At 64.3% G+C, this 109,113-nt stretch carries 111 protein-coding genes and 1 pseudogene (1 of these 112 only partly in view); 51 read left to right on the forward strand and 61 right to left on the reverse strand.

The genetic code is table 11. From position 1 onward, the window contains the following. The 3 genes and pseudogenes from HNQ95_RS14460 to HNQ95_RS14470 form a co-directional block, all read left to right on the forward strand. Nucleotides 1-171: pseudogene (locus HNQ95_RS14460) on the forward strand (S-(hydroxymethyl)glutathione dehydrogenase); the annotation flags it as partial. Nucleotides 172-225: 54 nt separating this feature from the next. Continuing rightward, nucleotides 226-798, forward strand: coding sequence for an S-(hydroxymethyl)glutathione synthase (gene gfa / locus HNQ95_RS14465; RefSeq protein WP_182574459.1), 573 nt, complete (start codon nt 226-228; stop codon nt 796-798). 38 nt (nt 799-836) lie between these two features. Then, entirely contained in the window at nt 837-1,820 is a 984-nt protein-coding gene (locus tag HNQ95_RS14470) for an ABC transporter substrate-binding protein (RefSeq protein WP_182574458.1), read from the forward strand. Nucleotides 1,821-2,029: 209 nt separating this feature from the next. Here the strand turns inward: HNQ95_RS14470 and HNQ95_RS14475 are convergent, their stop codons facing one another. After that, nucleotides 2,030-2,599 (reverse strand): TetR/AcrR family transcriptional regulator, encoded by a 570-nt coding sequence (locus HNQ95_RS14475; protein ID WP_182574457.1) that lies wholly within the window; start codon nt 2,597-2,599, stop codon nt 2,030-2,032. Nucleotides 2,600-2,673: 74 nt separating this feature from the next. Between HNQ95_RS14475 and HNQ95_RS14480 the strand changes: the two genes are divergently transcribed. From HNQ95_RS14480 to HNQ95_RS14510, 7 genes are all read left to right on the forward strand, one after another. After that, complete coding sequence (locus tag HNQ95_RS14480; protein ID WP_182574456.1) at nt 2,674-3,582, forward strand: NAD(P)-dependent oxidoreductase; 909 nt, start codon at nt 2,674-2,676, stop codon at nt 3,580-3,582. 395 nt (nt 3,583-3,977) lie between these two features. Beyond that, nucleotides 3,978-4,301: a YciI family protein gene (locus HNQ95_RS14485; RefSeq protein WP_182574455.1), complete on the forward strand. Its 324-nt coding sequence runs from the start codon at nt 3,978-3,980 to the stop codon at nt 4,299-4,301. Nucleotides 4,302-4,613: 312 nt separating this feature from the next. Beyond that, entirely contained in the window at nt 4,614-5,576 is a 963-nt protein-coding gene (locus tag HNQ95_RS14490; RefSeq protein ID WP_246340759.1) for a LysR family transcriptional regulator, read from the forward strand. A gap of 143 nt (nt 5,577-5,719) precedes the next feature. After that, the gene (locus HNQ95_RS14495; protein ID WP_182574454.1) at nt 5,720-6,571 is read left to right on the forward strand and encodes an ABC transporter substrate-binding protein; all 852 of its coding nucleotides are present in this window, start codon (nt 5,720-5,722) and stop codon (nt 6,569-6,571) included. Between the two features lie 75 nt (nt 6,572-6,646). After that, nucleotides 6,647-7,570 (forward strand): amino acid ABC transporter permease, encoded by a 924-nt coding sequence (locus HNQ95_RS14500; RefSeq protein WP_067963970.1) that lies wholly within the window; start codon nt 6,647-6,649, stop codon nt 7,568-7,570. Between the two features lie 47 nt (nt 7,571-7,617). Further along, on the forward strand, nt 7,618-8,370 hold the full coding sequence (locus tag HNQ95_RS14505; RefSeq protein ID WP_154385201.1) for an amino acid ABC transporter ATP-binding protein: 753 nt from the start codon (nt 7,618-7,620) through the stop codon (nt 8,368-8,370). A gap of 58 nt (nt 8,371-8,428) precedes the next feature. After that, nucleotides 8,429-9,670: a MalY/PatB family protein gene (locus tag HNQ95_RS14510; RefSeq protein WP_246340757.1), complete on the forward strand. Its 1,242-nt coding sequence runs from the start codon at nt 8,429-8,431 to the stop codon at nt 9,668-9,670. A gap of 561 nt (nt 9,671-10,231) precedes the next feature. On the opposite strand, the gene HNQ95_RS14515 is transcribed toward HNQ95_RS14510, so the two are convergent. From HNQ95_RS14515 to HNQ95_RS14530, 4 genes are all read right to left on the reverse strand, one after another. After that, nucleotides 10,232-10,549, reverse strand: a complete 318-nt coding sequence (locus HNQ95_RS14515; RefSeq protein ID WP_154385118.1) for a hypothetical protein — start codon at nt 10,547-10,549, stop codon at nt 10,232-10,234. A gap of 3 nt (nt 10,550-10,552) precedes the next feature. Further along, a complete protein-coding gene (locus tag HNQ95_RS14520) occupies nt 10,553-10,861 on the reverse strand; it encodes a YggT family protein (RefSeq protein WP_154385117.1) in 309 nt (102 codons plus the stop codon). Nucleotides 10,862-10,982: 121 nt separating this feature from the next. Then, on the reverse strand, nt 10,983-12,965 hold the full coding sequence (locus HNQ95_RS14525) for a sodium:solute symporter family protein (RefSeq protein ID WP_154385116.1): 1,983 nt from the start codon (nt 12,963-12,965) through the stop codon (nt 10,983-10,985). Between the two features lie 10 nt (nt 12,966-12,975). Continuing rightward, the gene (locus HNQ95_RS14530; protein ID WP_067963983.1) at nt 12,976-13,230 is read right to left on the reverse strand and encodes a DUF4212 domain-containing protein; all 255 of its coding nucleotides are present in this window, start codon (nt 13,228-13,230) and stop codon (nt 12,976-12,978) included. Between the two features lie 256 nt (nt 13,231-13,486). Here HNQ95_RS14530 and HNQ95_RS14535 point away from each other — a divergent pair, with 256 nt between their 5' ends. Beyond that, entirely contained in the window at nt 13,487-14,119 is a 633-nt protein-coding gene (locus HNQ95_RS14535) for a hypothetical protein (protein WP_182574453.1), read from the forward strand. A 6-nt stretch (nt 14,120-14,125) separates the two neighbouring features. Here HNQ95_RS14535 and HNQ95_RS14540 read toward each other — a convergent pair whose 3' ends face one another. Beyond that, the gene (locus tag HNQ95_RS14540) at nt 14,126-16,237 is read right to left on the reverse strand and encodes a DUF294 nucleotidyltransferase-like domain-containing protein (protein WP_182574452.1); all 2,112 of its coding nucleotides are present in this window, start codon (nt 16,235-16,237) and stop codon (nt 14,126-14,128) included. A gap of 272 nt (nt 16,238-16,509) precedes the next feature. Between HNQ95_RS14540 and HNQ95_RS14545 the strand changes: the two genes are divergently transcribed. Next, complete coding sequence (locus tag HNQ95_RS14545; protein ID WP_182574451.1) at nt 16,510-16,902, forward strand: hypothetical protein; 393 nt, start codon at nt 16,510-16,512, stop codon at nt 16,900-16,902. Nucleotides 16,903-17,004: 102 nt separating this feature from the next. On the opposite strand, the gene HNQ95_RS14550 is transcribed toward HNQ95_RS14545, so the two are convergent. Further along, complete coding sequence (locus HNQ95_RS14550) at nt 17,005-17,166, reverse strand: hypothetical protein (RefSeq protein ID WP_157097135.1); 162 nt, start codon at nt 17,164-17,166, stop codon at nt 17,005-17,007. A gap of 296 nt (nt 17,167-17,462) precedes the next feature. Here HNQ95_RS14550 and HNQ95_RS33970 point away from each other — a divergent pair, with 296 nt between their 5' ends. Beyond that, the gene (locus HNQ95_RS33970; protein WP_281381240.1) at nt 17,463-17,594 is read left to right on the forward strand and encodes a YciI family protein; all 132 of its coding nucleotides are present in this window, start codon (nt 17,463-17,465) and stop codon (nt 17,592-17,594) included. An 84-nt stretch (nt 17,595-17,678) separates the two neighbouring features. On the opposite strand, the gene HNQ95_RS14560 is transcribed toward HNQ95_RS33970, so the two are convergent. The 5 genes from HNQ95_RS14560 to HNQ95_RS14580 all read right to left on the reverse strand — a co-directional run bounded on the left by HNQ95_RS14560 (nt 17,679) and on the right by HNQ95_RS14580 (nt 24,892). Beyond that, entirely contained in the window at nt 17,679-19,784 is a 2,106-nt protein-coding gene (locus HNQ95_RS14560) for a molybdopterin-containing oxidoreductase family protein (RefSeq protein ID WP_182574449.1), read from the reverse strand. 204 nt (nt 19,785-19,988) lie between these two features. Further along, the gene (locus HNQ95_RS14565; RefSeq protein WP_182574448.1) at nt 19,989-21,866 is read right to left on the reverse strand and encodes an ABC-F family ATP-binding cassette domain-containing protein; all 1,878 of its coding nucleotides are present in this window, start codon (nt 21,864-21,866) and stop codon (nt 19,989-19,991) included. Between the two features lie 150 nt (nt 21,867-22,016). Next, nucleotides 22,017-23,285 (reverse strand): MFS transporter, encoded by a 1,269-nt coding sequence (locus HNQ95_RS14570; RefSeq protein ID WP_182574447.1) that lies wholly within the window; start codon nt 23,283-23,285, stop codon nt 22,017-22,019. 277 nt (nt 23,286-23,562) lie between these two features. After that, nucleotides 23,563-24,174 carry a hypothetical protein gene (locus HNQ95_RS14575; protein WP_067964000.1) on the reverse strand — a complete coding sequence of 204 codons (612 nt, stop codon included), beginning with the start codon at nt 24,172-24,174 and terminating at the stop codon, nt 23,563-23,565. Nucleotides 24,175-24,379: 205 nt separating this feature from the next. After that, nucleotides 24,380-24,892 carry a DinB family protein gene (locus HNQ95_RS14580; RefSeq protein ID WP_182574446.1) on the reverse strand — a complete coding sequence of 171 codons (513 nt, stop codon included), beginning with the start codon at nt 24,890-24,892 and terminating at the stop codon, nt 24,380-24,382. Between the two features lie 63 nt (nt 24,893-24,955). On the opposite strand from HNQ95_RS14580, the gene HNQ95_RS14585 reads away from it, so the two are divergent. From HNQ95_RS14585 to HNQ95_RS14595, 3 genes are all read left to right on the forward strand, one after another. Beyond that, nucleotides 24,956-25,648, forward strand: a complete 693-nt coding sequence (locus HNQ95_RS14585; protein ID WP_182574445.1) for a glutathione S-transferase family protein — start codon at nt 24,956-24,958, stop codon at nt 25,646-25,648. A 74-nt stretch (nt 25,649-25,722) separates the two neighbouring features. Beyond that, on the forward strand, nt 25,723-26,145 hold the full coding sequence (gene ndk / locus HNQ95_RS14590; protein WP_067964005.1) for a nucleoside-diphosphate kinase: 423 nt from the start codon (nt 25,723-25,725) through the stop codon (nt 26,143-26,145). Nucleotides 26,146-26,372: 227 nt separating this feature from the next. After that, nucleotides 26,373-26,663, forward strand: coding sequence for an immunity 53 family protein (locus HNQ95_RS14595; protein WP_067964007.1), 291 nt, complete (start codon nt 26,373-26,375; stop codon nt 26,661-26,663). A 200-nt stretch (nt 26,664-26,863) separates the two neighbouring features. On the opposite strand, the gene HNQ95_RS14600 is transcribed toward HNQ95_RS14595, so the two are convergent. From HNQ95_RS14600 to HNQ95_RS14625, 6 genes are all read right to left on the reverse strand, one after another. Further along, entirely contained in the window at nt 26,864-27,631 is a 768-nt protein-coding gene (locus tag HNQ95_RS14600; protein ID WP_182574444.1) for a YbaY family lipoprotein, read from the reverse strand. Between the two features lie 164 nt (nt 27,632-27,795). Continuing rightward, nucleotides 27,796-28,263, reverse strand: a complete 468-nt coding sequence (locus HNQ95_RS14605; RefSeq protein WP_182574443.1) for a molybdenum cofactor biosynthesis protein MoaE — start codon at nt 28,261-28,263, stop codon at nt 27,796-27,798. Nucleotides 28,264-28,267: 4 nt separating this feature from the next. Beyond that, entirely contained in the window at nt 28,268-28,522 is a 255-nt protein-coding gene (gene moaD, locus HNQ95_RS14610; RefSeq protein WP_067964012.1) for a molybdopterin converting factor subunit 1, read from the reverse strand. 4 nt (nt 28,523-28,526) lie between these two features. Next, nucleotides 28,527-29,123, reverse strand: coding sequence for a CDP-diacylglycerol--glycerol-3-phosphate 3-phosphatidyltransferase (pgsA, locus tag HNQ95_RS14615; protein ID WP_067964015.1), 597 nt, complete (start codon nt 29,121-29,123; stop codon nt 28,527-28,529). A gap of 105 nt (nt 29,124-29,228) precedes the next feature. Beyond that, a complete protein-coding gene (uvrC, locus tag HNQ95_RS14620; RefSeq protein ID WP_182574442.1) occupies nt 29,229-31,313 on the reverse strand; it encodes an excinuclease ABC subunit UvrC in 2,085 nt (694 codons plus the stop codon). Then, entirely contained in the window at nt 31,310-32,074 is a 765-nt protein-coding gene (locus tag HNQ95_RS14625; protein WP_182574441.1) for an SDR family oxidoreductase, read from the reverse strand. Before HNQ95_RS14625 ends, uvrC begins: the two co-directional genes overlap by 4 nt. 415 nt (nt 32,075-32,489) lie before the next feature. Between HNQ95_RS14625 and HNQ95_RS14630 the strand changes: the two genes are divergently transcribed. After that, on the forward strand, nt 32,490-33,149 hold the full coding sequence (locus tag HNQ95_RS14630) for an outer membrane protein (protein ID WP_067964021.1): 660 nt from the start codon (nt 32,490-32,492) through the stop codon (nt 33,147-33,149). A 10-nt stretch (nt 33,150-33,159) separates the two neighbouring features. Here HNQ95_RS14630 and HNQ95_RS14635 read toward each other — a convergent pair whose 3' ends face one another. Further along, nucleotides 33,160-33,447, reverse strand: coding sequence for a hypothetical protein (locus tag HNQ95_RS14635; RefSeq protein ID WP_182574440.1), 288 nt, complete (start codon nt 33,445-33,447; stop codon nt 33,160-33,162). Nucleotides 33,448-34,044: 597 nt separating this feature from the next. Here HNQ95_RS14635 and HNQ95_RS14640 point away from each other — a divergent pair. Beyond that, nucleotides 34,045-34,293, forward strand: a complete 249-nt coding sequence (locus HNQ95_RS14640) for a hypothetical protein (RefSeq protein ID WP_182574439.1) — start codon at nt 34,045-34,047, stop codon at nt 34,291-34,293. Nucleotides 34,294-34,394: 101 nt separating this feature from the next. Here the strand turns inward: HNQ95_RS14640 and HNQ95_RS14645 are convergent, their stop codons facing one another. Next, nucleotides 34,395-35,129 (reverse strand): FkbM family methyltransferase, encoded by a 735-nt coding sequence (locus HNQ95_RS14645; protein WP_182574438.1) that lies wholly within the window; start codon nt 35,127-35,129, stop codon nt 34,395-34,397. Between the two features lie 903 nt (nt 35,130-36,032). Between HNQ95_RS14645 and HNQ95_RS14650 the strand changes: the two genes are divergently transcribed. Both HNQ95_RS14650 and HNQ95_RS14655 read left to right on the forward strand, forming a co-directional pair. Continuing rightward, the gene (locus HNQ95_RS14650; protein ID WP_182574437.1) at nt 36,033-36,578 is read left to right on the forward strand and encodes a hypothetical protein; all 546 of its coding nucleotides are present in this window, start codon (nt 36,033-36,035) and stop codon (nt 36,576-36,578) included. Between the two features lie 379 nt (nt 36,579-36,957). Further along, a complete protein-coding gene (locus HNQ95_RS14655; protein WP_182574436.1) occupies nt 36,958-37,833 on the forward strand; it encodes an alpha-1,2-fucosyltransferase in 876 nt (291 codons plus the stop codon). A 63-nt stretch (nt 37,834-37,896) separates the two neighbouring features. Here HNQ95_RS14655 and HNQ95_RS14660 read toward each other — a convergent pair whose 3' ends face one another. The 6 genes from HNQ95_RS14660 to HNQ95_RS14685 all read right to left on the reverse strand — a co-directional run bounded on the left by HNQ95_RS14660 (nt 37,897) and on the right by HNQ95_RS14685 (nt 42,130). Beyond that, nucleotides 37,897-38,496 (reverse strand): glutathione S-transferase family protein, encoded by a 600-nt coding sequence (locus HNQ95_RS14660; protein WP_182574435.1) that lies wholly within the window; start codon nt 38,494-38,496, stop codon nt 37,897-37,899. A gap of 110 nt (nt 38,497-38,606) precedes the next feature. Further along, a complete protein-coding gene (locus tag HNQ95_RS14665) occupies nt 38,607-39,386 on the reverse strand; it encodes a ribonuclease T2 family protein (protein WP_182574434.1) in 780 nt (259 codons plus the stop codon). Between the two features lie 16 nt (nt 39,387-39,402). After that, on the reverse strand, nt 39,403-39,846 hold the full coding sequence (locus tag HNQ95_RS14670) for a hypothetical protein (RefSeq protein ID WP_182574433.1): 444 nt from the start codon (nt 39,844-39,846) through the stop codon (nt 39,403-39,405). Nucleotides 39,847-39,899: 53 nt separating this feature from the next. Further along, a complete protein-coding gene (locus tag HNQ95_RS14675; protein ID WP_182574432.1) occupies nt 39,900-40,760 on the reverse strand; it encodes a 23S rRNA (adenine(2030)-N(6))-methyltransferase RlmJ in 861 nt (286 codons plus the stop codon). Then, nucleotides 40,757-41,392, reverse strand: coding sequence for a hypothetical protein (locus HNQ95_RS14680; RefSeq protein WP_182574431.1), 636 nt, complete (start codon nt 41,390-41,392; stop codon nt 40,757-40,759). Before HNQ95_RS14680 ends, HNQ95_RS14675 begins: the two co-directional genes overlap by 4 nt. Before the next feature lie 57 nt (nt 41,393-41,449). Beyond that, nucleotides 41,450-42,130: a TetR/AcrR family transcriptional regulator gene (locus HNQ95_RS14685; protein WP_182574430.1), complete on the reverse strand. Its 681-nt coding sequence runs from the start codon at nt 42,128-42,130 to the stop codon at nt 41,450-41,452. Nucleotides 42,131-42,216: 86 nt separating this feature from the next. Here HNQ95_RS14685 and HNQ95_RS14690 point away from each other — a divergent pair, with 86 nt between their 5' ends. Next, on the forward strand, nt 42,217-42,705 hold the full coding sequence (locus tag HNQ95_RS14690) for a carboxymuconolactone decarboxylase family protein (protein ID WP_182574429.1): 489 nt from the start codon (nt 42,217-42,219) through the stop codon (nt 42,703-42,705). A 75-nt stretch (nt 42,706-42,780) separates the two neighbouring features. Here HNQ95_RS14690 and HNQ95_RS14695 read toward each other — a convergent pair whose 3' ends face one another. Then, complete coding sequence (locus tag HNQ95_RS14695) at nt 42,781-43,230, reverse strand: DNA polymerase III subunit chi (RefSeq protein WP_182574428.1); 450 nt, start codon at nt 43,228-43,230, stop codon at nt 42,781-42,783. An 85-nt stretch (nt 43,231-43,315) separates the two neighbouring features. After that, the gene (locus tag HNQ95_RS14700) at nt 43,316-44,824 is read right to left on the reverse strand and encodes a leucyl aminopeptidase (protein WP_182574427.1); all 1,509 of its coding nucleotides are present in this window, start codon (nt 44,822-44,824) and stop codon (nt 43,316-43,318) included. Between the two features lie 303 nt (nt 44,825-45,127). On the opposite strand from HNQ95_RS14700, the gene lptF reads away from it, so the two are divergent. From lptF to HNQ95_RS14735, 7 genes are all read left to right on the forward strand, one after another. Continuing rightward, nucleotides 45,128-46,327: an LPS export ABC transporter permease LptF gene (gene lptF / locus HNQ95_RS14705; RefSeq protein WP_154385087.1), complete on the forward strand. Its 1,200-nt coding sequence runs from the start codon at nt 45,128-45,130 to the stop codon at nt 46,325-46,327. Next, the gene (lptG, locus tag HNQ95_RS14710; RefSeq protein ID WP_182574426.1) at nt 46,324-47,412 is read left to right on the forward strand and encodes an LPS export ABC transporter permease LptG; all 1,089 of its coding nucleotides are present in this window, start codon (nt 46,324-46,326) and stop codon (nt 47,410-47,412) included. The genes lptF and lptG overlap by 4 nt, the downstream gene beginning before the upstream one ends. Nucleotides 47,413-47,424: 12 nt before the next feature. Beyond that, the gene (locus HNQ95_RS14715) at nt 47,425-49,800 is read left to right on the forward strand and encodes an LPS-assembly protein LptD (RefSeq protein ID WP_182574425.1); all 2,376 of its coding nucleotides are present in this window, start codon (nt 47,425-47,427) and stop codon (nt 49,798-49,800) included. Nucleotides 49,801-49,929: 129 nt separating this feature from the next. Beyond that, the gene (locus tag HNQ95_RS14720) at nt 49,930-50,865 is read left to right on the forward strand and encodes a peptidylprolyl isomerase (protein WP_182574424.1); all 936 of its coding nucleotides are present in this window, start codon (nt 49,930-49,932) and stop codon (nt 50,863-50,865) included. Nucleotides 50,866-50,868: 3 nt separating this feature from the next. Continuing rightward, the gene (pdxA, locus tag HNQ95_RS14725; protein ID WP_182574423.1) at nt 50,869-51,891 is read left to right on the forward strand and encodes a 4-hydroxythreonine-4-phosphate dehydrogenase PdxA; all 1,023 of its coding nucleotides are present in this window, start codon (nt 50,869-50,871) and stop codon (nt 51,889-51,891) included. After that, nucleotides 51,888-52,718 (forward strand): 16S rRNA (adenine(1518)-N(6)/adenine(1519)-N(6))-dimethyltransferase RsmA, encoded by an 831-nt coding sequence (gene rsmA / locus HNQ95_RS14730; RefSeq protein WP_182574422.1) that lies wholly within the window; start codon nt 51,888-51,890, stop codon nt 52,716-52,718. Before pdxA ends, rsmA begins: the two co-directional genes overlap by 4 nt. Nucleotides 52,719-52,744: 26 nt before the next feature. Beyond that, on the forward strand, nt 52,745-53,086 hold the full coding sequence (locus HNQ95_RS14735; protein ID WP_182574421.1) for an ASCH domain-containing protein: 342 nt from the start codon (nt 52,745-52,747) through the stop codon (nt 53,084-53,086). A 53-nt stretch (nt 53,087-53,139) separates the two neighbouring features. Here the strand turns inward: HNQ95_RS14735 and gmk are convergent, their stop codons facing one another. The 7 genes from gmk to fabD all read right to left on the reverse strand — a co-directional run bounded on the left by gmk (nt 53,140) and on the right by fabD (nt 59,620). Continuing rightward, nucleotides 53,140-53,796 carry a guanylate kinase gene (gene gmk, locus HNQ95_RS14740; protein WP_182574420.1) on the reverse strand — a complete coding sequence of 219 codons (657 nt, stop codon included), beginning with the start codon at nt 53,794-53,796 and terminating at the stop codon, nt 53,140-53,142. Between the two features lie 3 nt (nt 53,797-53,799). Continuing rightward, a complete protein-coding gene (locus HNQ95_RS14745; protein WP_182574419.1) occupies nt 53,800-54,690 on the reverse strand; it encodes a YicC/YloC family endoribonuclease in 891 nt (296 codons plus the stop codon). A 127-nt stretch (nt 54,691-54,817) separates the two neighbouring features. Then, nucleotides 54,818-56,038: an endolytic transglycosylase MltG gene (gene mltG, locus HNQ95_RS14750; RefSeq protein WP_067964073.1), complete on the reverse strand. Its 1,221-nt coding sequence runs from the start codon at nt 56,036-56,038 to the stop codon at nt 54,818-54,820. 99 nt (nt 56,039-56,137) lie between these two features. Further along, complete coding sequence (gene fabF / locus HNQ95_RS14755; RefSeq protein WP_067964075.1) at nt 56,138-57,400, reverse strand: beta-ketoacyl-ACP synthase II; 1,263 nt, start codon at nt 57,398-57,400, stop codon at nt 56,138-56,140. A gap of 29 nt (nt 57,401-57,429) precedes the next feature. Next, a complete protein-coding gene (locus tag HNQ95_RS14760; RefSeq protein ID WP_055978681.1) occupies nt 57,430-57,666 on the reverse strand; it encodes an acyl carrier protein in 237 nt (78 codons plus the stop codon). Between the two features lie 218 nt (nt 57,667-57,884). Next, a complete protein-coding gene (gene fabG / locus HNQ95_RS14765; RefSeq protein WP_067966850.1) occupies nt 57,885-58,622 on the reverse strand; it encodes a 3-oxoacyl-[acyl-carrier-protein] reductase in 738 nt (245 codons plus the stop codon). 56 nt (nt 58,623-58,678) lie between these two features. Next, on the reverse strand, nt 58,679-59,620 hold the full coding sequence (gene fabD, locus HNQ95_RS14770) for an ACP S-malonyltransferase (RefSeq protein ID WP_067964078.1): 942 nt from the start codon (nt 59,618-59,620) through the stop codon (nt 58,679-58,681). A gap of 428 nt (nt 59,621-60,048) precedes the next feature. On the opposite strand from fabD, the gene HNQ95_RS14775 reads away from it, so the two are divergent. The 6 genes from HNQ95_RS14775 to HNQ95_RS14800 all read left to right on the forward strand — a co-directional run bounded on the left by HNQ95_RS14775 (nt 60,049) and on the right by HNQ95_RS14800 (nt 65,811). After that, the gene (locus HNQ95_RS14775) at nt 60,049-61,905 is read left to right on the forward strand and encodes an LTA synthase family protein (protein ID WP_154385196.1); all 1,857 of its coding nucleotides are present in this window, start codon (nt 60,049-60,051) and stop codon (nt 61,903-61,905) included. A 416-nt stretch (nt 61,906-62,321) separates the two neighbouring features. Further along, complete coding sequence (gene rpsF, locus HNQ95_RS14780) at nt 62,322-62,807, forward strand: 30S ribosomal protein S6 (RefSeq protein ID WP_067964080.1); 486 nt, start codon at nt 62,322-62,324, stop codon at nt 62,805-62,807. Then, the gene (rpsR, locus tag HNQ95_RS14785) at nt 62,807-63,055 is read left to right on the forward strand and encodes a 30S ribosomal protein S18 (RefSeq protein WP_018427106.1); all 249 of its coding nucleotides are present in this window, start codon (nt 62,807-62,809) and stop codon (nt 63,053-63,055) included. Before rpsF ends, rpsR begins: the two co-directional genes overlap by 1 nt. Nucleotides 63,056-63,270: 215 nt before the next feature. Next, the gene (gene rplI, locus HNQ95_RS14790) at nt 63,271-63,849 is read left to right on the forward strand and encodes a 50S ribosomal protein L9 (protein WP_182574418.1); all 579 of its coding nucleotides are present in this window, start codon (nt 63,271-63,273) and stop codon (nt 63,847-63,849) included. Nucleotides 63,850-64,017: 168 nt separating this feature from the next. Further along, nucleotides 64,018-65,385 carry a cyclopropane fatty acid synthase gene (locus HNQ95_RS14795; protein WP_182574417.1) on the forward strand — a complete coding sequence of 456 codons (1,368 nt, stop codon included), beginning with the start codon at nt 64,018-64,020 and terminating at the stop codon, nt 65,383-65,385. Between the two features lie 102 nt (nt 65,386-65,487). After that, complete coding sequence (locus tag HNQ95_RS14800; protein ID WP_067964085.1) at nt 65,488-65,811, forward strand: YnfA family protein; 324 nt, start codon at nt 65,488-65,490, stop codon at nt 65,809-65,811. Nucleotides 65,812-65,842: 31 nt separating this feature from the next. Here the strand turns inward: HNQ95_RS14800 and HNQ95_RS14805 are convergent, their stop codons facing one another. Then, nucleotides 65,843-68,179: an autotransporter family protein gene (locus HNQ95_RS14805; protein ID WP_182574416.1), complete on the reverse strand. Its 2,337-nt coding sequence runs from the start codon at nt 68,177-68,179 to the stop codon at nt 65,843-65,845. Nucleotides 68,180-68,756: 577 nt separating this feature from the next. On the opposite strand from HNQ95_RS14805, the gene HNQ95_RS14810 reads away from it, so the two are divergent. From HNQ95_RS14810 to purF, 4 genes are all read left to right on the forward strand, one after another. Further along, the gene (locus HNQ95_RS14810; RefSeq protein ID WP_067964088.1) at nt 68,757-70,256 is read left to right on the forward strand and encodes a replicative DNA helicase; all 1,500 of its coding nucleotides are present in this window, start codon (nt 68,757-68,759) and stop codon (nt 70,254-70,256) included. Nucleotides 70,257-70,497: 241 nt separating this feature from the next. Then, nucleotides 70,498-71,901, forward strand: coding sequence for a DNA repair protein RadA (gene radA / locus HNQ95_RS14815; RefSeq protein ID WP_067964089.1), 1,404 nt, complete (start codon nt 70,498-70,500; stop codon nt 71,899-71,901). Nucleotides 71,902-71,929: 28 nt separating this feature from the next. Then, complete coding sequence (locus HNQ95_RS14820) at nt 71,930-72,532, forward strand: CvpA family protein (protein ID WP_067964091.1); 603 nt, start codon at nt 71,930-71,932, stop codon at nt 72,530-72,532. Between the two features lie 81 nt (nt 72,533-72,613). Further along, nucleotides 72,614-74,083: an amidophosphoribosyltransferase gene (gene purF, locus HNQ95_RS14825; RefSeq protein WP_182574415.1), complete on the forward strand. Its 1,470-nt coding sequence runs from the start codon at nt 72,614-72,616 to the stop codon at nt 74,081-74,083. A gap of 27 nt (nt 74,084-74,110) precedes the next feature. Here purF and HNQ95_RS14830 read toward each other — a convergent pair whose 3' ends face one another. After that, nucleotides 74,111-74,533: a DoxX family protein gene (locus HNQ95_RS14830; RefSeq protein WP_182574460.1), complete on the reverse strand. Its 423-nt coding sequence runs from the start codon at nt 74,531-74,533 to the stop codon at nt 74,111-74,113. Between the two features lie 198 nt (nt 74,534-74,731). Here HNQ95_RS14830 and HNQ95_RS14835 point away from each other — a divergent pair, with 198 nt between their 5' ends. From HNQ95_RS14835 to HNQ95_RS14845, 3 genes are all read left to right on the forward strand, one after another. Then, complete coding sequence (locus tag HNQ95_RS14835) at nt 74,732-75,478, forward strand: SDR family NAD(P)-dependent oxidoreductase (protein ID WP_067966857.1); 747 nt, start codon at nt 74,732-74,734, stop codon at nt 75,476-75,478. Nucleotides 75,479-75,662: 184 nt separating this feature from the next. Next, nucleotides 75,663-77,429, forward strand: coding sequence for an SLC13 family permease (locus HNQ95_RS14840; RefSeq protein ID WP_067964095.1), 1,767 nt, complete (start codon nt 75,663-75,665; stop codon nt 77,427-77,429). Between the two features lie 85 nt (nt 77,430-77,514). Then, complete coding sequence (locus HNQ95_RS14845; RefSeq protein WP_182574414.1) at nt 77,515-78,141, forward strand: hypothetical protein; 627 nt, start codon at nt 77,515-77,517, stop codon at nt 78,139-78,141. 138 nt (nt 78,142-78,279) lie between these two features. On the opposite strand, the gene HNQ95_RS14850 is transcribed toward HNQ95_RS14845, so the two are convergent. Beyond that, a complete protein-coding gene (locus tag HNQ95_RS14850) occupies nt 78,280-78,786 on the reverse strand; it encodes an OsmC family protein (protein ID WP_067964099.1) in 507 nt (168 codons plus the stop codon). 131 nt (nt 78,787-78,917) lie between these two features. On the opposite strand from HNQ95_RS14850, the gene HNQ95_RS14855 reads away from it, so the two are divergent. Further along, nucleotides 78,918-79,826, forward strand: coding sequence for a DMT family transporter (locus HNQ95_RS14855; RefSeq protein ID WP_182574413.1), 909 nt, complete (start codon nt 78,918-78,920; stop codon nt 79,824-79,826). A gap of 261 nt (nt 79,827-80,087) precedes the next feature. Here HNQ95_RS14855 and HNQ95_RS14860 read toward each other — a convergent pair whose 3' ends face one another. After that, nucleotides 80,088-80,339: a hypothetical protein gene (locus HNQ95_RS14860; protein WP_067964104.1), complete on the reverse strand. Its 252-nt coding sequence runs from the start codon at nt 80,337-80,339 to the stop codon at nt 80,088-80,090. Nucleotides 80,340-80,899: 560 nt separating this feature from the next. On the opposite strand from HNQ95_RS14860, the gene HNQ95_RS14865 reads away from it, so the two are divergent. Then, nucleotides 80,900-83,119 (forward strand): AMP-binding protein, encoded by a 2,220-nt coding sequence (locus HNQ95_RS14865; protein WP_182574412.1) that lies wholly within the window; start codon nt 80,900-80,902, stop codon nt 83,117-83,119. A gap of 440 nt (nt 83,120-83,559) precedes the next feature. Here the strand turns inward: HNQ95_RS14865 and pssA are convergent, their stop codons facing one another. The 5 genes from pssA to HNQ95_RS14890 all read right to left on the reverse strand — a co-directional run bounded on the left by pssA (nt 83,560) and on the right by HNQ95_RS14890 (nt 89,065). Next, nucleotides 83,560-84,396 carry a CDP-diacylglycerol--serine O-phosphatidyltransferase gene (pssA, locus tag HNQ95_RS14870; protein WP_154385080.1) on the reverse strand — a complete coding sequence of 279 codons (837 nt, stop codon included), beginning with the start codon at nt 84,394-84,396 and terminating at the stop codon, nt 83,560-83,562. Next, nucleotides 84,396-85,094 (reverse strand): phosphatidylserine decarboxylase, encoded by a 699-nt coding sequence (locus HNQ95_RS14875; protein ID WP_067964110.1) that lies wholly within the window; start codon nt 85,092-85,094, stop codon nt 84,396-84,398. The genes pssA and HNQ95_RS14875 overlap by 1 nt, the downstream gene beginning before the upstream one ends. A 189-nt stretch (nt 85,095-85,283) precedes the next feature. Continuing rightward, the gene (locus HNQ95_RS14880) at nt 85,284-87,182 is read right to left on the reverse strand and encodes an ABCB family ABC transporter ATP-binding protein/permease (RefSeq protein ID WP_182574411.1); all 1,899 of its coding nucleotides are present in this window, start codon (nt 87,180-87,182) and stop codon (nt 85,284-85,286) included. A gap of 14 nt (nt 87,183-87,196) precedes the next feature. Then, entirely contained in the window at nt 87,197-87,532 is a 336-nt protein-coding gene (locus HNQ95_RS14885) for an ArsR/SmtB family transcription factor (RefSeq protein WP_182574410.1), read from the reverse strand. A gap of 63 nt (nt 87,533-87,595) precedes the next feature. After that, complete coding sequence (locus HNQ95_RS14890) at nt 87,596-89,065, reverse strand: LysM peptidoglycan-binding domain-containing protein (protein ID WP_182574409.1); 1,470 nt, start codon at nt 89,063-89,065, stop codon at nt 87,596-87,598. Between the two features lie 110 nt (nt 89,066-89,175). On the opposite strand from HNQ95_RS14890, the gene HNQ95_RS14895 reads away from it, so the two are divergent. Continuing rightward, complete coding sequence (locus HNQ95_RS14895) at nt 89,176-89,787, forward strand: LOG family protein (RefSeq protein WP_067964119.1); 612 nt, start codon at nt 89,176-89,178, stop codon at nt 89,785-89,787. Nucleotides 89,788-89,939: 152 nt separating this feature from the next. Here HNQ95_RS14895 and rarD read toward each other — a convergent pair whose 3' ends face one another. The 9 genes from rarD to cysS form a co-directional block, all read right to left on the reverse strand. Then, entirely contained in the window at nt 89,940-90,857 is a 918-nt protein-coding gene (gene rarD / locus HNQ95_RS14900) for an EamA family transporter RarD (protein WP_182574408.1), read from the reverse strand. A 118-nt stretch (nt 90,858-90,975) separates the two neighbouring features. Further along, nucleotides 90,976-92,589, reverse strand: coding sequence for a citramalate synthase (cimA, locus tag HNQ95_RS14905; protein ID WP_182574407.1), 1,614 nt, complete (start codon nt 92,587-92,589; stop codon nt 90,976-90,978). A gap of 235 nt (nt 92,590-92,824) precedes the next feature. Then, a complete protein-coding gene (gene pip, locus HNQ95_RS14910; RefSeq protein WP_182574406.1) occupies nt 92,825-93,787 on the reverse strand; it encodes a prolyl aminopeptidase in 963 nt (320 codons plus the stop codon). Then, nucleotides 93,784-94,260, reverse strand: coding sequence for a GFA family protein (locus HNQ95_RS14915; protein ID WP_154385074.1), 477 nt, complete (start codon nt 94,258-94,260; stop codon nt 93,784-93,786). The genes pip and HNQ95_RS14915 overlap by 4 nt, the downstream gene beginning before the upstream one ends. Next, nucleotides 94,257-94,730: a GFA family protein gene (locus HNQ95_RS14920; RefSeq protein WP_154385073.1), complete on the reverse strand. Its 474-nt coding sequence runs from the start codon at nt 94,728-94,730 to the stop codon at nt 94,257-94,259. Before HNQ95_RS14920 ends, HNQ95_RS14915 begins: the two co-directional genes overlap by 4 nt. Continuing rightward, nucleotides 94,727-95,221, reverse strand: a complete 495-nt coding sequence (locus HNQ95_RS14925) for a GFA family protein (RefSeq protein ID WP_182574405.1) — start codon at nt 95,219-95,221, stop codon at nt 94,727-94,729. Before HNQ95_RS14925 ends, HNQ95_RS14920 begins: the two co-directional genes overlap by 4 nt. Nucleotides 95,222-95,248: 27 nt before the next feature. Beyond that, nucleotides 95,249-95,629, reverse strand: coding sequence for a VOC family protein (locus HNQ95_RS14930; protein WP_067964135.1), 381 nt, complete (start codon nt 95,627-95,629; stop codon nt 95,249-95,251). After that, on the reverse strand, nt 95,626-96,015 hold the full coding sequence (locus HNQ95_RS14935) for an endonuclease domain-containing protein (RefSeq protein ID WP_154385070.1): 390 nt from the start codon (nt 96,013-96,015) through the stop codon (nt 95,626-95,628). Before HNQ95_RS14935 ends, HNQ95_RS14930 begins: the two co-directional genes overlap by 4 nt. A 235-nt stretch (nt 96,016-96,250) precedes the next feature. Next, nucleotides 96,251-97,669, reverse strand: coding sequence for a cysteine--tRNA ligase (gene cysS / locus HNQ95_RS14940; RefSeq protein WP_182574404.1), 1,419 nt, complete (start codon nt 97,667-97,669; stop codon nt 96,251-96,253). Between the two features lie 449 nt (nt 97,670-98,118). On the opposite strand from cysS, the gene HNQ95_RS14945 reads away from it, so the two are divergent. Then, on the forward strand, nt 98,119-98,274 hold the full coding sequence (locus HNQ95_RS14945; protein ID WP_083948641.1) for a transcriptional regulator: 156 nt from the start codon (nt 98,119-98,121) through the stop codon (nt 98,272-98,274). Here HNQ95_RS14945 and HNQ95_RS14950 read toward each other — a convergent pair. Further along, nucleotides 98,257-98,865, reverse strand: a complete 609-nt coding sequence (locus HNQ95_RS14950) for a LysE/ArgO family amino acid transporter (protein ID WP_067966860.1) — start codon at nt 98,863-98,865, stop codon at nt 98,257-98,259. The two genes, HNQ95_RS14945 and HNQ95_RS14950, sit on opposite strands and share 18 nt — an antisense overlap. 118 nt (nt 98,866-98,983) lie before the next feature. Beyond that, nucleotides 98,984-99,760, reverse strand: a complete 777-nt coding sequence (locus HNQ95_RS14955; protein WP_067964140.1) for an SOS response-associated peptidase — start codon at nt 99,758-99,760, stop codon at nt 98,984-98,986. A 114-nt stretch (nt 99,761-99,874) separates the two neighbouring features. Here HNQ95_RS14955 and HNQ95_RS14960 point away from each other — a divergent pair, with 114 nt between their 5' ends. From HNQ95_RS14960 to HNQ95_RS14975, 4 genes are all read left to right on the forward strand, one after another. Further along, nucleotides 99,875-100,297 carry an NUDIX domain-containing protein gene (locus HNQ95_RS14960; RefSeq protein ID WP_182574403.1) on the forward strand — a complete coding sequence of 141 codons (423 nt, stop codon included), beginning with the start codon at nt 99,875-99,877 and terminating at the stop codon, nt 100,295-100,297. Nucleotides 100,298-100,458: 161 nt separating this feature from the next. Then, entirely contained in the window at nt 100,459-100,836 is a 378-nt protein-coding gene (locus HNQ95_RS14965; protein ID WP_067964142.1) for a TIGR02301 family protein, read from the forward strand. 133 nt (nt 100,837-100,969) lie between these two features. Then, a complete protein-coding gene (locus HNQ95_RS14970; protein ID WP_067964147.1) occupies nt 100,970-101,227 on the forward strand; it encodes a hypothetical protein in 258 nt (85 codons plus the stop codon). 209 nt (nt 101,228-101,436) lie between these two features. After that, the gene (locus tag HNQ95_RS14975) at nt 101,437-102,252 is read left to right on the forward strand and encodes a hypothetical protein (RefSeq protein WP_157097140.1); all 816 of its coding nucleotides are present in this window, start codon (nt 101,437-101,439) and stop codon (nt 102,250-102,252) included. Between the two features lie 277 nt (nt 102,253-102,529). On the opposite strand, the gene HNQ95_RS14980 is transcribed toward HNQ95_RS14975, so the two are convergent. Then, nucleotides 102,530-103,861: a dihydroorotase gene (locus HNQ95_RS14980; RefSeq protein WP_154385064.1), complete on the reverse strand. Its 1,332-nt coding sequence runs from the start codon at nt 103,859-103,861 to the stop codon at nt 102,530-102,532. Nucleotides 103,862-103,932: 71 nt separating this feature from the next. Here HNQ95_RS14980 and ygfZ point away from each other — a divergent pair, with 71 nt between their 5' ends. Continuing rightward, nucleotides 103,933-104,799, forward strand: coding sequence for a CAF17-like 4Fe-4S cluster assembly/insertion protein YgfZ (ygfZ, locus tag HNQ95_RS14985; RefSeq protein ID WP_067964151.1), 867 nt, complete (start codon nt 103,933-103,935; stop codon nt 104,797-104,799). A gap of 3 nt (nt 104,800-104,802) precedes the next feature. After that, nucleotides 104,803-105,420, forward strand: coding sequence for an HD family hydrolase (locus HNQ95_RS14990; RefSeq protein ID WP_182574402.1), 618 nt, complete (start codon nt 104,803-104,805; stop codon nt 105,418-105,420). A gap of 48 nt (nt 105,421-105,468) precedes the next feature. Here the strand turns inward: HNQ95_RS14990 and HNQ95_RS14995 are convergent, their stop codons facing one another. From HNQ95_RS14995 to HNQ95_RS15015, 5 genes are all read right to left on the reverse strand, one after another. Continuing rightward, nucleotides 105,469-106,095 (reverse strand): glutathione S-transferase family protein, encoded by a 627-nt coding sequence (locus HNQ95_RS14995; protein ID WP_182574401.1) that lies wholly within the window; start codon nt 106,093-106,095, stop codon nt 105,469-105,471. A gap of 171 nt (nt 106,096-106,266) precedes the next feature. Then, nucleotides 106,267-107,451, reverse strand: coding sequence for a low temperature requirement protein A (locus tag HNQ95_RS15000; RefSeq protein ID WP_182574400.1), 1,185 nt, complete (start codon nt 107,449-107,451; stop codon nt 106,267-106,269). Between the two features lie 91 nt (nt 107,452-107,542). After that, nucleotides 107,543-107,932 carry a DUF4087 domain-containing protein gene (locus HNQ95_RS15005; RefSeq protein ID WP_182574399.1) on the reverse strand — a complete coding sequence of 130 codons (390 nt, stop codon included), beginning with the start codon at nt 107,930-107,932 and terminating at the stop codon, nt 107,543-107,545. 97 nt (nt 107,933-108,029) lie between these two features. Beyond that, nucleotides 108,030-108,302 (reverse strand): DUF3303 domain-containing protein, encoded by a 273-nt coding sequence (locus tag HNQ95_RS15010; RefSeq protein WP_067964163.1) that lies wholly within the window; start codon nt 108,300-108,302, stop codon nt 108,030-108,032. A gap of 63 nt (nt 108,303-108,365) precedes the next feature. After that, a protein-coding gene (locus HNQ95_RS15015; protein ID WP_182574398.1) for an SDR family NAD(P)-dependent oxidoreductase crosses the window boundary here: on the reverse strand, nt 108,366-109,113 show its 3' portion. 44 nt of this gene lie beyond the right edge of the window; 748 of the gene's 792 nt are visible here — the last part of the coding sequence; its start codon lies beyond the right edge, outside the window; its stop codon occupies nt 108,366-108,368.

A 109,113-nucleotide genomic window follows, 5' to 3' on the forward strand; every position in this document is an offset into this window, starting at 1 on the left:
TTTGGCGGCGCACGCGGCCGCACCGACGTGCCGAAGATCGTCGACTGGTACATGGAGGGCAAGATCCAGATCGACCCGATGATCACCCATACGCTCAAGCTCGAAGACATCAACAAGGGTTTCGACCTGATGCATGCAGGCGAAAGCATCCGCAGCGTGGTCGTCTACTAGCGTCCCCTTGCGAGGGGTGCGCATCGCGAACAGTCATCAACAGGGAGGAACGACATGGCTTCAGTTTCGATACATCCGGCGCTCGACGGCGGGGTCAAACCCGGCAGTGCCGCCTTCACCGGCGGCACGCTGGCCTGCGCCTGCGCCGACAGGCCGGTCAAGGTGGCGATCAAGGGCCAGGTTGCCCACAACCACGCCTGCGGCTGCACCAAATGCTGGAAGCCGGAGGGGGCGAAGTTTTCGGTCGTGGCGGTCACCGCGCATGAGAACGTGACGGTGCTGGAAAATGGCGACAAGCTCGCTGTCGTCGATCCGTCGGCGTTGATCCAGCGCCACGCCTGCAAGGCCTGCGGTGTGCACATGTATGGCCCGGTCGAGCGCGACCATGCCTTCAAGGGCCTCGACTTCATCCATCCCGAGCGCTTCCAGGAAGCGGGCTGGGCCGAGCCGGGCTTTGCCGCATTCGTCTCGTCGATCATCGAGGCGGGCGTCGACCCGTCCGAAATGGACAGCGTGCGCGGCCGGCTCAGGGAACTCGGGCTCGAACCCTATGACTGCCTGTCGCCCGGCCTGATGGACTATGTCGCCAACTGGGTTGCCAAGCGGACAGGGACAGCAGCGCGCTAGCCGCACACGTCTTCGAACAAAAAACGGGAGGAACATTAATGCGCATAGCCAACACAATAGCCATCGCGCTGGTAGCAGTCGCAGCAGCGGTGACGTCGAGCCAGGCCTGGGCGAACGACGCCGTCAAAGTGCGCTTCAGTTGGAAGCTGAAGGGCGAATATGCCTTCTTCTATCTGGGCAGGGACAAGGGGATCTATTCATCCCACAAGGTCGATGTCGAACTGGGAGAAGGGGCCGGCGCCCAGGCAGCACTCGGGTCGCTGGTGCAGGGCAACGAGGACGTCGTCATCGTGCCGGCAATTTTTGCCATATCGGCGATCCAGAAAGGCATGCCGGTCAAGATCGCCGCGCTCTATCAGCCGAAAACCCCGTTCGCGTTCATTTCTCATCCTGACCGCCCCGTCACCGAGCCGAAGCAGATGGAGGGCAGATCTCTCGCAGTATCGACCGGAGATACTGCGACGGCGTATCTCGACGTCCTCTGCAAAAAGAACGGCATAGACTGCAGCAAGATCTCGAAGGTTCAGATCGACCCGCAGATCAAGGTCCCGCAGTTCCTGCAGAACAAGATCGACATGATCACGGTCTACACCAATGTCGACCTTCCGCTCATCGAAGAGCGAAGCGGGATCAAGTTCGCGGTTCTGGACCTTCCCAAATATGGATTGTCGGTGCCGGGTCTGGCGGCCGTGGTCAGCGACGACGGCCTGGCCAAAAACCAGGACATCCTGACGCGGTTCTTCTCCGCCACGAGCGAGGCCATCGACCTCATGCGCAAAGACCCAGCGTCTGCCGCCAGCGCGTTGCGGTCGGCCTGGAGTGCTGCTCCATCCGAAGAGCTCATTCGGCAGTCCGTCGTTGCCACATCGCTCAGTCTTCAGGCGCCCGAAGGCCATATCAACGGCTGGATCGAAGAGAATGTGATTTCGGATGCTCAGGACCTGGTCATGTCGACCGAGGACGGCGCAACCAGGAAAGAGCCTTCGCAGTACTATACGAACGCGTTGCTGCAAGACCGCTGAAGAGCCCTGCCCCCGCCGGTGAAAGCCGGCGGGGACATTTATCTCGGCAAGTGCAGTCGGGCAGCCCGGCGTCGAACACGACCGCTGCCCCGACGATATTGATCTTTTCGAAGGCGACCAGCGGATAAGGTTGGCATTCGCGCAGATCGAACGCCTCACCGCCTCTGCCCACCTTGCTGTTCGATCCAGATTCGCTGCCCGCCCGCTGGTCAGGCGGCACGCAGGCTGCCTATGATCAGCTTCGCGAACACCGTCCTGGCTTCGGTGTCGGTGACCTTGCCTGCCTGCAGTTCGCGCGCGATGGCCTCTGCCGCGCCCAACAGGCCGGTGCACAGGAGACGAAGGCTCTCGCCGGAAACGGCAGAGAACGGTTGCAGCGCCTGGGCGACGATGGCCACATATTCCCCCAGCATGCGTGACTGCTGGACCGCTATGTCAGGGCTCCCCTGAAGCGCCGCAAAGATGGCAGGCCCTTCCTGGCCCATGTTCGTCAGGCAGCTGAAATAGGCCGCGGCAATGGCGTCCGCCACGGCGGCAGGTTCGCCCGGCATTAAGCTCAGCTCCTGGCGAAGCTGTCTGACGTAATTGTCCTCCAACCGCTGAAACAGGGCGAGCAGGAGGCCGGCGCGCGTTGAAAAATGGTCATAGACGACGGGCCGGCTGACGTCAGCCCGTTGGGCGAGCGTGCCCAAGGTGAGTTCGTCTGCGCCCTGCTCCCGAACGATCTGGAGGGCCGTATCAAGGAGTTGGCTGCGACGGCCATCTCTCGGCAGCTTCACGATTTTCTCCTCCGCTTGACACCTACAATTTGTAAGTTACATTTTGTAGCTTCGCGGTCAAGCAGGAGATGGAGATGGGTGACGTCACGGTAATCGGCCTGGGTGCAATGGGCACCGCCTTGGCACGCGCGTTCCTTTCCGCCGGCAAGACGACCGTTGTCTGGAACCGGACCTCGGCAAAGGCCGATGTTCTGAGAGATGAAGGGGCCAAGGTCGCGCTGACCGCCGCGGACGCGGTCGCCGCCAGCCCGGTCATCGTCATGTGCCTGTCGGATTATGCGGCAACGCGCGGCATTGTCGAAGACAAAGCGGTCGCCGGGATCTTCGCTGGGCGGCTCGTCGTGCAACTGGCCTCCGGCACCTCAAGCGAGGCCCGAGCCATGGCGGCATGGGCGGCAACGCGCGGTGCGGACTATCTCGACGGCGCCATTTCCGCGTGGCCGAGCCAGATCGGCGGAGCTGACGCCGCCATTCTGCTTGCCGGCCCCGAGACGACGTTTGCCTCGGCCAGCGCCCTTCTTCAGGCGTTGGCCGGCAGCCTTGTGCATGTGGGCCCCGATGTCGGCCATGCCAAGGCGCTGTTTGGCGCTGCCCTGGCCTATTACGCAGCCCATTGGATCGGCTTCAGCCACGGCGCAGTCATCTGTGAAGCCGAAGGGCTCGATCCGGCTCAGTTCGGAGAGATGATGGCGGGCTCGGCACCGTTCTTCGCAGACGACATGCGTCGCATGGGCCGGGTCATCGCCACCGGCAGCTTCAGCGCGCCTGAAAGCACCATCGCTTCCGTGCGCGCCGATATCGCGCGTCTCGTCGACGTCTCCGACAACCTCGAGATTGGCGCCGATTTTCCGACCTTTGCGACCGGCGTTTTCCAGCGCGCGGTGGACGCGGGTTATGGGGCGGAAGAACACTGCGCGATCACAAAAGTGTTGCGCAGCCCCGCGCCGCATCAGCGGCGACCTGTTCAAGGTCGCTCAGTCTAGACACGCCACAGCTGGAGGCTCGTTGGCCAGCCTGCATCGCTCCGCTTGCAATATGCAATCGGAAAGCGTAAACCCAATCCAGTTGCAAAATACAACTGGATTGGCGCGCCACTGTGGACCATCGCTCTGTCGATCAACCTGGCACGCAAATGCCCGGCGTCGCTCCGACATGACCGTCTTGCGCGACGTGATGTTTGGGGTCCGACGTCCTCTCGGCGGCGTGGGTAAAAAGGCGGGCCGGCTTTGCAGGAGGCCTACATGGCCGGGTTCGGCAACGACATTTCGGCGTTTCGAACCCCGATCACGGCCCGTCAGTGTCGGCACGGTTGCATGCGGCCGATGACGGCGACAACAGACCGCGCGCCATCACCCAGGACCTGAAAGGAGGTTGCAGAATGCCGAAATTCCTCACCATCGGATATGGCGACCAGGCCGGATATGACCGGACCTCACAACCCGTCCGCGACGCCGCCCACGCGCAGGATGCAATGCTGCGCGCGGAGGGCGCATTGATCGGAATCGCCGGTGCGCCCATGCAGGTGCGCAATCCCGAAGCGGCGGGTCCGGAGACGCGGGATGGCCCATTCATGTCGTCGGCCTTGCCGGTTGCCGGCTTCGCCATCATCGAGGCTGCGGATATGGCGGAAGCGGTGAGGAAGATCTCAGTCGTTCCCTGTGCCGTTGCGCATGGCGTCGTCGAAGTGTGGCCGTTGGAGTAGGCAAACCGGCTCCAAGAGCCGACGCAGAGGACATGCGCGCCCGCCTCGACCGCCTGCGCAGCTATCTCACGCTGCCGAGATAGTGAAGATGACCGGTATGGAGGGGTATTCTGCCCGGCTGCTTTTGGCGTAAGCGGACGCTGGATTCAGCCCGGCACGGAAATCGGCAATCGTGCCTGGCGGTGAGGACCTGCGGTAACCTTGCTTCTTAATTATCGTGATCGTAGCGCACATTTTTCGTATGTATGTATAAGTCGCCGGAGCTGAAATTCGTGATGTTGTGAGATGCCTCCGAGCCCACACGCGTTCTCCTTGAATCAAATCGATCTGAATCTGCTTCGTACGTTCGACGCATTGATGCAGGAGCGTAGCGTCACAAAGGCGGCGGAACTGCTTGGTCGGACGCAGTCGGCCACAAGCCATTCACTTTCCAGGCTGCGGCATATCTTCAAGGACGAATTGTTTTCTCGCGATTCAGGGGTGATGGAGCCGACGCCTCGGGCGAAAGAACTGGCTGCGGTTCTCACTCGCGCGCTGGCTGACATTCGTCAGGTCGTCGAAAGGCATTTGAATTTCGAGCCGGCGAGCACATTCAGAAACTTCAGGATCGGCCTCTCGGATTCCTCGGCCGTTACGATCCTTCCGAGCCTCATCCAGAACTTCTCGGCTCAGGCGCCAAATGCCACACTCAACGTCTTGCACACCAGAGAGGCTGAAGTCCTCGACTTGTTGAAATCCAAGCAAATCGAGTGCGCGGTGCTCGGCAACTTTTCGCTCAAGAGTGACCAGATTACGGTCGTGCAACTATCGACGCACAAGATGGTCTGTGCCGGCTGGAAAGGAAATGGCCTGCTGGATGATTTCACCCAAGAGCGCTACTTGTCTTCGCCTCATCTTCAGATCTCTGCAGACGGCAAGGCGGATGGCGTTGCCGATATCGTTCTGAGAGGCCTTGGCCTCAAGCGGAAGGTTGTCGCCACCATTCCGCACTATCTCGTGGCGCCTTGGATCATCAAGGACACGCCTCTCATAACGGTTTTTGGCGACAACTTCATTTTCGCGGTCTCCGAAGAAACCGAGACCAAGATCGTTCCGGCCCCGTTCCCTCTCCCCGACGTTCGGGTCTCCATGATTTACGAACGTGGTTTGGAGGCCGATGCGGGACATGCCTGGCTGCGAAGCCTGATCATCGCCACGACAGAGGTTCAGCGGGCATTGAAAGAAGCGGCGTATGGACGCCTAAACATCTCCGGCGGCCGTCAATCTCAACAATAGGCGTGCGCCAGGCGTTGGCCCCTGATGGGCTGTTTCACGACGGCACTATGCATGGCATGCATAGTCTTATGTCACATTATCAATTTCACCGATCATGCAGGCGACTGCTATCCGTAGGCCACGGTTCAAACAGGGAGGAACCAATGAAGCGTAGCCTTACAACGAGTGGCGTGGTTCTTGCGCTCTCGGCATTTTCGACCATCAGCAGCTTTGCTGCCGACATTCCCGTAACGGATGCCGTCAAGACCAGTGGCAAGCTCACAATCGCCAGTTCGCTCGCCTACGCCCCCTTCGAGTTCACTGACGCCTCCGGAAAGCCGGCTGGCCTGGACATCGAGATGGCTCAGGCCGCTGCCGACCTGATGGGGGTGAAGCTGGAAGTCGTCACAATTCCCTTCGCCTCGCAGATTCCGGCTCTCGCATCGGGGCGCGCAACGATGGCCTGGACCACCTTCACGGTGCTGCCTGAGCGTTTGAAGCAGGTGGACTTCATCTCCTTCATGGAAACCGGCTCCGTGGCAACGGTGAAGCCGGAGGACAAGGACAAATTCACAAAGAAGCTTGACCTTTGCGGGCACGCTGTCGCGGTTCAGACCGGCACTTCCGGCGATATCGCTGCCGACAGGATCTCGGCCGATTGCAAGGCCGCCAGCCTGCCGGAGATCAACAAGCAGATCTATCCGGAGCCAAAGGACAGCATCGCTGCGGTGCTTTCAGGTCGCGCCGAGGCCTGGTTGGATGACTCGACGGCCACAGGCTATTTTGAGAAAACGAGCAAGGGGCAGCTCGTCGTTACCGGCGACAGCTACTATCCGTCACCGCTTGGGATCGCGGTCCCGAAGGGAGACAAGGCTACGGCAGCCATGGTGGATGCCATCCTCAAGGAATTGATGGCGAACGGCACCTACAAAAAGCTGCTCGACAGTTACAACATGGGCAAGTCGTCCCTGGACGCGCCGGTCATCTATACCGACGTCTCTCAACTGAACCACTAACCGCCATTTCTCATCCGAGATCGACTGAACGCCCGGTGGCCTCGACCGCCGGGCGGGGAGAGCTGTGCGACACCCATGAAAAACGATCAAAACTCTGCGGCAATTGCCAAGCTTAAAGTGGTTCCGCTGCCCCACCCGTTCCGCCTCGCGGCGATCATCCTTGTCCTGTCGCTTCTCGCGCTGGCAGTTCGCAGCGCGGCAATGAACCCCAAGCTGCAATGGCCCATCGCCGGAAGCTATCTCTTCAATCCGCTGATCATGAATGGTCTCCTGGTGACCCTCATCGTGACCGCTCTGGTGATGGTGATCGCCGTTGTCCTGGGCACGATTGCGGCACTTATGATCTTGTCGCCGAGCCGGCTGCTTTCAACGCCGGCAAAAGTGTTCGTCTGGTTCTTCCGGGGAACGCCGGCGCTGGTCCAGCTCATACTCTGGTACAATCTGGCGCTGATCGTTCCGCGCTTCGAGCTTTGGCTGCCTGGTCTTGGCACCATTTTTTCCATTTCGACCAACGACGTCATGACGCCTCTGGTCGCGGCCGTCGTCGGCCTTTCGCTCCACGAATCCGGCTACATGGCGGAAATCATCCGCAACGGCCTGCAGTCGGTCAACCAAGGCCAGCGGGAAGCGGCTCTGTGCCTCGGGATGAAGCCGAGCCTGTTGATGCGCCGCATCATCATCCCCCAAGCCATGCGAGTAATCATCCCTCCATCCGGCAACGAGACGATCAACCTGCTCAAGACCACTTCGCTGGTCAGCGTCGTTGCGGTGGGTGACCTGCTTTATTCGGCGCAATCCATCTACGCCCGTACGTTCGAGACCATACCGCTGTTGCTGGTTGTAACCTTTTGGTACCTCGTTGTCGTGGCGATCATGTCGATCGGCCAGTTTTACCTGGAACGCTATTTCTCCCGGGACAATGCCACCCGGCAAGGCAAGGGCATGCTGAAAGCAACATTCGGCAATGCCTTCTCCGTTCGCAGGAGGGTCACACAATGACTGTTTCAAGGACACATCACGGCCGCTTTGGTATCGACCAGAATGTCATGGTCTATGCCGAAGGCGTCCGAAAATCCTTCGGGTCCCTCGAAGTGCTTAAAGACGTCAGCCTGAGCGTCCCGACAGGCAGCGTCGCCTGCATCATCGGGCCTTCGGGTTCGGGCAAGAGCACGTTCTTGCGATGCATCAACCATCTGGAGAAGATCGATGGCGGCCTGCTCCTCGTGGATGGGGACTTCATAGGCTATGAGCTTAGGCAAGACCGGCTCCATGAACTGCCAGACAGCGCAATCTGCCGCCGTCGTGCCGAGGTCGGCATGGTGTTCCAGCAGTTCAACCTTTTCGGCCATCTGACCGTCCTGCAGAACGTCATCGAGGCACCAGTCCATGTCCGGGGTGAATCGGTCAAATCTGCCACGGAGCGGGCGGTCCATCTGCTTGGCAAGGTTGGTCTGGCCGAGAAGTGTGACGCTTATCCACGACAGCTCTCTGGTGGGCAGCAACAACGCGTGGCGATAGCTCGGGCGCTTGCCATGCGGCCCAAGGTCATTCTCTTCGACGAGCCGACTTCGGCGCTCGATCCCGAACTCGTTGGCGAGGTTCTTGCCGTCATGAAGGATTTGGCGCGGGACGGCATGACCATGGTGGTGGTTACCCACGAAATCGGCTTCGCGTCAGAAGTCGCCGACCAACTCGTTTTCATGGACGGTGGCGTGGTTGTCGAGCGTGGCGTTCCAAAGGAAATGATTGCAAATCCGCAATCACAACGCCTCCGCGAGTTCCTGGCGCGCGTCAAGTAGTCCGCTTCCATAAGCAACCAGATATCGACCCCGTGAAACCACGGGGCAAGGAGACCCCATGTCCGCAAAAACTGCTCGGTCTGCATCCGAGCAATCGCTCCATGACTTCAGCAAGGCGATAGATCGGTCAGCTCTCAGCACCCTCAAGTGGGAGATGGAAATCGACCGACTGGGCGACAAAGACCTTTTCTCGTTTGGAACCGCCGATCTGGATTTCCGGTCGCCACCGGCCGTCGTCGAAGCGCTGCATCGTGCGGTCGAAGCCGGCCATTTTGGTTATCCTCTGAGACGACCCAGCTACTACGACGCGGTCACGGGTTATCTGAGCAGACGTTTTGGATGGCAGGTGGAGAAGACGTGGATCGACGCGTGTGTCGCGATTTATCCATCGATGCACTCGATCATCATGGAACTGACCCAGGCCGGCGACGAGATCATCTACCAGCCACCCGTCCACCACGTTTTTGCGGAGATCGTGAAGGCCAACGACCGCGTGCCCGTCGCCAATCAACTGATCAATCGCGGCGGCACATACGAGATGGATTTTGCCGGGCTGGAGGCCTGCATTACTGACCGAACAAAGTTGTTGTTGCTCTGCAGCCCGCATAATCCGGTTGGTCGGGTCTGGACTCGCGACGAGTTGAAGGAGCTGGCACGCATATGCTCCGAACGCGGAGTCATCGTGGTTTCCGACGAGGTCTACAGCGGGATGCTGTATGAGGGAACGGAATTCACACCCTTTGCAGCGGTTTCAGAATGGGCTGCGATGAATTCCTATTGCCTGTTCTCACCAAGCAAGCCCTTCAATCTCACCGGACTGAAGCATTCCATCGTTGTCACCCCGAACCCGGTCCTGCGGGATGCCTTCCGGCGCGGCCTGCGGCGCGCCAATCTACAGTATGGTGGCAGCGCACTTGGATACGCCGCTGCCGAAGTGGCGTTCCGGGATTGTGACGATTGGAGCCACGCGCTGATGCACCATATTGCCGGCAATCACGCATACGTGACGGATTTGATCCGGTCATTCCTGCCCGAGGTCACGGTTCCGGTCGCCGAAGCAGCATACTTCGCCTGGCTGGATCTCTCCAGGCTCAACACGCCGAGGGCCGTCTATGAGCCGCTGATTGAAAGGCAGGCGAAGCTCGTCGTGACCTATGGCGAGCCGATGGGGCCTGGTGGAGAGAACCACATCCGCATCAACCTCGGCACTTCGAGATCGATCCTGGAGGCGGGCATGCGACGGCTGCTCTCCGTACTCGTTCCACTTACCGGACGTTCCTTTGATGAAAGCGCTTGCTGATGGCAAGCACGGCAGAGACGCGTCTCGCAGCCCTCACTGGGCATTGAGTTGCCGAACCTCCGACCGCAGTGGCGACGGCGCATCCCGCCGCCATTGCCACCTTGCTGTTCGATTCGCCGCCGGAGAGGTTGTGGACGAGGAGCCTGTGTTATTGCACGGGCGATATGACCAACGATGCGATGGCCAGTCCGGTGGCCACAAGCAGCAAGAACCATAATAATTCCTGTCTGTTCATGGGCTGCCAACTCATCTTCCCAGATGTTTGACGTCGGGGTCGTGCAACTGGGATACCGCTCCCTGGTTCACGGGTTTCGACAGTGATGTCGGCTGTGTTCACGCGTAGATTTCATGACCATCGCCATGGGCGGTCCGCCCGGCGTAGCGTATCAATGCGAACAGACAATCGCCAGACGCGCGATGCCGATGGTTCTTGCTGTCTGCAACGCCATGAGTTTCGGATCTGTGTCGGTCGTACCAACTTCCGATGCGCGTTGCGAACACTCTGTCGTGCCGGGGATGTCATGACCCCAACTCAAATGCGTGGGTCGCTACGCGATCGGATCAGCCGGCCAGGGCCCGCATGATGTTGGGCACGGCAGGCAGTGTGAGAAGCGCTGCGCATCCCAGCCAGATCGACGCAACGACGACGCTTTGGGGGCGCGCCGAAAGGCGTTCGTAGAGTGCGGCCGGAACGCCTGCCACCATCAGGGTGAGCGTCGACAGGATGAGCGCGCTCGCCATGTAGACGAACTGGCTGGTCGGTGGCGCCCAGGATGGGTACCAGACCGGGTACAGCACGAAAAGCACAAGCACCCAGGGGGAGAAGATACCGTTGACGATGGCGATCGCCATCACCGGAACCAGACCCGTGCGTTCCATGTCTCAGTTCCCCGCCGTTGCGCCGGGTGCCAGCCCGGCGTTGAAGAGCATCATGAAATAGCCAAGCCGCAGCGCCATCAGCCACAGTGCAGCGAAGATCAGCACGACCGGCTGGGCCAACACTTCAGGCGTGAGGTAGCGCACGGCGCGCACCACATGGTCCGTGACGAAGCGGAAGCCGCGCCAGATGAAGTTGTCCCAGTTCTCCGGCACGAAAAAACCGAGAACCAGCCGCCCGATCAATGTGTACATCACTGCTGCCAACACGAAATTGGGCAGGTGGAAATACCAGTAGCTCCAGAATTCGTTCATGCACGCGGTCCAATGAGGATCATGGGGGGATCATGGGGCGGTCATGCGAGCCATAGCGGCATCGCGCAAAAAAGAAAGAGGGGTCCTGTCCGGACCCCTCCCCTGACGTCCGATGCGATGATCAGGCTGTCTTTTCTTCCATGATCGTCTTGCCGCGAGGAACACGGATCTCCTCGATGAACTCCTGCAGCTCGTGTGACGGCTCCTTGGTCAGGCGCGAGACGACATACATGACCGCGAAGCCGACGGGCAAGCCGAACGCCGCCGCCGACAGGTTCTTCACCCCGCCCCAGTTCGCGATCGACTGCGCATGCTTGTCGAACGCCGCCCAGGCGGCTGCCTGAGCATCGGGGGCAGCGGCCGCAAAGGCGGCTTTGAGCTCCTCGAACTTGGCCAACTGCTCGGCCGTTGCCGTCGACAGGCCGCTCCACATCTCCACGAAGCCGACCGCACCGTAGCGGGTGCCCAGCAGATAGTAGAGGCAGATGCCGAAGCCTGCGATCATGCCGGCAATCGCCCCCGCCGAATTGGCACGCTTCCACCAGACGCCGAGAACCAGCGCCGGGAAGAGGCCTGCCGCCGCAAGCGAGAACGCCCAGGACACCATGGCCAGGATGTCGGCAGGCTTGGTCGAGGCGACGTAGGCCGCCGCGATCGCCACCAGCACCAGAAGCACGCGCGACACCACCAGGCGGCGCGCCGTCGGTGCGTTCTGGTCGATCATCTTGTAGTAGATGTCGTGGCTGAGCGCGTTTGCGATGGCCAGAAGCAGGCCGTCGGCCGTCGACAGCGCGGCTGCGAGACCGCCGGCTGCGACAAGGCCCGAAATGACATAGGGCATGCCTGCCATTTCCGGCGTGGCAAGCACGATCATGTCGGCATTGAGGTTGATGTTGGCAAAGCCGATATTGGTCACACCCTGTTCCGCGCAGGCTGCGGCGATGGCGGCTGCGTCGATGGCAGCCTTGCCGCAGATCTGCACCAGCGCGTTGTCGGCTGCGGCCCAGCGCATCATCCATCCCGCCTTCTCGGCGATGTTGTCCGGCGTCAGGCCGGAAGCCACCAGGTCGAGCATGGTCCACTTGGCGAAAGCGGCATAGGCCGGCGCCGTGAAGTAGAGGATGAAGATGAACAGCAGCGACCATGCCACCGAGACGCGCGCCTCACGCACCGAAGGCGTGGTGAAGTAGCGCATCAGCACATGCGGCAGCGAAGCGGTGCCGACCATCAGGCACAGGATGAGCAGGAAGAAGTTGAGCGCGTTGTAGCCGCCGTGCACGAACGGCGTGATGTGGTGGACCGCGATGCCCTGCGCGGTTTCGAGCGCGGTGATGTTGGCCAGCGCCGTGCCCTGCATGAGCTGCGGGATGGGGACGCCGGTCTTGACCGTGGACATCCAGATCGCCGGAATGAGGTAGGCGATGATCAGCACGATGTATTGGGCAACCTGCGTCCAGGTGACTGCACGCATGCCGCCAAGCATGGAGCAGACCAGAATGCCGGCAAGGCCGACATAGACCGCGACGTTGAAGTCGAGGCCGAGGAAGCGGGCTGAGATGATGCCGGTCGCATAGACCTGCGCGACGACATAGGTGAAAGAGCACGAAAACAGCACGATCACGCCGATGAAGCGGGCAAGATTGCCGCCATAGCGCGCCGAAAGGAAGTCGGGCACCGTATAGGCGCCAAATTTGCGCAGATATGGCGCGACCAGGATCGCGACCAGAACATAGCCGCCGGTCCAGCCCAGGACGAAGGCGAGGCCGTCATAGCCGAGCAGGTAAAGCGTACCGGCCATGCCGACGAATGAGGCGCCCGACATCCAGTCCGCACCTGTCGCCATGCCGTTGTAGATCGCAGGCACGCGGCGGCCGGCGACATAATATTCGCCGACCTGCATGGTCCGCGACAGAATGCCGATGACGGCATAGATCAGGATGGTGAAGCCGACGAACATGTAGCCGATGATGTAGTTCGGCACGCCGGCGGCGCTCAGGATCGCCATGAGGATGACGAAGGCTATGAAGCCTCCGGTGTAGATTCCGTAGATGCGGCCTAGATTGGAGACGAAATCTCCGCCGCCGCTGGTTGTCGTCGTTGCCATGGTTCCCCCCTCACTCTTCCGACACACCGTGCTCTTCGTCGATGCCGTTCTGCTTGCGTGCAAACCAGAAGAGCATCACGACGAAAGCAATGAGCGAACCCTGCGCGGCCATGTAGAAGCCCAGCGGGAAGCCCAGAATGACGATATTGTTGAGTGGGCCGACGAAGAAGTGGATGACATATCCGAAGAAAAACCACAGCCCAAGCATAAGAAACATGAGACTGCGGGTCTTATTCCAGTAGCTTACGCGGTCCGGCGTCGCCATCGCGTTGATCCCTCCCTTGATTTACAGCCTGTGCAGATTCTCCCCGACCAACCGGCCGTTCAGCAAGTCGCCAAGCTCCCGCAAACGGGAATCTGGCAAGCGTCGGCGTCATGATGGACTCAGCCGACGCTGCTTGAACTCTAGCTGCATTTGCAACTGCCCGTTATTCGACTTTAGAATCGGTTCGGCGGGCTGGCTAAGAGGTGTCGCGAAGGCTAACGCTTGGCAGCACGCGGCAGACGAAGGGAATATTGCAATGGGCCTTCTCGATGGTCTTCTTCCGGGATTTCTCCGCAAGGCCACGCCGATCCACGGTACCGCCGACCTGGCAGATTTCATGGATGCGCGCGCCTCGTTCCTGGCGCAGAAGTGCATCGTCGAATTCTGCCGCGTGCGTGCGGGCGTGTTCTGGCAGAAGCTGTTCAGCGAAAAGGAGTTCCAGACCGCGCTCGATCAGGCGCGCTGGCGGGCCTACCCGCCGTGCTACGCCATGGTCGCGGAGATGGTTGAAGGGTCGCTGCGCGAGGTTGCAGCCGGGCGTCAGCGCGGTCTGGAGACAGCGATCGAGCGGGTCGCCCGCATGAGTTTTGCAAAGCACCCTGTTCCCGACGGCTCGCCTGGGACCTTCTGGGAGGACGCGGCCGCCCTGGTGCGCGGCAGACTGGTGGCAGCGCAGGCCGGAGCGCCGCGGCCGGTGCGGGAGATCCCCGATCCGCTGGCGCGGATGGTGTTCGATGCGGTGCCGATCCATCCCGAGTTGCTGACCAACGACTATGACTACATCTTCAACTTCCTGCGGATGAACATCCTGAGAGCGCATGAGGACCTGCTGGAGCTGGCCGATCGCGCCGCGATCGTCGATGAACTGCTCGGCGCGCCCGGCGCTTGACGGGCCTCAGGCGAACATCAGGTCGCGCACCAGCCCCGGCACGGACTGAAGGCGCCTGACCAGCGTCTTCAGCTCGCCTTGCTGCTCGCGCGGGATTGCGGCCAGGTCGACGCGGTTGGAGACGGGCACGCCGGCATAGACGTCGCGAATCTGTTGATCCAGCAGCAGCCCGATCAGAAACGCATGGCCGGCCAGCATCGCCTTCATGTCCTGCTCGCCGCCGACAGCGCGGGCGATCAACGCCTCGAGACGGTCGCGCGTGCTCAGTGCCCGGATGCCGTGGCGAATTGCCAGCGTCCGTGCCGCCGCAACGATCGGGAACAGGCCGTGCATCTTGATATCGAGCCGGCCGTCGTCGAGCCGCAGGCCGCCCAGAAGCGTGAACGGGTTGTCCGAAACGATCTGCTCGCCGAGGAGCTTGGCAAAGACCGGCTCGGCGTGGCCGCGTGCATAGGCATGGTCGAACAGCGCGTCGCTCAACGCCACCTCACCGTGCACGGGCTTCAGATCATAGACGATGTCGACGTTGAGCAGGTCGTTTGGCCGCGAGCGCCGGACCCATTCCTCGACGCGATTCTTCCACGTTTCGAGACTGCCGCGGAACGCCGCGTTGCGGCCCATGACGCCGCCCTTGCAGTAAGGCACGCCGGCGGCGTCGAGCGTATCGGCGAGCTTTTCGCCAAACATCTTGAACCAGAGGTCTTGCCGACCATCGGGTTCGCCGTGCTCGAAGACGATGGCGTTGTCCTGGTCGGGTGCCAGCAGGCTTTCGCCGCGTCCGCCGGAGCCGAGCACCAGCACGGCGTATCGACAGGGCGGCGCGCCGTGACCCTGCGCCTGCAAGGCAAGCTCCGCCAGCACGGCGGCGCGGCGGGTCATGGCGCGCAACTCCTCGGAGATGATCTCGGCGACGATGCGCGGATCGATCGCTTCGGCGAGCAGCGAGCGCACGACGCCGGGAAGCGTGGCCCATGCCGCCGCCAGTTCGGCGGCGCCCGTGGCATGTTCGATCTGGTCGTCGAGGTTGATCGCTTCGCTGGCACGCAGCCTCAGCAGGTCACGCGCCGACAGCACGCCCACCAGCGTTCCGGCATCGTCGCGCACGGCAAGGTGACGTATCTTCAGCCGGTCCATGCGCCCGATGGCGCGATAGGCAAAGGCTGTGGCGCGCACGCTGGCGAGCGGCCTGGAGGCGAAGGTGCCGACCGGCAGGTCCAGCGCATCCGCGCCGCTGCCGGACAGTCGCCGCATCACGTCGCGCTCGGTGACGATGCCGTAGTCGGCGACCGGTCGGTTCGGTTCTCCGGCATCGGACACCAGCAGGGAGCTGATCTTTCGCGTGACCATCAGCTCGATGGCCTGCCGCATGGTTTGGCCCGATGTCACCACCACGGCGGGGGTGCTCATGAGGCTGCCGACGCGGTGGCGGTACGCGTAAGGATCCACCGACTGGAAAACAGGAGCCTGAGGACGCGACACCGGTTCGCTCCAGCCGGCGCGATGGCCGGCCTCAAGATCGCGCGAAAGGGCAAGGCACGCCAGTTCGGCTTCGCCCAGCGTCCGGACGTTGCGCCTGCGCAATTCGGGCAGCAGCGCGATGAAGACCTTGCCAGCCGTGAACGCGTCCCCCAGAGCCGTGTGCCGGCCGGCAACCTCCACGCCCAGCCAGGCGGCGACCGCGTCGAGCGAATGGTCCGCCAGACTGGGATTGGCCACGGCCGCAAGAAGGCGCACGCACAGCGCACGCGGTTTCGACCAGGGCAGGTTCGCAAGCCGGCATTCGCGCTCCATCACCGCCAGGTCGAAGCCGATGGAGTGGCCGACGAGAACACGTGGTCCGGTGAAATGCTGGAACCGGTCCCAGGCTGCGGTGAAATCCGGCTGGCCGACGAGCTGGTCGTCGGTAATGCCGTGGATGCGGGAAGCCGCAGGCGGCACAGCTTCGCCGGCATCGACGAGAAGTTCGAAGCGGCGTTCCGGTTTGATCTTGCCGTGCCAGATGCCGACCGCACCGATCTGCAGGATACGGGCCTTGGTGGCGTCGAGCCCGGTCGTCTCGGTGTCGACCGCCGTCGCCGCCATTGAAATCAGGGGTGTCGCGCCGGTCGCCGGCTTCATGTCCGCTCCTGCGAGGTTGCTGAATGCCCGGCTCGCATGTCCCGCTGTTGCCCGGGCCGACAATATCGGCCAATTTTCTGCCGCGGCATAGCGCGACCGGCACGCCAGGTCGAAGGCTGCTCCAACAGCCTCACCGAACATGTCGGCAAGCCGGCCCGTTCCGTGAGGCTCGATCCTCGAGGTTCTTTTCCGCGCGGTATTCGCCTGAATGTGATTTGCGCGCAGCCTGGGCGTCGGTCCACCTTGCGCGGGTTCATCGTCAGGATGTGTCAATGCGCGAGATCAGGCGGGTCGCCGTGGAGTGCGTCGGGCGTGCGGTCATGTTCGGATCGCTCGCGATCGGATGCGTCATGGTCGGCTTCTCCTTCAACCCCGTATCGGCATTCCGCAGCGGCGCTTTCCTCACACTGATGATGGCGCTGGTGCTGATGTGGAAAGCGATGACCGCCGGCACCAGGGCGCCCAGGCGCACCGAGATCTGGCTCTATCTCGACGAGAAGTCGCGCCCGCTCGATGATCCTGCGCGGCGGGTGTTCGGCACCGTCATGCGCGACGTCTATGGTATTTTCGCGCGGATTGCGCTTTGCGTTGCGGTCGGTTTCTTCCTGCTGTCGCTGGTGCTGATGGCGTTTGGCCTCGAGGCCTATGTGCCGCCCCTGGGATAGGTCAGTGGTCCATCGAGCAAGGACAAGCGCAGGCGAAGATCATCTCTTAGATGTCGCGCTATTCGTAAGCGTCCCGGGGTTCAGGTCTGACAGCCATCCCGATCACTCCTTCAAGGCACCCGCCAGCGGTATCGCTGCGATGCTGTCGCCCTTTTCAGCACTCTTGTCACCGCCGGTCTGCTGGCCCGGTTGTATGGCGGCATCACCGGCACGTTCCTGTTCGGCGAGGAGCACGCGGCCGCCGATTTCTATCTGTAACGTCATGCTGCTGTTCCAGGCCGAGCGCTTCGGCGTTCACGTTCCCGAGCCGATGGCCGAACTGCGCGCGGATGCGCGAGCGGCCCGCCGTCGGTGCTGCGATGCGGGCCGAAGGCTTCGCCTGAACTCGATCCCGATAGACTCGCCGCCCAGTCCCTGCCCCAATGCGCACGCGCCAGCACAAATCCCAATGCGGCTGTGTTGGCGTCGGTTGCGCCGAAAGACAGGGTTATCGTCCCGATCGCGTCCCCCAGCTGCGCAATCCCGAAGCGGCGGGCCCGGAGACGCGGGATGGCCCATTCATGTCGTCGGCCTTGCCGGTTGCCGGCTTCGCCATCATCGAGGCTGCGGATATGGTGGAGGCGGTCAAGAAGATCTCAGGCGTTCCCTGTGCCGTTGCGCATGGCGTCGTCGAGATGTGGCCGTTGGAATAGGCAACCTGGCTCCAAGAGCCGGCGCAGAGGCCATGCGCGCCCGTCTCGGCCGCCGCCGCAGCTACCTGGCTTGAGCCCACGACCCTACGCCGCCCTCACCCAGACCTTGTTGTCATGCACGGCAGCGCCGCCATAAGGCGCCGGCGCGTCGGCGCCGGTCAGCACGTTGATGCCCTCGCCGCGCTCATGGTCGGAGTTCGGCCAGATGCCTTCGGCGATGACGACGCCGCGCCTGATCTTGTCGAACAGGCGGGCATGCAAAACGACCTCGCCGCGCATATTGCCGATCTCGACCCGGTCGCCTGTCGCTATCCCGAGTTCTGCCGCGTCCTCGGAATGGATCAACAGTTCGGGCCGCCCCTCCTTCTCGCGCGACACCGGCGTTTCGGCGAAGGTCGAGTTGAGGAAGTTGCGTGCCGGCGACGTCGCCAGGCGGAACGGATGGGCCGCATCCGCCACCTCGATCAGGTCGACATGATCGGGGAATTCGGGCAGCTGCGCGACCGGGCCGAAGATGCCCATGCTGCGCGGCGGCTTGTTGGGGGCCGCACCGCCATTCCAGTGCGGCTTGAAGCGGAACTTGCCGTCGGGATGGCCAAAGCCGTTGAGGAAATGCGCGCTGTCGAATTCCGGCTGCATGTCGGCCCATTTCTGGTCCTTGAAGCTGTCGAAATTGCCCAGGCCCTTCTTCTCCAGCATGACGTCGATATGCTGGCGTTCGGTCATGCCGAAGCCCGGCATGTCGGACACGCCAAGCCGCTTGCCCAGCTCCTCGATGACATAGTGGTTGGTGCGCGGCCCTTCCGGCGGGTCGATCAGCTTCGGCCCCAGCGTGATGTGCTGGTTGCCGCCGCCCTTGTAGATGTCGTCATGCTCGAGGAACATCGTTGCCGGCAGGACGACGTCGGCGAGCTTGGCCGTGTCGGTCATGAACTGCTCGTGCACACAGGTGAACAGGTCGTCGCGCAGCATGCCCTTGACCACCAGCCGCTGCTCGGGCGCGACATTCGCCGGATTGGTGTTCTGGATCAGCATCGCGGTGACAGGCGGGCCGCCATAGAGCGCATCCTCGGCATTGGTCAGCACCGGGCCGATGCGCGAATGGTCGAGATAGCGGATGTCGGGGTCGCGGAATTTCGTGCCTTCGAGCAGCTCGCCATTGAGCTTGAAGATGCCCGAATTGGAATGGAAGGCGCCGCCGCCCTCATATTGCCAGGCGCCCGTCACCGCCGGGATCGACAGCGCCGCATGCATGTTGACCGAGCCGTTGCGCTGGCGCGAGAAGCCGTAGCCCAAGCGGAAGAAGGTCTTCTTGGTGGTGCCGACGAGCCGGGCGAAAGCCTCGATCTCCTCGACCGTCAGGCCGGTGATTGCGGCCGCCCATTCCGGCGTCTTGTCGGCGAGATGCGCTTCCAGCCCCCTGGGGTCGTCGGTGTATTTTTCGAGATAGGGGCGATCGGCAAACCCGTCGCGGAACAGCACATGCATGACGGCGCAGGCGAGCGCGGCGTCGGTGCCGGGCTTCAGCACCAGCCCCATGTCGGCCTGCTTCAGCGTCGCGGTCTCGTAGATGTCGATGACGACGATCTTGGCGCCGCGTTCCTTGCGCGCCTTGATCGCATGGGTCATCACATTGACCTGGGTGACCACCGCATTGGTGCCCCAGATGACGACGCAGTCCGACTTGCCGATCTCGCGCGGATCGGTGCCGCGCAGCGCACCTGTGCCCATGACATAGCCGGTCCAGGCGAGATTGGTGCAGATCGATCCGAAGAAGCCGGAATATTTCTTGGCATGGCGCAGCCTCTCGATGCCGTCGCGCTGCACCAGCCCCATCGTGCCGGCGTAGAAATAGGGCCAGACGGTCTCCGAGCCGTAACGCTCCTCCGCCGCGATGAATTTTTCCGCGACGAGGTCGAGCGCTGCCTCCCAGCTCGCTTCCTTCCAGTTGCCGTCGCCCTTGGCGCCCGCGCGGACCAGCGGCTTCAGCAGCCGGTCGGGATGGTGGACGCGGTCGGCATAACGGGCGACCTTGGCGCAGATGACGCCTGCCGTATAGCTGTTGGACTTGGCGCCATGCACACGCCCGATGCGCTTGTCGTCGAGCAGCTCGACCTCGAGCGCGCAGGTCGAGGGGCAGTCATGCGGGCAGGCCGAATGGCCGATCCTGATCTTGGCGTGCTGGTTCATGGCGCCCTTTTACCCTGATGTCGGCTTGCCGTGTAGGGCCAGTGCGGACCGCTGCATGACCCTCCCCCCTCGTGGGCCGAGCGGGCAAGGCGCGTAAGGCGGGATGGGGGTAATCTCGGCCACCCACCCCGGAGCTTCGGTCCGACCCTCCCCACCCCGGACCTTCGGTCCGACCCTTCGCAAAAAGAGGGAGGGTAAGATGCCCTACTCGGCGACGCCTTCTTCATATTCGGCCGACATGGTCAGCCACTTCTCTTCGTTGGTTTCGAGCTGGGCCGACAGTTGCGAGCGTTCCTTGGCCAGCTGTGTCGCCGTCGTCGGGTCCTTTTCATAGAGCCTGGGATCGGCGAGCTGGTCCTCGATGCCGTCGATGCGCTTGCGGATGCGGTCCATCAGCGCCTCGGTGGCGCGGATCTCCTTGGCCAGCGGCTCGAGGGCGGCGCGCCGTGCCGCGGCCTCGCGGCGCTTGTCGGCCTTCGATGCCTTGTCGGCCTCGCGCTCCTTGCGCCGGTCGCCCGACACGCCCGTCACCAGCGTCTTGTAGTCCTCGAGATCGCCGTCATAAGGATTGACCGCGCCGTCCTTGACCAGCCACAGCCGGTCGGCCGTCGCCTCCAGCAAGTGGCGGTCGTGGCTGATCAGGATCACGGCGCCGGGAAAATCGTTGAGCGCCATGATCAACGCCTCGCGGCTGTCGATGTCGAGGTGGTTGGTCGGCTCGTCGAGGATGAACAGGTTCGGCCCGTCAAAGGCCGACAGGCCCATCAGCAGCCGCGCCTTTTCGCCACCGGACAGGTCCTTGGCGGCGGTGTTCATCTTCTCGGTCGGCAGGCCGAACTGGGCGACACGCGCCCTCACCTTCGATTCAGGCGCCTCCGGCATCAGCCGGCGGACATGCTCATAGGCGTTTTCCTCGGGCCTCAAATCGTCGAGCTGGTGCTGGGCGAAGATCGCGACCTTGAGCCCGGGCGCGATCGTCACCGAGCCGGTCTCGGCCTTGAGCCGGCCGGCCAGCAGCTTGGCGAAGGTCGACTTGCCGTTGCCGTTGGCGCCGAGGAGCGCGATGCGGTCGTCGGCGTCGATGCGCAAGGTCATCTTCTTGAGGATCGGCTTGTCGGCCTGGTAGCCGACGCTGACCCGGTCGAGCGCGACGATCGGCGAGGCCACCGTCTTGACCGGCTCGGGGAAGCTGAACGGGCGCACATTGTCTTCGATCAGCGCGGCGATCGGCTTCATCTTCTCCAGCGCCTTGATGCGCGACTGCGCCTGGCGCGCCTTCGACGCCTTGGCGCGGAAGCGGTCGACGAAGGACTGCAGATGCTTGCGTGCCGCCTCCTGCTTGACGCGGCCCTTTTCCTGCAGCTCGCGCTGCTCTGATATCTGGCGCTCGAACTGGTCGTAGCCGCCGCGCCAGAAGGTCATCTTCTTCTGGTCGAGATGGACGATCGAATTGACGGCGCGGTTGAGCAGGTCGCGGTCGTGGCTGATCAGCAGCACGGTGTGCGGATATTTCGAGACATAGTTCTCGAGCCACAACGTGCCTTCGAGATCGAGATAGTTGGTCGGCTCGTCGAGCAGCAGCAGATCGGGTTCGGAAAACAGCACGGCGGCAAGCGCCACGCGCATGCGCCAGCCGCCGGAGAATGACGACGCCGGGCGCTTCTGCGCCTCGTCGTCGAAACCGAGGCCGGCGAGGATGGTGGCGGCGCGGGACTCGGCCGAATGGGCGTCGATGTCGGCCAGGCGGATGTGGATCTCGGCGATGCGGTGCGGGTCGGTGGCGGTCTTTTCCTCGGCGAGCAGTGCCGAGCGCTCGACATCGGCCTTGAGCACGATGTCGATCAGCGGCTCCTCGGTGCCGGGCGCTTCCTGCGCGACCTGGCCGATACGCGTGTTCTTGGGCAGGCTGATGCTGCCGGTTTCCGAGCTGAAGTTGCCGGTTATCGCCTTGAACAGCGTGGTCTTGCCGGTGCCGTTGCGGCCGACAAGGCCGGCCTTGGTGCCGGCAGGCAGGGTCAGCGACGCGTGGTCGAGGAGAAGGCGTCCGGCAATGCGGAGGGAAAGGTCATTGATGATGAGCATGGCGTGGCGGTTTTGGCCGAGAGTTACCGATATGGCAAGAGCGCGCCGCAGCAGCTTGTTGTTGCGGCATGATCTTTTCCTGGAACCGGCCACCACTTCCAGGGATCATGCCGTGCACCGACGCATGGGCGAACGGACCGGCGCCTGCGATCAGGCGAAGGCCGGCCTGTGGCTGCGGTGCAGCGCTTCGCCTGCGATCTCGCCTGTCGCATCGATCGCCGCGCCGTCTGACGTGGCGGGCGGCGGCGCGGCGTGGCCGATGGCAAACAGTACGGCGCTGCCGGCGGCCAGCATGGCAAACAGCATGAACATGCCCTGCCCGCCAAAGGCGCCCAGCGCCAGCCCGCCGAACAGCGGGCCGATGAAATTGCCGACCGAACTCAGCGAATGGGCGCCGAAATAGGCGCCGCGGTTGCCGTCATTGGAGATCCTGTCGACAAGCACATATTCGGCCGGCACGACAAGCACCTCGCCGATGGTGAACAGCACCATGAAGCCGATCAGCATGGCAGCATCGGTGGAGACGGCAAAGCCGAGCTCGCCGCCCAGGAACAAGAGGCAGCCCAGCACCATCGCCCGCAACGGCCCGATCTTCTCGATCACCAGCCGCGCCGGCGCGGTGGCGAGCACCACCACGGCGGCGTTGGTGGTGACCAGCCAGGCAAAGATCTTCATGCCGTCGTCAACGTTGGTGGTCAGATATTGCGACAGGGTCACCGACCACTGGCCGTAGACCGCCATCAGCAGCGTGCCGCCGCCGACATAAAACAGCAGCCGGCGGTCGCGCAGGGCAGCGCCGAGCCGGCGCAGCCCGGGTGCCTGCTGCGGCGCGGCCTGTCCGCTGCGGTCGGCCAGCGCCGCCGGCACGACGAAAAAGATCGCCGCGGCAAAGACGAAATGCACCATGCCGGCAATGACGAAGGGCAAGGGCGAATTGGCGCCGATGGCCAGGCCGATCATCGGCCCGACGGCCCAGCCGGCATTGATGACGAGGTAGCGCCAGGAAAACATCCTGAGCCGCAGTTTCTCGGGCGCTGCATCGCTCATCAGCGCCCGCGACACCGGCTCATAGACCGCAGCCGACACCGACGAGACGACATGCGCCAGCGCAAAGGCCGCGACCGATTGCGCCAGGCCGAGGCCGACGAGCCCGAGCCCGGCAAACAGAAGTGCGGTGACCAGCACCACGCGCCGGCCGATGCGATCCGAAATCGTTCCGGCAAACGGGCTTATGGCAGCGCCGAGCAACGGCCCGGTGCCGATCAGCACGCCGATCCAGGCCGGGCTCAGGCCGAAATCGCCCTGCAGGCGGATGGCCAGGAAGGTCAGGCTCATGCCCCTGGCGATCGCCACCATGCCGGAGCCGGCAATGAGCAACAGCACGATGGCCTGGCCGGTCTTGTCGCCGAATGGACGCACGTTTTTTTATCCCGATACAGAGAAAGCGACGTCAGGCCGGCTGGCCGGGCGCGGTCGCAGATGCTTCGTCTGGCCGAGATGACGTGCAAAGACAAGGCAAGTCACGCTGCCCAGAGGCAGCTATCTGATGATCCAGACATCTCATGACAAATACTGGGGTCATGACAAATACCGGGGCATGCCAAAAGACCGGCTCATGACGATATCCGGGCCGACCGACCGCCGGAATCGAGACGGCCCGCCTGAGCGGGCCGTCCGTAACGTCTTGGCGAAAGGTTCAGCGGCTGGCGGTGCGCAAAAGCTTGCACAGTTCGCGCAGGTCGCTTTCGAATGCCATCGGGTTGGACAGCACCATCTTGCAGCGCTTCACATAGGCAGCCACCTGGGCTTGCGACATGCCGCCGATGACGCCTGGGTTGATTCCCGGGCCGCCGGGGCCGCCAGGTCCGCCGGGGCCACCAGGACCTCCGGGTCCGCCGGGACCGGCAATGCCGGGTCCGCCGATGTTGACGCCGATGTCGGCGAGCGTGTTGCCGCCGAGGCCGACATTGGCATTGACGCCGGCCAGACCCTGATTGCCGCCGACATTGGCGCTGGCATTGGCGGTCAGGCCGCTGCTGCCGCCGACCGACGCATTGGCCTTGGCATCAGCCAGGCCCTTGCTGCCGCCGACATCGGCGTTGACGTCTGCATTGACGCCGCCCGAACCACCGACGGTTGCACCGACATCGACGCCAAGTCCTCTTGAATTGCTGTTACCGATGTCGACAGAGACGCCGAGGCCCTTGCTACGGTCGCCGATGTCCAGGGCGCTGGCTGGCGCGCAGAGCGCCGCAAAAACGATACCACCCGCCAGTGTCTTGGCAATTGCCTTCGATATACCAGTCATGGAAGTCTCCCTGTGGTTGCCGGTCCCAGCACCCAGCCTTGAGACTGGCTGCCGGCATAGTAACGAACCCAAGTGGCAATAAGTTTCACCTACCCCCTAGACGTCATCAACTTTTTTACTGCTCACCATGAATTGCGTTACATGAAGCAGTAGACGATCGAATCCTTTTGATTATGTTCGTTGAAAGCATAAAATTTTATGCAATTTAGGCGAATGCTCTACCGTCTTCGGTGCGCTGGAAGTAAATGAGATCGAGAGCTACGGACGGGCGCCCGAGAACTGTCAGGATCATGTGCGCCTGGCCGCGATGATGCGTCTGGTGGTTGAAAAGGTGCATCAGGGCCGGCGCCAGCCGCTGCGAGATGGTGCGCATGTCGGTGATGGTCATGTAGGTGAAGCGCCCGGTGAATGCCTTGTCGCCGAGCGAGCCGATCCACTCGACGATGCGCCTGTCCTCAGCCTGGCGCGCGGCGCGCAATCTGTCGAAATCGGCATGGATGATGGCATCGAGCTGAGATGGCGCGTCGCCCTCGCCGGTGAAGCGCTTCAGCCAGACCCGGTCGGCGACCAGCAGATGATTGAGCGTCCCTTTCATCGACTTGAAGACGGCGCCGGTGTCGCGCTCATAGTCTGCCACGTCGAGTTCGGCTGCTGCCTCATAGATGCGCTCGTTGGCCCATTGATTATAGGCAGCCAACATCATGAAATGCTGTTTCATCCGATATTCCCTGAATGCTTCGAAAATCGTCCTCTTACTACAGCCCATCGGGAACAGCCGCCAATGACCATTCTCCTCTACGACCTCGTCGGCAGCGATATGACGCGCCCGTTCAGCCCGCATTGCTGGAAAGCGGCGATGGCTTTGGCACATAAGCGGTTGGACTTCAGCACCGTGCCGACGCGTTTCCTCGAGGTGCCCAGGATCGAGGGCGGTGTGTCGAACACCGTGCCGGTCATCCGCGACGGCGACACGGTCACGTCAGATTCCTTCGCCATCGCGCTTTATCTCGAACAGGCCTATCCCGACAGGCCGTCGCTGTTTTCAGGCGCCGGCGGCGAGGCCCATGCCCGCTTCATCGAGCGCTGGTCGCAGCTGACAATCCATCCTTATATCGGTGCCGCCGCGTTGACCGCCCTTCACGGCATGCAGGACGAGGCCAACGCCGCCTATTTCCGCGTGAGCCGCGAGACACGTTTCGGCAGGACGCTCGAAGAGGTCAGCTCGGCACGCGATGCCGTGCTCCAGGGCTTCAGGGCGTCGCTCGAACCGCTGCGCAGCATGCTCACCTACCAGCCGTGGATCGGCGGCGATCGCCCGCTGTTTGCCGACTACATCGTGTTCGGCGCGCTGCAATGGGCCCGCATCGCCACGCCCTACCAGGTGCTCGACGCGGCCGACCCGATCGCCGCCTGGTTCGGCCGTTGCCTCGAGCTCCATGACGGCCTTGCCGGCCGTGTGGCTGCGGCGGCCTAGCCCCTTGGCAATGCGGCGGGCGGCCTGTATAGAGCCCGCCACACTGCAAATCCCAGAAATCACAAGGACCAGACATGGCGATCGAACGCACATTTTCGATGATCAAGCCGGACGCAACCCGCCGCAACCTGACCGGCGCCATCACCAAGATGCTCGAAGACGCCGGCCTGCGCGTCGTCGCTTCGAAGCGCGTCTGGATGAGCCGTCGCGAGGCCGAAGGCTTCTACGCCGTGCACAAGGAACGCCCCTTCTTCGGCGAGCTGGTCGAGTTCATGTCGTCGGCTCCGACCATCGTCCAGGTGCTCGAAGGCGAGAACGCCATCGCCAAGAACCGCGAAGTGATGGGCGCCACCAATCCGGCAAACGCCGCCGAAGGCACCATCCGCAAGGTCCACGCCCTGTCGATCGGCGAAAACTCGGTGCACGGCTCGGACGCCCCCGAGACCGCCGCTGAAGAGATCGCCTACTGGTTCTCGGGCACCGAAATCGTCGGCTGATCCGGCCGTCGAACAGCGGCTGACAAGTTGCTGATTTAGAATCGAAAAGCCGGGGTGGGAACGCCCCGGCTTTTTGTTTGGGCCGCGTGTCCGGAACCCAAATGGCCGGGGTGCACGCCCCGGCTTTTGCCCGGTTCCAGGCGGTGACGCCTGATATAAGCTGCCGGCGATCGAGCGCGCGATGGTCGCCGCTTTTCACGCCGCTGCCGTTTCGCTAGCCTGGCCGAATGGATGTGCTGGATTGGTTTTCACAGTGGTATGATGCGCAGTGCGACGGCGATTGGGAGCATGGCTTTGGTGCTTCCATCGGCACGATCGACAATCCGGGCTGGTCGTTGAAGATCGACCTCAAGGGGACCGATTGCGATGGACGGACGCTTGACCGGATCACGCACAACGACGCCCATGACACCGACTGGTGGACGTGCTGGACCGAGGACAATGTGTTTCGCGGCGCCGGCGGCCCCCGCCACCTCAGCTCGCTGCTTGAAACCTTTCGGGACTGGGCGACCCGCTGATGCGGCGCATGCCGGCTTCTGGCCGACGTCTCGCCGACCTGGCCTGTCATCGATTGCCGAAACCCTGACAAGGCAGGCATGCCGACATGATCTGACTGGAATGGCACAGGCCGCCGCCCCCGCCCCAGAGATTTCAGCTGCGTTATCAACGGTTTGTCGGGGTTTCAGGCGAAACCGATTCAATCAGCTGCGAAACTGATTCAGCTTGCCGCGGCAAAACGCAATATGTCCTTGCCGTCCTTGTCGGCCAGCACAAGCTTGCCCTCGACGATCCTGAAGCTGGCAGTGCGCTCCAGCGCCTGATGGAAGCTGTGTTCCTGGTCCATCACCGCCTGCTCGCAGGCTATCTCGGTCGAGCCGATCTGGCCGAAGGCCACCTTGTCGCCGTCGACCTTGGCGCTGCCGAAGAAGCCGTTGCAGCCGCCGCGACCGGAGACCTTGCCGTCCTTGCCGATGCGCAATGTCGGCCTGGCCTTGTCGTGGGCGGCCGCGCCGTCGATCGCCTCGGCAACCCAGTCGCGGTCGAAAATCGTGACGTCTTCGGCAGTGCTGGACTGGCGGACCATCTTGACCTGGATCGTCTGCGGTCCCGCCGTCAGCGGATCGAGCGCATGCCTGATATCGTTGGTGAACCAGAGCTGGTCATCGACGCTGATGCGCGCCTGCAGCGCGTAGGTCATGTTGGTCTTGATCGCGGTGGGATCGAAGGGGATGGCGAACCTGATCGGCACCTGGCCTGCCGGATCGATCTTCTGCGCGCCGAGGATCTTTGCCGGCGCGTCGGCCAGCGAGACGTCGGCAAGCTGCACCTCGAGCACCGCATTCGCAGGCAAGGCGATGCGCTGGGGATAGACCACCTCGCCGGTGACAAGGGTTTCGTCAGCGGTGGCCAGGGTCGGAACGGCCATCATGCCGACCAGCAGCGGCGTCATGCCGAACATCAGGAATTCCGCGAGTTTGCCGAGCACGGTTGCCTCTCCGTTTCAGGTGTTGCCAGGGCGCGCGACGCGCCGTCCATCTGCCCCCCGAGGCTGCGAAGCCGCGGGGCATCAGCGCCAAAACTACGAAGGCCAAAACTACCAAGGAATACGGTGGTTCGATGGCCGCCGAGAGCAATCGCGGCCGGCATCGCTCAGGACTTCGCCCAGCGGGCGGCGGCGGCGTCGTCGCTGTCCTTGGCGTCGACCCAGCTGCCCTCGCTGCCGTCGACAAGATGTTCCTTCTTCCAGAACGGGGCGCGCGACTTGAGATAGTCCATCAGGAAGTTCGCGGCGTCGAAGGCGGCCTGCCGGTGCCTGGAGGCGGTGACCACCAGCACGATGTTCTCGCCGGGCCTGATCTTGCCGAAGCGATGGATGGCGGTGATGCCGGCCAGCGGCCAGCGTGCCAGAGCCTCTTGGGCGATGCGGGTGATCTCGGCCTCGGCCATGCCGGGATAATGTTCGAGCTCAAGTGCGGCGAGCGTGCCGGCCTCGTCGCGGCAGAGGCCGGTGAAGGTGACGACGGCGCCGACATCCGCTTTGCCCGCCGATATCAGCGCGATCTCGGCGGCGACGTCGAAGTCGCCGGCCTGGATGCGCACCACAGGCACGACGCTCATGGGGTCAGCCGCCCGTCATCGGCGGAAACAGCGCGATCTCGCGCGCGCCGCCGATCTCTTCGCGGTGGTCGACATGTTCCTGGTTGATCGCGACCCGGATCACCTCGGGGTGCTGCAGCGCGCTTTCGAATTCCTCGCCGCGCGACTTGAGCCACATCAACAGGTCACGGACCGTCCTGACCTCGGCGGGCAGCTCGACCTCTTCCTCGGCCTTGCCGATCCGCTCGCGCACCCAGGCGAAATAGATGAGCTTGGTCATGGTCTCACTCGTCCATGATGTGTTTCAGGCCGGCACGGAAATAGTCATAGCCGGTATAGAGCGTGACAAGGGCGGCGATCCACAACAGCACAAGGCCGATCTGGGTGGTCAGCGGAAAGATCTTGTCGCCGGCCGGGCCGGCCAGCAGGAAGGCGATGGCCACCATCTGGATAGCCGTCTTCCACTTGGCAAGCTGGGTCACCGGCACGCTGACCTTGAGTGCGGCAAGATATTCGCGCAGGCCCGAGACCAGGATTTCGCGGCACAGGATGATGATCGCGGCCCACAGCGACCAGCCGGCGATGCCGCCGCGATTGTCGGTGTCGGCGGCGAGCAGAAGCAGGCAGGTGGCGACAAGCAGCTTGTCGGCGATCGGGTCGAGCATGCGGCCGATGTTGGAGGTCTGCTTCCAGGCGCGGGCCAGATAGCCGTCGAGATAGTCGGTGATGCTGGCGACGACGAAGATCGCCAGCGCGCTCCAGCGGGCGAAGTCGGACGATTGCAGCCGGCCTTCGAGGAAGAAGCAGAGCACGACCATCGGCACGGCAAGAATGCGGGCATAGGTCAGCATGTTGGGCAGATTGAATGCGCGCTGGGCCATGGTTTCTTATGCTCTTTCGTCTGCCGTAGTGAAATCAGAAGGCGGGCTTGGGGGTCAACTGTCTAGAGATAGCCCGGGCAGGCGCCGGACGACAATTCCCGTTGATCACCCATTATCGTGAAAATGGTTGTAAACAAGGCGCGCGATGGATTCCGAGATGCCTTCGACGGCCATCAGGTCGTCGACGGCCGCCCGGCTGACCGCCTTGGCGGTGCCGAAGGCGAGCAGCAGCGCGCGCTTGCGGCTCGGGCCGATGCCGCCGATCTCGTCGAGCGGGTTCTTGACCATTTCCTTCTTGCGCCGCGCCCGGTGCGAACCGATGGCGAAGCGGTGCGCCTCGTCGCGCAGGCGCTGGACGAAATAGAGCACGGGGTCGCGCACCGGCAGCGAGAACGACTCCTTGCCCCTGACGAAGAAACGCTCGCGTCCGGCCTCGCGGTCCTGGCCCTTGGCGACGCCGATCGCCACCACGCGGTCCTCGATGCCGAGCTCGGCCAACATGGCGCGCACCGCCGTCATCTGGCCCTGGCCGCCGTCGATCAGGATGACGTCGGGCCAGGCCGGAAACGCGCCCGTATCCTCGATACCCGCATCCTGATCCATGGCGGCCTCGTCCGCCCCTGGCTGGTCGCCGCCATGCTCCTTGAGCAGCCGCGAAAAGCGCCGCGTCATCACCTCGCGCATCATGCCGAAATCGTCGCCGGGGGTGATGTCGGTCGAGCGGATGTTGAACTTGCGGTACTGGTTCTTGACGAAGCCTTCGGGGCCGGCGACCACCATGCCGCCGACGGCATTGGTGCCCATGATGTGCGAGTTGTCGTAGACCTCGATGCGCACCGGCGGCTTGTCCAGCCCGAAGGTCTGGGCAAAACCTTCGAGCAGCCGCGCCTGGGTCGAGGTTTCCGCCAGCCGGCGGCCGAGCGCCTCGCGGGCGTTCTGCACGGCATGGTCGACGATGTCCTTCTTTTCGCCGCGCTGCGGCACCGAGATCGCCACCTTGTGGCCGGCGCGGGTCGACAGCGCCTCGGCCAGCAGTTCCTGCTCCTCGACGGCATGCGACAGAAGGATCGCCCGCGGCGACGGCTTGTCGTCATAGAACTGGGCCAGGAACGAGCCCAGCACCTCGGCCGCCTCCAGCGACGGGTCGGCCTTGGGGAAATAGGCGCGGTTGCCCCAGTTCTGGCCGGTGCGGAAGAAGAACACCTGGATGCCGGTCTGGCCGCCCTCCTGGTGGATGGCAAAGACGTCGGCCTCGTCGATGGTCTGCGGGTTGATGCCCTGGTGGCTCTGGACATGCGACAGCGCCGCCAGGCGGTCGCGATAGATGGCGGCGCGCTCGAAATCGAGACCTTCAGCCGCCTGCTGCATCTGGCCGGAAATCTCCGTCTTCACCTTCTGGCTGCGGCCGGAGAGGAAGTCCTTGGCCTCCTGCACCAGCTCGTCATAGCCCTCGCGCGAAATCTCGCCGGTGCAGGGTCCGGCGCAGCGCTTGATCTGGAACAGCAGGCACGGCCGCGTGCGGTTGTCGAAGAAGCTGTCGGTGCAGCTGCGCAACAGGAAGGCGCGCTGCAGCGAGTTGATGGTGCGGCCGACCGCCTGCGCCGAGGCGAACGGGCCGAAATAATCGCCGCCCTTGCGCGAGCGCGCGCCGCGATGCTTGTAGATGCCGGGTGCCGTGTGGTCGCTGGTCAGCATGATGTAGGGAAACGACTTGTCGTCGCGCATCAGGACGTTGAAGCGTGGCCTCAGGCGCTTGATCAGGTTTGCTTCGAGCAGCAGCGCCTCGATCTCGGTGCGGGTGACGACGAACTCCATCGTCGCCGTCTCGCGCACCATCTTGCCGATGCGGTTGGTGTGGAAGCGCCCCTGCGCGTAGTTGGTGACGCGCTTCTTCAGGCTGCGCGCCTTGCCGACATAGAGCACGTCGCCCGCCGCATTCATCATGCGGTAGACGCCGGGCGCATTGGGCAGCCGCTTGACCAGCGTCTGGATCACCTCGGCGCCGACCATGCCGTCGGCATCGCCGGCATGCGCGGTCCAGTCTATGGCGGTGAAAGGCAGGTCCGGACCGGAGGCTGCGACGATCTCGTCCGCCGCCTCGTCGTCATCGAGCTCGGCTTCGGGCATGTCTTCGGCAGCCTTGCCGCCCTTGCGGAGGCTTGTGCCAGTATCGGAATGACGTGGGCTCATTCCACAATGCCTGTCACGTCAGGCGTCTGCCAGGCAAGATGCTGGCCGCCGTCCAGCGCGATCATCTGGCCGGTTATCGAGCGCGACTGCCAGAGATAGCGGATGGTGGCGCCGAACTCGCCGAGGGCGGGACCGTGCTTGAGGATCAGCCCGTCGAGCTGGGCGGCGAAGGCTGCCGCATCCTGGCGCGCGCTCGGCAGCGTCGGGCCGGGGCCGATGGCATTGACGCGAATCCTCGGCGCCAGCGCCTGCGCCATCGTCCTGGTCGCCGCCCACATCGCCGCCTTCGACAGCGAATAGGAGAAATAATGCGGTGTCGGCTTGAGCACGCGCTGGTCGATCATGTTGACGATCAGGCCGTCCGTCCCCTCGGGCAAAGCGGCGGCGAAGTTCTTGGCCAGCAGCGCCGGCGTCTTCACATGCAGGGCGAAATGCCTGTCCCACACCTGCCAGTCGAAATCGGTCACCGAATCGACCTCGAACACCGAGGCATTGTTGACCAGCACAGAGATCAGCCCGAGCGCGGCCGTCGCATCGGCGACCAGGCCGTCCACCGAGACCATGTCGGCAAGGTCGGCCTGCACGACGACGGCACGCCCGCCGCCAGCAGTGATAGTGGCGGCGAGATCATCGGCGGCCTTGCGCGCGTGATTGCAATGGATGGCGACGCCGAAGCCATGCGCGGCAAGGTCTTCGACGATGGCGCGGCCGATGCGCTTGGCCCCACCCGTCACCAGCACATTGCCCGCCATCTCAGCCATCCCAGTCCTCTCATGCTGTCTGCCAGCTTCCGCGCGGGCAGCTTTCGGCTACCCCTTGGTAACCTCTGTAAAAAGCCGTTCATCGATCCGGCGGCAATGTGGCGAATGCCCGGGATACCGCCTCAAATCATGCCCGCGAAGCAGGCTTGCATGCGAGATATAGAACGGCCAACGCCTTGTACCAAGCGGCTTCAGGCAGAGGACTGGCAAAGCTCCTGACACGGCTGTTGCAGCGATGCAACGTCACGCTTCAGCCTCATTTGCGCCGGGCAATCACCCAACTTCAGGTTCGGTTCAGCCGCATTTCGACCCGACATTCGGAACCGTTCGGCGCCCAGCCCGTTTCTCCCCCCGGACGGGCTAGGGGCGCCAGTTGAAAAAGAGCCAGTGTATCGTTGGCTTAAGGAGTAAAACAATGACTGCCATTCTCAAGCACGCTCGTCCGCTCGCTGCGGCGTTCGGCCTTGTCGCGCTGGCTTCGATGCCTTCGTTCGCTGCCGACGTCGTCATGGAAGAGCCGCCGGCACCTGCCGCGCCGATGGAACAGCCCCCGCTCAACACCTGGTCCGGCCCCTATGCCGGTGTGACGCTCGGCTACGGCTTCAGCGGTGAAGCCGACGCTGCCGGCAACAAGATCAGCACCAGCGGCTTCCTCGGCGGTGCGTTCGCCGGTTACAACTACCAGATGGACAACTTCGTCCTCGGCGCCGAAGGCGACCTCGGCTACAGCGGCGTCGAAGGCGACAATGCCGGCACCTCGGTCAAGAACGGCTTCGAAGGCTCGCTGCGCGCCCGTCTCGGCTATGTCGTGACCCCTGACATCCTGCTCTATGCCACCGCCGGTGGTGCTGGCGCACAGGTCAAGGCAACGCAGGGCGGCATCGAAGACAAGAACACCATGCTCGGCTGGACCGCCGGCGTCGGCACCGACGTCAAGCTCACCGAGCAGGTCTTCGGCCGCGTCGAGTACCGCTACACCGACCTCGGCACCGACACCTTCGCGCTGGGCGCAGGCAACACCGAGATCTCGAACAAGGATCACCGCATCCAGTTCGGCGTCGGCATGAAGTTCTGATCCCTGGGGATCAGCACACACGAAAAAGCCGGGCTCGCGCCCGGCTTTTTTGTTGGTTGAAGCTTCGAGCGGAATGCTCGTCGGGGAGCGCTCGAATGGAGTAGCCGTCTCGCCGATGATCCTTTACAGGGCGGGCCATATCGACCGGCACGTTCTTCGCAAGTTCTTCCAAATCCCGCGCCGCGCCGATCAGTTGGTGCCGCGACCACATCTCGATGATGGCCCGTCCGAAGTAGTAAGCGGCAGAGACGGTGACCGCATTGGCCGCCAGTCGCACGACATAGGTACACAGCGTCATCTCACCGATCCTCAGGCTGGCCGGAATGTGCGGCTTGATCGGTATCGGGTTGGCGCCCCTGCCCTCGGCGATTATCGTGCCGATGATCTCGAACAGTTGAGAATGAACCCGCTCCGCGAAAGCTCGGGTTTGAGGAAGCCGGCAACACGCCAGTAGGCGTCATTCGAGGTGAGGAGAGCGCCGAGAAGGGCCGGTTCTGATTCAAGGGCATCGGACAGAACTTCGCGAAACGAGCCAGAGTGCGCGTTTATGCTGACCTCGCGTAGCGCGTTGACTGCGTGCTATTCTTTGCGTGCAATCGTTATGAGCCAAGCGAGCTACCGGGTCGCCCTGACAGACGACCGTTAAAGTGTCTGGCGTCGCCGATAGCGGCGATCATCGATCAGCGCCTTTACGACCACTCCTGCTGTGCAAAACAATCCGCCCCCCACGAACCAGCCTACCGGCCCCAAAAGCCATCCGGCGAGGACAACCCCGCAGCAGAGCGCTAGAAGGACCCCAATTGCTATGAAGTAGAGTTTGCCGTCAGACATAACGCGAAGAGTAACACCTTCTCCACAGGCGGTAATATCACCCCGCCCGCTTAACGGGTGCCCTTTGATCCAGAAGTTCAGGGAGGTGCCGGGGCTTGGCATCGGCAGCGCGCCAGTGATTGGCGTAAGTCACCGAAGATATCTGTCCTGGGTCTGGTTCTGCCTGATTTTCGGACAGCGGGTCACCGCCACTGTTCAACCGAACAAGCTGCTTTCGGTTGAGATCGTTCGCAGTCTGTTGACAAATACGGGTAATAGCCCGGCGAAGCGTTCTGATATTCATGCCCTCGCGACTGGCGAAGTCGTTGATTGACCGGCCACCGCGCACCTTCACCCAGGCCCAAGCGTAGGCACCAAAGAAAAGCCGGGCTCGCGCCCGGGCCTTTTTGTTGCTGTTTGGACGCTGCCGGCGGTCTAGCGGCGCGCTTCCCACATGCTGTCGCTGAAGCGGCGGAGGGGGCCGAACAGGCTCTTGCGCAGGAACAGTTGGTCGCCATGGTTCGGCGGGCGCCGGACTTCGATGAAGCCATGCTGCCTGAGGAATTGACGCAGCTCCGGCTGCAGCACGCCGCCGTCATAGAAGCGCTGCAACGACACTTCGACGATCACCGCCTTGGCTTGTGCCAGCAGGCCGGTTGCGCCCTTCAGCACCAGCAGTTCCGCGCCCTGCACGTCGGCGGCGACCAGGTCGGCCTCTTCGAAGCCGTTGACCAGGGCGATGTGATCGAGCGTGTCGGTGCCGACCTCTTCGGAACCGCCGGTTTCGCTGACCTGAGGCCAGGTCTGACGGAACAGATCCGTCGCCGCGAAGATCGAGCTCGAAGCCCCCTCATTGCTGAACTGGCGCAGCACGACCTCGTCGCCTGCCTTGTCGGAAGCGAAGGCATTCACCGCGACATGGCGCGTGCCGTGTCCGGTCGGCTCTGCCAGGCGCTCGACGAGTTCCTGGTAGACGTGTGTCGAGGCCTCGACCCACAACACATCGGTCAGCCCGAGCGCCTCGTAAGCATCACGCTCCTCGCCATAATGGGCACCGACGTGGATCGCCGTCTTCAGCCCGAGGCGCGCGCACAAACCTTCGCGCAGCAGCACCAGCGGCTCCCGCGGCCTTTCGAGAACACCAAACTGGCCGAGTAACTGTCGGAACATTGTTGACCCTGTGCTGGCTGGCGGCATTGTAACGCCTGCCTCGACCGCCCATTAGACGAGACATTGCAGGTTGGATACAGCGGCGGCGAGACGGCTGTGCATAAGCTTGGTCGGCGGCCCGTGCTAGCCGGGGCCGTCCCGCCGGTGCGCGTTCGCAAGTTCCTGGCGCAGTCTTCCCGCGTCGATCGGTTGAGACCGCCGGCATGGATGGTGACCGGAGACCGGGCGTGAGCATGATCAGGGTTGCCCTGCCCTTGGCTATCATCGTGGCTATGACCTCGTAGGGCTGGCCTTGGAAGGCCCATGGCGACGTGCTGGGGATTTGGGAGGCCGGAACGCGCCAGTAGCCTCGTTCAAGGTCAGGATCGCGCCGAGCAGAGCCTGTTCAGTCAAGGGTGTCCGGCAGCGCCTCGCGGAACGTGCCAGGGTGAGCGTCGCGCCCATTACCGACGAACGAGAAAATTCTGGGTAAGACCTGCCATTAATTGCCGGCGCCATTGCTGACGCACTAGTAAGCTGAATGATTGCAATGGTATTCACATCAAGAAGTAGATTTTCAGCAGCATCGGGGAGGAAGAACGTGGGCAAGGAATTCTTCGCTGAATCGTATGGGGTGCGGCAGCCGTCTGCATCGCAGGAGCAAAGAAGCGCCGGAGTGCGGCAGCCCAACAACACCCCTGGCCCACGACAACCCTCACCCTCCGCACCCGCAAAGCCAGCGCCGGCCAACCCGAAGAAGTAAACAATGGCGAAGAGCAAGCGCCCCGCTTCAAAGAACGGCAAATCGCGAGTAGCGAGTGCTGCGGGAGCCCAGCTAGACTTGAAGGCTCGCGGAATGTCGATAGGCGTTCGACAACCTGCGGATCGCCGTGAAAAGCCGGCCAAGCCTCCAAAAGATGGCAAGTGACGGGAATGTTCCGAGACGTTGAAAATCTGCGTTTCAATGCGCTTAGAAATGCGCTCTATCACACGGCGAGACGACGTTTCTTTGAACTGTGGAACAGGATTTTCAATTTCGCGGTTGTCATGTTGGGTGCTGCGGCTGTCGGAGACTTGCTTAGCAAGTATGGCATAGACCAGGTTCCTGTCGGCGTTGCTGTCGCTGCCGTAGGTGCCGCTCAATTAGTCTTTGATTTTGGTCGCTCGGCACGGGACCATCAGTCCCTTCAACGAGACTACTACAATCTGCTGGCAGATATCGAACAGACCGTCGACCCCAGCGACGATAAATGCGCGGAGTGGCAAGCTAAGATGATCCGTTTCGCAGCGGACGAACCTCCAACGTATCGAGCAGTCGACGCCAAGGCTTACAACGATGCAGCGGGTGCCCTGGAATTGGATAAAGGTCAGTTTCTTCGCATTCCCTGGTGGCATCTGCTTTTGCAATGGGTGTGGACTTTCAATGGTCACGGATACAAAAAAAGCTTCCAGGGTATGAGGCAGCAATAGCATCCGAATGATGACGGCGTTGAAACACAGAGCATCATCAGGCCGCCCTCGCCTTCATCATCCTGAATGTCTGTGTGGCCTCGCCGGCTATGGCAATGCCATGTACGTCGGCAGTGTCCGCATTCTTGACGTCGACCTTGAACGCCCCACCGGTCGACCACGGCGCGCTTCCACGCTGCCCAATCAAACCCCGGCGAGCGCCCCCTGCCTAGGAAGTGTTTGCGCCACGTCGCCGACGACACCGTCTCCCATGGGATGCGATAGGCCACGTAGATCGCCACGGCGGCACGCACCAGCCCTACATCAGCCCATCCGAATTTGATTTCCACGGCCGCCGCTGGCACTAAGCGCAATCATTCGCAGCGGGCCGCCTACACCGATGACACAGCAAATCGTCACCAGCATCTATGGCGGCCTTGGCAACCAGATGTTCCAGTTCGCCATGGGACGCGCCATGGCACGGCGCAGCCGGAGCGCGCTTGTGCTCGACACCAGGTGGTTCGACAGCTCGCCCTCGGTGAGCTTCCGGCTCGGCCATTTCAACATCGGCCCGGCCGTCACCTCAGGCACGCTGCCGCCACGGCGGAGGCAAGAGCGGCTGCGTTATTATCTCTGGCACGCGCTGGGGCGGTTCCCGACCCGGGTCAGGGAAAACGGCCTCGGCTTCGATGCCGGCATGCTTGTCCCGCGCAGCAATCTCTGGCTCGACGGCTATTGGCAGTCGCAGCGCTATTTCGCCGATTGCATCGACACCATCGCCAACGATTTCCGCATCGTCACGCCGCCCAGCCCGGACAACGCCAAACACCTCGCGGCCATCGCCGCCTGCCCGGCGATCTCGCTGCATGTCCGGCGCGGCGACTATCTTCTGCCGGAGAACCAGGCGCTGTTTGCCGCCTGCTCCAAGCAGTATTACGCCAAGGCCGTGGATCAGATGATCGCGAAGATGACGGAGGAGCCGGTCATCTATGTCTTCTCGGACGATCCCAGTTGGGCCCGCGACAACCTCGCCTTCCCGGTCGAGAAACGGGTGATGGGCCATAATGGCCGCGACGCCGACTATGAGGACATGCGCCTGATGAGCGCCTGCCGCCACCACATCATCGCCAATTCGAGCTTTTCCTGGTGGGGCGCCTGGCTCAACCCGTCGCCCGACAAGATCGTCATCGGGCCGGCGGCGTGGTTTGCCGATCCCACGGTCAGCAATCCCGACATCCTGCCCGATGGCTGGCTGCCCTTGTCCAATCAAGGCTGAGCGCCAGGCCCGAGCACAAGGTTTGAGCACAAGGGCTGAGCAACCGCGTCCGGCCGCAGGCTCTCAGCCTTGCGGGACGATCGCCTTCAGCTCGGGGAATTTTTCGTCGAAGCGGGCGGCCCAGCGCTTGAGGCGCGGGCGGCCCTTTTCCCACTTGCCGGGGAAGCGCAGGTCGAGATAGCCGATCGCCGCCCTGAGCGCGATCTGGCCCGTGGTGATCGCCTTGGGCAGTTTCGGCGGATTGGCGTTGAGCAGGTCGAGCGAGCGCGTCACCTTCGACCACTGCTTGTCGATCCAGGGCTGGTGAATGATCTCTTCCGGACGCCCGCGGCGTTCGTAGACGATCGCGAGCAGGCAATCGCAGATGCCGTCGGCCAGCGCCTCCAGGCGTTCGGCATCGAGGCGCTTGTCGGCGTTGCGCGGGAACAGCTTGTTGCCGGACAGCCGGTTCAGATACTGGGTGATGACGCGGCTGTCATAGATGCTCTGCCCGTCATCTGTGATCCAGACCGGGATCTTGCCGAGCGGATTGGCGTCGGTCAAAAGCGCCGGCTGCGGGCCGGTCTCGACGGTGACTGTTACAACCGGAATACCGGCATAAGCGGCCGCCATGCGGACCTTGCCGCTGTAGGGCGAAGCGGGAGAATAGAAAAGTTTCGGCATGGAGGTCCCCTTTTGCGCCGGCGACCATATCAGCACGTGCTGTTCCGGCAACATCCGGCTGCCGGAATCAGGGCGCCAGAATCGGAGTTCGCCAGAATGAGGGGCAAAAATCAGCGGCCGCGCACCGGCGGCATCACCACCTTGTCGAGCCGGCAGGCGCGGCGGTCGATCTCGGGACAGGCGCGGAAGGCGAGATCCTTGCCCAGGCAGATGCGCAGCTCGCGCAGATAGCGCCTGTCGCAGGTCACCGCGACCGCATCAGCCGGCATATCGGGATTGGACTGCAGGAAGGCGCGCTCTGCCTGGCCGGGCGCCAGCGTGCGATAGCTGGCCAGGCTCTTGAATTCCTTTGGAATTTCGATTCTGTCGCGGGCCGCCCGCAAGACCTTGAAATAGTCGTCCTGGCCAAGCCCGCTGCAGGTGCCATGCTTGCGCCATTGATGGCGGATCAGGCCGGCCGAGGGGATCAGGTCGTAGAGGCCGCGCAGCCTGTCGCTTGATACGTCGCTGATGTTTGTCGGGCAGTTCTCGGGATAACCGCGCTCATATTGCGGCCACAGGCCATGCACGACGAAGCCATAGGGGCGGCCGGCGCGGCATTGCTGGCCGTTGGCCTGCTCACCCTCGGCCTCGCAATAGCTCGGCGACCAGGACAGAGCCAGCACATAGAAGTCGAACCCTTGTCCACGCGGGACAGCCGCCTGCTGCGCCCCAGTGGCAGGTTTGTCGGCAGCCCCGGTGGCGGGCTTGCCGGCAGGCGCGGTGACGGGCTTGTCGGCAGCCCCAGTTTCAGCCTTGTCGGCGGGTTGTGACTGCTCGGCCGGCGCACAGGCGGCCAGCAAGGCAAAGGCCGCAGCTGTCAGCGCGGCCTTTACGAAATTGCGGATCATGTCAGCCCGGCTCGCCTCAGCGCAGGACGCGGCAGCGGCCGTTATAGACATACCAGCGGTCGAAGCCCGAGACGCAGAACTCGACATTGTCGCCGATCGAGGCAAAGCCCATGCCCTCCTCGATCAGGTACCAGATGTCGCGGTCAGCACCATCGGACAGAACCACAGTCGCGCCGCAATAGCGGCGGCCGATCGGATGGTTCTCGTCGGCCGGCTCGTAGCGGTGCTCGTGGATGCGCTGGAAGTCGGTGATGGCAACCTGCGGCAGGTTCGGCACGTGGCGGACCTGATAGCTGAAGCGGCTGGTGATGCGGTTGAGCACGGCAGCGTTGCCGCAGATGCCCGGATCGGAATAGTCGGCGCCGACGGAGAGGTCGGCTGCCTGGGCGGAGCCCGCGCCCGACAGGGCCGTTCCGAGGCCGATCATGACGGCAAAGATGGTGCTGGCGACGCGACTCATGGTTCCCACTCCAAGGCTTGTGGGGCGCAGTTTGCGGTGTCGCCGCTTCGCGGTCAAGAAGCGGAGTCTTCGCCCGCCAGCCACTCGACCGACCAGCGCGCGCCGGGGCCTTCGGCCAGCAGCTTGCCGAGCGCCGGCAGCATGGTGTTGAGCTCGCTTTCGAGCTGGTAAGGCGGGTTGACCACCACCATGCCGGTGCCGTCGAGCCGCGGCTCGGCCGAGGGCGGCCTGATGTAGAACTCGATGTCCATGATCTTGGGGATGCCGGCATCGCCAAGCGCCTCACGGAACGCCGCCACCGCCTTACGGTCCTTGACCGGATACCACAAGGCGAATATGCCGCCCGGCCAGCGCCGGTGCGCCTTCTTCAGGCCCTCGACCAGCCGCTCGAACTCGCCGCCGATCTCGAAGGGCGGATCGACGAGCACCAGGCCGCGCTTTTCCTTGGGCGGCAGATGCGCGCCGAGCGCCAGCCAGCCGTCGAGCTCGGTGACGCGGGTCTGGAAGTCGCCTTCGAAGTGCTGGGCAAGCGTCCTTGCGTCCTCGGGGTGCAGTTCGATCGCCGACAGGCGGTCCTGCTTGCGCATGAGATGCCGCGCAATGACAGGCGAGCCGGGATAGCGCGAGATGCCGCCCTCTGCGTTGACGGCCTTGACGGCGTCGAGATAGGGCGCCAGCAGAGCTGCGGCGTCAGCGGGCAATCGGGCCTCAATCAGGCGGCCGATGCCGTCATGCCACTCGCCCGTCTTTTCGGCCTCTTCCGATCCGAGGTCGTAGAGCCCGATGCCGGCATGGGTGTCGATGACGCGAAACGCCTTGTCCTTGCGCTTGAGATAGTCGACCAGCCGGGCGAGCACGGCGTGCTTGACCACGTCGGCAAAGTTTCCGGCATGATAGGCGTGGCGATAGTTCATGACCTGTCGGCGTCCCTGCCCCAACGCGGCGCAGGAGGCGGCGAATTGGGCGGCTGGGAATTGGGATTGTCGGGCCGGCTGTCCTTCTTGCGGCGCAAGGACAGCACCAGGCCGACAAAGCCTATGGCCATCAGCGACAGCCCGATCGGTTGCGCCCGCTGGTCGACCTCGAGGCCGCCCGACCGCAAGATGAGATCGACGCGCTGGATCTGGACGTTGTCGGCGTCGCCCTGCTCGATGACGAAGCGATAGCTGCCCGGCTGGACTTCGCGGATCAGCCCGGCATCGTCGCGGAACACCGGGTCGGGCAATTGCGGGCTGCGCTCGCGCGGCGTGGTGTCGTAAAAATTCAGCGCCTCGGCCAGCACGGTCTGGCCGCGCGTCGAGGCGGTGATGGTCAAGACGGCACTTGCCGGATTGACCTGCGGCGGCGCCAGCGTGGTCAGATCCACCAGCACACGCACCGGCGCATCGCTCGACGCCAGCGCGACCTCGACCGGACGATAGCCGCCCGACCGGTCATAGGCGCGGTAAGTGCCGATCTCGCGGCCGGCAAAATTGGTCGCCGCCCAGGGATAGAGGATGCCAAGCGCGGTGCCGGCAAGCAGGATGATCAGAAACAGGAACCGCATGTCGCTCGTTACTCTGGACCGAAACAGCAATCGCCCCGACCGGACGATTTTTTCGTACTACGGCTTTTGCGGCGTGGCGGAAAGGGTCGCCCGGCCATTGGAGGCTACTTCCCGCTCCATCTCGTCGAGCAGCATGTCGAGGCCGAGGTCGAAGGTCTTGTCGAAGGCGACCACGCTGAAGAACGGGCCGGCCGCAGCGACGTTGGGATAATCACGGCGCAGCTGCTCGTCATCGACAGTGGTCACCGCCGAGGCGCCCCTGGCGTAGCCTGCCGTCTCGTCGAGGATCGCCCCCATCAGGTAATAACCGACCGCGCGGAACAGCCGGGCGGCGCGCTCCTTGCCGAAGCCGCCATCCTCGAACACGCCGAGCACGCCGTCGAGCCAGGCCAGGCATTTGGGCGAATTCATGCGGTAGGTGACGAGGAACGGCGCGAAGGCCGGATGCGCCCGCCCGATGGCGCGGAAGTCGCCCATGACAGCCCGTGCCCGCTGCCGCCAGGGCAGTTCACGCGGCGGGATCTGCAACTCGCCGACCAGCCTTTCGACCAGCGCCTCGAACAGATGCGCCTGCGAGGCGTAGTGATGGTAGATGCTCATCGCCTCGCAACCGAGCGCCTGCGCCAGCTTGCGCATCGAAAAGCCGCCCATGCCCTCACGCTCGATGACCTCGAAGGCGGCCCGCTCGATCATGTCGCGCGACAGCTTCGCTCGCTTTTTGTTGATCGCCCTGTCCATCCGCTCGCCTTGACAACTTACAGTGTAAGGATCATCAATTCGCATACCTTACACCGTAAGGGGAAATTGATCCAGAGGAGGAAGTCATGCCCGCATATGCATCCATCTTCGCCTCGTTCCGCCGCTCGATGACGGTCCTGGCCGGTACAGCTAGCCTTGCCATCTCGCTTGCCGCAATGCCCCTGCCCGCTGTTGCCGACGACTATGACGCGACAGTCAAGGACATCCAGAAGACGATGGGCACAGTGCCCGCCTTCATCAAACAGTTCCCCAAAGCGGGTCTGCCCGGCGCATGGGCGGAACTGAAGGCCATCGAGCTCAGCGACAAGACCGCCCTGCCGCCGAAGACCAAGGCGCTGATCTCGCTCGCGGTGGCCGCACAGATCCCGTGCAGCTACTGCATCTGGGCCGACACTGAGAGCGCCAAACAGGCGGGTGCTTCGCCGGAAGAGATCCAGGAAGCCGTCGCCATGGCGGCGCTGACACGCCACTGGAGCACCATCTTCAACGGCATGCAGGTCGATTTCGAGACCTTCAAGAAGGATCTTGGCGGCGAGATGAGCGCTGCCAAGTAACCTACCGGCTTCGGCAGCGGCGCGGCGGCCCGTCAGGTGCGCCGCGCTTTTTTGTGCGCCGCGCCCGCCTGGCCGTCAGGCCTTGCGCTCCCAGCGCTTGTCGGCACCCTGCTGCCAGTAGGTCACCGTGTGGCCGCCCGATTTCATCGTCTTCCAGTGTTCCCTCGCCCCTTCGAGCTGGGCGGCATCGTGGCCGTCGAACAGGAACACCGCCCGCTGATAGGGCGTGATGTCGGGCGGCGCAGCACCATCGACGAGGAATCGGATCTCGGCGGCGTTGGCATTGGCTTCCGTCACCGTCAGCACCACCGGCTGGTCGGCGGCGTGCGCCTCGCGGTCGCTACCGTGGGCGAGAAACGAATCGTCGCGGAAAGTCCACAGATGCTGGTCGAGGGCGTCGCGGCGCTCTTCGCTGCCACACTGCACCACCGCCTTCCAGCCGCGCTGCAGACTGCGCTCGAGCAGGCCCGGCAAGGCATCCTCGAGCGTCGATTCGGTCAGGTGGTAGAAAAGGACTTCAGCCATGAGGCAATGCTATGCCCCAATTCCAGTCGCGGGTGAAGCTTCCAGGCAACCGCGCTGACGAGGCGCGGTTGCCTGGGCTTCGGCCTTAGCCCTCGTAGTGATCGCGGACGAGGCGATCGAGCAGCCGCACGCCGTAACCCGAACCCCAGGACTGGTTGATCTCGCTGCTCGGCGCGCCCATGGCGGTGCCGGCGATGTCGAGATGCGCCCAGGGCGTGTCCTTGACGAAGCGCTGCAGGAACTGCGCGGCGGTGATCGAGCCGCCGAAGCGGCCGCCGATGTTCTTCATGTCGGCAGTCTTGGAATCGATCAGCTTGTCGTAGTCCGAGCCGAGCGGCATGCGCCACAATTTCTCCTGCGTCGCCGTGCCCGCGGCGGTCAGGCGCTCGGCGAGCTCGTCATTGTTGGAGAACAGGCCGGCGTGGCTCTGGCCGAGCGCCACCATGATCGCCCCGGTCAGGGTTGCCAGATTGACCATGAATTTCGGCTCGAAGCGCTGGTTGCAGTACCACAGCGCATCGGCCAGCACGAGGCGGCCTTCGGCGTCGGTGTTGAGCACTTCGATGGTCTGGCCCGACATCGAGGTGACGATGTCGCCCGGACGCTGGGCATTGCCGTCGACCATGTTCTCGACAATGCCGATGATGCCGACGACATTGACCTTGGCCTTGCGTGCGGCGAGCGCCTGCATCAGGCCAGTGACGGCGGCAGCACCGCCCATGTCGCCCTTCATGTCTTCCATGCCGGCGGCCGGCTTGATCGATATGCCGCCCGAATCGAATGTCACGCCCTTGCCGACGAAAGCTATCGGCTTGTCCTTGGCCTTGCCGCCGTTCCACTGCATGACAGCCAGACGCGGCGGACGCACCGAACCCTGGGCGACGCCGAGCAGCGAGCCCATGCCGAGCTTCTTCATCTCCTTCTCGGTCAGGATCTCGACCTTGACGCCGAGCTTTTCGAGTTCCTTGGCCTGGGCGGCGAACTCGACCGGGCCGAGGATGTTGGCCGGCTCGTTGACCAGGTCGCGGGCGAGCAGCACGCCGCCGACGACGGCCTCGGCGTCGGCAAAGGCCTTCTTGGCGGCAGCCGGATCGGCGCAATGGATGGTGATCCGGGCCGGCTTCCTGTCCTCGGCCTTGCCGTCGCCCCCTTTGTCACCATTGTCCTTCTTGGTCTTGTATTTGTCGAAGCTGTAGCTCCTGAGCAGGATGCCCGAAGCAATGCCCGCCGCGGCCGCGCCATCGGCATCGACATCAGGAATGTCGAGGATCACGGCCACTTCGGTTGCCTTGCGCAGCTGTGCTGCGACCACGCCGCCGAGCTTCAGCCAGGCATAGTCGTCGAGCGAAGACGCCTTGCCCGTACCGATCGCGACGAGACGGTCGACCGCGGTGCCTTCGGGCGCCAGCACTTCGACGACGCCGGCGAATTTGCCTTTGAAATCAGCGACGGGAAAAGCACGATCGAGCGCCTTGGCCGGATCGTTGGCACGCGCCGCATCGCTCAGCCCGCCCTCGTCTGCGGAAAAGACGATGACGGTGCCCTTCTTGGGCGTGCCCGGCCTGGCAAAACTGATCGACGGCTTAGAAGTCATGATATCCCGCTTTCGGATCCCGTTCAGATGGTGCGCGACATTTCGTCGTTTTCGCCGGTTTGGCAAGCCTCCCGTCATGTTGGCCCGATATGATTAAAGCTGAAAATTGTTCGGAAACCTCGTGTTAACCACTTCCGTTCGGCGTTTCTTAGCCATTGGCTAGGAGAGTCCGAATGGCGGGAGAAAGTGTTGGCGGTGCTGACGGCAGTTGTGCCGGCATGCCTTGGACTATAGTTTGGACACCCACCGGCCACGCGACGACAGTCGGCCGGCCAAGTCGGAAACACGGAATCCTGATCATCGATGAAGGTTGTTGAGCGCTACATTCTGCGTCGTGCGTTCGCGGTTTTCATCGCGGCGTTGACGTGGACATTGGCGATCGTCTGGACCACCCAGGTCCTCGGACGCATCGACCTCGTCACCGACAGCGGCCAGTCGGCGCTGACCTTCTTCGAGGTCGCGGCCCTGATCCTGCCGACGGTCATTCCTATCGTCGTGCCGTTTGCCGTCATCATCGCGGTGGCGCTGACGCTGAGCACGATGAACAGCGATTCCGAGCTGGTGATCCTCAATGCCGCCGGTGCCTCGCGGCTCACCGTCATCCGGCCGATCATCATCCTCGCGGTCTGCGCGGCGATGTTTTCCTTCATCGTCGACAACGTCGCCAACCCGATGGCGCGCCAGCGCAACCGCGAGCTGATCGCGACCTCGCGCGCCGACCTTCTGTCGCTGATCATCCAGGAAGGAACCTTCCGCAAGGTCGACGACGGCCTGTTCGTGCAGGTCGGCGAGCGCCTGCCCAATGGCGGGCTGGGCGGCATCTTCGTCGCCGATTCGCGCGAGCCCAATGTCGACCTCGTCTATTATGCCAAGGACGGTTCGTTCATCGAACGCAACAACAAGCAGATGCTGGTGATGAATGAGGGCGTCATCCACCGCAAGGCGCCGGGCGGCGAAGTCTCGGTCATCAGCTTCGACTCCTATGCCTTTGATCTCAGTGAGTTTTCCGCTGCCGCCAACGAAGTGACCATGCAGCCGAAGGACCGCTCGACGTCCTATCTGATGCAGCCGCAGCACGGCGACAAATTCTACCAGCGCAACCCGCGCCTGTTCGACGCCGAGCTCAACCGCCGCTTCTCCGACTGGCTCTATTCGATCGCCTTCGCCTTCATCGCACTTGCGGTTGCCGGCGACGCGCGCTCGCACCGCGAGGCCCGAATCCATCCGCTTGTCACCACGGTGGCGATCGCCCTGTTCTTCCGCTGGCTCGGCTTCTTCGCCAACAGCAAGGCCGAAGCGTTCGCCTGGATCGGCTATGTCGTCTACGCCATTCCGATCGGCGCCTCGCTGTTTGCGCTGTGGTTCATCCGCAACCACCGCAGCATGGAGCTGCCGGTTTCGGTCGCCGACCGCATGGCAGCGGCAGCCGCACGGCTGCGCGACGGCTTCACCGCCTTCCGCCAACGCATCACCGGCCGCGCTTCGGGTCAGGGAGCGGCATGATGGGCTGGACGCTTGGCCGCTATTTCCTCATCCGCTACGCCGTCATCACGACGTGGTTCTTCATCGGCATCTACGCGCTGATCTTCATCATCGACGTCACCGAATTCTCGAGCAATGTCGGCGGCCTGCCCGGCTTCAAGTTCTCGATCGCGATGACCGTTTCGGCGCTGCGCGTGCCGATGATCATGCAACAGACCGTGCCGTTCGTGGCACTGTTCAGCGCCATGGCGACGCTGGTTTCGCTCAACCGGCGTTATGAGCTGGTGATCGCGCGCGCCGCCGGCATCTCGGCCTGGCAGTTCCTGTTGCCCTGCTGCATCGGCGCGCTGCTGTTCGGCCTAGTCACCGTCGGCATCCTCAACCCGATCGCCGCTTACGGCTTCTCGCATTCCGAAACCATCGAATCCGAGCTGCGCTCGCGCCAGTCCAATTCGGTCTCGGCGTTCTCGGCGCCGTGGCTGCGCCAGAAGGCCGAGGGCACCGAAGTCATCATCGGCGCCCGCGCCGTGCTCAACCAGGGTCTCGAGCTGTCGGACGCGGTGTTCTTCATCTTCGACGACAAGGGTGACATGGTCGAACGCAAGGACGCCGAGCGCGCCTATCTGCGTGACGGCTACTGGGAACTGGTCAATGTCCGCAGCATGAAGGGCGGCAAGAATTTCACCTCCCAGCCGGTCGATCAGGTGCCCACCAACCTGAAGCCCGAATTCGTGCAGGAACGGCTGGCGCGGCCCGAAACGATTCCCTTCTTCGAGCTGCCGTCGAAGATCGAAGTGGCGCGTTCCTTCGGCCTCAGGGCCAACGCATTCGCCATGCAATTTCATTCACTTGTCGCCCTGCCCTTCCTTTTGGTTGCAATGACGCTCATTGCTGCAACAGTGTCGATGCGATTTGCACGTATGGGGCAGTCGGCAACGATGATTCTGGGTGGCGTCGTCGCCGGCTTTCTGCTTTATGTCGTTTCGGTTCTGGTCAAAGCATTTGGCAATGCGGGATTCGTGCCGACTTATATTGCGGCGTGGTTTCCAGTAGTGGTCGCAATGTTTTTCGGGGTGACGTTCCTGCTTTATAAAGAGGACGGTTAGTTGAGGGGCGCAATGGCCAACCGCAGGGCCCATATGGCAGGCCTTCTGGGCGCAACCGCGCTCGCGTGCCTGTTTGCGGTCGCGCTGCCGTCCGCACCTGCTTTCGCGCAGACTGTCGCCGACCTCGCACCCAGCGTGCCGGAAGGCGCGCAGATGCTGCTCGAGGCGGACACGCTGGTTTATGACAACGACGCCAGCACCGTCACTGCGGTGGGCGGCGTGCAGATCGACTATGCCGGCAACCGCCTGGTCGCCCAGCGCGTCACCTATGACCGCAAGACGTCGCGGCTGATCGCCAGCGGCAATGTCGAGGTCGTCAATTCGGACGGCACCAAGATCTTCTCGCAGGAGATCGACATCACCGACGACTTTGCCGACGGCTTCGTCAACACGCTGCGCATCGAGACCGTCGACAAGACCTATTTCGCCGCCGAAAGCGCCAAGCGCGAAGGCGGCTTCCTGACGACCTTCAACAACGGCGTCTACACCGCCTGCGAACCTTGCGAGGCAAAGCCCGACAAGGCGCCGATCTGGCGCGTCAAGGCACAGAAGATCATCTGGAACGGCAAGAAGAAGACGGTGCGATTCGAAAACTCGAATTTCGAGTTCTTCGGCTTCCCGATCGCCTTCCTGCCGGCCTTCGAGATCGCCGACCCGACGGTCAAGCGCAAGAGCGGCTTCCTGATGCCCGGTGTCAGCTTCAACAGCAAGCTCGGCATCGGCGTGTCCGTTCCCTATTATTTCGCGCTTTCGCCGACCTACGACCTCACCGTCAAGGGCACCGGCTACACCAAGCAGGGTTTCCTCGGCGAGGCCGAGTGGCGCCAGCGCTTCAACAATGGCGAATACAGCCTGAAGATGGCCGGCATCTACCAGATGAATCCGGACAAGTTCGACCTCAACACGGTCGATCGCGGCCCGACCGGCGACGAAAACAAGCTGCGCGGCATGGTCGGCACCAAGGGCCATTTCGACCTCAATCCGCGCTGGGCCTTCGGCTGGAACATCCTTGCCCAGACGGACAAGAATTTCTCGCGCACCTACAGCATCAACGGCTTCTCCGAGAGCACGCACCGCTCGGAAGTCTATCTGACCGGCCTCAACGACCGCAACTATTTCGACCTGCGCGCCATGCGCTTCCAGGTCCAGGAAGAAGCGCTCGACAGCGACCCGAATGCCCGCGCCGACAAGCAGCCCTGGGTGCTGCCGTCGCTCGACTATGCCTATATTCCCGACGCGCCTTTGGCCGGCGGCGAGCTGTCGTTCAACGTCAATTCGCGCGTCATCCAGCGCTCGGATCTCGATGCCAACCTGACGGCGCCGAACGGCCCGACGATCCACGGCATCGAAGGCACGTCGAGCCGCATCACCGCCGAAGCCCAGTGGAAGCGCACCATCGTCACCGATGGCGGCCTGCTGGTGACGCCGCTGCTCGCCTTCCGCGCCGACGGCAGCTATGTCGACGCGTCGGCCGCTTCGCTCGCCGCCATCAACACCATGGCCGCCGACCCCCGCATCAACGTCGCCGAGGACGTGCGCTCGTCGCTGTTCCGCTACATGGCGACGCTTGGCCTCGAACTGCGCTGGCCGGTGCTGTTCTCGTCGACCAGCTCGACCCATGTGCTCGAGCCGATGGCGCAGATCTTTGCCCGCCCGAGCGAAAGCGCCATTGGCGGGCTCGGCATCCCCAACGAGGATGCGCAGAGCTTCGTCTTCGACGCGGCGTCGCTGTTCGAGCGCGACAAGTTCTCCGGCTACGACCGCATGGAAGGCGGCACCCGCGCCAATCTCGGCCTGCGTTATTCCGGCAGCTTCAACAATGGCTGGACCACCAACGCGCTTGTCGGCCAGTCCTACCACCTTGCCGGCGACAACTCGTTTGCCGCACCCGACCTGGTCAATGCCGGCGCCTATTCCGGCCTCGAGACCGACACGTCGGACTATGTCGCGCTCGCCGGCATCGCCAGCCCGAACGGCTTCTCGGCTTCGGTCAGCGGCCGCTTCGACGAGCGTACGTTCGATGTCCGCCGTGCCGAGATGAAGGTCGGCCTCGACGCCCGTCCGCTCGCCGTGTCGGCGCGTTATGCCTTCATCCAGGCGCAGCCGCTCTACGGCTTTGCCAACGACCGCCACGAAGTGACGCTGGGCGCCACCGCCCGCTTCAACGACCAGTGGCGCGTCTTCGGCTCCGGCACCTACGACATCCAGGGCGACCTGCTGGTCAAGAACGGCGTCGGCTTCGCTTATGACGACGAGTGCTTCACCTATCTGATGTCCTATTCCGAGAGCCGCGATCACAACAAGCCGGACGACGTCTCGCGCACCGTCGGCTTCAACATCTCGTTCCGCACGATCGGCGACTTCGGCAACGCGACGAGCGCCTTCTAGGCCAGCGGCGGGAACGGCGGCACTGAGTTGTCGGGGCGGCCCGACATCGTTTTGCCGCATAAGACGGCAATGACGGGGCAGATGTATCCGGGCAATGCCCGGATCAGGGGTTTGAACGGGACTTTTTCTATGCGGAAGCACCTCTTTTCGGCAGGCCTTGCCCTGCTCGTGGCGGCGACGTCGCTTTCGATCACCGCCTATGCACCGCCGGCTCAGGCCAGCGAGATCAAGTACATCGTCAACGATGTGCCGATCACCAGCTACGACATCCAGCGCCGCGCGGCGTTCCTCAAGCTGCAGAAGCGCAAGGGTGATGCCGGCCAGGAAATGATCGAGCAGACGCTGCGCATCGCCGAGATGAAGCGGCTCAACATCCGCATCTCCGACAAGCAGGTCGACGACGCCTATGCCCGCTTCGCCGGCTCCAACAAGCTCAAGCCGGCGCAGATGGACCAGATCCTCGGCCAGGCCGGCGTGACATCGAGCCACTTCAAGGACTATATCCGCGCCCAGATGGGCTGGAACCAGGCTCTCGGCGCCCGCTTCCGCTCGGCTGACGGCGGCGGCATGTCGACCGAGCAGGACGCAGTGCGCCGCATGCTGCAGCAGGGCGGCGCCAAGCCGAGCGCCACCGAATACATGCTGCAGCAGGTGATCTTCGTGGTCCCTGCCTCCGAGCGCGGCTCGATCGGCAAGCGCAAACGCGAAGCCGATCAGATGCGCGCCCGTTTCAACAGCTGCGACCAGACACGCGAATTCGCCAAGGGCCTGCTCGACGTCACCGTGCGCGACCTCGGCCGCGTCATCGCCCCGCAGCTGCCACCCGAATGGGCCGATCAGATCAAGAAGCTCAAGGCCGGCGGTGCCACGCCGGTGCGTGAGACCGACCGCGGCGTCGAGTTCATCGGCGTCTGCAGCGCGCGCGAAGTCTCCGACGACAAGGTCGCCCAGATGGTCTTCCAGGCCGAAGGCGCCACCGGCAAGGGCGGCGACGCCAAGGCCGAAGAGCTCAACAAGAAGTACCTTGAAGAGCTGCGGGCCAAGGCCCGCATCGTCACCCGCTAGGCCGTGGCTTCCAGCAGCCTGCCACTGGCGCTGACGTCGGGCGATCCCTCGGGCATTGGCCCCGAAATCGCTGTCGCCGCCTGGCGGCAGCGTGTGGCGGCCGGCGTGCCGCCCTTCTATCTGCTTGGCTGTCCGAAGCTGATTGCGGCGCGGGCGCACGCCCTTGGCGTCGACGTCGCCATCGTCGAGACCGCCCCCGCAGGTGCTGCGCAAGCCTTCGCGGAAGCCCTGCCCGTGGTGCCGCTCACAGCGCCATTCATCGACACGCCGGGCCAGCCCGACACCGCCAATGCCGCCGGCATCATCGAGGCCATCGACCGTGCGGTGGCTGACACCTTCGAAGGCCGCGCCGCTGCCGTCGTCACCTGCCCGATCGCCAAGAAGCCGCTTTATGACGCCGGCTTCCGCTTTCCCGGCCACACCGAATATCTCGCCCATCTCGCGACCGAGCGGACCGGCGTCGACACCACCCCTGTGATGATGCTCGCCGGGCCGGAACTGCGCGCGGTGCCTGTGACCATCCACATCGCGCTGGCGGAGGTGCCGAAGGCGCTGACCACCGAGGCCATCGTCGAGACCGCGCGCATCACCGCACGCGACCTCAGCGCCCGCTTCGGCATATCAAGGCCACGCATCGCCGTCTCCGGCCTCAACCCGCATGCCGGCGAAGGTGGCGCGATGGGCCACGAGGACGAGCGCATCATCCGCCCGGCGATCGCCGCGCTCAAGGCGGAAGGCATCGACGCCTTCGGTCCCCTGCCCGCAGATACGATGTTCCACGCCCGGGCGCGTGCCGGCTACGACGCAGCCATCTGCATGTATCACGACCAGGCGCTGATCCCGGCCAAGGCGCTGGCCTTCGACGAGACCGTCAACGTCACGCTCGGCCTGCCCTTCGTCAGGACCTCGCCCGACCACGGCACCGCCTTCGACATTTCAGGCAAGGGCATCGCCCGGCCCGACAGCCTGATCGCCGCGCTCAAGCTGGCGCGGCTGCTCGCCGACGGCGAGGCAAAGGCATCATGAGCACCAGCATCGACGGCCTGCCGCCGCTCCGCGACGTCATCGAACGCCATGGCCTGCAGGCCAAGAAGGCGCTCGGCCAGAACTTCCTGCTCGACCTCAACCTCACCGGCAAGGTGGCACGCGCCGCCGGCGACCTGACCGGCGTCACCGTCATCGAGGTCGGCCCCGGCCCCGGCGGCCTGACACGCGCGCTGTTGATGCATGGCGCGAAGAAGGTCATCGCCATCGAGCGCGACGAGCGCTGCCTGGCCGCCCTGCAAGAGGTTTCCGATCATTATCCGGGCCGGCTCGAGGTGGTGTCGGGCGATGCGCTGAAGACCGATTTCGCCGGCCTCGCCGCTGGTGAGCCGGTCAAGATCGTCGCCAACCTGCCCTACAATATCGGCACCGAGCTTCTGGTGCGCTGGCTGACCGTCGAGACCTGGCCGCCCTTCTACCAGTCGCTGACGCTGATGTTCCAGCGCGAGGTCGCCGAGCGCATCGTGGCAAAGCCAACCAGTTCCGCCTTTGGCCGGCTCGGTGTGCTGGCGGGCTGGCGCACCGATGCCCGCATCGCCTTCGACGTGCCGCCGCAGGCCTTCACGCCGCCGCCCAAGGTGACCTCGTCGGTGATCCATCTGGAGCCGCGCCGGGAGCCGCTGGCGGCCGATGTGAAGGTGCTGGGCCGGGTCACCGAGGCCGCCTTCGGCCAGCGCCGCAAGATGCTGCGCCAGAGCCTGAAAAGCATGGGCGGCGAAAAGCTGCTGCAAGCTGTCGGCATCGACCCGACCCGCCGCGCCGAAACGCTCAGCGTCGAGGAATTCGTGGCACTGGCAAAGGCGGTCTGAGGCAAATGCGCTCTGAAAGCCGGGGGATGCAACAGCTCGGCGTCGTGCCCCGGCTGTTCCCGCTCATTCTGTCAGGCGACAAGACCTCGACCATCCGATGGCGCGAAAGCAGGATCGTGCCCGGCTATCTCAGATATGTCTGCGACGGCGACGCCGCCAGCACCGCCATCGTCTGGGTCACACGCTGCTCCGACATGCCTCTGTCGCAGGCAGCCGCCTTTGTCGGCCGGGAAGCCGAGTGGCCGAAGCAGGTCATGCTCGACGGCATGCGCGAGCACTACCCTGACATCGGCTGGAACGACATGGTCCAGATCATCGAACATCTGACGCCGGCCGAAACGCGCCGGCGTGAAGACTTTCCCGGCTGATCCAACCTCGGGCTAATCCGGCCTTGTCTGATCCGGCCTGGGGCCGATCGGGCTTACGAGGTCTTTTCGTCGAGCAGTTTCGAGACGAAATCGAACAGGCCGGGCCGGCGGTCGCGGCGCAGGCGTTCCGCGGCGACGATGGCGCGGACTTCGGCGAAGGCGCGGTTGAGGTCTTCGTTGATCACGACATAGTCGTATTCGCCCCAGTGCTCGATCTCGTCTCGGGCGTTCTTCAGCCGCGTCTCGATCACCGCGTCCTGGTCCTCGGCGCGGCGCTTGAGGCGGGCCTTCAGCTCGCCCATCGACGGCGGCAGGATGAAGATCGAGACGATGTCGCCGCGCATCTTTTCCTTGAGCTGCTTGGCGCCCTGCCAGTCGATGTCGAACAGCATGTCGCGCCCTTGCGACATGGCAAGCTCGACCGGCTCGCGCGGGGTGGCGTAGAAATTGCCGTGGACCTCGGCCCATTCGAGCAGCGCGTCATTGTCGCGCAACAGCTCGAATTCGCGCTTCGAGGTGAAATGATAGTGGGCGCCGTCGATCTCGCTGCCGCGGCGCGGACGGGTGGTGACGCTGACCGACAGCTTCAGTTCGGGATCGGTCTCGATCAGGTTGCGCGAGATTGTCGACTTGCCGGCGCCCGACGGCGACGACAGGACCAGCATCAAGCCGCGCCGCTTGATGACGATGGATGGGGTCTCGGCGCTCATGCGCTACTCCAGATTCTGAACTTGCTCGCGAAACTGATCGACCACGGCCTTCAGTTCCAGCCCGATGGCGGTCACTGCGGCGGCATTCGACTTCGAACACAGCGTATTCGATTCGCGGTTGAATTCCTGCGCCAGAAAATCGAGCTTGCGGCCGATGGCGCCGCCGCCGGCAAGCAGGATGCGTGCGGAGGCGACATGGGTCTTCAGCCGGTCGATCTCCTCGCGGATGTCGGCCTTGGTGGCGAGGAACGCCGCTTCCATGTTGAGCCGCGTCTCGTCGAGCGCGGGGGACGCCTCGAGCAGCAGCCGCACCTGTTCGGCCAGGCGCTGGCGGATCTGCGCCGGCTCGCGCGATGGATCCGCTTCGGCCTGCAAGGTCAGCGTCTCGATGGTTGCGATGTGATCCGACAAAAGCGCGCGCAGCGCCTCGCCCTCGGCCTTGCGCGCCTCGACCAGACCGGCGAGGCCCTTTTCCAGGCCATCCATGATCACCGCGTCGATCGCCGCCCGCTGCTCTTCCGTCTCGACCGCCTCGGGCATGTCGAACACGCCGCGCAGGGCAAGCAGCCCGTCGGCGCTGGCAGGGGCCGCGCCATATTGCTGGACCAGGCGGGTGGCAAGCTCGGCCACGTCGCGCAGGAAATTTTCGTTGATGACCGGCTGCACCATAGCGCCGGCCGTGCGGCTGACGGTCAAGGTCGCCTGCACATTGCCGCGCGAAAAGCGCTTCTGGATCGCCTGCCTGACCGCCGGTTCGAGCCGCTCGAAGCCCTGCGGCAGGCGCAGGCGCACGTCGACGCTCTTGCCGTTGACCGACTTCACCTCCCAGGCGATCGCCGTTCCCTGGTGCTCGGCGGCCACGCGGGCGAAGCCTGTCATGCTTTGTAGGGTCATTTGGGTAGGGTCATTTGGGTAGGGTCATCTGGGCAGGTTCATCTCAAGAGGTTCATCCGGGCAGCGCGTCCTGTCTTCCTGCAGCGTGCCCTGCGCGCGCCCCAGGCGGGGCAATGCAGGCCTGTTCCTACTTCTTGACGGCGTTGGTGGTGGCGGCGTCCTTCTTGGCCGGATCGGCCTCGTCAGCCGCCTTCTCGTCCTCGACGACCTTGCGCTGGAAGGCGCGCCAGCGGGCGACGTTTTCGTTGTGCTCGTCCAGCGTCTCGGCAAAGACGTGGCCACCCGACCCGTCGGCGACGAAATAGAGGTCCTTGGTCTTCGAGGGATTGGCCACCGCCTCCAGCGAGGCCTTGCCCGGATTGGCGATCGGCGTCGGCGGCAGACCCTTGATGGTGTAGGTGTTGTAGGGCGTCGGCTTGTCGATGTCGGAGCGATAGATCGGCCGGTCGGCCGGTTTCCCCTTGCCGCCGAAGATGCCGTAGATGATCGTCGGATCGGACTGCAACCGCATGCCCTTGTTGAGGCGGTTGATGAACACCGCCGCCACGCGCGAGCGCTCGTCGCCGCGCGCCGTTTCCTTCTCGACGATCGAGGCCAGCGTCACGAACTCGTTGATGTCGGCGAGCGGCAGGTCAGGCGAGCGCCGGGCCCAGATGGTCTCGACCAGTTCCTTCTGGTCGGCCAGCATCTTGTTGACGATCTGCTGCCTGGTCAGGCCGCGGGTGAAGCGCTGGGTGTCGGCGGCAAGCGTGCCTTCGGCGGGCATCTCGGTCGGCATGTCGCCGCTCAGCGCTTCCTGCTCGGCAATGCGTTTCCACGCCTGCTCGACGGTCAGTCCTTCCGGAATGGTCAGCGAATACTGCACCGACTTGCCGCTCTTCAGGAGCTCCATGATGTCGTGCATCGACGCACCGGCCTGGATCTCGTATTCGCCTGCCTTGAGCGAGCCGTCATTGCCATAGGCGCGCACGCCCATGCGGAAGATGCGGGCGTCGCTGATCAGGCCGCGCCGCTCGAGCTGGTCGGCGATGTCGGCCACGCCGGTGGCGGGCTTGACCAGGAAGGTCGCCGGCACCGTCGAGGGGCCCGCGCCGCCAAATTCCTGCTTGCCGAAATAGAGGGCGGCACCGCTGGCGAGGATCACCAGCACCGCCGTCGACATCATGAAATTGAGGAACACGACGACCTGGTTGCGCGAGGCACGCGACCGCTTGGACGGCGGCGGCGTGCCGGCTTCCGGCCGCAGCGCTTCCTGCGCGGTCTTTGGAACGATCGGATTGGCCGAAACCGGATTGGCCGGTGCGGCGCGTGGTGCGCCCTCTCCCTGCCCTGGCGTATTGATGCTCATCTTGCCTCGCCTTTGCGTCGAATCCCCGCCGGGAGACTAGGCTTGAATGTGGCAAAAATCACGGCAAAGGGCCCGCGAGGGGCCCCTTCCCACAACCTATCAGCCGTTGAAGCGCTGGAACACCAGCGAGGCGTTGGTGCCGCCGAAGCCGAAGGAGTTCGACAGGGCGACGTCGACCTGCCGCTTGCGCGGTGTGTTCGGCACCAGATCGATGGCCGTCTCGCGCTCGGGATTGTCGAGGTTGATCGTCGCCGGCACGATGTTGTCGCGGATGGCGAGGATCGAGAAGATCGCTTCGGCAGCACCCGCAGCACCCAGCAAGTGGCCGATCGACGACTTGGTCGACGACATCGACACCTTGGAGGCGGCGTTGCCGACGAGACGTTCGACGGCGCCGAGTTCGATCGTATCGGCCATGGTCGAGGTGCCATGGGCGTTGATGTAGTCGATGTCGGCGGGCGTCAGATTGGCGCGCTTGAGGGCGGCGCTCATGCAGCGGAAGGCGCCGTCGCCATCCTCGGCCGGTGCGGTGATGTGATGGGCATCGCCGGTCAGGCCGTAGCCGACGACTTCGGCATAGATCCTGGCACCGCGCGCCTTGGCGTGTTCGAGCTCTTCGAGGACGACGACACCCGCCCCCTCGCCCATGACGAAGCCGTCACGGTCGCGGTCATAGGGGCGCGAGGCCTTTTCGGGATCGTCGTTGCGGTCGGTGGAGAGCGCCTTGCAGGCGGCAAAGCCGGCCAGCGACAGGCGCGTCACCGGCGCTTCGGCACCACCGGCCACCATCACGTCGGCATCGCCGAACATGATCAGGCGGGCCGCATCGCCGATGGCGTGCGCGCCGGTCGAGCAGGCGGTGACCACGGCATGGTTCGGGCCCTTGAGCCCGTGCCGGATCGACACCTGGCCGGAAACCAGATTGATGATCTGGCCCGGAATGAAGAAGGGGCTGATGCGGCGCGGGCCGCGCTCCTTGAGGATCAGGGCATTTTCGGCGATGCCGTCAATGCCGCCGATGCCCGAGCCGATCATGACGCCGGTCGAATTCTGTTCGTCCGGCGTCTTTGGCTGCCAACCCGAATCCTTCAATGCCTCGTCGGCGGCCGCGATCCCGTACAGGATGAAGTCGCCGATCTTGCGCAGTTCCTTGGGTTCAAGGACCGCTTCGGGATTGAAGCTGTTGTTGGAGCCGTCGCCGCGAGGGATGACGTTGGCGATCTTGCAGGCAAGGTCGTCGACCTCGAACTCCGTGATCCGCCGGGCTGCGCTGCGGCCGGAAAGAAGCTCTTTCCAGCCGTGCTCGTAGCCCATGCCGAACGGTGAAAGCAGGCCAAGGCCTGTGACGACCACACGCCTCATCGCAGGCACCCCTGACAATTCGCGATCGCTCAGGCCGAAGCCTTGTCGATGTACTTCACGGCGTCGCCAACGGTGAGGATGGTCTCGGCCGCATCATCGGGGATCTCGACGCCGAATTCTTCTTCGAAAGCCATGACGAGCTCGACCGTGTCGAGGCTGTCCGCGCCCAGATCGTCGATGAAGCTCGCAGCTTCCGTCACCTTGTCGGCGTCGACGCCAAGATGTTCGATGACGATCTTCTTGACGCGCTCTGCGGTGTCACTCATGTGGGCATCCTCAGTCTGGTGTTGTTAGGTCTTCGTTAGCGGGCGGATTGCCGCTAATCAAGCTGTAATCTACGCTTTCCCAAGCGCTCGGGCGGCGGTCGGGTTTCGTCCTGGCCACCTGATGGAGCGCGGCAATACACGAAAAATTCACCGCGTCCAAGGCAAAAGGGCCGGTTATCCCGGCCAATCGGCCAATCAGATCCCAATCAGATCCCAAATCAAATCATTGCCATGCCGCCATTGACGTGAATCGTCTGGCCGGTGACGTAGGCCGCCTCATCGGAGGCGAGATAGGCGACCGCCGAGGCAACTTCCTTGCCGGTGCCCATGCGCTTGGCCGGGATCGCCGCCATGATCGCCTCTTTTTGCTTGTCGTTGAGCTTCTCGGTCATCGCCGATTCGATGAAGCCGGGGGCGACGCAGTTGACGGTGATGTTGCGGGTGGCGATCTCCTGGGCCAGCGACTTGGAGAAGCCGATCATGCCGGCCTTGGAGGCGCAATAATTGGTCTGGCCGGGATTGCCGGTGACGCCGACGACCGAGGTGATGTTGATGATGCGGCCATGACGGCGGCGCATCATCGGATGGGTCAATTCGCGCGTCAGTCGGAACATCGCCGTCAGGTTGATCTCGATGACGCTGTCCCAGTCGGCATCCGACATGCGCACGAACAGGCCGTCCTTGGTGATGCCGGCATTGTTGACCAGGATGTCGACGCCTTCGAGTTCGGCTTCGGCCTTCTGGCCCAGCGCCTTGACCTCGTCGCGGTCGGCGAGATTGGCCGGGAACAGCTTGACCCGGTCGCCGAGTTCGCCGGCCAGCGCCTCGAGCTTTTCGATGCGGGTGCCGTGCAGGCCGACAATGGCGCCCTGGCTGTGCAGGATGCGGGCGATTTCTTCGCCGATGCCGCCGGATGCACCGGTGACGAGTGCCTTGCGGCCGGTCAGATCGAGCATTTTGCTACCTTCCTTGAAGAGCGCACCCTTCACACGGGTGGGGTCGTTTGAATCGTTCAGGCGAGCGCGGCAATCGCCGCCTCGACATCGGCCGGCGTGTTGACGGCTGACGTCGCGATCTCCTTGTTGATGCGGCGGGCGAGGCCCGACAGCACCTTGCCGGCGCCCACTTCATAAAGCGTGGTGACGCCGTTGTTGCCGAACCACTCGACGGTCTCGGCCCAGCGGACACGACCGGTGACCTGCTCGACGAGGCGGGCGGCGATCTCTTCCGGATCGGTGATCGGCGTGACAGAGACATTGGCAACGACCGGCACGACCGGCACGTTCTTCTTCACCCCGGCCAGCGCTTCGCGCATCTTCTCGGCAGCGGGTGCCATCAGCGCCGAATGGAAGGGGGCGGAGACCTGCAGCATCAGCGCGCGCTTGGCGCCCTTGGCGGTGCAAAGGGCCGCGGCACGCTCGACCGCTGCCTTCTCGCCCGAAATGACCAGCTGGCCGCCGCCATTGTCATTGGCGATCTGGCAGACCGAGCCCTGTGCTGCCTCGGCACAGGCGGCGTCGACGTCGCCCTGTTCGAGGCCGATGATCGCAGCCATCGCGCCCTGGCCAGCCGGCACCGCCGCCTGCATGGCGTTGCCGCGGATGCGCAGCAGGCGTGCCGCGTCGGCGACCGAGACGAAACCGGCGGCAGCAAGGGCCGAATATTCGCCGAGCGAGTGGCCGGCGACGTAAGACACCTTGTCCTTGAGCGACAGGCCGCGCGCTTCCAGCGCCCGGAAGGCTGCCATCGACACCGCCATCAGCGCCGGCTGGGCGTTGGCGGTCAGGGTCAGCGTCTCCTCAGGCCCTTCCCAGATCAGCTTCGACAGCTTTTCACCGAGCGCGTCGTCGACTTCCTCGAAGACGCGGCGTGCCTCCGGAAAGGCATCGGCCAATTCCTTGCCCATGCCGACGGCCTGGCTGCCCTGCCCCGGAAAAGTGAATGCAACGGCCATGTCGATCTCCTGGCTACTTGCCGCATCGACCCGAACCGGAATCGGTTTTTCGGGCTTCGGCGGGCAGACATATCACGAGGTGCTGCGCCGGACGTCGTTGGAACCGGCGGCGCGCCATGTCGTTGTGCCTCTGGCGCAATGGATACCGTCAAGTCAAGCCTTGAGGGCTTTGGCACCGCTTTGGGGCAAATAATCACAGAGAATTAATGCGAAAAACGTTTTGTTTGCCCCATCCTTCTCAATTTTGCCATATGCGCTAGGTTTTCGATGACAGTTTCGTGACGGTTGCGTGACGCCGCCGTCCAGCGTTCGAGGAAGTTGAGTTGGCAAAGCTGTTCGCGACAGGCAAAACGGTCGCCCGCGACGAGGAAAACGAGGCTGAAGCACTCAGCCGGCGTGCCTATGCGCTCGGCGTGCTGCGCTCGGTGATGATCACGCTCGCCGTCTCGGCGGTGCTGGTCTTCGCCATCGAATTCGTCGCCCGCGGTTCCTTCGTCGACACGCTCAATTTCTTCCAGCAGCCGTTCAAGCCGAGCTGGACCACTGTGGCGCTGTTCGCACTGCTGATCATCGGTTTCGACGCGCTGCTCGGCCGGCCCTATAACGGCCTTCTGGTCGTAGCACCCGTGGCGCTGGCGCTGGCCTTCGTCGGCCACCAGAAGTCGCTCTATCTCGGCGATCCGCTCTACCCGACCGATTTCCTCTATATCAGGCAGATCGTCGAACTGATGCCGCTTTTGGTGCGCGAGCGGCCGCTCGCCGGCATCGGCATTGCGGTCGGCCTCATCGGCGGCATCTCGCTGCTGGTGCTTGCCTGGCGTTACTGGCGCCGCCGCATGCCGGCGCTGTCGTTCTGGGCGCGCATGTCGCGCCTGGCGATCGCCATTCCGGCGCTGGCCTTCTTCGTCTCGATCATGGACTACGCCACCTTCTCGTGGACGCGCGACCGCCTGCAGATCATCCCGATGATGTGGGACCAGAAGGAAAACTACGCCTCCAACGGCTTTGCCATCGCCTTTGCGCTCAACGTGCCGATGGCCAAGGTCAAGGCGCCGCAGGGCTATTCCGACAAGGCCATCGACGCCATCGCGGCACCGTCGCAGGCAGCCGCCGTCCTGCCCGAGGAAAAGCCCGACGTCATCATCGTGATGAGCGAATCCTTCTGGGATCCGACGCGGCTGCCCGGTGTTTCGATCACGCCGGATCCGATCCAGAACGTGCGCGCCGCGCAGTCCGGCCACGTCTTCTCGCCCGAGTTCGGCGGCATGACCGCCAATGTCGAGTTCGAGGCGCTGACCGGCTTCTCCAACGCCTTCCTGCCGGCCGGCTCGATCCCCTACCAGCAATATGTCCGCGCGCCGGTGCCTTCGCTTGCCACCTTCTTCAAGAGCGAAGGCTACGACACCAAGGCCATCCATCCCTTCGGCAGCTGGTTCTGGAACCGCTCGTTTGTCTACAAGGACTTCGGCTTCGATACATTCCTGTCGGAAGAGAACCTGCCGCCGCTGGAAAAGCGCGGGCCTCTGGTCTCCGACGCCGCGCTGACCGAAGAGATCATCCGCCAGGCCGACGCCACCGACCACCCCTTCTTCTTCTTTGCCGTCTCGCTGCAGAGCCACGGCCCCTATGAGCCGAACCGCTACAGCGACACCACCCACAAGGTCGATGCGCCGACCTCGCAGTGGACGCGCGATTCGATCCTGACCTATGCCGAAGGTGCCTCCGATGCCGACCGTGGCCTGAAGCGGCTGATGGACTGGGCCAGCAAGCGTGAACGCCCGACGGTCATTGCCTTCTTCGGCGACCACCTGCCGCCGCTCGGCCCCGTCTATGTCGAGACCGGTTTCATGAAAGAGCCGGTCGCCAAGCGCAAGGCGCCGCTCGACGAGATGCTGGTGCAGCACGAGACGCCCTTGGTGGTGTGGTCGAACCGCACCGGTGCTGCGCGCGACATCGGCTCGATCAGCCCGGCCTTCCTGCCGCTGCACGTGCTCGAGACCGCCGGCATCAGCCACCCCTACTACACCGGCTTCCTCGGCGACCTGCATGACCGCTACCGCGTCGTCGACCGCAACATGCTGATGCCGCGACAGGGCCAATCGGTGTTCGACTGGTCGCGCCAGAAGGAACTCGACCCGGCGATCCGCGATTTCCGCTGGCTGCAATATGACATGATGTTCGGCAAGCGCCGCGGCGCCAAGGGCTTCTTCCCCGAGACCGTCGACAAGGTCGTCGCCAACCGTACGCGCTCGCCGCTGTTCGTCCGGGACGAGGCATTCAGCTGAGCCAAAACCGGCTTGAAAAGGCCGGTTTCTCATCCCGGAAGCCTTCGGCTGAGCATCGAAATCGGGCGCAAAAAGCCCGATTTCTCATCCCGGAAGCCTTCGGCTGAACATCGAAATCGGGCGCAAAAGCCCGATTTCTCAGGGAATCTCGGCCTTCCCCCTTGCCTTGTATCGCCTTAGCATATAGACGCCCGCCATCTGCCGGTCCCAGCTGGGGGCTGAACGGAGGGCCGGAGGCTTTCTTGAAAGCCGCCGTGTGAAGCGAAAACGCTTCCGCCTCCCGTGTCTCCGCTCTCGACCGTCTCGTCGTGCACCTTTCTTCTCCCGAGGTGGCCAATGGCCCTCGAAGGATCAGGGAAGTCGCAGAGGCTCTAGCCGCCGGGACCGGAAGATGGAAACGAAGAAAGGCAAAAACTATGGCTCTTTATGAACATGTGTTTCTTGCCCGCCAGGACCTCTCGCAGCAGCAGGTCGATGCACTTGTCGAACACTACAAGGGCATCATCACTGCAGCTGGCGGATCGGTTGGCCGGGTCGAGAACTGGGGACTGAAGTCCCTCACCTACCGCATCAACAAGAACCGCAAGGCGTATTACACGCTGATGGACATCACCGCGCCGTCGGCTGCCGTCAAGGAAGTCGAGCGTCAGCAGGGCCTGTCCGAAGACGTCCTGCGCTTCATGACCGTCAAGGTCGAGGCGCATGAAGAAGGCGTCTCCGCCATGATGCAGAAGCGCGAAGAGCGCTCCGAGCGTGGCGAACGCGGTGGCTTCGGCGACCGTCCGCAGCGCAGCTTCGGCGATCGCGGCGACCGTGGCCCGCGCAGCTTCGGCGACCGCGATGGCGGTGGTGATCGTGGCCCGCGCCGTCCGCGCGAAGGTGTTGAAGGGGGTGCAGAATAATGGTCGACATCAACCAGATCCCGACCCGTCGTCCTTTCCACCGTCGTCGCAAGACCTGCCCGTTCTCCGGCGCCAACGCTCCGAAGATCGACTACAAGGACGTGCGTCTGCTGCAGCGCTACATTTCCGAGCGCGGCAAGATCGTTCCTTCGCGCATCACCGCCGTCAGCCAGAAGAAGCAGCGTGAACTCGCCCAGGCGATCAAGCGCGCCCGCTTCCTCGGCCTGCTGCCCTACGTGGTGAAGTGATATCGGTTCCGGCCCGGCGGCATTCGCCCCGGGCCGGACCATTCCCTGCCGCGACGGGCGCGGTCGGGTGAACCTTCAAATCCCGGGTTGGATTTCTAAGGGAAATCCTAACTGCCGCGACAGGCAGGACAGCGAAACCGGCGGCAACGCCCTCATTGCTTCCTTGCCCGTTGAATTTTTCCGCTGCCTTTGCAGCCAACGAAAGGACAAGGACAATGGACGTCATTCTCCTCGAACGCATTTCCCGCCTCGGCCAGATGGGCGACACCGTCAAGGTCAAGGACGGCTTTGCCCGTAACTTCCTGCTGCCCAAGGGCAAGGCGCTCCGTGCCAACGAAGCCAACAAGAAGAAGTTCGAAGGCCAGCGCGCCCAGCTCGAAGCCCGCAACCTCGAGCGCAAGTCGGAAGCCCAGCAGGTCGCCGACAAGCTCGACGGCAAGTCGTTCATCATCGTGCGTTCGGCTGGTGAAACCGGCCAGCTCTACGGTTCGGTCTCGACCCGCGACATCGCCGATCTGCTGATCGCCGAAGGCTTCACGGTTGCCCGCAACCAGGTCGAGCTCAACCAGCCGATCAAGACCATCGGCCTGACCAATGTCGCCATCGCGCTGCACGCCGAAGTCGAAGTCACCATCACGCTGAACATCGCACGCACGGCCGATGAAGCCGAGCGTCAGGCGAAGGGCGAGACGCTGACCACCGCCGAAGCCATCTATGGCGACGACATCAACGAAAACGCCCGTCCGGACAGCTTCTTTGATCCGAACGAGGACGGCGAAGGCGACGAGGGCTGATCCAGCCTTCTGTCCCGATCCAAGTTTACCGGCCGGTCTTCCGGCCAGTTTTCTGGACCAAGCCCGGATGGCGACATCCGGGCTTTTTTTGTGCCAGGCGTGGAACTTGGCAGCGTCGCTCCTATTTTGAGGAAAGGACTACACGACTGACCTTTTCGCGAGCACGCCATGAATATGCTGTTGCAACGCATCGTCGGGAAGCTTGTGCGTACCGGCAATCTGACAGTCACCGGCCCCAACGGACGATCGCACCGTTTCGGCGATGATACGGGCGACCCTGTCCACCTCCTGATCAAGACGCGGCGTGCCGAAAACGCCATCACGCTCGACCCGATGCTGGCTTTGCCCGAGGCCTATATGGACGGCGATGTCGACATCGTCGGCGGCGACGTGCTCGGGCTGATGCGGGTGGTGTTCCAGAACCTCGGCAATGGCAGCATCGACACCGCCTGGACCAAGGCGCTGGACAATCTCCGGCTCGCCTTCCGCCGCTTCCAGCAGGTCAACACCACAGCCCGCGCCAAGCGCAACGTCCAGCGCCACTACGACCTGTCGGGCGATCTCTACCGGCTCTTCCTCGACACCGACATGCAATATTCCTGCGCCTATTTCGCCGATCCCGACATGACGCTGGAAGAAGCCCAGATCGCCAAGAAGGCGCATATCGCAGCCAAGATGCGGCTGAGGCCGGGCCAGTCCGTGCTCGACATCGGTTCCGGCTGGGGCGGGCTCGGGCTCTACCTCGCCCGCACCTTCGAGGCCCAGGTGCTCGGCGTGACCTTGTCGACCGAGCAGCATGCGGTTGCCACCGAGCGCGCCCAGGCCGAGGGGCTGGAAAACCGGGTCCATTTCGAAATCAGGGACTACCGCGACCTCGTCGAGCGTTTCGACCGCATCGTCTCGGTCGGCATGTTCGAGCATGTCGGCGTCAACCACTACCGCACCTTCTTCGACAATGTCGCCAAGCGGCTGAAACCCGACGGCGTGATGGTGCTGCATTCGATCGGCCGCGCCGGCCCGCCGGCCTCGACAAGCGCCTTCATCCGCAAGCACATCTTCCCCGGCGGCTACATTCCGGCGCTGTCGGAAGTGCTGCCGGCAATCGAAAAGGCCGGCCTGATGGTCACCGACGTCGAGATTCTCAGGCTGCATTATGCCGAGACGCTGCGGCACTGGAGCCTGCGTTTCCAGGCCAACCGAGACAAGGCCAAGGCGATCTATGACGAGCGCTTCTGCCGGATGTGGGAGTTCTATCTCGCGGCGTCCGAGGCTGCCTTCCGCTGGCAGGACCTGATGGTGTTCCAGATCCAGCTCAGCCACCGCAACGACACGCTGCCGCTGACCCGCGACTATATCGGCAAATGCGAAAAGGCGCTGGCCATGCACGAGATGGGGCACCGGCAGGCGAAGCTCGCCGCCGAGGACAAACCTGCCGCCCAGCCTGCAGCCAAGGCTCAACCTGCCGCCAAGGCCGGAGCCGCTCAGGCTGAAGCTGGAAAGATCGGCCGCCGCAGGAAGGTTGCCGACAAGGAATAGCATGGCAACCACGCCTGGCCCTTGCGCCTCATGCGTCTGCCATAGGAAAAAGCCCGTCTCGCCATGAGCCGGGCTTTTTTTCATGACCCCAGGGTTTCCTCGATGACCTATGCCATCTACGTCCTGGCAGCCCTTGCCGAGATCGCCGGCTGCTTTTCCTTCTGGGCCTGGTGGCGGCTCGACAAGTCGGCGCTGTGGCTGATCCCCGGCGTCGCCGCGCTCATCGCCTTCGGCTGGCTGCTGGCCCTGGTCGATGCCGACGCCGCCGGCCGCACTTACGCCGCTTATGGCGGCATCTACATCGCAGCATCGCTGGCCTGGCTTTGGCTCGCCGAAGGCATCCGCCCCGACCGCTGGGACATGATCGGCGCCGCGATCTGCATCCTCGGCGCCTCGGTCATCCTGCTTGCGCCGCGCGGCGCCTAGCTGACCTCCGGCCAAACCGCGCGCGGCCTCGTCACCATTTGACCTGCAGGCCGATATTGCCTTCGAAGCTGCGGCTGCGCTCGCCGCCCAGATTGAAGCTGTAATCGGCGACCGCAAAGGCGCTCACCTTGTCGGTGAAGGCATGGCTGATGCCGGCGCCGAGCTCGAGCCGGGTGCCGCCGGTTTCAACCCGGATCGCGTCGCTGTCGAAATAGGTGACATCCTCGCCGTCGAAGCCGTGCCAGAGATTGGCCTTGAGATAGGGCTTGAGCTGGCCCGAGGCGGTGTCGAACGTGCCCTCGAGGCGCGCGCCGATGCGGCCGGTGACGCCGCGCCCCTCGTCGAAGCGCACGCCCGACAAGGTGTCGTCGGCGTCTTCAAGGGACACATCCTGCCAGATGATCTGGGCCTGCGGCTCGAGCATCCAGCTTGCGGTCAAAGCGATCGGCGCCCCCGCCTCCAGCGAGGCGGTCACCACGCGGCCGTCGGCATCGATGGCGATGGCGCGGTCGGAGCCTGCATCGCCGCCGAGCCAGCTTCCCATCAGCACGGCATCGACATACCAGCCGCCCGCACCGACATGGGTAAAGTAGCCGCCGACGCTGTAGGCATCGAGGTCGAGCTTGCCGGCGGCCAGATCGGCCTGGCCCTGCACCGCACCGCGGATATCGGCGTTGAGGCTGGCATAACCGAGGAACAGGCCGGCGGCGTGACGCGCGCCCGCTTCGGTCTCGCCGCGCCAGAGATCGAGGCCGGCCTGGATGCCCAGCGTCGTGCTGTCGGCCGACGGCGACACCGTGCCGGCCCAGTCCTGGCTGGAGCTTGAGCCGAACACCCGTCCCCATCCGACCGAAAGATCATCGCCGCCGGCAAGGAAACCCTGCTCGCCGCGGCGCTCGTGGAAGGTGCCGAGCGTCGCCAGCGCGACGTCGCGGGCCATTGGCGGCATCACGGAATAATCAGCCGTCTCGGGCCGGATCAGCGGGATGCCGGGCTCGCTCGGGTCAACCGGGTTGACCAGTTCGGAGCGCAGATACCAGTTCTCGCCCAGCCCCGCGGCATCGCCCCGGAACAGCAGATATTCGTAGGCGCCATAAGCCACCGGGCTCGCCAGCGTGAAGGCGCCGGCATCGGTGGTGCCGCCCGAGGTCGTTTCGACGACCAGGATGCCGTCGGCATCGGTCTGCTCGCCGGTGCCGCCGAGATTGACGATGATGATGCCGGTCGAGCCGCTGGCGTTGCCGCCCTCGATCACCAGCCGGTCGGACGGCGCGCCGTCACCTGAAACAACGGTGTCGAGCCTGATGTAACCGCCGGCGCCGATGTAGTTGCCGACGACGGTGAAGCTGTCTGTGGCACTTGCCGCACCATTGGTCAGGTCGACGGTGCCGGCATTGGTCAGCATCACCGCATTGCCTCCGGTGAAGGCGCGAACGGCGGCATTGACGCCGGCCCCGGCGCGCAGCGTGCTCGACGCGTCGATGCTCAGGCTGCCGGTGTTGGACAGGCCATCGCCCAGCACCAGATCGCCGTCGAGCGTGAATTGGGAGCCCTGCGTCAGATTGACGGTCTCCCAGTTGACGTAGCGGGCGACCGAGGTCGAACCGGTGCCCTCGAAGGTCAGCGTGTCGATACTGGCGCTGGAGCCACCGTCGATGAGCTGGCCGGCGGCAAAACTGGCCTCCGTCAGGCCGCGCAGCAAGGCCGTGTCCTGCCCGGTGCCCATCGTGACATTGCCGCCGATGCTGCCGCCGCCGAGCCAGCGGAAAATGTTGTTGCCGTTGCCGAGATTGATGAACGTGCCGACAGCGGCGGTTCCGGAGATCTCAAGCAGGTCGTTGCCTTGCACCGCGACAATCGAGGTGTCGACGCTGCCGCCCGACATCCGCATCTCGTTGTTGGCCTGCTCGAGATTGACGTTGCCGATGCGCCCGCCGGTCATGGTCACGAAGTCGCCGGCGAAGAATTCACCGATGATGTGGCCGCCGCTGATCGTCGCCGTATCGAGGGCACTGCCCTGGTTGAGCGATCCGACCACGCCGCCTGACATGACGAAGTCGTCGATACCGCCGCTCTGGTTGACCGCGCCATTGATCACCCCTGAATGGATGGTGACGACATCGCGGAAATTGCCGAAGACGACGTCGCCGTTGATCGTGCCGGTGCCGCCAGCAGGCATCGTCAGCGCATTGGTGCCGTCCGTGTCAGTCAGCCCGGCGCTGGCGCCGCTGTCGCAGACATAGACGCTGTTGCCGGCCGTCGGCGTCAGGTCGCAGGCGGCGAAACCGGCCTCGGTCGAGGCCAACACAACCATGGCGGTGGAAGCCAGCCAGACCAGTCGGGCCGGTGCCGAGCGAAGAACGTGCATGTTGCCTCCTCAAGCAGACGAGGCCCGCGCCGCAGCAGCGCAGAATTGGCCCCTGACAGCCCTCGGACATATGCTTCGCCATGTGCCGCATCGCGATGAACAAGCCCTCGGGATGGCAAGGATCAGCGAATGTCTGAATAAAATCAACAGCCGATGTATACGAACGACCCTGGAATTATGCTGAGCAGCTTCTTGGTAAACAAAACTGCTTGAGGAATATTCCTGTTTTGTTCCTTCCGATTTCCGGCTACGATTGCGCCGATTCGCGGACCGGTTTCCGCTGCCGGCGGCTGTGCCGTGGGGAGTCTGACTCGCAGGAGGCATCTTTCCCGTGGTTCAATGCCGTGCCGCGTGCAGTTCGGCCCTAAGGATTCGATGGTTTTGGAGAAATACGCGAGCCGGGATTCGGCAACAGTCAAATTGATTCCGGCGGTAGGATTCATGTCCTGTGGATGGTTTCGCCCGACCTGTGAATTCTTGGGCAAACTGGCCTTGAAACCCAGCTAAAGCAGATTGAGCCAGCACTTCGATATCGGACTCTGCTACGGGAGTATCTGGTTCAGCGACGGGGACGACATTGGCAGAGGCAGCACGCAAATTCGAAGTGGCGGAGGCGACCCCGCTCTATCGGGAAGCCCCCAACAACATCGAGGCTGAACAGGCCCTGCTCGGCGCGATACTGGTCAACAACGACGCCTTCTACCGCGTCTCCGACTTCCTCAAGGCGACCCATTTCTACGAGCCGCTGCACCGCAAGATCTTCGAGGTGTCCGCCGAGCTCATCCGCATGGGCAAGATGGCGAACCCGGTGACGCTGAAGACCTTCCTGCCGGCCGACGAGAAGGTCGGCGACATGACGGTCATGCAGTATCTCGTCGCCCTTGCCGCCAACGCGGTGACCGTCATCAACGCCTCCGACTATGGCCGCGCCGTCTATGACCTGGCCACCCGCCGGGCGCTGATCACCGTCGGCGAGGACATGGTCAACATCGCCTATGACGCGCCTGTCGACATGTCGCCGGCCGAGCAGATCGAGGACGCCGAACGGCGCCTGTTCGAGCTCGCCGAAACCGGCCGCTATGACGGCGGCTTCGAAAGCTTCTCCGATGCGGTCAAGACGGCCATCGACATGGCCAGCGCCGCCTATATGCGCGACGGCCATCTTTCCGGCGTCGCCTCGGGCCTGCACGACCTCGACGCCCGCATGGGCGGCCTGCAGTCCTCCGACTTGATCGTGCTCGCCGGCCGCCCGGGCATGGGCAAGACCTCGCTGGTCACCAACATCGCCTTCAACGTCGCCCATGCCTATGTGCCGGCACAGCAGGCGGACGGTTCGTTCAAGGCCGAAAACGGCGGCGTGGTCGGCTTCTTCTCGCTCGAAATGTCGTCCGAGCAGCTCGCCACCCGTATTATTTCAGAGCAGGCCGAGGTGCCCTCCTCCAAGATCCGCCGCGGCGATCTCACCGAGGCCGACTTCGAAAAGCTGGTCAGCTGCACCCAGACGCTACAGAAGATCCCGCTGTTCATCGACTCGACCGGCGGTATCTCCATCGCCCAGCTCGCGGCACGCGCCCGCCGCCTCAAGCGCCAGCGCGGCCTCGACCTGATCATCATCGACTATATCCAGCTGATGCAGGGCTCGTCGGCCAAGGCGTCGCAGAACCGCGTCCAGGAAATCACCGAGATCACCACCGGCCTCAAGGCGCTGGCCAAGGAGCTCAACGTTCCGATCATCGCGCTGTCGCAGCTGTCGCGTCAGGTCGAAAGCCGCGACGACAAGCGCCCACAGCTCTCCGACCTGCGTGAATCGGGCTCGATCGAGCAGGACGCCGACGTTGTGATTTTCGTCTATCGCGAGGAATATTACCTCAAGAACAAGGAGCCGAAGCCCGGCACCGACGAATACCTGCAGTGGGAAGCCAACATGAACGACGTGCGCGGCAAGGCCGAAGTCATCGTCGCCAAGCAGCGTCACGGCCCCACCGGCACCGTCAGCCTCGGCTTCCAGGGCGAATTCACCCGCTTCTTCGACCTCGCGCCCGAGCATCATCTGCCGGACAGGTTCGGGGAAGAGTAGCGCATGGAGCTTCTCTCTGGTGATGGCGGCGGGGCAGCGCCCCCCTCTGTCCTGCCGGACATCTCCCCCACAAGGGGGGAGATTGGCTGGCCGCTCGCCTCTCGCCAATTTGGAGCGCCGCAGATTGAGGCACCGTCGCGCCTGACGGCTGATCTCCCCCCCTGTGGGGGAGATGTCCGGCAGGACAGAGGGGGGCAACATAGAACTCTGCCTTTCCATTTTTCCGAAAGGCATCCCCTCCATGGCTAAAGCCCGCGTTCAATTCATCTGCCAGAACTGCGGTGCCGCGCATCAGCGCTGGGCCGGCAAGTGCGATTCCTGCGGCGAGTGGAACACGCTCGTCGAGGAAGGCACGGCGGGCGGCATCGGCAGCGGTCCCGGCTCGCTGAAGAGCGCGCGAAAAGGCCGCGCCGTCACGCTGACCTCGCTCGACGGCGACATCGAGGATGCGCCGCGCATCGTCTCGGGCATCGGCGAACTCGACCGCGCCACCGGCGGCGGCTTCGTGCGCGGCTCGGCGCTTTTGATCGGCGGCGATCCCGGCATCGGCAAGTCGACGCTGTTGACCCAGGCGGCGGCGGCGCTCGCCGCGCGCGGCCACCGCGTCGTCTATGTCTCGGGCGAAGAAGCGGTTGCCCAGATCAGGCTGCGCGCCCAGCGCCTCGGCGTCGCCTCGACACCGGTCGAACTCGCCGCCGAGACCAATGTCGAAGACATCCTCGCCACCATCGCCGACGGCAAGCGGCCGGACCTGGTCATCATCGATTCGATCCAGACCTTGTGGACCGACCTCGCCGATTCGGCGCCTGGTACCGTCACCCAAGTGCGGGCGGCGTCCCAGGCGATGATCCGCTACGCCAAGTCGACGGGTGCGGCGGTGGTGCTCGTCGGCCATGTCACCAAGGAAGGCCAGATCGCCGGTCCCCGCGTCGTCGAGCACATGGTCGACGGCGTGCTCTATTTCGAGGGCGAAGGCGGCCACCATTTCCGCATCCTGCGCACGGTCAAGAACCGCTTCGGCCCGACCGACGAGATCGGCGTCTTCGAAATGTCCGACAAGGGCCTGCGCGAGGTCGCCAACCCGTCCGAGCTGTTCCTCGGCGAACGCCATTCCAAGGCGCCGGGAGCCGCGGTCTTTGCCGCCATCGAAGGCACGCGACCGGTGCTGGTCGAGATCCAGGCGCTTGTCGCCGCCTCCAGCCTGGGCACGCCGCGCCGTGCCGTCGTCGGCTGGGATTCGTCGCGGCTGTCGATGATCCTCGCCGTGCTCGAGGCGCATTGCGGCGTGCGCTTCGGCCAGCACGACGTCTATCTCAACGTTGCCGGCGGCTACCGCATCTCGGAGCCGGCGGCCGATCTGGCCGTGGCTTCCGCACTGGTTTCATCGCTCACCGGTATTGCCCTACCTGCTGATTGCGTCTATTTCGGCGAAATCAGCCTTTCTGGCGCCGTGAGGCCGGTTGCGCATGCGCAGCAACGCCTTAAAGAGGCCGAAAAGCTGGGCTTCGGAAGGGCCGTGCTGCCCTCCGGCAGCGGGGAGCTCGCAGGTGGAATCGGAGCCGGTTCGTTCCAGCCGACCGCACTGGCGGATCTGGTGGCGCGGATAGCCGGCTCAAGGCGAAGCCGCGCGGAAGAGACGGACTGAAACCGTCGCCATGGAGTGAGTGGACACGATGCCGATTACGCTGCTTGACGGAATTCTTGTCGGCTTCACCCTGGTCTCGGCGATGCTCGCCATGGTGCGCGGTTTTTCCCGCGAGGTGCTGTCGGTCGCCTCATGGGCCGCTGCCGCCGCTGCCGCCTTCTTCTTCTACAAGCCGGTCGTGCCTTACGTTCAGCCCTATATCGACAACGAAAAGATCGCCATGGCGGCTGCCGCCGGCATCGTCTTTATCATCGCGCTGATCGTCGTCACCATCATCACCATGAAGATCGCCGATTTCATCATCGACAGCCGCATCGGCGCGCTCGATCGCACGCTCGGCTTCCTCTACGGTGCCGCCCGCGGCATCCTGGTCGTTGCCGTCGGCCTTTTGTTCTTCAACTGGCTGGTCGGCCCCAACGCTCCGGCCTGGGTCGCGGAGGCGAAGTCGCGGCCGCTGCTCGAGAGCATCGGCACCTCGATCGAGAACCTTCTGCCCGAGGATCCCGAGAATTCGATCCTCAAGAAGCTCAATTCGCAGACCGGCGAACCGGAAGCCGGCGCCACCACGCCGCCTGCCGAGGCGCCTGCCGAAGGCGAGGCGCCGGCCGAGCCGGCACCGACCAACAACTGATTGCGCCTGAGGCGGGATGGCGCGTTGCCCTTGCCGCCTCATCGCACTATATAGCGTTTTTGCTAGAAGAGGCCGCCCCCGATGGCAGACGCAGCTGACGTGCTTTCCGCGGAAGCCGATGATCATTTCCACGACGAATGTGGTGTGTTCGGCATTTTTGGCCGACAAGACGCCGCGGCAATCGTCACGCTGGGGCTGCATGCGCTCCAGCATCGCGGCCAGGAGGCCGCCGGCATCGTCAGTTATGACGGCAGCCAGTTCCACGTCGAGCGCCATGTCGGCCTGATCGGCGACACCTTCACCAAGCAGCGTGTCATCGACAGCCTCAAGGGCAACCGCGCCATCGGCCACACCCGCTACGCCACGACGGGCGGCGCCGGCGTCCGCAACATCCAGCCTTTCTTCGCCGAACTCGCCGATGGCGGCTTCGCTGTCGCGCATAACGGCAACCTGACCAATGCGATGACGGTGCAGCGCGCGCTGCAGAAGCAGGGCTCGATCTTCTCGTCGACCTCCGACACCGAGACCATCCTGCATCTCGTCGCCACCTCGAAGGAACGCGACCTCAATGCGCGCTTCATCGATGCGGTGCGCCAGGTCGAGGGTGCGTTTTCGCTGGTCGCGCTGTCGTCGAAGAAGATGATCGGCTGCCGCGATCCGCTCGGCATTCGCCCGCTGGTGCTCGGCGATCTCGACGGCGCCTGGATCCTCGCCTCCGAGACCTGCGCGCTCGACATCATCGGCGCGCGCTTCGTGCGCGACCTCAAGCCCGGCGAGATGGTCATCGTCACCTCCAAGGGCATCGAGAGCATCTTCCCGTTCGAGCCGCAGAAGCCGCGCTTCTGCATCTTCGAATATGTCTATTTCGCCCGTCCCGATTCTTCGGTCGAGGGCCGCAACGTCTATGACGTGCGCAAGCGCATCGGCGCCGAACTGGCGCTCGAAAGCCCCGTCGACGCCGACATCGTCGTGCCGGTGCCGGATTCGGGCACCCCGGCAGCCATCGGCTTCTCGCAAGCCGCCGGCCTCCCCTTCGAGCTCGGCATCATCCGCAACCACTATGTCGGCCGCACCTTCATCTCGCCGGGCGATTCCATCCGCCACATGGGCGTCAAGCTGAAGCACAATGCCAACCGCCGCATGATCGAAGGCAAGCGCATCGTGCTGGTCGACGATTCCATCGTCCGCGGCACCACCAGCCAGAAGATCGTGCAGATGGTCCGCGATGCCGGTGCCAAGGAGGTGCATATGCGCATCGCCTCGCCGCCGACCCGCGCCTCCTGCTTCTACGGCGTCGACACGCCGGAAAAGTCCAAGCTTCTCGCCTCGCGCATGACGATCGAGGAAATGGCCGAGTTCATCCGCGTCGACTCGCTCGGCTTCCTGTCGATGAACGGTCTCTACCGCGCCGTCGGCGAGGCGAGCCGCAATGACGAGCAGCCGCAATATTGCGATGCCTGCTTCTCCGGCCAGTACCCGACGCGACTGGCCGACCTCGAAGGCACCGACAATGTGCGCTCGTTGTCGCTTCTGGCCACCGGCGGGCTGTAGCAGCGGCACCTTCAGCATGCTTCCGCGTCAATGCGCGGAAGCAGCCTTGTCCTTCCAGATCAAGCCTTGCCGCAGCGCGAGCCGCTCGCCCGGGCCGTGGACGGCTGCGTAAAGCAGTCCGGCCAGGAAGGTGAAGTGATCGACGAAGAAGCCGAATTCGGCTGGGTTTCCCTGCCAGTGCGACGGACCGTGGAAGGCGAAGGCCAGGAAAACGACATAGGCGCCGGCCAGCAGGGCCGCCTCCGAAAAGAACGCGCCGGTGAGGAAGGCCAGCACAAGCCCGATTTCGAAAAAGGCCGCCAGCCATGCCAATGGCAAGGCAAAAGGAAAGCCGGCGGCCGAGATGTAGGCGGCGGTTTCAGTCATTCCGGCGAATTTGAACAAGGCCGCCATGCCGAAGGCGCCGGCGAAGATCAGTCTGGCTACCAGGATTGCAACGCTTCTGCCCATCATGTCCTCCTCTAGGGTTTCATCCCTAGGACGGATACCGGCCGGCATTCCCGACATCGTCGGCAGGAAATAGGGCGACGGCGAGAAATAAGGCCTGTCGCCGGCGCCTGCGGCATCCATTCCGGATGCGTGGGGTTTTGTTCGGGACAAAATCGTCCTATCAGGCTGCGGACCGACAAGATCGAACTGGATGCCATGATGACAACCACTCCCGACCTCTCCGGCCGCATCGCGCTCGTCACCGGCGCATCGCGCGGCATCGGCTACAACACGGCCAAGCAGCTTGCCGCGGCGGGTGCGCATGTGATTGCCGTGGCGCGTACGGTCGGCGGGCTGGAAGAGCTCGACGACGAGATCAAGGCATCAGGCGGCCAGGCGACGCTGGTGCCGCTCGACCTCACCGACATGGCCGGCATCGACCGTCTCGGCAGCTCGATCAACGACCGCTGGGGCAAGCTCGACATTCTGGTCGCCAATGCCGCCGTGCTCGGCGTCATCGCCCCCATCGGCCATGTCGAGGCCAAGGTCTTCGACAAGGTCATGGCCGTCAACGTCACCGGCACCTGGCGCCTGATCCGCTCGGTCGATCCGCTGCTGCGCAAGTCGGATGCCGGCCGCGCCGTCATCGTCAGCTCCGGCTCCGCCCATTCGGCGCGCGCCTTCTGGGCGCCCTATGCCGCCTCCAAGGCCGCCGTCGAGGCGCTCGCCCGCTCCTGGGCCGACGAGACCAAAAACACCGCCTTGCGCGTCAACATCTTCGACCCCGGCACCAGCCGCACCGCGATGCGGGCGTTGGCCGTGCCCGGCGAGGATCCGGCGACCGTCACCCATCCGTCTGAGACGGCGCGCCACATCCTTGGCATGGTCGACCCTGCGCTGACCCGCACGGGCCAGATCTACCAGATCCGCGAGCAGCGCTGGGTTTCGCACCAGAAGCCGGCCTGATCTTTCCGCGCGACGCGTCGCTGCGGCTAGCGGCGATGCCGGCAACGATGTTGCCGCCGTCGCGTTGACCACTGCTTGAGCGCATCGCAGCGATGCGTGGAACGAAAGTCTTGCAAGTGCCCGCCCGGGCGCTCTATGCCCAGGCGCCCGGGCGCTCTATACTGATGTGGGGGACATCGGCCGCATGACCACCGACCAGTTGATGTCCTTCGCCGTCATAGCGCTGATGATGGCGGCATTCGTCTGGGGCCGGTTCCGTTACGATCTCGTCGCCTGCGGCGCACTTATCGCAGCGGTTGCGATCGGCATCGTGCCGCAGGCCGAAGCGTTCAGCGGCTTCAGCGACGACATCGTCATCATCGTCGGCTCGGCACTTCTGGTCAGCGCCGGCGTCGCGCGCTCGGGCATCATGGAATATGCCATCCAGCGCTTCGCCCCCGACGTCTCGAGCGTCAGGGCGCAATTGGCGCTTTTGGTGATCATCGTCACCATCCTGTCCGCCTTCGTGAAGAACATCGGCGCGCTGGCGATCATGATCCCCATCGCCTTCCAGTTCGCCCGCCGCTCCAACACCTCGCCCTCGGTTTTCCTGATGCCGATGGCCTTCGGCTCGCTGCTCGGCGGGCTGATGACGCTGGTCGGCACCTCGCCCAACATCGTCGTGTCGCGCGTGCGCCAGGACATGACCGGCGACGCCTTCTCGATGTTCGACTTCACCCCTGTCGGCGCAGCACTTGCCGTCGCCGGCCTCGTCTTCCTGGTGCTGTTCTACTGGCTCCTGCCGATCCGCACCCGCGCCTCGGCCTCGATCCACGAGGCGCTCGACGTCAACAACTACGTCACCGAGGCCCGCCTGGTCGCCGACTCCACCGTCGTCGGCAAGTCGCTGGCCGACCTGTTGAAGCTCGGCGGCAGCCGCGCGGTGGTAACCTCTATCCTGCGCTCGCGCGCCCTGCATGTGACGCCGTTCCCCGACGTCGTGCTGCGCGAGGGCGACATCCTGTTGATCGAGGGCGCCCCTGAAGCGCTCGACCGCATCGTCACCCAGTCCAAGCTCAGCGTCACCGGCAGCCGTGATTCCGCCGGCGGCAAGCATGCGGCCACCGCCGTCGAGGCGATCATCGGCGAACACTCGACCCTGATCGGCGGCTCGGCGCAGCGCCTGGCGCTCTACGACCGTTTCAACGTCAACCTGCTGGCGGTCAGCCGCAAGGGCGAACGCATCCAGGAGCGGCTCGGCGCCGTCATCCTGCGCCTAGGCGACGTCGTCGTGCTGCAGGGCAACCCGCAGACGATGCCCGACATATTGCGCGAGCTCGGCTGCCTGCCCTTGGCCGAGCGCCCGATCCTGCTCGGCAGCGTCAGGCGCGGCGTCGTGCCCCTCGCCATTCTCGTCGCCGCGATGGGCGCCACCGCCCTTGGCCTTTTGCCGGTGCCGCTCGCCTTCTTCACCGCCGCTGTCGCCATGGTGCTGTTTCGCGTCATCCCGCTGCGCGAAGTCTATGGCGCCATCGATGGCCCGATCCTGGTGATGCTCGCCGCCCTCATCCCGGTCAGCGACTCGCTGCGCCGGACCGGCGCCACCGACATCATCTCGGCCTGGCTCGCCGAATTCGCCTCGACGCTGCCGCCCGCCGGGGCGCTGACATTGATCATGGTCGTGGCGATGGCGGTCACGCCGTTCCTCAACAATGCCGCCACCGTGCTCGTCGTGGCACCGATTGCCGCCGGATTTGCCACCACGCTCGGCTTCCGCCCCGAAGCCTTCCTGATGGCGGTGGCGATCGGCGCCGGCTGTGATTTCCTCACCCCCATCGGCCACCAGTGCAACACCCTTGTCATGGGCCCCGGCGGCTACAAATTCTCCGATTATCCGCGCCTCGGCCTGCCGCTGTCGCTGCTGGTCATCGTCGTCGCCGTGCCGATGCTGATGCTGGTCTGGCCGATGTAGCGACACGCAAGCGTGATTGGCCGGTGAATTCGGCCAGTCCTAGTTTTGCGGCCCTCAAATCAAGAAAATGAGGGAGGACCACGCGATGAAACGCATTCTTCTGATGTCTGCGCTGCTTTTATCAGGCCTGTCGGCGGCCAGCGCGCAGGACGCCACGATGAGCTTCTTCGTCACCAGCAGCGGCATCGGCAAGGGCGCCAATCTCGGCGGCCTCGCTGGCGCCGACGCCCATTGCCAGAGCCTGGCCGAGGCCGCGGGCTCGACCGGCAAGACCTGGCACGCCTATCTCTCGACCAAGGACGTCGACGCCAGGGACCGCATCGGCCAGGGACCATGGGTCAACGCCAAGGGCCAGAAGATCGCCGACGACGTGGCGTCGCTGCACAGCGACGCCAACAACATCAACAAGGAAACCGCCCTCGATGAGAAGGGCAACACCATCAATGGCCGCGGCGACCAGCCCAACAAGCACGACATATTGACCGGTTCCAAACCCGACGGCACCCGCATCGCCGACCAGACCTGCGGCGACTGGACCCTCGACGGCACCGAAGGTGCTGCGATGATGGGCCATCACGACCGCATGGGCCTCGACGATTCCGCGGCGGCCAAATCCTGGAACTCGTCGCATGCCTCGCGCGGCGGCTGCAGCCAGGAAGCGCTGGAGGGAACCGGCGGCGACGCCCTGTTCTACTGCTTCGCCGCCAATTGATGGCAAGCGTCAGGCCGCGGCGCCTGGAACAGCTGATCTGTGAAGGCTCACCGCCACCCGGTGAGCCTTTGCACATCTGAGGCGCGCCACGCGTCAACGTTCGCCGCAAGGGGTCGGCGCAACTGTACGTCCCGAACCTTAGCGTTCGGCCGAAACGCTCAGTTCCGGCCGGACGTTCAATGTCTGGAACACCACGCAATAACGTTCGGTCAGCCTGATCAGAGCATCGATGCGCTCCTGCGGCTCGTCGGTGTCGAGCTTGAAGGCAAGCCGGATGGCGCGAAAGCCGACCGGCGCATCCCTGGCGACGCCGAGCGTGCCGCGAAAATCGAGGTCGCCCTCGGCCGACACCACGGCTTCACCGAGGCGGAACTCGAGTGCGGTCGCCACCGCCTTCAGGGTCACGCCGGCGCAGGCGACCAGTGCCTCGAGCAGCATGTCGCCCGAGCACAGCTCCATTCCGCTGCCGCCCGTCGCCGGGTGCAGCCCGGCGGTGACGATTGCCTTGCCGGTGTCGACCTTGCAGGAAATCGACTGCTCGTCGACGGCGCCGCGCGCCCGAAGCGTGATCAGCGCGCGCCCGGCATCCGCGCGATAGGCGTCCTTCATCGGCGCCTGCAGCGCCTTCAACCCAGCAGCATCCATCATTTTCCTCCCGGTCGACGTGGCGTACCATCCTGGCAGCCACCCTAGCATGCCGGCCTGCTGACAGCAGGCTGGCAGTGCCCTGGGATAGGCTGGACCCGACAGACTGGGCCCCTGACCGGGAAAAGAGGATGACGACAGCAAGCGAAACCGCCGCGCAGCACCGGCTCGGCATGCTGCTTGTGGCAGCATCGGCGGCCGTTTTCGGCCTTGCCGGCATCCTGACAAAGTCGGTCGACGCCGATCCCCTGACCATCACCTCCTGGCGCGGGCTGATCGGCGGCATGCTGATATCGGCCTATGTGCTGTGGCGACGGCGAAACGGCACGGGCGAAAGCCTGCATCTCGGCTGGCAGGGCTGGCTGCTGGCCGCACTCGGCACGATCTCCAGCGTCGCCTTCATCGCCGCCTTCAAGAACACCTATGTCGCCAATGTCGTGGTCATCTACGCCACCGTTCCGTTCGTCGTCGCTTTGTTTGCCTGGCTGATCGCCGGCGAGGTGTTCCGGCGCCAGACGGCGGTGGCGGCAGCCGTCTGCCTCGCCGGCGTCGCCATCATGTTCTGGTCCGGCCTCGGCGGCGGCCATGCCTTCGGCGATGCGCTGGCGCTGATGATGACCTGCCTGTTTGCCTTCTACGCCGCCCTCGTCAGGCGCTTCCGCAACGCCTCCGTCGTCTGGGCCGGGGCCGTTTCCGCCTTTCTCGGCGTGATCCCGGCCTGGCTTCTGACCGATCCGCTCACCGTGCCACGGTCGAGCATCGCGCCGCTCGTTTTCTTCGGCTTCACCTTCGCCCTTGCCGTCATCCTGTGGACCGAAGGCGCGCGCCGCATTCCGGCAGCGGAGGCGGGCCTGCTCGGCACGACCGAGGTACCGTTCGGCATCTTCTTCGCCTGGCTGTTCCTGGCCGAGCTGCCGCCGACGGCGAGCCTTTTCGGCGGCGCCATCGTGCTTGGCGCGGTGTTCTGGCACGCCTGGCGCGACGCCCGCTCGGCTGAACGGTTCGAGACTGGCGGAAAATTCCGCCGTGAAACGAGCTAGACAGCCAGTGGCAATTCGAGATCCTGCCGCGAAGGTGAGGAATGCGGAGCGGGCAGAAGAAAGAGCCCTGTTGCTCGCACGAACACAGCCGCCTGCCCGACCCTCGGCGGTCGCGACCTCCGGCACGGGCACGTTCTCCGTCTCTCGGCTGCTTCTCTGCCTGGACCGGCGCGACGACCGCATCGATATGGCGGTTCGCGACAGGACGCGCCGCTTGGTGCCTGCCGCCGCCTGATGCAGCCCGCTTCCGGGCCAGAACGTCTAGAAGCTGGTAATGGGTGGCTGATGGATCCTGATCCGCCGGCCATTGACGATCATGATGAGCCAGGTGCAGCCGGAGGATGTCGCTTCGAGCTTGGTCTCGACCTTGAACTTCAGGTCTCCTCCGCCGTCCCGGCTTCTTTGCTCCAGCGCCTCTTCGAGAACAGCCGCAACAATGCTGCGCCCGAAGGACTCGTAATTGTGAGCGCCTAGGTGATCCTCAACATACTGTCTGTCTAGAGTATTGGGCATCAGGGCCTCCGTCGCCTTTCTAAGTTGGCAGGAGCGGCGCGACTAAACACGGACTTACAAGCACGGTCTAATATGAACATCGCCTTGGCGAGGGTCGCGGTCAATACGTCATGCCGAATACTGCAAGCGATCCGGTAAAGGTGAGCAGCTTGTCCTGGTTGCGCCCGAAACCAGATGCTCGAACACATCAGGCCCCATCGTCGCCGCTCGCCGGCAGCGCACTTCCGGCTGCGCAGAAGGATACCGTCAGCCGGCGAGAACTGCCCCCTGCCCGGCCCGATCGAAAAAGAATCACAAAAAGCATGATTGCCGTGGAACCAAATGTTAGCGACCGCGTTGTTGGGCTCAGGACGGGTTGCCCCATCCCCCCATCCCCTCCACCCGTCCCTCTGCTTCAAGCCGGTCGCAAGACCGGCTTTTTCCTGTGCTGGTGCCAAGGCCCGACGGCAGCGGGCCTGATGGCAGCGGGGGTGGCGGGATGACGATGCGCATTGACGTTGCGCCGTCATCGTCTAGTTTCGATGCGCGCGGTGGGCTTCGCGTGCATTGGGAGGTGCGGCATGGTCCTGGCCAGTGCAATTGTGCTCGGCTTCGTTGCGGCATGGATGCTTGCATCAGGCGTCTTGATGCACGGACGCGGCATCCGCTTCCGCCAGGCGCTGCTCTATCTGCCGCTCAAGCTGCTCTACCGGATCGATGACCGCGCGCTGATCCAGGCCCGCGACGCCGAAGCACCCGTCATCTATGTCATTTCACACCAGTCGCGCCTCGAACCGGCGCTGATGCTGTCGCTGCTGCCCGATCAGACGCTGCATATCCTCGACGATGCTTCGGCCCAGGCGTTCTGGCTCGAGCCGTGGCGCGAGCTTGGCCGCACCATCGCCTTCAACGCCGAGCATGTCTTCGTCAGCCGCCGGCTGGTTCGCGTATTGCGCGGCAAGGGCCGCCTCGCCGTCTACCTGCCCGACACCGTCGAGCCCGACGTCAAAGCCTTCCGGCTGTTCCGCGCCGTCGCCCGCATCGCCATGCAGGCCGACGCGCGCATCGTGCCGATCTTCGTCAGCGGCGCCCGCCACCTGCCGTTTTCGCTGACGCCGGCCGAACGGGCGCCGCGCCACTGGTTCCAGCGCCTCCGTATATCAGCCCTCGCCCCGATGACCATGGCCGAGCTGCTGCAGCGCGCCGGCTACAGCCAGACGACGACAGCCAACGCCCTGTTCGACCGCTTCGCCGAGGCCCGCCTTGCCGGCACCGATCTCGACAGGGGCGTGTTCGGCGCAATGGTCGACGCTGCCAGGCGCTACGGCCCGTCGCAGCCGATCGTCGAGGATGTCGTCAGCGGCGCGCTCAGCTACCGCAAGCTGCTTGTCGGCGCGCGCGTGCTCGGCAGCCGCTTCGAAGCCATGTCCAAACAGGGCGAAGCCGTGGGCATCCTGTTGCCCAACGCCAATGGCGTGGTGCTTGCGATGCTCGGCCTGATCTCGGCCGGCCGCGTCGCTGCGATGATCAACTACACGGCGGGAGCCGCCAATGTCGCCTCGGCGGTGAAGACAGCGGCGATCGCGACCATCGTCTCATCACGCGCCTTCGTCCAGAAGGCCGATCTCGGCGACGTCGTTGCGGCGGCAGAACAGGCCGGCGCCAAGATCGTCTGGCTGGAAGAGCTGCGCGACAGCGTCACGACGCCGGAAAAGCTGACGGCCGCCCTGCAATGGTCGCGGCCGCTTGCGCCACAGGATGCGTCAAAGCCGGCCGTCATCCTGTTCACCTCAGGCTCCGAGGGCACGCCCAAGGCGGTGGTGCTGTCGCACCGCAACCTCGTCGCCAATGCCATGCAGGCCGAAGCGCGCATCAGCATCTCGCCAAAAGACAAGCTGTTCAACGTGCTGCCGGTGTTCCACTCCTTCGGCCTCACCGGCGGCACCATCCTGCCGCTTCTGACCGGCATCAGGCTGTTCCTCTACCCCTCGCCGCTGCACTACAAGATCATTCCCGATGTCGCGCGCAAGATCCGTCCGACGATCATGTTCGGCACCGACACCTTCCTCGCCGCCTATGCCCGCACCGCCGAGGACGGCGATTTTTCCAGCCTGCGTTTTGTCGTCGCCGGCGCCGAACCTGTCAGGGCGGAGACGCGCCGGGTCTGGCGCAGCCGCTTCAATGCCGAGATCATCGAGGGTTTCGGCCTGACCGAGGCCGCACCCGTCGTTGCCGTCAACACGGCGACGCATGGCCGCGACGGCACCGTCGGGCGGCTGCTGCCCGGCATGCGCATGCGCCTCGAAGAGGTCGAGGGCGTCGCCGAGGGCGGCCAGCTCTGGCTCACCGGCCCCAACCTGATGATGGGCTACATGACATCGGACCGGCCGGGCGAATTGCAGCCGCTCGACGGCTGGCACGACACCGGCGACATCGTCTCGGTCGACCGCGAGGGTTTCATCACCATCAAGGGCCGCGCCAAGCGTTTCGCCAAGATCGCCGGCGAAATGGTGTCGCTCGGCGCGGTCGAGATGCTGGTCCAGGCGCTGTGGCCGGAACAGCGCCACGCCGCGGTCGCCGTGCCCGACAAGCGCCGGGGCGAGCGCATCGTGCTGGTCACGACAGCCGGAAATGCCGATGCCGAGGCCCTGCGCCTCCATGGCAAGCAGGCCGGCGCCACCGAGCTGATGGTGCCGCACGACATCATCAAGGTGCATGAAATCCCGGTGCTCGGCTCGGGCAAGACGGACTATGTCGCCGCCCGCCGCCTGGCGCTCGACCAGCTCGGGCTGGCGGCCTGACGCAGGACCTCCAATTCGTCATCCCAGAGGCTTGACCGGAGGATCCATGCCGTGAGGGTGAGGAATGTTATGCAGGGGTTGAGAAAGAACACACGTTCGTGACGGCTTGAGCCTGGCGGTAATGTCACGGCATGGATCCCAGGGTCTCCGCGACGGAGCTGCGCTCCTGCTCCGCCCTAGGATGACGAAGGCAGGTGGCGTTCTCCGCCAATCTGCGACGTTTCCTATTGGCTCGAGACAGGCGTTGGAGAATAGCCGGCAACGTCCCCGCTTCGTCATCCTCGGGCCTGACCCGAGGATCCATGCCGTGAGGGTAAAGGGCGTGATCCGGGTGGAGGAAAGTGCAGGCTTTCTCAACCGTCTGTGCACTGCTGCAGCATCACGGAATGAATCCTAGGGTCTCAGCGACGTCGCTTCGGTACGGCTCAAAACTGTCCCGACTAGGCCTTGGGTTCGGCGGGCGTTTCAGCCGCTTCGGCCGCAGCCGCAGCTGCAGCAGCTTCGAGCTTGGAGCGGCGCGCATAGGCGCTGGCACTGAGCGGCAGGAAGATCAGATATGCGCCGACCGAGGCGGTCAGCGTCTGCCAGGGATAGACGGTCAGAAGCAGCACGTAGAACACCGCCAAAAGCATGACAGGCAGCAGGTGCTCGCGTTTGATCTTCAGCTTCTTGCCGGAATAGACGGGCAAGCGGCTGACCAGCAGGAAGGCGACCAGAATGGTGAAAACGGTGGCGATGTAGGCGGCGTTGCGGGTGCCTTCGAGGCCGAGGAAGCCGAGATACATCGGCAGCATCAAGGTGATGGCGCCGATCGGCGCCGGCACGCCGACGAAATATTCGGCCTGCCATGCCGGCCGGTCTAGATCTTCGTCGAGCACGTTGAAGCGCGCCAGCCTCAGCCCCATGGCGATGGCAAACAAAAGCGTCGCGATCCAGCCGAGCGAGCCGGCCTTGTCGAGCAGGTAGGCGTAGAGCACCAGCGCCGGCACGACGCCGAAATTGACGATGTCGGCGAGCGAGTCCATCTGCGCGCCAAAGCGCGAGGTCGCCTTGAGCATGCGCGCCAGGCGGCCGTCGATGCCGTCGAGAAAGGCCGCCAGCAGCACCATCACGACGGCCGATTCGAAGCGGCCCTCGAAGGCGAGCCGGATGCCCGACAGGCCGGCGCAGATCGCCAGCACGGTGATCAGGTTGGGCAGCACCATGCGCAGCGGGATCTCGCGAATGCGCGGGCCGCCGCTGCCATGCGGTTCAAAGGGCTTGAAGGGCGCAACCATCAGGAGACCCGCACCAGCGGCGGATGGCTGGCGCCACCGAATTCGGCAAGCACGGTTTCGCCGGCGACCGCAGTCTGGCCGACGGAAACGCGGGCAACCGCATGGTTGGGCAGGAAGACGTCGACGCGCGAACCGAAGCGGATCAGGCCGAAACGCTCGCCAACGGCGATGTTGCCGCCGACATCGGCCCAGCACAGGATGCGGCGGGCGACGAGGCCGGCGATCTGCACCGCCGCCACCTGGCCGTTGGGGCTGTCGATGACGATGCCGTTGCGCTCGTTTTCCTGGCTTGCCTTGTCGAGCTCGGCATTGAGGAACTTTCCGGGACGATGCTCGATGCGGACGATCTTGCCACGCACCGGGGCGCGGTTGATGTGCACGGAAAAGACATTCATGAACACCGAGATACGGGTCATCTCGGCGGTGCCGAGATTGAGTTCGCGCGGCGGCACTGCCGGGCCGACGGCCGAGACGACGCCGTCGGCCGGGCTGATCACCAGCCTGTCGTCGACGGGGGTGACACGCTCGGGGTCACGGTAGAAATAGGCGCACCAGGCCGTCAGGATCGCGCCGATCCAGAACAGCGAAGTAGAAAAGAAGCCCAGCAGGACGGCAACAGCCGCAAATCCGGCAATGAAGGGATATCCCTCGCGATGGACCGGAACGAAGGCGTTGCGGATCGTGTCGGCTATGCTCATGAAGTGGAGGCCGTTGCTGTTGAAGTCCCGGAGTGCTTACCGGAAACGACCGTCAGCCGCAACGCGGCATTGCCGGCGCCCACCGCAATCGCGGGCGGCAAACGGCGCTGTCGCCGCTCGCAGGAGAAATGATCATGCGAGCCTGATCATGGCAGGCTGTTCGTCTCAGCCGGCTAGCGAGCCGGCGGCTCACTCCGCGTCGTTGGTCACCTCAGGCGTGCGGCGGCGCACGACGACGCCGAGCTCGTCGCCCTCGCGGGCCTGGCGCAGGCGTTCCTCGGCCTCGGTCGCCTCGCGCTGGCGATCCCACATCGAGGCGTAGAGCCCGCCCCGGGCCAAAAGCTCGGCGTGGGTGCCGCGCTCGGCGATGCCGCCATCGGCGAGCACGATGATTTCGTCGGCCGAGATCACCGTCGACAGGCGGTGGGCGATGACGAGCGTGGTGCGGCCCTTGCTGACCAGGTCGAGCGCGCTCTGGATTTCCTGCTCGGTCTGGGTGTCGAGTGCGGAGGTCGCCTCGTCGAGCATCAGGATCGGCGGCGCCTTGAGGATGGTGCGGGCGATCGCCACGCGCTGCTTTTCGCCGCCCGACAGCTTCAGGCCGCGTTCGCCGACCATCGCCTTGTAGCCGTCCGGCAGGCGCTGGATGAAGCCCGATATCTGCGCCAGCTCGGCTGCCTTGCGCACATCCTCCTCGTCGGCGTTCACCCGGCCATAGCGGATGTTGTAGGCGATGGTGTCGTTGAACAGCACCGTGTCCTGCGGCACCATGCCGATCGCTCCGCGCAGGCTCTGCTGCGACACGTCGCGAATGTCCTGGCCGTCGATCAGGATCGCGCCCTGCTGAATGTCGTAGAAACGGAACAGCAGGCGCGAAATCGTCGACTTGCCGGCGCCCGAGGGACCGACGATCGCCACCGTCTTGCCGGCCGGCACTTCGAAGCTGACACCCTTCAGGATCTGGCGGTTCGGGTCATAGGCAAAATGCACGTCGCGGAACTCGACGCGGCCGGTGCCGACGACAAGTGCCTTGGCATCCGGCTTGTCCGTCACCTCCTGGCTGACGTCGAGCAGGTCGAACATCTGTTCGATGTCGGTCAGGCCCTGGCGGATTTCGCGATAGATGAAGCCGATGAAGTTGAGCGGCACCGAAAGCTGCATCAGCATGGCGTTGATGAAGACGAAATCGCCGACGGTCTGGGTGCCGGCCATCACCTCCATCGCCGACATGGCCATGACGATGGTCATGCCGATGCCGAAGATGACGCCCTGGCCGAAATTCAGCCAGCCAAGCGAGGTCCAGATGCGGGTCGCCGCCGTCTCGTAGCGCGCCATCGAGCGGTCGAAACGCTCGGCCTCCATGGCCTCATTGTTGAAATACTTCACCGTCTCGAAATTGAGCAGCGAATCGATCGCCTTGGTGTTGGCGTCGGTGTCGGAATCGTTCATCTCGCGGCGGATGCCGATGCGCCAGTCGCTCGCCCAGACGGTGAACCAGGTGTAGAGCCACACCGTCGCGGCCACCACGGCCACATATTTCCAGCCATAGGCGAAGCCGAAGATGCCGGCGGTGAGGCCGAATTCCAGCACCGTCGGCGCGGTGTTGAGGATGGTGAAACGGACAATCGTCTCGATGCCCTTGGTGCCGCGCTCGATGATGCGCGACAGGCCGCCGGTGCGGCGCTCGAGATGGAAGCGCAGCGACAGCTGGTGCATGTGCACGAAGGTGCGGTGGGCAAGCTGGCGCACCGCATATTGGCCGACGCGGGCAAACAGCGCGTCACGCAGCTGGTTGAAGCCGAGCTGGACGATGCGCACCACATTGTAGGCGATCACCAGCATCACCGGCGCCACCAGGAAGGCCGGCAGAGGCAGCGGCGAACGCTGGTCGCCGGCGAGCGCATCGGTCGCCCATTTGAAGAAATACGGGCCGGCGACCAGCGTCAGCTTGGCGACGAACAGGAAGATCGTCGCCCAGATGACCCGCGCCCGGAGGTCGGGTCGGTCTTCCGGCCACATATAGGGCCACAGGTTCCTGATCGTGCTGAAGGTCGAGCCGCGTTCGGCGGATACGGTTTTGCTGGCCACTGTGCTTGCCTTGATTAGATGTGCGCGCCGCCGGCGGCGCAAAAGGTGTCGACCAGCGCCGTGACCGACACGGAGACGGCGCGCAGCGCCGCCTGGTCGATCTCATAACGCGAGCGCTGCCGCTCCGGCGCGTAACGCACCAGACCGGCTTCGACGAGGATTTTCAGATGTTGCGAGACTGTCGACTGGGCGAGGTCGAGATGCTCGACCACTTCCTTGCAGCAGCATGACCTGCCGCCGGCCAGGCATTTCAGGATTTCGAGCCGCGCCGGATGAGACAGCGCGGCAAGCTTCTGCGTCACGTCGGTGACGGAGCTGCAGCAGGATGGCGGGGAGGAGAAAGAATTCATCGTTTATCGACGATAGACGATGAACTCTTTCCAATCAACCGGGAAAGCGGAAAACCGTTCCACTTACGGCTTGGGCGCCGGCATCGCCTGCTCGCCCATGGCTCCCATATTGGCGGCCTCGCCCTCTTTCGACTTTTCCGGAACGCGGAACACCTGGCCCGGCCAGATGCGGTCCGGATCCTGGATCTGGTCCTGATTGGCGAGATAGATGTTGGAGTAGCGCACGCCGTGGCCATAGACGCGGCGCGAGATGCGCCACAAGGAATCGCCGCGACGGATGATGACGGCGCCATTGACGGCTTCGAGCTTGGGCGCCGTGGTCTCTGGCGCAACAGGTGCGGCGGCGACTTCAGCCGGCTTGTCGGCAGTAGCCGTGGCGGCCGGAGCAGTTGCCTGTGCCGGTGCCGTCGCTTCGGCAGCCGGGTCTGCAGGCTTGGCAGGTACTTCGCCCGCCATCGCCGTCTTGGCCTCGGCCGTTGATGCAGCTGCGGGCGCGGGTGCGGCTGCGGGCGCGGGTGCATCGACGGCCGGCGCTGCTGATACCGTCGGCTGCGGCGCGACCGCTGCCACCGCCTCGCCCGGCTCGCGCTGGAACGGCACGGCGGCGCGGGCGACGACCTTGGCGCCGTTCGGCTCGAGCGCATCGACGCGGATGATGTAGTCGCCGACCGGCAATTCACGCTCGGCCTCGATCAGGAAGCGGCCTTCGGGCGAGGTCTGCGTCTCGCCGATCAGGATCTCGTTGGCATAGGCGCGCACCTTGCGCCCGGCATCGGCCGAGCCGGCGATGAAGATCTTCTTGCCTTCGATCTCGACGGCCTCGACGGCGACCTTGATCTCCGCTGCCGGCGCGGCCGACTTGGCCGGTGCGGGTTCTGCTGCGGGGGCAGTCGCCGGCGCGCTGGCCTGCTGTTCGCCGCTGGCCGGCGCCGCCGGCGCGTCAGCCGGCTTCGGCACGGTGATCAGCTGCGCCGGCTTGCCCGGTTCCTCGACCAGGGCCAGCACCTGGCCACCCGGATCGGACGGCACCGAAACCACCGCCGTCTCGGTCGAGGTCGCGACGACATTGTCGGGCGCGGTTGCGCGCAGCACGATCTGGTAGTCGCCGGGCTTCAGCGGATCGTCGAGCACGACGGCGAAATCGCCGTCAGCGCCGGCGACGGCAGCACCGATGACCTTTGATCCGGTGACGATCTCGACCTTGGAATTGCCGGCGGCCTTGCCGGCGATGACCACGGAACCGTTGTTCTCGACACGCACCACGTCGAAGGACGGGGCGATCACGGCAGCGGCTGCGGCAGGCGCTGCGGGTGCCGGCGCGACCGCGGCAGGCGTCTCTGCGCCGGCTGCCGGCTTGGCCGGATCTGCGGGCTTGTCGCTCGTCGGCGTCGTTGTCGCGGGTGCCGGCAGTGACGCGATCGCGGCCGGCGGCGCCAGATAGGGATCGAGTGCTCCCGACACATATGCAACGGTCGCAGCAGCGGCTGAGCCACCTGCTGCGAGTAGGAAAATCTTCAACGGATTGATCGCCATATTCCTCTGCCCCTAGCCGCCCGCCGGGCATACCTTGTTTTGCCGGCAGCGACAAGAAAAAGCCCGGTTCGGGCTTGACCCTGCCTGTGGAGGCAATACCCAATCAGCCGATGAACAAGATTCGATCCATCTGCGTCTATTGTGGCTCCTCGCCGGGCCGTGACGAGGTCTACATCAAGGCCGGGCACCTGCTCGGCCATTCGATTGCCAAGGCCGGCGTCCGGCTCGTCTATGGCGGCGGCACCAAGGGCATCATGGGCGCTGTCGCCGATGGCGCGCGGCGCGCCGGCGGCAAGGTCACCGGCATCATCCCGCGCTTCCTGATGAACAGGGAAGCGACGGAAAGCGCGCTGACCAAGCTCGACGAAGTCATCGTCACCGACAACATGCACGAGCGCAAACATCTTATGTTCGAGAAATCGGACGCATTCGTGGCACTGCCCGGCGGCATCGGCACGGTCGAGGAGATCGTCGAGATCATGACCTGGGCCCAGCTCGGCCATCACCGCAAGCCGATCGTCTTTGCCAACGTCAAGGGTTTCTGGGATCCGATGCTGACGCTGCTCGACCATATGAAGACAGAGGGCTTCGTCCATACCTCGCATCTGGTCCAGCCGCTTGTCGTCGACCAGCCGGAAGCGGTGGTCTCGGCGATCATGGTCGCCGCGGGTGCTGATTCCACGCCGACCGAAGGCGTCCAGTCGGTCATCGACAAGATGTAGGTTCGAGGTCGGATCGAACCACGCTCGGCCTGTTCCAGGTCAGGCCGAGCCAAAGATGGTCGCTACCGAGAACCGGAGCGGAGCGTACATTCGGGCACGCGAGTACCGGAAGCGCAGGCAACGGCCATTTGCAGGCCGGCCTCACCTGAACCTCAGCCGTTCTTGGCGCGCTCGGAAAACATCGACCAGGTATAGATGGCCAGTGCCGCCCAGATCAGGGCGAAGGCAACCGCGCGTTCGCTCGAGAACGGCTCCCTGAAGATGAAGATGGCGATGACGAAGATCATCGTCGGCGCGATGTACTGCATGATGCCGATGGTCGACATGCGCAGCAGCTTGGCGCCATTGGCAAACAGGATCAGCGGCACGGCGGTGACGATGCCGCAGCCGAGCATCAGCCAGACGTCGGTCATCCCGGTGGTGCCGAAATGCCCGGCGCCGCTGCCCTGGAGATAGGCGATGTAGACCAGCGCCGGGATGCCGAGGATCAGGACTTCGAGGAAGAAGCCCTGCGCCGGGCCGATCGGCAGCGTCTTCTTGAACAGCGCGTAAAAACCCCAGGACAGCGCCAGCACGATCGACACCCAGGGCAAGCCGCCGCTTTCCCAGGTCAGGAGTGCCACCGCGATCACCGCAAGCCCGATCGCCACCATCTGCGCCCGCGTCAGCTTCTCGCCGAGCACGACAGCGCCCAAAAACACCGAAAACAGCGGGTTGATGTAATAGCCGAGTGCGGTTTCGAGCGCCCGGTCATTGCCGATCGCCCAGACATAGACGCCCCAGTTGATGGTGATCAGCGTCGCCGTCAGCGTGCCCATCGCCAAAGTGCGCGGGGTGCGCAAGGCGGTCTTGATGTCGGAGGTGCGGCCGAGCCACCACAACAGCAACGCTGCGATCGGGATCGACCAGGTGATGCGGTGCGCGATCACCTCGGGCGCCGGAATATGGGCGACCGCCTTCATGTAGAAGGGCAGGAAGCCCCACATCAGATAGGCCGACAGGGCAAACAGGAAGCCGCGGGTGGCTTCGTCGCGGGAAATCGCGGGCGTGTTGGTGCTCATGGCGGGCACCTATGCGCCCGCCCGCCAGCGCATGCCATTTCAAAATAGTGATGGTCCACCCGCTTTTCGTTGATGGATCAATCGACAGGGCCAGCCGCTGCGGCTGGCCCATCATCGCTCACCGCGCCTATTCGGCCGCCACCAGCCCGGCCATCTCGCGGTTCTTCATCAGCTTGTAGATGATCGAATCCATCAGCGCCTGGAACGAGGCGTCGATGATGTTGGTCGACACGCCGACGGTCCACCAGCGGGCGCCGGTCGAGTCATGCGATTCTATCAGCACGCGCGTGATCGCCTCGGTGCCGCCATTGAGGATACGCACCTTGTAGTCGACGAGCTCGAGGTCGCCGATCTCGTCCTGGAACTTGCCGAGATCCTTGCGCAAGGCGATGTCGAGCGCATTTATCGGGCCGTCGCCTTCGGCCACCGACATCTTTTCCTCGCCGTCGACCATCACCTTCACCACGGCTTCCGACACGGTCTTGAGATTGCCATTGGCGTCGAAACGGCGCTCGACGAGGCAGCGGAACGAGGTCACCCGGAAGAAATCCGGCAGGCTGTGCAGCATGCCGCGCGCCAGAAGCTCGAAGCTGGCATCCGCCCCTTCATAGGCATACCCCTCGGCCTCGCGCTCCTTGACCACCGCGATCAGCGCATCGAGCCGGCTGCTATCCTTGGGCACGTCGATGCCGCGCCGCCTGAGCTCGGCGATGAAGTTGGCCTTGCCGCCCTGGTCCGACACCATGACCTTGCGGCGGTTGCCCACCGTCTCCGGCGGCACATGCTCGTAGGTCTTCGGCTCCTTGACGATCGCCGAGGCGTGGATGCCTGCCTTGGTGGCAAAGGCCGATGCGCCGACATAAGGCGCCTGCGCCTCGGGCGCGCGGTTGAGTAATTCGTCGAAGGCGCGCGACAGCCTGGAAAGGCCCGCCAGCGCCTCGGCCGAGACGCCGGTTTCGAAACGTTCGGCGAAATGCGGCTTGAGCGCCAGCGTCGGGACGATGGTGACCAGATTGGCGTTGCCGCAGCGCTCGCCGATCCCGTTGATCGTGCCCTGCACCTGGCGCACGCCGGCTTCGATCGCCGCCAGCGAATTGGCCACCGCCTGGCCGGTATCGTCATGGGCGTGGATGCCGAGATTGGCGCCCGGAATGCCCGCGGCGATCACCTGGGCGACGATGTCGCGCACCTCCGACGGCTGGGTGCCGCCATTGGTGTCGCACAACACCACCCAGCGCGCGCCGGCGTCATAGGCCGTCCGCGCGCAGGCCAGCGCGTAGTCGGGATTGGCCTTGAAACCGTCGAAGAAGTGCTCGCAGTCGACCAGGGGCTCGCGGCCGGCGGCACGCGCCGCCTTGACCGAAGCGCGGATCGTTTCAAGGTTTTCCTCATTGGTGACGCCGAGGGCGACGCGGACATGGTAGTCCCAGCTCTTGGCGACGTAGCAGATGCCGTCGGCCTTGGCCTGCAGCAAGGTTGCCAGGCCCGGATCGTTGGAGGCAGAGATCCCTGCCCGCTTGGTCATGCCGAAGGCGACGAACTTCGCCCGCCTGGTCCGCTTTTCCTGGAAGAAGGCGGTGTCGGTCGGATTGGCGCCGGGATAACCGCCCTCGACATAATCGAGGCCGAACTCGTCGAGCATCGCCGCGATCGCGATCTTGTCCTCGACGGAAAAGTCGATGCCCGGCGTCTGCTGGCCGTCGCGCAATGTCGTGTCGAAGAGATAGATGCGTTCTTTCATGGCAACACCTTGTGGGCTAGCGCGCTATGGCACCCCCGTCTGTCCTTGGGGGCCAGCGCCCTTTGGCGCCCCCCTCTGTCCTGCCGGACATCTCCCCCACGAGGGGAGAGATCGGCAGTATTGACGCCTCGCTCCGTCCTGCAACGCCGGCGATTGGCGAAAGCCGGCATGCCAGCTGATCTCCCCACTTGTGGGGGTCGGCAGGACAGAGGGGGGCAACGTAGGGCGGAAGCGGTCACGACGTTTTCCCTGCAAACCTGTCGGTCGCCCGGACCAGCTGGTCCAATATGCCCGGTTCCGAATAAGCGTGACCGGCGCCCTCGATCAGGTGGAACTCCGCCTCGGGCCAGGCCTTGTGCAGTGCCCAGGCATATTTGGCCGGGCACGGCATGTCATAACGCCCATGGACGATGACACCGGGAATGTCGCGCAGCCTGTGGGCGTCGCGGATCAGCTGGCCTTCCTCCATCCAGCCGGCATGGACGAAATAGTGGTTCTCGATGCGGGCGAAAGCGACGGCGAAGTCGTCCTCGCCAAACTTGCCTGACGTGTCGGGGTCGGGCAGAAGCGTGATCGTCTCGCCTTCCCACAGGCTCCAGGCCAAAGCTGCCTCGACCTTGGCCTTGCGGTCGTCGCCGGTGAGGCGCTTGCGGTAGGCGCCCATCATGTCGCCGCGCTCGGCCTCCGGGATCGGCTTGACGAAACGCTCCCATTTGTCGGGAAACATTTCGGAGACGCCGAACTGGTAATACCAGTCGAGCTCGGCGCGGGTCAGCGTGTAGATGCCGCGCACCACCAGTTCGCTGACGCGATCCGGATGCGTCTCGGCATAAGCGAGCGCCAGGGTCGAGCCCCAGGAGCCGCCGAACACCAGCCATGTGTCGTGGCCGGCCATCTCGCGCAGCCGCTCGATGTCGGCGACCAGATGCCAGGTGGTGTTGGCGTCGAGCGAGGCGTTGGGCAAAGACTTGCCGCAGCCGCGCTGGTCGAACAGCATGATGTCGTACAGCTTGGGGTCGAACAGGCGGCGATGCTTGGGCGAGGTCGCGCCGCCCGGGCCGCCATGCAGGAACACCGCCGGCTTGCCGCCCTTGGTGCCCGAACGTTCCCAATAGACCTGATGGCCGTCGCCGACATCGAGCATGCCGCTGTCGAAGGGTTCGATCTCGGGATAGAGGCCGCGCAGCTCAGTCGTCATATCTTCAGTCCATGCTCCGGCCAATGGGCCGTCTCTTCATCGGGATGCTGGAAGGAGATGATCTGCTCCTGCCGCTGGTAATAGTCGGGATTGTCGAGCACCGGCTGGTCGAAGATCGTCTCGACCCAGGGCAGGCGGAAACCATGATTGATCTGGATCGTCGGCGCGAGGTCGGAGCGGTCGTCGAACGAGCCGATCGACAGTTCGAGGCCTTCCGCGTGGCGGTAGGCCATCGGCGTGCCGCAGCGCTGGCAGAAGCCGCGCGATATGTTGATCGACGACTGGAAGTAGCTCGGCTCCTCGCGGATCCACTCGACGCCATCCACCGGCACCGCGACGAAGGCGCCGAAGAACGAGCCGAACTGCTTCTGGCACATGCGGCAATGGCAGATCGAGCTGCGCCCCAGCGCGCCGTGGATACGGAAGCGGACGGCGCCGCACTGGCAGCCGCCTGTCCTTGCAGTCTCGGTCATGACCTTTTCTCCGCTGGCCATTGTTCAGTGTCGTGGTCGGGGTGCTGGTGGTTCGAAGGGGCAACCGCCGCGTACCAGGCGGTTTCATCGTCTGACAATTCGACCGTGTCGAGTCCGCCGAACCATGGCATCTTCTCGGCGGATCCGCACTGGAATGTCGGCTTCACCGCTTCGGGATGGTCGAGCGCACCGAGCACGACATTGATCGTGTCACGGTCGATCACGTCGAACAGAAGCGGCGTGCCGCAGTCGCGGCAGAAGCCGCGGCGCACGATGTCGGACGAGCGGAACCAGCCGATCTCGCCGCGCGTCACCGAAAACTTCGCCTTCGGCGTGCGCGCCAGCGGCTGGAAGTAGTTGCCCGATGCCTTCTGGCACATGCGGCAATGGCAGATATGCGCATTCTCCAGCGCCTGGTCGATGCGGTAGCGCACGGCACCGCACTGGCAACCGCCTGTCGTAACGGTCATGTGCGCTCCTCCGGCGGCCAGGTCTCGGTGTCGTGGTCGGGGTGCTGGAACGAGACGATGTCGTTGACGAAGTCGGCAGCGTCAGGGTCCTCTTCGGTCGAATAGCCCTCGAGCCCGTGGATGCTGTCGACATAGGGCAGCTTGCCCTCGAGCCCCCACTGCATCGTCGGCGCGATCTCCTCCGGCTCGTCGAAGGCGGCGATCGCCAGCGCCACGCCGTCGGGTGCCTCGTAGGTCAGCGGCGTGCCGCAGTCGCCGCAGAAGCCGCGCAGGCCGAAATTCGACGAGCGAAACCGCTTCGGCTCGCCGCGCGTCCAGACGAGCCTGGAGTCGCGATGCACCGAAACCAGCGGCGCATAAAAATTGCCGAACGCCTTCTGGCACATGCGGCAATGGCAGACCGAGGCGGCGCCGAGCTTGCCGTCGACATGGAAACGCACGGCGCCACACTGGCACCCGCCGGAATAATGCGGCCTGTTGTCGAGGCTCATCGCGTCAAACCCTCACGCTTCAAACCCTCACGCTGGGACATGGCACACCGCCTCGATGTTGTTGCCGTCGGGATCGAAGACGAAGGCGGCGTAATAGTCGGGATGGTAATGCGGCCTCGGCCCCGGCCTGCCATTGTCCCGTCCGCCGGCGGCGATGGCGGCGGCATAAAACGCATCGACCTCGGCCCGGCTGCGCGCGGTGAACGCATAATGCCGCCCCGGTCCGGCCGGCGCCTCGTGCAGCCAGAACACCGGCCGCTCGCGGCCATAACCGCCGACCTTGACCCCGCCGGTATATTCGCCCGGCACCATCATCAGAAGCTGCGCCCCCAGCGGCGCGAACGCCTTGTCGTAAAACGCCTGCGCCTTGTCGAAATCGGCGACTGAAATTCCCGTATGGTCGATCATTGCACGAACTCCTCCGTCATGCGGACGGCCATCCCGGCCGAGATCACAATGTTCTGGCAGACGTTATCCATATCGCGAACAACGTCGTCGTTCCAGAAGCGGAGAATGGTCCAGCCGTCCTGTTCCAGGCGGTGGGTTCGGACGGCATCGACCTCCGCATTGGCCGGTTCAGCATGCTGTGAGCCGTCCAGCTCAACGATCAGCTTGTGTGTCGGGCAAGCGAAATCGACGATGTAGCCTGCAACTGGATACTGGCGACGAAATCCGAGCCCCATCAACCGGTGGGCGCGCAGCTCATTCCACAGCTTCAACTCGGCATCGGTCATCTTCCGACGCATCGACTTGGCATTCTTGCGGTTGGCGGGCGCGACCGGCGTGTGTGGCATCAGCGATGCCCCCTTGGTGAGGTCGTAGCCCTACGTTGCCCCCCTCTGCCCTGCCGGGCATCTCCCCCACGAGGGGGGAGATTGGCAGCTGCGCTCAGACCGCTCATCCTGCGATGTCGGCGATTGGCGAAAGCCGGCATGAAGGCTGATCTCCCCCCTCGTGGGGGAGATGTCCGGCAGGACAGAGGGGGGCGCTGTCCCGCAGCCATTGCCACCCTATCCTGCCCCGCCATCATCACCGCTTCACTTCCCACGTCGTCACGCGCTCACCCGTGACAGGGTCCTTGCCGTCCTTGAGCTGCACGCCCTGGGCCAGAAGCTCGTCGCGGATGCGATCGGCTTCGGCCCAGTTCTTGGCGTTGATCAGCTCCAGCCGCCGCGCGATGGTAACCGCGACCGCCGCCTCGTCGACCGCGGCCGCCTCGAGCCCGAAGCCGAGGAACAGCAGCGCTGCCTTGAGTTCGGCCGCGGCTTGGACATTGCCGGCCGCCTCGCCGGCCAGCTGCGACAGGCCCTGGAAGACGCTCGACGTGGCAAGGTCGTCGCTCAATGCGGCGATCAGTGCCGCCGGCACCTCGGCTTCGGCCTCGCCGGCGCTGTCGGCCGCACGCTTCCATTTGCGCAATGTGTTTTCGGCTTCCTCCAGCTTGCGCAGCGAGAAGTCGATCGGCTCGCGGTAATGCGTCATCAGCATCGCCAGCCTGAGCACCTCGCCCGGCCAGGTGCGGCCGCCGAAACTCTCCGTCGCGAGCAGTTCGTGGATCGAATAGAAATTGCCCAGGCTCTTGGACATCTTCTGGCCCTCGACCTGCAGGAAGCCGTTGTGCAGCCAGTAATTGGCCATCACCTCGGTGCCGTGGGCGCAGCGCGACTGGGCGATCTCGTTCTCGTGGTGCGGGAAGATCAGGTCGAGCCCGCCGCCATGGATGTCGAAGACCTCGCCGAGATAGGCGGCCGACATCGCCGAGCACTCGATGTGCCAGCCCGGGCGGCCGCGGCCCCAGGGACTATCCCAGCCCGGCTCCTCGGGTGAAGACGCCTTCCACAGCACGAAGTCGCCGGGGTTCTTCTTGTGCGCCTCGACCTCGACGCGGGCGCCGGCCTGCTGCTCGTCGAGATTGCGCTTCGACAGCTGGCCATAATCTTCCATCGAGCCGGTGTCGAACAGCACTTCGCCTTGCGCTTCATAGGCATGGCCGCGTTCGATCAGGCGTTGAATCAACGACACCATATCCGTCTTGCCGTCCGGCCGCGCGAGCACGAACTCGGTCGCCCTGGGCTCGACTGAAGGCTCGAGGCAACCGAGCGCCTTGACGTCGGCCTGGTACTGGTTGGCGGTCTTTTCGGTGACCCGCCGGATCGCCTCATTGAGCGGCAGATCAGGAAAATCGCGCAAGGCGCGGGCGTTGATCTTGTCGTCGAGGTCGGTGAGGTTGCGCACATAGGTGACGTGGTCGTCGCCATAGACATGGCGCAGCAGGCGGAACAGCACGTCGAAGACGATCGCCGGGCGCGCATTGCCGATATGGGCGAAGTCGTAAACCGTCGGGCCGCAGACATACATCCGCACGTTTTGCGGATCGATCGGCACGAAGTCCTCCTTCGTGCGTGTCAGCGTGTTGGTAAGGCGCAAGCCCTTGAATGCGTCAGACATGGTTCTCCCCGTGTGCGTAACCCCGAAAATCTCCGATTTTCGCCAAGGATCATGCACGCAAATTCAGTTTCACGGCGTCCTTTGCGCGTCCAAACGGACGCGCGGCGCCGTGGCCTGCTGGCCCGGGCGTTCAACCTGTCTCGTGTGAAGATGAGGCGAAAACGTCCTGACCAGCGCGAACGCTAGCCAATAAAACAAATGCCGGAAATGGCGAAAGACGTTTTCATCAGGGGCTTTATCGCCTCAGCGGGCTGTTGCCGTCAAGACGCATCGACATGAAACTTTACCGCCCGGACCGGAACGGAAGCGGTACTGAAACACTTTGTTAAACATCCCGGCACCGTAATGAAACATCGCCCGGATAAAAGGCGCCGCACTGCCACGAATTCGACCGAATCCGTAAGCAAATGCAGCCGCTCTCGACAGAGCTGACTTAAGGGAAGAGACCGATGAAACGAAAACAATCCGACCAGGACCGAGCGCGTCACCAGTACGCCGAACTGACCAAGCACTACCGGGCCATCGGCCCCGCCGCAATTCTTGCCGCGCTGATCTGCGCGCCGAAGAAAGAAAAGACAGCCCCCAAGCTAAACAAGGCTGCTTAACAGGCTGAGGCCGATCGCCGCCATCACCAGGCCGATCAGCACATCGAGCACGCGCCACGCGGCAGGCCGGGCAAAGACCGGCTCCAGCAGCCGGGCGCCATAGCCGAGCCCGAAAAACCAGACGAACGATGCGGATGCAGCGCCGATGCCATAGGCAAGGCGCGCCTGTCCTTCATGGGCTGCCGAAAGGCTGCCCAACAGCACCACCGTGTCGAGATAGACATGCGGGTTGAGGAAGGTGAAGGCGAGACAGGCGGCGACCGCCGGCCAGAGCTTCGTTCCGACCGATTTTGCCGCCTGCATCGCAGCCGGCTTCATGGCGCGGCGGAAGGCAATGATCGCATATGCAAACAGGAACAGCGCGCCGCCGACCGTCACCACTGATATCAGGCGCGGCGACTGCGAAATCAGCGTGCCGAGCCCGGCGACGCCGAGGCCGATCAGCAACGCATCCGAGGCGGCACAGATCAGGCTGAGGACGAAGACATGCTGGCGCAGCAGCCCCTGGCGCAGGATGAACGCGTTCTGCGCGCCGATGGCGATGATCAGCGAGGCACCAAGCAGGAATCCGGAGATGGCGGCGGTGAGAATGGGCGTGGACACGCCGCTCTTCTAATGCACTGCCCGGAAAATCAAAATCGAATTCCGGCAGGCAGGATGCAGGGATTGATGATGCCAGAGCGCCCAGCAGCGCGCTGTTCTGCTGCAATCAGAACAGCGTCATCTGGTCGTCATCGGGCTTTTGCTTCTCCGGCTTCGGCTTCGCCGCCCGCTCAGGTGCTGCTTCAGGCAGCGGCTCGACCCGCGCCTGGATCTCCGGCCCTGTATTGGCGACCTTGTTGACCAGCTCCGACACCGGGATCTGCTCGAAGAAATCGGGCTGCGCCGGCCGCATCAGACGGGCGACATCGCGCGGCTCCTGGGTGCGGCAGTCGAGCCAGCGGGCAAAATCCTCCGGCTGGATCACCACAGGCATGCGGTCGTGGATATGCATGATGTCGGCGCTGGCACCGGTGGTCAGGATCGCCGCGGTGTCGATCTCCGAGCCGCCCGGCTCGCTCCACGTCTCCATCAACCCGGCCAGCGCCACCAGTCCGCCCTTGCGCGGCCTCAGCCAATAGGGCTGACGCCGGTTGCCAGGCAGCTTTTTCCACTCATAGAAACCCGAGACAGGGATCAGCGCCCGCCTGTGGCGCATCGCGGTCTTGAACGACGCCTTTTCGATCGCCGTTTCGGAACGCGCATTGATCAACAGCGGCATGTCGGCCGGGTTCTTGGTCCAGGCCGGGATCAGCCCCCAGCGCGCCAGAAGCGCCATGCGGTCTGAGCGATTCGAGCCCGGCGGCCGCTGCGGCCCTGCCGTCACCACCAGGATCGGCTGGGTCGGCGCCACATTGTAGCGCGGCGGAAAGCTCTCGAGATCGTCCAGCCCGAGAAAGGCGGAGGTTGCGTCGGGCGACGCCAATACCGCAATGCGTCCGCACATCAGGTCAGGTTCCGGTTCATCGCCTGAAAGTGGCGATGGATCGCGCCGGCCGCAACCGCTAAAGCGGATAGGATCGGCTGTTCCACAATGGAACGCATTGCCCGAGGTAAAATCATGATCGACGCGACCGTCATCCCTGCCGTCTCCGTCGCCGTGCTGCGCAACCGCTCGATCATGCTGGTGCGCCGCGGCCGCGCGCCGTCGAAAGGGCTCTACGCCTTCCCCGGCGGACGTGTCGAAGCAGGCGAGGCGCTGGAAGAGGCCGCCCGCCGCGAGCTGATGGAGGAAACGGGCATTGCGGTCGGCGACCTCGTCCGCTTGCGCGAGCTGCTCATCGACAGCCGCAACGACAGCGGCTCGGTCTACCTGCTCACCGTCTTCGGCGCCCGCCACCTCGAAGGCGAACCGGTTGCCGCCGACGATGCCGACGAGGCCGCCTATTTCGACCTCGCCGCAATCGAACGCCTGCCGCTGACCGATTCGACGCTCGAAATCGTGCAGGAGCTGCTCGACGGCCGGGTCACCCTGCCGGCATAGGGCAATTCCCGGAAAATTGTGCAGCGCCTTTCCCCGGGGAACTGCGCAAGACAACGAAACAGAGGGATTCCGCCATTCGACGAACAGCCGCTGTCCCTCTAGCCTTGGGATAGAAGCGCCTGCGGCCTTGCCGGGGACAAATTGTTTCGCCACAAAAGCTTATGATGCGCGCTTCGACCTACATCATGGCTATCACGCTTGCCGCGACGACCGCGTTCGCAGCACCGGTGCGCGCCGTCGAAGCGCCGTTCGAGCCGGGCCTGATGCGCCTTGCCGAGGTTCTCGGCTCGCTGCATTTCCTGCGCAATCTGTGCGGCGAAAAGGGCAGCCAGTGGCGGGGCGAGATGGAAAAGCTGCTGCAGGCCGAGAACCCCTCGCCCGAGCGCCGCGCCCGGTTCATCGCGTCCTTCAACCGGGGCTATCGCTCCTTCGACGGCACCTACACCGCCTGCACGCCGTCGGCAACCGAAGCGATCAGCCGCTACATGAAGGAAGGCGAGGCTTTGAGCCGCGACATCGCCTCCCGCTTCGGTAATTAACAGGCTATTTACTCTCCCGGCATTGCTTGCCGTACACGAACGGGCGATTGTGCTAGGTGTCTTAACGGGACATTAAAGGGATAGCTCAAGTTGATCCGAATCATCGGGTCGCTGGGCAGGGTGAAAGACCGCAATGGAACAAAGCGTAAGCGACATCGACGCCCTGGTTCGGGAAGAAAAGCGCCTGACCGCTGTCGAGAGCCACAATGAGGCGTGGGCCGAAGGCCTGTCCGCCGGCATCGAGCCCGAGATTATTGCCGAAGCAGCCCTTGCCACGGCTTTTGCCGAGATCGTCGCCGCCAATGGCGAACCTGCAGCACTCGCCATGCTCGATCGCATGCGCGCCAGGGTGGAAGCCGGTGACTTCGAGCCGGTGCGCCTGCGGCATTGAGCGCCGCCCCACTTCTTTGACTAGCCGACACGGTTTCGGCATCATGCTGGCACATTGAGGGCGTAACCACGCATTGTCGGAACATGATTCCGGGCGGGGTCATGCGATTGAAAGCGTTGCAGCGTCGGCCCGAGAGGGGGCAAACGCTCGGGAATACCGGAGCCAGGGATTTGATGCGGCCAAAGACTGAAACTGCGCCCCGCGGCGCAATGCGACTTGCCGTTCTCGGCCTTGCCGCCTCGCTCGTCCTGCCGCTTCATGCCTCGACGGCTTTTGCGCTTTCCGAAATCAAGCGCGAGGAAATCCCCGCCCCCGTCATGCCGCCCAAGCCGGCCGCCGACCAGGATGCCGTGCCGGAAAAGTCGGTGCCGATGCCCGACCCGATCCAGACGCCGGCGACCACGGCACCTCAAGGGACCGAAGCACCTGCAGGCACCGAAGCACCGTCCGGTTCCGAGCAACCGGCCGACGACCAGCCGGCCGAACCGGATGCCACGCCCACCGAACCGGGCGGCGCCACCGGTCCCGCCGCCCCCAATCTCGATCCGGAAGGCCCGCTGCCCGAAATCGTCTACGACCTCAGCCGCCTGCCCGAGCCGGTGGCGCGCATGCGCAGCCTCTTGGTCGAAGCCGCCAAGACCGGCGACATCGAAAAGCTGCGGCCGCTGGTCGGCCAGGGCGAAGCGATGCCGCAATTGTCGTTCGGCGACATCGAGGGCGATCCGATCGCCTTCATCAAGGGCCTGTCAGGCGACGGCGAAGGCCAGGAAATCCTCGCCATCATGGAAGAGGTGCTGAACGCCGGCTACGTCCATTTGGGCGAAGGCACCGACGAGGACCTCTATGTCTGGCCCTATTTCTTCGGCATCCCGCTCGACAAGCTTGATCCGCGCCAGAAGGTCGAGCTGTTCAAGATCGTCACCGCCGGCGACTACGAAGACATGAAGCAATATGGCGCCTACGTCTTCTATCGCCTCGGCATCACCCCCGAAGGCCGCTGGGCGTTTTTCGTCGCGGGTGATTGACCCTCGTTCCTTCGCCCCGTTCACGGGGAGAAGGTGGCCCGAAGGGCTGGATGAGGGGCGGCGCTGACGGCCGGCAAATGTGGAGGGCACTCCCGATCGCCGGCTTCGCTTTCACAGGGCTTTCGCACCAGTCGATCTTCCGGCAACGGCATGGACTGGGATGACGAATTGGAGAGGCCGCTCGCGGATGGCAGGATTGTCAGCCATTGAGGTCGCATGACCGAGCGACCCCCATGCCCTGCAGTCCGATCTCGCCCACGAACGGCGGGAGGAAAGACTACTTCACCACGGCTTCCGAAAACTCCACCGCCCTGCCCTGCGACGGCGTGGTGATCTCGGCTTCCCACATGACGCGGATGCCGCGGACGATGGTGCCGACCGGCCAGCCGGTGACCTTCTTGCCGTCATAAGGCGTCCAGCCGGCCTTGGAGCCGGCCTGGGCGTTGGTGATGGTCTGCTCGCGCTTCATGTCGACGACGGTGAAGTCGGCGTCGTAGCCGGCGGCGATGCGGCCCTTGCGGGCCATGCCGAAGATGCGGTTGGGGCCGTGGCTCGCAAGGTCCACGAAGCGCTCCAGCGTCAGCCGGCCCGCATTGACGTGGTCGAGCATGATCGGCACCAGCGTCTGCACGCCGGTCATGCCCGAGGGCGAGGCCGGATAAGGCTTGGCCTTTTCAGTCAGCGTGTGCGGCGCATGGTCGGAGCCGAGCACGTCGACGATACCTTGCGAAATACCGTGCCAGATGCCGTCGCGGTGACGTGCTGCGCGTACCGGCGGGTTCATCTGCAGCAGCGTGCCGAGACGGGCGTAGTCGTCCGCGCTCATGGTCAGATGATGCGGGGTCGCTTCGCAGGTGGCGACGTCCTTGTGCTGTTCGAGGAAGGTGATTTCCTCCGCCGTCGAGATGTGCAGCACATGGATGCGGGCGCGCTCTTGCCGGGCGATGCGCACCAGCCGCTCGGTGCACTGAAGTGCTGCGATCTCGTCGCGCCAGATCGGGTGCGAGGACGGGTCGTTTTCGACGCGCAGGTTCTGGCGCTCGCGCAGGCGGAACTCGTCTTCCGAGTGGAAGGCGGCACGGCGGCGGGTGTTGCGCAGGATCGAAGCGACACCCTCGTCGTCCTCGACCAGAAGGTCGCCGGTCGACGAGCCCATGAACACCTTGATGCCGGCAGCACCCGGCAGACGCTCCAGCTCGGCGACGTCGCCGGCGTTGTCGCGGGTGCCGCCGACCCAGAAGGCGAAGTCGCAATGCATGCGCGCGGTCGCCCGGCTGACCTTGTCGGCCAGCGTCGCTTCGCTCGTCGTCAGCGGGTTGGTGTTGGGCATCTCGAAAACAGTGGTGACGCCGCCGAGAACGGCCGCGCGCGAACCACTCTCCAGGTCTTCCTTGTGCTCCAGCCCCGGCTCGCGGAAATGCACCTGGCTGTCGACGACGCCGGGCAGGATGTGCAGGCCGGTGCAATCGATGGTCTCGCCGGCCGAAGCGCGGCCGAGATCGCCGATGGCGGCGATCCTGCCATTGGTGACGCCGACGTCGCGAACGCCGCTGCCGTCATGATTGACGACCGTGCCGCCCTTGAGGATGAGATCGAAGGTGGTAGCCATGTCGCGCGTGCCCTTGTCTGGGAATTGCCTGCGGCTTACGTAATGGCTCTCCGAAATGCAAGATCAGGTCCATGCCGACAGCCATCCTCGCCGACCGCGCCATCATCGATGTTTCCGGCCCCGATGCCGAGCATTTTCTGCAGAACATCCTGACGCTCGACCTCGATGCGCTTGGCCGCAACGAGGCCAAACCCGGCGCGCTGCTCGCCCCGCAAGGCAAGATCATGTTCGATTTCCTGGTCTCGCGCAGCACAGACAATGCGCTCAGGCTGGAATGCCGGGCCGACATTGCGGATGATTTCGTCCGCCGCCTGATGCTCTACCGGCTGCGCGCCAAGGCCGATATTTCCAAGCAGGATCAGGCTGTTGTTGCGGTTACGTGGCAAGATGATTCAGCTGCTTCGCACTCTGATTCAACTGTCCGCGACAGCCGCTTCCAGCAGCCTGTCTTCCGCCATTACGGCACTGCCCCCGCGGCCCCCACCGCCCAGGAAGCCTCCGAGGCCGACTGGCACGCGTTCCGCATCGACAATGGCGTCGCCGAAAGCGGCCCCGACTACGCGCTCTCCGACGCCTTCCCGCATGACGTGCTGCTCGACCAGATGGGCGGCATCGGTTTCAAGAAAGGCTGTTTCATCGGCCAGGAGGTCGTGTCGCGCATGCAACATCGCGGCACCGCCCGCCGCCGCGTGCTGCTCGTCTCGGCTGCTTCAGGCCTGCCGGCGCCGGGCACGGAACTCAAGGCCGACGGCAAGGTTCTGGGCACGCTCGGCTCCGTCGACGGCTCGAACGGCCTCGCCATCGCCCGCATCGACAGGGTCAAGGCCGCACTCGACGCCGGCAGCGCCATCACCGCCGGCGACGTCACCGTGGCGCTCGCCATTCCTGCCTGGGCCAGCTTCACCTATCCCGAAGCCACCAGTGCGGAAGACGCCTGAGCCATGGCCGACCGTCCCGGCGCCCCGCCCCGCGCCTGGCAGCGCATGCTGTCGGGCCGCCGCCTCGACCTGCTCGACCCCTCGCCGCTCGACGTCGAAATATCAGACATCGCCCACGGCCTGGCGCGTGTCGCGCGCTGGAACGGCCAGACCTCGGGCGACCACGCCTTCTCGGTGGCGCAGCACTCGCTTCTTGTCGAGCAGATCTTCCGCCGGATCGTGCCCGATGCCGCGCCCGATGCACTGCTGGCGGCACTGCTGCATGACGGGCCGGAATATGTCATTGGCGACATGATCTCGCCGTTCAAGTCGGTCGTCGGCGGCGGCTACAAGTCTTGCGAGGAGCGGCTGCAGCACGCCATCCATCTGCGTGTCGGCCTGCCGGCCGAGATCGGCCACGGCCTGAAGAAGGACATCAAGCGCGCCGACCAGATATCGGCCTATTTCGAGGCGACAGTGCTTGCCGGCTTTTCGGTCACCGAGGCGACCGAGTTCTTCGGCCGCCCGCGCGGCATCACCGCCGACGGGCTCGAGCTAACGCCGCAGCCGGCCAAACGTGTGCAGGAGGCCTTCCTCAAGCGCTTTGCCGCGATCGAGAAGCTGCGCGCTTTCACGGCGTGAACGCGAAAAACCGCCCGTCTGTTTCCGGGCAGGCTCTGCCGAAAATCCTCAGGCCGGCGGGATGAGCTCCTGGCTGATCTCCTTGAACACCGCCGTTGCCTCCAGCCGTGCTGCATCGGCGGCAAGGGCGGGGAATTCGGCCATGTCGAGCAGGCCCTGATGGGCGTCGTTGATGAAGCGCAGCACACAGACAACGGCAATGTCGGCATGGCCGATATGGTCGCCGAACCAGTAGGCGCTGCCGCGTTTGGCGCGCTCGGCCTCCAGCACCGCCAGCACCGAGGCGATCTGCGTGCGGCAGCGTTCGACCCAGACCTCCGAGACATGGGTGTGCAGCCGCTTCTCGTAGAACAGGCTGACCGCCTTCTCGCCGACGCCGGTGGCGAGCGTCGCGATCTTCAGCGCCTGGTGCCGGGCCGGCTCGGCCTGGGGGAACATCGCCGCGCCTGCAGGCGCAAGGTGGTCGAGATAATCGAGCATCATGTGGCTGTCGATCAGCACCTCGCCATCGTCGAGCACCAGCGTCGGCACCCGGGTCAGCGGGTTGTAGGCACGGATCTTGTCGGCGTCGCCGAAGGCCGACCAGGTCTCATGCCGGAACGGGATGCCGTAGAGCCTGAGAGCGATGCCGACGCGGCGGACGAAAGGGCTGTCATACTGGCCGATGAGGATCATGTCGTAACGTCCCGGAGCGAAACCTCGGGGGATAGTACACGAGGCAGAGTGCCGTTCCAGAAGCCTGGCCACGCCGGTTCTTCGTCCAGAGCTCCGGTTCGTCGTCCAGAGCTCCAGTTCTTCGTCCAGAGCTCCGGTTCGTCGTCCAGAGCTCCAGTTCTTCGTCCAGAGCTAATGCGCGTGATGTCTGGCCGGCTGCCCCCTGAGTTCGAGCACTGCAACCAGAACCATCACGACAGTGGTCGCCGCCCCGATCGCCAGCGGCGACAGGTGGCCGGCAAAGGGCACCATGGCCGCAAGGATGGCGATGCCGATGATGTGCGACAGCGGCGCGCGGCCGACGACGTAGAATTTGAACAGCAGGTTGCCGGCGAGATAGAGCGCCGAGCCGCCGATCGCCGTCCAGATCAGCGCCGGCTCGGCATGGCCGAGCGGATGGGCAAGCACCAGCTCGTCCGAAACCGCCACGACGATGATGCCGGCGACCAGGATGACCGGGATGTAGGTGTAGGCGACACGGGCGATCTGGCCGGTGTCTGAGGCCGAGGCGATCTTGTGGTGGGCGAGTTCCTGCCCGACGTTGAAATAGACAAGCCACATCGCCACCGAGGCGAAGAAGGTGGTCAGGAATGCCGCCAGATTGACCCAGTTCAGTTCGAGCTCGGCAAAAGTCACGCCCGAAACCAGGATCGATTCGCCGAGCGCGATGATGATGAACAGTGCCGAGCGCTCGGCCATGTGGCCTCCCTCGATGTCCCAGCCCGTCGTCGACGAGGCGCCATGCCAGGGGGTCCAGAAGCCGAGCGCCGGCGACACCAGTTCGATCAGCAGGGCCACCGCCCACAGCGCGAAACGGTTCTCGGGCTCGGCCAGTCCGCCTGATATCCAGAACACACCCGACAATGTGAGCCAAAGTCCGATGCGGACGAAGTTGAGGTAGTTGTCGCGGTTGTGGTTCTTCAGCGCCCAGATCACGAACAGGGTGCGCCCGACCTGCATGACGACATAAGCGAGCGCGAATTGCAGGCCACGACCCTCGAACGCCTCGGGGATAGAGGTCGACAGCATCAGCCCGGCCAGCATCAGGGCAAACAGCATGCCGCGCACCGGCGCCTTGCGCGGGTCGAGCCAGTTGGTCACCCAGGCGGTGTAGTTCCACACCCACCAGACGGCGACCAGCATCAGCAGTCCCTCGAGCGCGCCTGCCACCGACAGATGCTTGAGCAGGAAATGCGACAGCTGCGTCACCGCAAAGACAAAGACGAGGTCGAAAAACAGCTCGACGAACTCGACCCTGGCGCTCTCGCCCTGCTGCCGCTTGCGCTGGTAGTCGTTGCTTGCACCGCTCAATGCCATGCCTGTTTCCCCTGATGTTCAATCATCGATAGCCTCGCGGCATTCCGTTCGGTCCGGGCCCATGCGCGGGCTGACCGGACGGCCTTGCCACTCAATCCGGCGGCGGCGGCAAGGATTTGTCGGCCCGGCACCTGGCGAGCGGCAGGATGTCACCGGCAAAGACCTTTCTGATGCGCTGGTTGCCGGCATCGGTCTCGACGGTCATGCAGGCGCAGCCATAACCATAACCGGATCCCGGCACATTGGTCTCGACGAACTGCCTGGGATTGAAGTCAGGCGCCTTGTCGGCACCGGCCGCGTCGGGCCCGTCGGCCTCGCCCTGCGATGTGATCGTCCAGCTCGCATCCTTGTCGATGAGCCAGAGATTGCCCGGCGTCGGGTTGGCGTACCAGCCGCAGCGGCGCTCGACCGCCGATGCATCACCCAGCGACGCAACGACGAGTGCTCCAACCGCAAGAGCAAGAGAGAGAATCCGCCGCATGCACGCCTCCAATGCATCGGCAGGAAAACAAGCCGCCCGGTCATTTGCAAGCGGCATTTGCAAGTCTCGATTGATATGGCGCGCGAGCACACGCGGCTCAAAGGTGGGGCGCCAGCCCCGCGACGGTGTCCTTGCTCGATGCCACCGGCACGATCTCGAAGCCGACGAGGTCGGCCCATTCGACGACCCAGCGCTGCAGCAGCGTGACGTTTTCGGCCTCCACCAGCATGAAGCAGCGGCTCATGTCGGCGGCGATCCAGCTGTGGTGAACGATGAAGCCGTCGGGCGCCAGCCGCCCCTTGTCGCGGAAGCGGCGGTAGATCGCCTTCGGGTCGCGCCCGCGAAAATCCTCGATGACAAAGAAAAGCATCTTTTGTCCGTGCCCCCAACTCTCCGTGGGAGAAGATCAGGGGGCACGGAACTTGGCAAGCGGTCAGTCGACCAGCGTGCCGCAGCTCAGATTGGCGATCGCTCCGGTCATCGCGCCGGCACGGTCGGATGCGGCGAAGGCGGCGAAATCGCCGATCTCGGCCAGCGTCGGAAAGCGCCTGAGCAACGGCCCGCTGGCGGCGCGGGCTGAAAGCATGTCGTCGACCGACATGTCTGCGCGCTGCGCAAACCCCTCGAAGGCCGCGCGGACATGCGAAACGTCAATCGCTTCCGGGATGGCGTCGGGCCGGAGGCAGATCACCCTGATGCCCTGCGCCCCGAGCTCGCCGGCGAGGATGCGCGAAAACGCCTCCACCGCCGCACTTGCCACGCCGTTGCCGAGAAAGCCTGCGCCCGACAGCCGCGCGCCCGGTGTCGACAGGGTCAGGATCACGCCCTTGCCCCTGAAGTGCCGCGCCACCGCTTTCGCGGTCAGGAAGTTGGTCCTGGTGTAGGCTGCGACAGGCAGCTCGAAATCGGCATAGGACAGCTCCGCCAGCGGCGTGCCCTGGACATGGGATATGCCGATGGCATTGAGCGCGATGTCGATGCCGCCGGCCTTCGCCGCCACCATGTCGGCGTGGCGCTCCACCGCGTCCTCGTCCAGCGCATCGACGACGGCGATGTCGACGTCGCCGCCCAGCGCGCGGATGTCGCTTGCCACCGTCTCCATCTTCGCCCGGCTGCGCCCGGCCAGGAACACACGCGCCCCGTCGCGGGCGAAGGCCCGGGCGGCGGCGCCGCCGATCGCG

The organism is Aminobacter ciceronei, assembly GCF_014138625.1.
Classification (GTDB): Bacteria; Pseudomonadota; Alphaproteobacteria; order Rhizobiales; family Rhizobiaceae; genus Aminobacter; species Aminobacter ciceronei.

What these genes read in the sequence shown, in the direction of transcription:
- rsmA (WP_182574422.1), top strand. Translation starts at nt 51,888, where the DNA reads ATGAGCACCAGCATCGACGGCCTGCCGCCGCTCCGCGACGTCATCGAA.
- HNQ95_RS14970 (WP_067964147.1), top strand. Translation starts at nt 100,970, where the DNA reads ATGGAACAAAGCGTAAGCGACATCGACGCCCTGGTTCGGGAAGAAAAG.
- HNQ95_RS14550 (WP_157097135.1), bottom strand. Translation starts at nt 17,166, where the DNA reads ATGACGTTACAGATAGAAATCGGCGGCCGCGTGCTCCTCGCCGAACAG.
- HNQ95_RS14575 (WP_067964000.1), bottom strand. Translation starts at nt 24,174, where the DNA reads ATGACTGGTATATCGAAGGCAATTGCCAAGACACTGGCGGGTGGTATC.
- gfa (WP_182574459.1), top strand. Translation starts at nt 226, where the DNA reads ATGGCTTCAGTTTCGATACATCCGGCGCTCGACGGCGGGGTCAAACCC.
- HNQ95_RS14565 (WP_182574448.1), bottom strand. Translation starts at nt 21,866, where the DNA reads ATGCTCATCATCAATGACCTTTCCCTCCGCATTGCCGGACGCCTTCTC.
- cysS (WP_182574404.1), bottom strand. Translation starts at nt 97,669, where the DNA reads ATGTCTGACGCATTCAAGGGCTTGCGCCTTACCAACACGCTGACACGC.
- HNQ95_RS14665 (WP_182574434.1), bottom strand. Translation starts at nt 39,386, where the DNA reads ATGATCCGCAATTTCGTAAAGGCCGCGCTGACAGCTGCGGCCTTTGCC.
- HNQ95_RS14855 (WP_182574413.1), top strand. Translation starts at nt 78,918, where the DNA reads ATGACGACAGCAAGCGAAACCGCCGCGCAGCACCGGCTCGGCATGCTG.
- HNQ95_RS14945 (WP_083948641.1), top strand. Translation starts at nt 98,119, where the DNA reads ATGAAACGAAAACAATCCGACCAGGACCGAGCGCGTCACCAGTACGCC.
- HNQ95_RS14630 (WP_067964021.1), top strand. Translation starts at nt 32,490, where the DNA reads ATGACTGCCATTCTCAAGCACGCTCGTCCGCTCGCTGCGGCGTTCGGC.
- pip (WP_182574406.1), bottom strand. Translation starts at nt 93,787, where the DNA reads ATGACGACTGAGCTGCGCGGCCTCTATCCCGAGATCGAACCCTTCGAC.
- HNQ95_RS14510 (WP_246340757.1), top strand. Translation starts at nt 8,429, where the DNA reads ATGTCCGCAAAAACTGCTCGGTCTGCATCCGAGCAATCGCTCCATGAC.
- uvrC (WP_182574442.1), bottom strand. Translation starts at nt 31,313, where the DNA reads ATGAGCCCACGTCATTCCGATACTGGCACAAGCCTCCGCAAGGGCGGC.
- HNQ95_RS14760 (WP_055978681.1), bottom strand. Translation starts at nt 57,666, where the DNA reads ATGAGTGACACCGCAGAGCGCGTCAAGAAGATCGTCATCGAACATCTT.
- HNQ95_RS14875 (WP_067964110.1), bottom strand. Translation starts at nt 85,094, where the DNA reads ATGAGCATAGCCGACACGATCCGCAACGCCTTCGTTCCGGTCCATCGC.
- HNQ95_RS14920 (WP_154385073.1), bottom strand. Translation starts at nt 94,730, where the DNA reads ATGACCGTTACGACAGGCGGTTGCCAGTGCGGTGCCGTGCGCTACCGC.
- HNQ95_RS14820 (WP_067964091.1), top strand. Translation starts at nt 71,930, where the DNA reads ATGCCGATTACGCTGCTTGACGGAATTCTTGTCGGCTTCACCCTGGTC.
- HNQ95_RS14535 (WP_182574453.1), top strand. Translation starts at nt 13,487, where the DNA reads ATGGGCCTTCTCGATGGTCTTCTTCCGGGATTTCTCCGCAAGGCCACG.
- HNQ95_RS14960 (WP_182574403.1), top strand. Translation starts at nt 99,875, where the DNA reads ATGATCGACGCGACCGTCATCCCTGCCGTCTCCGTCGCCGTGCTGCGC.
- HNQ95_RS14845 (WP_182574414.1), top strand. Translation starts at nt 77,515, where the DNA reads ATGAAACGCATTCTTCTGATGTCTGCGCTGCTTTTATCAGGCCTGTCG.
- HNQ95_RS14670 (WP_182574433.1), bottom strand. Translation starts at nt 39,846, where the DNA reads ATGAGTCGCGTCGCCAGCACCATCTTTGCCGTCATGATCGGCCTCGGA.
- HNQ95_RS14525 (WP_154385116.1), bottom strand. Translation starts at nt 12,965, where the DNA reads ATGGCAACGACGACAACCAGCGGCGGCGGAGATTTCGTCTCCAATCTA.
- gmk (WP_182574420.1), bottom strand. Translation starts at nt 53,796, where the DNA reads ATGAGCGCCGAGACCCCATCCATCGTCATCAAGCGGCGCGGCTTGATG.
- HNQ95_RS14850 (WP_067964099.1), bottom strand. Translation starts at nt 78,786, where the DNA reads ATGGATGCTGCTGGGTTGAAGGCGCTGCAGGCGCCGATGAAGGACGCC.
- HNQ95_RS14605 (WP_182574443.1), bottom strand. Translation starts at nt 28,263, where the DNA reads ATGAGCGTCGTGCCTGTGGTGCGCATCCAGGCCGGCGACTTCGACGTC.
- HNQ95_RS14695 (WP_182574428.1), bottom strand. Translation starts at nt 43,230, where the DNA reads ATGGCTGAAGTCCTTTTCTACCACCTGACCGAATCGACGCTCGAGGAT.
- HNQ95_RS14980 (WP_154385064.1), bottom strand. Translation starts at nt 103,861, where the DNA reads ATGGCTACCACCTTCGATCTCATCCTCAAGGGCGGCACGGTCGTCAAT.
- HNQ95_RS14775 (WP_154385196.1), top strand. Translation starts at nt 60,049, where the DNA reads ATGATCACGCTCGCCGTCTCGGCGGTGCTGGTCTTCGCCATCGAATTC.
- HNQ95_RS15000 (WP_182574400.1), bottom strand. Translation starts at nt 107,451, where the DNA reads ATGGCATTGAGCGGTGCAAGCAACGACTACCAGCGCAAGCGGCAGCAG.
- purF (WP_182574415.1), top strand. Translation starts at nt 72,614, where the DNA reads ATGGCAGACGCAGCTGACGTGCTTTCCGCGGAAGCCGATGATCATTTC.
- HNQ95_RS14595 (WP_067964007.1), top strand. Translation starts at nt 26,373, where the DNA reads ATGGATGTGCTGGATTGGTTTTCACAGTGGTATGATGCGCAGTGCGAC.
- HNQ95_RS14515 (WP_154385118.1), bottom strand. Translation starts at nt 10,549, where the DNA reads ATGGAACGCACGGGTCTGGTTCCGGTGATGGCGATCGCCATCGTCAAC.
- HNQ95_RS14685 (WP_182574430.1), bottom strand. Translation starts at nt 42,130, where the DNA reads ATGGACAGGGCGATCAACAAAAAGCGAGCGAAGCTGTCGCGCGACATG.
- mltG (WP_067964073.1), bottom strand. Translation starts at nt 56,038, where the DNA reads ATGAGCATCAATACGCCAGGGCAGGGAGAGGGCGCACCACGCGCCGCA.
- HNQ95_RS14655 (WP_182574436.1), top strand. Translation starts at nt 36,958, where the DNA reads ATGACACAGCAAATCGTCACCAGCATCTATGGCGGCCTTGGCAACCAG.
- HNQ95_RS15010 (WP_067964163.1), bottom strand. Translation starts at nt 108,302, where the DNA reads ATGCTTTTCTTTGTCATCGAGGATTTTCGCGGGCGCGACCCGAAGGCG.
- cimA (WP_182574407.1), bottom strand. Translation starts at nt 92,589, where the DNA reads ATGAAAGAACGCATCTATCTCTTCGACACGACATTGCGCGACGGCCAG.
- HNQ95_RS14860 (WP_067964104.1), bottom strand. Translation starts at nt 80,339, where the DNA reads ATGCCCAATACTCTAGACAGACAGTATGTTGAGGATCACCTAGGCGCT.
- HNQ95_RS14585 (WP_182574445.1), top strand. Translation starts at nt 24,956, where the DNA reads ATGACCATTCTCCTCTACGACCTCGTCGGCAGCGATATGACGCGCCCG.
- HNQ95_RS14830 (WP_182574460.1), bottom strand. Translation starts at nt 74,533, where the DNA reads ATGGGCAGAAGCGTTGCAATCCTGGTAGCCAGACTGATCTTCGCCGGC.
- HNQ95_RS14625 (WP_182574441.1), bottom strand. Translation starts at nt 32,074, where the DNA reads ATGGCTGAGATGGCGGGCAATGTGCTGGTGACGGGTGGGGCCAAGCGC.
- HNQ95_RS14580 (WP_182574446.1), bottom strand. Translation starts at nt 24,892, where the DNA reads ATGAAACAGCATTTCATGATGTTGGCTGCCTATAATCAATGGGCCAAC.
- HNQ95_RS14715 (WP_182574425.1), top strand. Translation starts at nt 47,425, where the DNA reads ATGGCCAACCGCAGGGCCCATATGGCAGGCCTTCTGGGCGCAACCGCG.
- lptF (WP_154385087.1), top strand. Translation starts at nt 45,128, where the DNA reads ATGAAGGTTGTTGAGCGCTACATTCTGCGTCGTGCGTTCGCGGTTTTC.
- HNQ95_RS14885 (WP_182574410.1), bottom strand. Translation starts at nt 87,532, where the DNA reads ATGAATTCTTTCTCCTCCCCGCCATCCTGCTGCAGCTCCGTCACCGAC.
- HNQ95_RS14660 (WP_182574435.1), bottom strand. Translation starts at nt 38,496, where the DNA reads ATGCCGAAACTTTTCTATTCTCCCGCTTCGCCCTACAGCGGCAAGGTC.
- HNQ95_RS14955 (WP_067964140.1), bottom strand. Translation starts at nt 99,760, where the DNA reads ATGTGCGGACGCATTGCGGTATTGGCGTCGCCCGACGCAACCTCCGCC.
- HNQ95_RS14995 (WP_182574401.1), bottom strand. Translation starts at nt 106,095, where the DNA reads ATGATCCTCATCGGCCAGTATGACAGCCCTTTCGTCCGCCGCGTCGGC.
- HNQ95_RS14935 (WP_154385070.1), bottom strand. Translation starts at nt 96,015, where the DNA reads ATGCCACACACGCCGGTCGCGCCCGCCAACCGCAAGAATGCCAAGTCG.
- HNQ95_RS14645 (WP_182574438.1), bottom strand. Translation starts at nt 35,129, where the DNA reads ATGTTCCGACAGTTACTCGGCCAGTTTGGTGTTCTCGAAAGGCCGCGG.
- HNQ95_RS14795 (WP_182574417.1), top strand. Translation starts at nt 64,018, where the DNA reads ATGAATATGCTGTTGCAACGCATCGTCGGGAAGCTTGTGCGTACCGGC.
- pgsA (WP_067964015.1), bottom strand. Translation starts at nt 29,123, where the DNA reads ATGGCCCAGCGCGCATTCAATCTGCCCAACATGCTGACCTATGCCCGC.
- HNQ95_RS14895 (WP_067964119.1), top strand. Translation starts at nt 89,176, where the DNA reads ATGAACAAGATTCGATCCATCTGCGTCTATTGTGGCTCCTCGCCGGGC.
- ygfZ (WP_067964151.1), top strand. Translation starts at nt 103,933, where the DNA reads ATGCCGACAGCCATCCTCGCCGACCGCGCCATCATCGATGTTTCCGGC.
- HNQ95_RS15005 (WP_182574399.1), bottom strand. Translation starts at nt 107,932, where the DNA reads ATGCGGCGGATTCTCTCTCTTGCTCTTGCGGTTGGAGCACTCGTCGTT.
- HNQ95_RS14865 (WP_182574412.1), top strand. Translation starts at nt 80,900, where the DNA reads ATGGTCCTGGCCAGTGCAATTGTGCTCGGCTTCGTTGCGGCATGGATG.
- HNQ95_RS14965 (WP_067964142.1), top strand. Translation starts at nt 100,459, where the DNA reads ATGATGCGCGCTTCGACCTACATCATGGCTATCACGCTTGCCGCGACG.
- HNQ95_RS14800 (WP_067964085.1), top strand. Translation starts at nt 65,488, where the DNA reads ATGACCTATGCCATCTACGTCCTGGCAGCCCTTGCCGAGATCGCCGGC.
- lptG (WP_182574426.1), top strand. Translation starts at nt 46,324, where the DNA reads ATGATGGGCTGGACGCTTGGCCGCTATTTCCTCATCCGCTACGCCGTC.
- HNQ95_RS14545 (WP_182574451.1), top strand. Translation starts at nt 16,510, where the DNA reads ATGCGCGAGATCAGGCGGGTCGCCGTGGAGTGCGTCGGGCGTGCGGTC.
- HNQ95_RS14520 (WP_154385117.1), bottom strand. Translation starts at nt 10,861, where the DNA reads ATGAACGAATTCTGGAGCTACTGGTATTTCCACCTGCCCAATTTCGTG.
- HNQ95_RS14480 (WP_182574456.1), top strand. Translation starts at nt 2,674, where the DNA reads ATGGGTGACGTCACGGTAATCGGCCTGGGTGCAATGGGCACCGCCTTG.
- HNQ95_RS14720 (WP_182574424.1), top strand. Translation starts at nt 49,930, where the DNA reads ATGCGGAAGCACCTCTTTTCGGCAGGCCTTGCCCTGCTCGTGGCGGCG.
- HNQ95_RS14690 (WP_182574429.1), top strand. Translation starts at nt 42,217, where the DNA reads ATGCCCGCATATGCATCCATCTTCGCCTCGTTCCGCCGCTCGATGACG.
- fabD (WP_067964078.1), bottom strand. Translation starts at nt 59,620, where the DNA reads ATGGCCGTTGCATTCACTTTTCCGGGGCAGGGCAGCCAGGCCGTCGGC.
- HNQ95_RS14805 (WP_182574416.1), bottom strand. Translation starts at nt 68,179, where the DNA reads ATGCACGTTCTTCGCTCGGCACCGGCCCGACTGGTCTGGCTGGCTTCC.
- HNQ95_RS14560 (WP_182574449.1), bottom strand. Translation starts at nt 19,784, where the DNA reads ATGAACCAGCACGCCAAGATCAGGATCGGCCATTCGGCCTGCCCGCAT.
- HNQ95_RS14700 (WP_182574427.1), bottom strand. Translation starts at nt 44,824, where the DNA reads ATGACTTCTAAGCCGTCGATCAGTTTTGCCAGGCCGGGCACGCCCAAG.
- rpsR (WP_018427106.1), top strand. Translation starts at nt 62,807, where the DNA reads ATGGTCGACATCAACCAGATCCCGACCCGTCGTCCTTTCCACCGTCGT.
- ndk (WP_067964005.1), top strand. Translation starts at nt 25,723, where the DNA reads ATGGCGATCGAACGCACATTTTCGATGATCAAGCCGGACGCAACCCGC.
- pssA (WP_154385080.1), bottom strand. Translation starts at nt 84,396, where the DNA reads ATGGTTGCGCCCTTCAAGCCCTTTGAACCGCATGGCAGCGGCGGCCCG.
- HNQ95_RS14470 (WP_182574458.1), top strand. Translation starts at nt 837, where the DNA reads ATGCGCATAGCCAACACAATAGCCATCGCGCTGGTAGCAGTCGCAGCA.
- HNQ95_RS14505 (WP_154385201.1), top strand. Translation starts at nt 7,618, where the DNA reads ATGGTCTATGCCGAAGGCGTCCGAAAATCCTTCGGGTCCCTCGAAGTG.
- HNQ95_RS14990 (WP_182574402.1), top strand. Translation starts at nt 104,803, where the DNA reads ATGGCCGACCGTCCCGGCGCCCCGCCCCGCGCCTGGCAGCGCATGCTG.
- HNQ95_RS33970 (WP_281381240.1), top strand. Translation starts at nt 17,463, where the DNA reads ATGTCGTCGGCCTTGCCGGTTGCCGGCTTCGCCATCATCGAGGCTGCG.
- HNQ95_RS14925 (WP_182574405.1), bottom strand. Translation starts at nt 95,221, where the DNA reads ATGAGCCTCGACAACAGGCCGCATTATTCCGGCGGGTGCCAGTGTGGC.
- moaD (WP_067964012.1), bottom strand. Translation starts at nt 28,522, where the DNA reads ATGACCAAGCTCATCTATTTCGCCTGGGTGCGCGAGCGGATCGGCAAG.
- HNQ95_RS14495 (WP_182574454.1), top strand. Translation starts at nt 5,720, where the DNA reads ATGAAGCGTAGCCTTACAACGAGTGGCGTGGTTCTTGCGCTCTCGGCA.
- HNQ95_RS14915 (WP_154385074.1), bottom strand. Translation starts at nt 94,260, where the DNA reads ATGACCGAGACTGCAAGGACAGGCGGCTGCCAGTGCGGCGCCGTCCGC.
- HNQ95_RS14930 (WP_067964135.1), bottom strand. Translation starts at nt 95,629, where the DNA reads ATGATCGACCATACGGGAATTTCAGTCGCCGATTTCGACAAGGCGCAG.
- HNQ95_RS14745 (WP_182574419.1), bottom strand. Translation starts at nt 54,690, where the DNA reads ATGACCCTACAAAGCATGACAGGCTTCGCCCGCGTGGCCGCCGAGCAC.
- HNQ95_RS14735 (WP_182574421.1), top strand. Translation starts at nt 52,745, where the DNA reads ATGCAACAGCTCGGCGTCGTGCCCCGGCTGTTCCCGCTCATTCTGTCA.
- radA (WP_067964089.1), top strand. Translation starts at nt 70,498, where the DNA reads ATGGCTAAAGCCCGCGTTCAATTCATCTGCCAGAACTGCGGTGCCGCG.
- rplI (WP_182574418.1), top strand. Translation starts at nt 63,271, where the DNA reads ATGGACGTCATTCTCCTCGAACGCATTTCCCGCCTCGGCCAGATGGGC.
- fabF (WP_067964075.1), bottom strand. Translation starts at nt 57,400, where the DNA reads ATGAGGCGTGTGGTCGTCACAGGCCTTGGCCTGCTTTCACCGTTCGGC.
- HNQ95_RS14540 (WP_182574452.1), bottom strand. Translation starts at nt 16,237, where the DNA reads ATGAAGCCGGCGACCGGCGCGACACCCCTGATTTCAATGGCGGCGACG.
- rpsF (WP_067964080.1), top strand. Translation starts at nt 62,322, where the DNA reads ATGGCTCTTTATGAACATGTGTTTCTTGCCCGCCAGGACCTCTCGCAG.
- HNQ95_RS14680 (WP_182574431.1), bottom strand. Translation starts at nt 41,392, where the DNA reads ATGCGGTTCCTGTTTCTGATCATCCTGCTTGCCGGCACCGCGCTTGGC.
- HNQ95_RS14975 (WP_157097140.1), top strand. Translation starts at nt 101,437, where the DNA reads ATGCGACTTGCCGTTCTCGGCCTTGCCGCCTCGCTCGTCCTGCCGCTT.
- HNQ95_RS14530 (WP_067963983.1), bottom strand. Translation starts at nt 13,230, where the DNA reads ATGGCGACGCCGGACCGCGTAAGCTACTGGAATAAGACCCGCAGTCTC.
- HNQ95_RS14635 (WP_182574440.1), bottom strand. Translation starts at nt 33,447, where the DNA reads ATGACGCTGTGTACCTATGTCGTGCGACTGGCGGCCAATGCGGTCACC.
- HNQ95_RS14835 (WP_067966857.1), top strand. Translation starts at nt 74,732, where the DNA reads ATGACAACCACTCCCGACCTCTCCGGCCGCATCGCGCTCGTCACCGGC.
- HNQ95_RS14675 (WP_182574432.1), bottom strand. Translation starts at nt 40,760, where the DNA reads ATGAACTATCGCCACGCCTATCATGCCGGAAACTTTGCCGACGTGGTC.
- HNQ95_RS14840 (WP_067964095.1), top strand. Translation starts at nt 75,663, where the DNA reads ATGACCACCGACCAGTTGATGTCCTTCGCCGTCATAGCGCTGATGATG.
- HNQ95_RS14500 (WP_067963970.1), top strand. Translation starts at nt 6,647, where the DNA reads ATGAAAAACGATCAAAACTCTGCGGCAATTGCCAAGCTTAAAGTGGTT.
- HNQ95_RS14890 (WP_182574409.1), bottom strand. Translation starts at nt 89,065, where the DNA reads ATGGCGATCAATCCGTTGAAGATTTTCCTACTCGCAGCAGGTGGCTCA.
- fabG (WP_067966850.1), bottom strand. Translation starts at nt 58,622, where the DNA reads ATGCTCGATCTGACCGGCCGCAAGGCACTCGTCACCGGTGCATCCGGC.
- HNQ95_RS14485 (WP_182574455.1), top strand. Translation starts at nt 3,978, where the DNA reads ATGCCGAAATTCCTCACCATCGGATATGGCGACCAGGCCGGATATGAC.